Here is a 113,396-nt window from a genome sequence, read left to right as displayed (position 1 = left end):
TGACCGACGGCGACATCCGGGCCGAGGTGGTCGCGGCCGGCCGCAGCGTCGACACCTCGGTCGGGGAGATCGTCACGGAACCGGCGTTCGTCGTCGATGCCGGTGCGGCGTCGATGGACGTGCTGACCGAGCTCGTCGACCGCGATCTGGCGATCGTCCCCGTCCGTGGCGCCGACGGCGAGGTGATCGGTGTCGTCGGGGCGGGGGATTTCGTCGCCGACCCCGTCGGTGCGGGCATCCCGCTGCGCGAACAGATCCGACGTTCGATCGACGTCGAGGAGCTGCAGGGGCATGCGCGCAGGCTGCCGCAGTTCGTGGCCGACCAGGTTCGCCGGGACCGACCGCCGTACGAGATCTCGCGCGCGGCGTCCATGATCGTCGACGCGGTCGTCGGTCGCGCGCTCGATGTCGTCCTGACCGCACATCCCGAACTCGATCCCGCGGCGTTCACCTGGTTGTCGCTGGGCAGCAACGCCCGTCGGGAACCGGTGCTGAGCTCGGACGTGGATTCGGCTGTCTCCTTCGACGATTCGGCCGGCGGCGAGATCGAACGCTATCGGGCAGCCTTCGGTGAGGTCGACGAGGTGTTGCGGAACGCGGGACTGCGGGTCGACGACAACGGCGCCGTCGCGTCGAAGCCGCTGTTCGCGCGGACCCACACGCAGTGGCAGACGGCGGCGCGAGCGTGGATCGATGATCCGCTCGCCGGCAAGGGCATGATCTTCACATCGCTGATGCTCGACGGCCGGCCTGTCCGCGGGCGCGCCGCGGTGTCGGCGACGCCTGCGGTCGCGATGATCGCCGGGTTGCGGCGCGACCCGCGGACGATGAATCTGCTGCTGGCCGAAACCCTTTCGACGCGTGCCCGGTTGCGGTCCCGGCGGGATGTGTTGACCGGTCGGGGCAACATCGTCGACATCAAGGGGCATGCGGTGACACCGCTCGTCAACATCGCGCGGTGGGCCGCGGTCAGTGTGGGTTCGACCGACGTCGACACCCGCGGCCGTCTGCGCGCGGCGTCCGGCAGCGAGATGTTGCCGACCGATCAGGCGTCGACGCTCATCGAGGTCTTCGAGGTGCTGCAGCGCGTTCGGCTGCGATATCAGGTCGCACAGTTCGACAACGGTGATCCGCCCGGCGATCGGTTCGATGTCAGGCAGTTGTCCCCGCTGGACCGCAGCCTGCTCGGGCAAGCGGTCCGCGAGATCGCCGGAGTGCAGCGCCGCATGTCGACCATGAGCCGACTTCTTCCCGGACCCGAGCAGGTGACCTGAATCCCGATGTGCCTGATCCTTTTTGCGTGGAACGCGCACCCCACTCAGCGGTTGATCGTGGCCGCCAATCGGGACGAGCAGCACCGTCGCCGCACCTTCGCGCTGTCGCACTGGGACGACCTGCCGATCCTCGGCGGTCGCGATGCCGTCGCCGGCGGTACGTGGATGGCTGTCTCGGCCGAGGTCCCCGACCGGGTGGCCATGGTCACGAACGTCCGGGTCGGGCCGGCTCGACGGGCCGGAATCCGTTCGCGCGGACAGCTTCCCGTGGACTATCTGATCGGCGACGACGACCCGAAGGTGTACGCTCACCGGGTCCTCGACGATGCGGCGGCGTACGATCCGGTGAATCTGCTCGTCGCCGATCGGGACGAGCTGTGGTGGATGACCAACTGGCCGGAACCGCGCGCCGAGCGGGTGGCCGACGGCGTGCACGGTCTCTCGAACGGGGCCCTGGACAACGACTGGCCGAAGGTCGTCGACGGCGCGGCGGCGTTGAGTGGTCTGGTCGAGGCAGACGGCGGCGGGTCGGCTGGGTCTCCGGACGAGTCCTACTTCGCCATGCTGGCCGACCAGGATCGGCCGGACCCGACGCGTCTGCCCGACACCGGCGTCGGACCCGAGGCCGAGGCGGCGCTGTCGCCGATGTTCATCAACATCCCCGGGTACGGCACCCGGGCATCGACCCTGCTGCTCGTCGGGTACGACGGCCACGGATCGATGACCGAGCGCCGCTACGGCTGGCGGGGCCGACGCCGCGGAACCACCACGCTGACGTTCTGATCAGTTGTGCGCGAAGGGGTTCGGCGACACGTCCAGGTCGAGTGCGGCGCCGACCTCGGCGGTGAACAGTTGACCTTGCCGGGTGCTCAGTCCCGAGGCGAGTGCCGGGTCGGCTGCGCACGCCTGCTCCGGTCCCGAGTCGGCCAGCCGGAGGACGTAGGGGAGGGTCGCACCGGTGAGCGCCTGTGTCGACGTACGCGCGACGTTGCCGGGCATGTTCGCGACGCAGTAGAAGACGGTGTCGTGGACGGCGAAGGTCGGGTCGTCGTGGGTGGTGGGTCGAGAGTCCTCGAAGCAGCCGCCCTGGTCGATCGCGACGTCGACGAGCACCGCGCCCGGCTTCATCTGGGCGACCGTGCTGTTCGAGACGAGGACCGGTGCCTTGGCGCCCGGCACGAGGACGGCTCCGATGACGAGGTCGGCACCGAGGACCGCCTCCTCGACCGCCAGGGCCGTGCTGTACCGGGTGTGGACGCGGCCGCCGAAGCGGGCGTCGATCGATCGGAGTTTGGCGATGTCGATGTCGAAGACGGTGACCTGGGCGCCCATGCCGAGCGCGATCTGCGCCGCGTTCACGCCGCTGACGCCACCGCCGAGAACGACCACGTCGGCGGGCTCGGTTCCCGGCACGCCACCCATGAGTACGCCCCGACCGCCCGCCGAACGCATCAGGTGATAGGCACCCACCTGCGGTGCGAGGCGTCCGGCGACCTCGCTCATCGGGGCCAGCAACGGGAGCGCGCCGTCGGCGGTCCGGACCATCTCGTAGGCGATGGAGGTGATGCCCGACGCCAGCAACGCGTCGGTGCAGGCCCTGCCGGCGGCCAGGTGCAGGTAGGTGAACAGCGTCTGATCCCGGCGCATCAGCGCGAACTCCGAGGCGATCGGTTCCTTGACCTTCAGCAGTAGTTCGGCCTGCTCCCAGACCGCGGCGGCGGTTCCCAGGATCTGTGCACCGGCGGCCTTGAAGTCGTTGTCGGCAATGGCGGATCCCTCGCCCGCGCCGGCCTGGACGATCACGTCGTGGCCGCGCTGGTGGAGTTCGGCGACGCCGGCGGGGGTGACGGCCACGCGGTATTCGTGATTCTTGATCTCGGTAGGGATGCCGATGCGCATGATGACTCCGTCGGGTTGTGGTCTCCTGAACGTTCCTCGATGAACTGGTTTTCAGCGTGAAGGAACATCGGCCATGACACAATCATGCGGAAGAATATTCTCGCGAAGCTCGGTCTGTCGACGATCGTGTGAGGAGGGAGGGCGCGATGGCCACCACACCGAAGGATGTTCGGGCCGGTGAACTCGACGCGACGGACCGGGAGCTGCTCCGCCTGCTGCAGTCCGATGCGCGGATGCCGAACAGCGAACTGGCGCAGCGCGTCGGCATCGCCGCGTCGACCTGCCACGGCCGCCTGCGTCGGCTCGTCGACCTCGGCATCATCCGCGGCTTCTTCGCCGACGTCGACCCGGCGGCGCTGGGGCGCCCGCTGCGTGCCATGGTCGCCGTCAGTCTGCAGTCCGACGCGCGCGGTCAGATCCGGCGCTTCGTCGGCGAGATCGCCACCCACGACGAGGTGATCGACGTGTTCTTCCTCGCCGGCACCGACGACTACCTGCTGCATGTCGCCGCCGCCGACACCGAGGCGCTGCGCCAGTTCGTCGAACGACTCAACGGCCGGCCGGAGGTCGCCGGAACCACCACGTCGCTGGTGTTCGAACACCGCCGCGGCGGTGCCCCGATCTTCTGAGGCGAGACGCCACTAGACTGGCCCGGCAGCGACTCGGCCGGCAGGACACGACACGAAGAGGTGGACATGAGCGGTATCAAGGTGGGCGTCCTGGGCAGCCAGGGCAAGGTCGGGCAGGCGATCGTCGCGGCGGTCGAGAATGCCGACGACCTCACCTACACCGTGGGCGTCGACAAAGGTGACTCACTCGAGTTCTTCACCGACACCGAGACCCAGGTCGTCGTCGACTTCACCCATCCCGATGTGGTCATGGACAACCTGAAGTTCCTCATCGCCAACGGAATTCACGCCGTCGTCGGGACCACCGGATTCACCGAGGAACGCCTCGACACCGTCCGCGGCTGGTTGTCGGAGAACCCCGGCGTCGGCGTCCTCATCGCACCCAACTTCGCGATCGGCGCGGTGCTGTCCATGCGTTTCGCCGCCCAGGCCGCCAAGTACTACGACTCGGTCGAGGTCATCGAGTTGCATCACCCGCACAAGGCCGACGCGCCGTCGGGAACCGCCTATCGGACGGCAGAGCTGATCGGGCGCGCGCGGGCCGAGGCCGGTGTCGGACGCAGTCCCGATGCCACGACCGAGGAACTCGACGGCGCCCGCGGCGCGGTCGTCGACGACGTACGTGTCCACTCGGTGCGCCTCGCGGGACTCGTGGCACATCAGGAGGTGCTGCTCGGCACCGAAGGCGAGACGCTGACCATCCGGCACGACTCCCTCGACCGGGCGTCGTTCGCACCCGGAGTGCTCCTGGGCGTGCGGAGCATCGCCGGCCGTCCCGGGCTCACGATCGGGCTCGAAGAACTGATGGACCTCTGACGATGACCTCCTCCGGCCCGCCGAACGAACCAGCCCACGACGACGACACCGAGGGCGGCGCACCCCGACTCGGTCCGCGGAAGAAGGACTCCCGTCCGATCGTCTGGATGATCGCATTCCTCGTCGTGGCGCTCATCGTGTACTTCGTTCTGCTCGGATGGCGTGGCTTCCAGCTGATCGCCTCTGGGTCGGCCGCCGGGATCGGTCTCGGTCTGGGCGTGGTCGCGCTGCCGCTGATCGGGGCGTGGCTGGTCTACGCGACGCTGCGGGCGGGCCTCGAGCACCAGAAACTCGCCGCCATCATGGCCGACGAGGGACGTGAACTCGACATCTCGAACCTGCCGCACCGCGCATCGGGCCGGATGGAGCGCGACGCGGCCGACGAACTCTTCGCCCAGGTGAAGGCCGAGTGGGAGGCCGACCCGAGCGACTGGCGCAACACCTACCGCATCGCCCGTGCCTACGACTACGCCGGCGACCGCACCCGTGCCCGCTCGATGATGAAACGGGCTGTCGCCCAGTACCACGGCCGGGAGCAGTAGTCCGATGAGCCGGCTGCTCATCGTCCACCACACCCCGTCACCGGCATGCCAGGAGATGTTCGAGGCAGTCGTGTCCGGTGCTACCGACCCCGAGATCGAAGGCGTCGAGGTGATCCGACGCGCGGCGCTCGCCGTCACCGCCTCCGACTTCCTCGACGCCGACGGTTACCTCCTCGGCACGCCCGCCAACCTCGGATATATCAGCGGCGCACTCAAACACGCGTTCGACGTGAGCTACTACCAGATCCTCGACTCGACTCAGGGTCGGCCGTTCGGGCTGTACATGCACGGCAACCAGGGCACCGAAGGAGCTGTGCGAGCGGTCGATTCGATCACCTCCGGCCTCGGCTGGACCAAGACCGCCGAGTACGTCATCGTCTCGGGCGCCCCGGGCAAGGACGACCGCGAAGCGTGCTGGGAGTTGGGTGCGACGGTGGCAGCGGGGTTGATGGAGGGATGAACGAGTGTTCCGCGGAACACTCGTGACCTCGGGTTGAGGCTCGAGGAATTGTCGGTGCCTGGCGTTACCTTGCTCCTGTACTTCTCGTTCGGTTCTGGGGGTTGCGGTGGGGGTCAGTGCTTTTCGTTGCGGTGGAGATGTGTCGTCGATGTTCGATGGTGCGGATCCTGAGTCGCTGTCGGATGAGGTGCTCGAGGGCCGTGTGCTGGGGTATGCCGCGCAGATCACTGCGCTGACAGCGGACTTTCTTGAGTTGGTGGCAGAACTCGATGGGCGGGAGTCGTGGCGGGGGCCTGGGATTCATTCACTGGCGCACTGGTTGTCGTGGAAGGCCGGCATTGCACCGCGAACGGCGCATGAGCAGGTGAGGGTCGCCAAGGCGATCCGAGAACTGCCGGCGATCCGCAGAGCCTTTGGCGAAGGTCGGTTGTCGTATTCGAAGGTCCGCGCCCTGACACGGGTGGCTACGCCGGAGCGGGAGGCGGAGTTGGTGAATCTGGCGTTGTCGACGACGGCTAGTCAGTTGGATCGGCCGGTGCGGGCGATGGGCCAGATCGACCGTAACCGGGGCGTCGAAGACGAAAGCCGGCCGCCGGTGGAGTCGACCGGTCGGTGGAAGTGGAACGATGACGGGTCGCTGTCGGTGTCGCTGCGGTTGAGTCCGTTGGATGGGGCGCGGTTCCTTGCTGGGACGGTGCGGACCGAATATGAACGCACCCGGACCTGTGATGACCAGGATCTGCCGTCGGTCGAGAGTGTTCCGCGGAACACTGAATCCGGTTCAGAATCAAAGGATTCGGAGGTGGTTCCGTCTCGGCGGCGGGATCTGTGGCGGCAGGTGCCGTCGAATGTGGCGCCGGCGGTGGTGGCGATGGCCGACATGGTGCATGACGGGATCGCGATGCCCGATCTTGCGCCGGGTGCGGAGATCCTGATTCATGCCGGTGAGGGTGTGGAGTCGGCTCATCTCGATGATGGTCCCGGGTTGTCGGAGGCTGAGGTGGCCGAAGCACGGTGTGGGGCGTCGACTCGGGAGGTGGTGAGCCGCAGAATTGCTGGCCAGCCCGGCAAGCTGGCGTTGTTGGGGGTGGGTCGTCGGAGGCGGACGCCGAACAAGGCGTTGGTGCGGGCGTTGTTCGTGCGGGATCGGTGTTGTCAGGTGCCGGGGTGTGGTCGGACGCGTCATCTGCATGCCCATCATGTGGTGTTCTGGTCGGCGGGTGGGCGGACCGATCCGGACAATCTGATCTTGTTGTGTGGGTCGTGTCATCGGTCGTTGCATCGGGGCGAGTTCGCGATCACCGCGCATGGGTTGCAGCGGTTCAGCTTTCATCGGCCAGACGGGACGGAGATCGAGGCGGCGCCACCTACGTCGAAACCGGGCGGGTGGCGACCCGATCAACGGATCGGCGTAGATGCGACGGTGCCGGTCGGCGGTGGTCGGATGGACCTGGGATACACCACCGAGGTGCTATTTGCGGTGTGGGAATGGAAGCAGCGCAACACAACTCACCTAGAGCCCGCCGTGCACAGGGCTGCATAGGCGCGCAGCTGTTAGACTGACAAACGGTGTGCCGGGAAGTCTGGTCGGCTGCGCGTTGACGGTGAGCCCGCACGAGGGGGCGGCCACGACGCGTACGTAGCCCACCCGTCGAAGGACTCCGTACGCACCATGACTGACACCGACTCACGTCGGGCCACCCCGACGCTCTTCTCGCGCGGCTCCTGGCCCGAAGCTTCCCGCATCGCCGACATCTTCCGGCGCGAAACCATCGGCGGCATGCTGCTGCTCGTCGCCGCGGTCGTAGCTCTTGTATGGGCCAACTCGCCATGGTCGGCCGCCTACTTCGGCCTCGGCGACATCCACGTGGGGTCCGACGCGCTCGGTCTGCACCTCGATCTCTCCCTGGCCACCTGGGCGGCGGATGGTCTGCTCGCCATCTTCTTCTTCGTCGTCGGTCTGGAGCTGAAACGCGAGTTCGTCGCCGGCGACCTCCGCGACCCCGCGCGGGCCGCGCTGCCCATCGCCGCGGCGGTCGGTGGAATGGCTGTTCCCGCACTCATCTTCGTCGCAATCACCATGCGGGCGGGGGATGGAGCCGTGCAGGGCTGGGCCATTCCCACCGCCACCGACATCGCGTTCGCGGTCGCCGTGCTGGCCGTGCTCTCCACGCACCTGCCCGTCGCGCTGCGCACCTTCCTGCTCACCCTGGCCGTCGTGGACGACCTGCTGGCCATCACGGTGATCGCGGTGTTCTACACCGACTCCATCAACGGCACCGCGCTGGCCCTGGCCCTGATCCCACTCGCAGCGTTCGCCGTTCTCGTGCAGCGGCGGATCACCGCGTGGTGGCTCCTGCTCCCGCTGGCGGCCCTCACGTGGGCATTCGTCCACGAGTCCGGCGTTCACGCCACCGTCGCCGGCGTCGTTCTCGGCTTCACGGTCCCGGTGCTCCGTCGGACCGAGAGCGATGAGACGGATACCCGGCATTGCCTGGCAGAGCATTTCGAACACCGAATCCGGCCCATCTCGGCCGGCTTCGCCATCCCGGTGTTCGCCTTCTTCGCCGCCGGCGTCACGATCGGCGGTCTCAGCGGACTCCGCGAGGCGCTCACGAATCCCGTTGCGCTGGGCATCATCTTCGGTCTGGTGGTCGGCAAGACGGTGGGCATCGTCGGTACCACCGCACTTCTGGCCAGGTTCACGCGCGCCACCCTCGATGCGAGCATCCGATGGATCGACGTCACCGGTGTCGCGATGCTCGCCGGGATCGGCTTCACCGTGTCGCTGCTCATCGGCGACCTGGCGTACGACCCGGAATCCGACCGCGCGGAGTACGTCAAGATCGGTGTCCTGGTCGGTTCGCTGACGGCCGCCTCGGCCGCGGCGGTCATCTTGCGGTTGCGCAACCGGCACTACCGCTGGGTCGCCGAAGAGGAGATGCGCGACGACGACCACGACGGCATTCCGGATGTCTATCAGCGGGACAGCTGATCGGTGGGACTCGAAGTCGTCGCCAACGCGGCTGCCGCCAGGCCTGTGGCGTAGTCGTCGATGGTCGTCGGCCCGGTGAGCACCGTGGTCCCCGGACGTCGGCCGACGACCCGGCCGTCGTTGATGGCCCGTGTCATGCCCACATGATGGCCTGCGACATCGGGACTGAATCCGGCCTCGTCGACGAGCGTCGCGACCATCTCGTCGTCGGACAAACGCTCATACCGCAGCTTCGGAAGGCCGAAGGCACGTCCCAACGCGGCCGTCACGGTGGCCTGGTCGACGTTCACCGGACCCAGGATTTCCCGGCTCAGATGTTTACCGCCCCAGCCTGTTCCGACCAGCGCATCCACCGCTGCCGCGGCGATGTCCCGCGTGGCGACCATCGGAACGGCGACATGCGGAACCAGCGAGTCCGCGACGATGCCCGCATTCTGCATCAGCGGGAGGTAGGAGCGGGCGTTGTCGTAGAACCAGCCGGCACGCAGAGCGAGCACCTCGACGCCGGACAACTCCGCCAGCCGCTGCTCCAGGATGTGCAGACCGACCAGAAATCCAGTGCCGGAGCTGATCTCGGCGCCGACGCTGCTGAGCGTGACCACACGCGGCACACCCGACTCGCGGAGGGCGCGGACGATCGCGTCGGTCATCGTCCGCTGCGAGGCGAGGTGGTCGGCGGCGGTGTGATCCACGGGTTGCATCACGAACACTGCGAACGAGCCGTGCAGGGCCGCGGCGAGCCCGGACTGGTCGGTGGTGTCGGCTACCGCACTGTCGGCACCGAGCCGAGCGAGGGCGTCGAGCCGCTCAGAAGAACGCCCGACCGCCCGAACTCGGTGTCCGGCATCGAGCAGGCGGGTGGTGACCTGTGCGCCGACGGTGCCCGTCGCCCCGAGAACTGTGTACATGAGGACCTCCAGAATCGTTCGATGTCGTATGTCCAGAGTGAAGCGAGGTTGCCGGACGAAACAGCGCACATAGTCCGCGATTCATGCCCTATCGTCCGAGAACGGCAGACGATCGGATCACGACGACCGATCATGGACGGGTGCGCAGACCCGACGACAGTTACCCGGACCCGTTCCACAGCCCCGACCCGCTCGGGGAGGCCCTGCACTTCTTCCGGTTGAACGGCGCCTTCTACTGCCGGTCGGAGCTCACCGAGCCCTGGGCGCTGACCATGCCGGTCTGGGAGGACTGTCTGTGCGTGCACCTCGTCGTGTCGGGGTCGCTGCGGTTGTCCGCGCCGGACGGTGAGTCGCTGCGATTCGCACCGGGTGATCTCGTCGTCGTGCCGCACGGCCGGTCGCACGTCATCCGCGGAGACGGCGAGGCGACATTCGCCCCGGTCGTCACCGATCTGCCGCACGACTACCTGAGCGATCGGTATGCCATCCTGCGACATGGCGGCGACGGGCCCGAACGCTCGGTCCTGATCTGTGCCGTCGTCCGTTTCGACCATCCCTCGGCACGGTCGCTGACGTCGATGCTGCCGCCGATCCTCGCCATCCGCGCCAATGATCCCCGTGCGGGTGCGAGCAACTCGTGGCTGCGGGACCTCATGCGCATCGTGATCGACGAGGCCGGCGAACTCCGGCCCGGCGGGGAGGCGGTCATCACCCGGTTGTCCGACATCATCATCATCCACGCCATCCGATCGTGGTTGCAGGACGCGGAGGGCACCCGCACCGGCTGGCTCGGGGCTCTCGCCGATCCACAACTCGGGCGTGCGGTCGCCGCGGTCCATCGCGATCCGGCGGGGGAGTGGAGCGTCGAACGACTGGCCCGTGAGTGCGCGATGTCGCGGTCGACGTTCGCGGCCCGGTTCACCGCCGTCGTCGGCGAGCCGGCGATGCAGTACGTCACTCGGTGGCGGATGTATGTGGCGGCGGATCGTCTCCGTGACCCGGACGTATCCGTCGCGTCGGTGGCGGGCGCACTCGGCTACTCCTCCGAGGCGGCGTTCAGCCGGGCGTTCAAGCGGGTCAACGGGTCCTCACCCGGACGAGTACGACGCGCGGCGCGAGCCGGCTGATCACTCGTCCTGGCCGGCGGCCGGGTCGACGGCGGCGGCGAGCGCGCGGCTCACCTCGAATTGCCGGACCAGGAACGCTTTCTCGTCCAGCTTCTTACGCCGCATCCACGTCGTGACCTCGGAGTTGCACTTGCTCGCATTGCACGAACCGCAGCACGGCACGACGTTGGCGACGGTGTACCGGCCGCCGCGGGAGATGGCCAGCATGCAGTCGCGCTGGAGCGCGACGCCCACTGCACCGCAGTACGCGCACCCACCCCAGGCCTCCTGCAGCGCGAGCCACTGGGCGTCGGTGAGGTCGTTGTCGCGGGCGGCGACACGCTTGCGACGACGCTTCGCGTACCGATTGGCGCGGGTGGTGCTGCGGGTGGCCACGGGAGGAGCCTACCGCTGTAGTTCACAGGGGTCACAGCCGTCACAGGCCGAGTCGGGGTCGTGTCGTGCGCCCGGCGGTGCGACTACTGCTTTGCCTAGACTGGCACCCGTGAGCACGGCCATCCGCGACATGTCATCGACCGGGACCATCCCGACTCCGTACGAGGACCTGCTGAGCCTCGTCATGGAGACCGGGACACCAAAGGCCGACCGCACCGGCACCGGGACGCGCAGCCTCTTCGGCAGGCAATTGCGCTACGACCTCGCCGAGGGTTTCCCACTGATCACCACCAAGAAGGTGCATCTGAAGTCGATCGTCTACGAGTTGTTGTGGTTCCTGCGCGGCGACTCGAATGTGCGGTGGCTGCAGGAGCGCGGGGTCTCGATCTGGGACGAGTGGGCCGACGAGAACGGTGAACTCGGACCCGTCTACGGCGTGCAATGGCGGAGCTGGCCGACCCCGTCCGGCGAGCACATCGACCAGATCGCGGCCGCCCTCGACCTGCTCAAGACCAACCCCGATTCGCGCCGGAACATCGTGTCCGCATGGAACGTGGGGGAGATCCCGCAGATGGCACTGCCGCCTTGCCACGCGTTCTTCCAGTTCTACGTCGCCGACGGCAAGCTGTCGTGCCAGCTGTACCAGCGCAGCGCCGACCTGTTCCTCGGCGTGCCGTTCAACATCGCGTCGTATGCGCTGCTGACGCACATGATGGCCCAACAGGCGGGCCTCGAGGTCGGCGAGTTCGTGTGGACCGGCGGCGACTGCCACATCTACGACAACCACGTCGAGCAGGTGACGTTGCAACTGTCACGCGACCCGTACCCGTACCCGAAACTCGAACTGCGCAAGCGGAATTCGATCTTCGACTACGAGTACGACGACATCGCCATCGTCGACTACCGGTCCCATCCCGGGATCAAAGCCCCGGTGGCGGTGTGACGTCCGACCTCGCGGGGGAGGGCTCGCGTGAGGTGCGCCTGGTCTGGGCGCAGGGACGCGGCGGGGCGATCGGCCGGGACAACACGATCCCGTGGCGGGTCCCCGAAGATGTGGCACGGTTCAAGGAACTGACGGTCGGGCACCCGGTTGTCATGGGCCGCAAGACATGGGATTCGCTGCCGCCGCGATTTCGGCCGCTGCCCGGTCGCGCCAATGTGGTCGTCACCCGCGACGCGGGGTGGTCGGCCGACGGCGCCTCGGTCGTGGGATCGGTCGCCGAGGCGCTCGAGCTGGCCGGTGGCGAACGGATCGGAATCATCGGCGGCGGCGAGATCTACCGCTTGGCAATGGAATTCGCCACTGAACTGTGTGTCACGGAGATCGACGTCGAGATCGACGGTGCCGACGCGTTCGCCCCGGAGATCACCGACGAGTGGGCTTTGGCACATCGCGGTGAGTGGCAGACCTCGACGAGCGGCATCGGGTACCGCTTCGTCGACTATCGGCGCGCTCGGCAGGGCTGATGGCGCCGGATCGTCTCTCGATCGCACAGGCGCGTCGAATCGCGCTCGCCGCACAGGGTTTCACCGACCGTCGGCCCGCCGCCGCGCCCACCATGGCACACCTGAAGCGCGTCGTCGGCCGGACGCGGCTGCTGCAGATGGACTCGGTCAACATTGCCGCGCGTGCGCACTTCATGCCGCTGTTCTCTCGCCTGGGTGCCTACGATCCCGACCTGTTGCACCGCGCCGCGTGGCAGCCCGGACGCGGTCGGCGGCTGCTCGTCGAGTACTGGGCCCACGAAGCCGCGCTGATCCCGGTGAACGACTGGCCCCTCTTCCGATGGCGGATGGACGACTTCGCCGACGGTCGGTATCGGCACACGCGAGATGTGATGCGTCGCAACCGTTCTCTGGTCGCCGACGTCCGGGCTGTGATCGAGGTGGTCGGCGCGACCACGCCCCGTGCCATCGAAGCGGAACTGGGCATCGAACGTGAACCCGGTGCAGCCGGGAGCTGGTGGCAGCGGGGCGAGGTGAAGCACCTGTGCGAGGCCATGTTCGCCGCCGGTGACCTGTCGGCGGTCCGCAACGGGAACTTCGTGCGGCACTACGACCTCACCGAACGGATCGTCGGCGCGGACATCGTCGCGCTGCGACCCGACCGTGGGCAGGCGCACCGTGAACTCGTCAGCCGTGCCGCCCAGGCGCTCGGTGTCGCCACCGTGGCCGATCTGGCCGACTACTACCGGCTCCGGCCGGCCGACGCGCGACCGGCGGTCGCCGAACTCGTCGAAGACGGTGGGCTGCAGGAGATCTCCGTGGACGGCTGGCGCGACCCGGCCTACCTGGCCGCCGGCGCGATGATCCCGCGACGCGTCGATGCCTCGGCGATCCTGTCGCCGTTCGACCCGCTCGTGTTCTTCCGCCCCCGCGCCGAACGACTCTTCGACTTCCACTACCGTATCGAGATCTATGTGCCCGAACACAAACGCGTGCATGGCTATTACGTGCTGCCGTATCTGCTGGGCACCGACATCGCCGCGCGCGTGGACCTGAAGGCCGACCGCAAGAACCGCACCCTGCAGGTGCTCGGGGCCTACTGCGAGCCGGGTCGTTCCCGAGGCCTCGTCGCCGAACGGTTGTCCGCGGATCTGCGGAGCTTCGCCGGCTGGCAAGACCTCGACGATGTCGTCGTGTCCGGACGCGGCGACCTGGCGCCCGACCTGCAACGGGTGCTGCACGTCGCGTGACCCACACCGGGTGATGCGATGCTGAGGATCGAAATTTCACGACAGCGATGGGAGACGAAGCGATGACCGTGTCGTATGAGGGCAACGACTACCGATTGGTGATGTTCGATCTCGACGACACCCTGGCCCCGTCGAAGAGCCCGCTCGACGACCAGATGGTCGATCTGTTGCGTCGGATGCTCGACGTGAGCCTGGGCTGCATCATCTCCGGCGGCAACTTCACCCAGTTCGAGAAGCAGGTTCTCGCGCGGCTCGGCAACTTCGACAGCGTCGCGAACCTCCACCTCATGCCGACGTGCGGAACGCAGTACGTGCGGTGGTCCGGGAACGACTGGGAGACGGTCTACGCGGAGTTCCTCACCGACGACGAGAAGCAGCGCACGCTCGACGTGCTGGAGGCCGGCGCGAAAGAGCTCGGCCTGTGGGAGAGCGAGACGTGGGGTGACATCCTCGAGGACCGCGGCAGCCAGATCACCTTCAGCGCGCTGGGGCAGAAGGCGCCCGTCGACGCGAAGGCGGCCTGGGACCCCGACGGAGCGAAGAAGGAGTCCCTGCGGGCCTACGCCGCCGAGCGACTTCCCGACCTCGAGGTGCGCAGCGGCGGTTCGACGTCGGTGGACGTCACCAAGAAGGGCATCGACAAGGCTTACGGCGCACTGAAGTTGATGGACATCCTCGGCCTCAGCACCAGCGACATCCTGTTCTTCGGCGACCGGCTCGACGAGGGCGGCAACGACTATCCGGTCAAGGCCCTCGGGATCACCTCGATCGCCGTCCACGGCTGGCCCGACACCCACGCGAAGTTGTCGGCGCTGCTGGATCAGGTTGAGACTGGCAGCTAGTCGACCGGCCCACCCGCCGGGACGACCCGCTGGGTGCCGTTCGCGACCCGGTAGGACTTCGCGTAATACTGGCCGGAGCGCGGATTCGTCTTGTCGTGCACGAAGTACCAGTCCATCTGCGTCGCCGCCGGCGTCACGGTCAGGACCGAATACCCGTGCGCGTCGAACTCGCTCCAGCGCACGTGGTGGTTCGTGGCCGCGAAGGCCGAGGACACCGCGACCCCGGCGGTGTTGGCGGGCACGTTCAGCATGTCGTCGATGTTGGTCGACGTGATCGAGGTGCCGACCAATTCCGTTGCGACACTCCCGCCGCCGGGATAGTTCGCCGGGTCGGCCGGGATGTCGCACGCCCACGACGAGTGGATGTCACCGGTGATGAAGACGACGTTGTCGACGCGATTGCGGCGCAGCGATTCGAGGAGACGTCGACGATCGGCGGCGTAACCGTCCCACTGGTCGGCGTTGTACGGGATGCCCTCGCGCGGGATGCCGAGCAGTGCGGTGACCGCGCCGGTTGTCTGCGGATCCAGCGGGGGGATCAGCACCGGGGCGATCATCACCGGGTTGCCGACGATCTTCCAGCGGGTCTCCGACGACGTGAGTCCATTGGTCAGCCACGACATCTGTGCCCGGCCGAGGATCGAGCGGGCGGGATCGTCGATGGCCGCCGACCGGGCGCTGACCTGCAGGTCGCGGTAGGAGCGCAGATCCAGCATGGACAACTCGAGCAGACGGCCGAAGCGGAGCCTGCGGAACAGGTGCCGGCCCGCGGTGTCGACGGCGGGGCGGATCGGCATCCACTCGGCGTACGCGCGAAGCGCGGCGGTGCGCCGCGCGGCCCAGGAGCCCTCGCCCGCCTGATGGTTCTCCGCCCCGCCCGACCACGAGTCGTTCGACGACTCGTGGTCGTCCCAGATGCAGATGAACGGCAGGTCCCGGTGCAGCCGGGCGAGGTCGGGGTCGGTCTTGTACTGCGCGTGGCGTGTCCGGTAGTCGCGCAGGGTGACGATCTCGTGGCGGGGGTCGTGCGGCCGGACGGTTCCGGTCTTGCCGGTGTATCGCCCGGTCTCGTACTCGTAGAAATAGTCGCCCAGGTGGACCACCGCGTCGAGTGCCGGCTGCGCGGCCAGATGCCGGTAGGCGGCGAAGTATCCGGCCTCCCAGTTGGCACACGACACGACGCCGAATCGGATCTTCGCGACGTCGGCACCGGTCGCGGGGGCGGTGCACGTGCGACCGACGGGCGACACCGCGCCGGTGGCGGGTCCGGACAGCACCGTGAAGCGGTAGTGGTACCAGGTGCGCGGCGCCAGACCCGACGCGTCGATCTTCACCGTATGGTCGGAGTCGGCGGACGTCCGCACCTCGCCCGCGGCCACGACGGCGCCGAAGCCGGGGTCCCGGGCGATCTCCCAGCGGACGAGGCTCTGCGGCCCCAGGCCGGAACCGGGTGTCGCAGCCGGGGTCGGGGTGATGCGGGTCCAGAGGACGACGGCGTCGGGGAGCGGGTCGCCGGACGCGACGCCGTGGCGGAACACTGCCGCCGACGGGGGCCCGGGCGACCGCGGCGCGCCCTGGGCGACGACGGCGGGGGAGGCGAGCGCCGCACCGGTCACGACCGCACCCGTGCGCAGGAAGTCGCGTCGCGTCGTCATCGCATCCACCCCCGGGTACTCGCCCACGCCTGCAGGGACTCTACCGCGGGCGGAGCCCGACGGTGCGGTACTCACGTGGTGGGGGAGAATCGGATACCGCGCGGCACGCGGACGTGTGGCCGCGACGGACGACAGGAGACATGCGTGTCCGAATTGGTGCCGCTGAAGGTGCAGATGGTGGCGATGACCCAGTTCACCCCGCCGGGAGACGTGCCGTGGAGCACCGACGCCGAGGGCGGTGAGGCGTTGGTCGAGTTCGCCGGCCGGGCGTGCTACCAGAGCTGGGACAAGCCGAACCCGCGTACCGCCACCAATGCCGGCTACCTGCGGCACATCCTCGAGGTCGGGCACCTGTCGCTGCTCGAACACGCATCGGTGACGTTCTACATCAGCGGCATCTCCCGCTCGTGCACCCACGAACTGATCCGGCACCGCCACTTCTCGTACTCGCAACTGTCCCAGCGGTTCGTGCCCGAGCACGACTCCAACGTCGTGGCGCCGCCGGCGATCGTGGGCGACCCGGAGCTCGAGGACCTCTTCACCGCGGCGACCGACGCGAGCCGGGCGGCCTACACCGAGCTCCTCGCGGCGCTGGAGGCGAAGTTCGCCGACGTCCCCAACGCCATCCTGCGTCGGAAACAGGCACGTCAGGCCGCTCGCTCCGTACTGCCGAACGCCACCGAGACAAAGATCGTCGTCACCGGCAACCATCGCGCCTGGCGGCACTTCGTCGGCATGCGCGCCACCGAGCACGCCGACGTCGAGATCCGCCAGCTCGCGGTGGAGTGTCTACGCCAGTTGATGCGGGTGGCGCCCACCGTGTTCGGCGATTTCGAGATCGGCACCCTGGCCGACGGGACCGAGGTCGCCACCTCACCATTCGTGCTGGAAGGGTGAGGATCGTCACCAACAGGGAGGCGGTAGCCTTGAGCACCATGAACGCAGTCCAGGAACCGCTGCACGAGCATCCCTTCGGGACGAACGTGGTTGCGATGGTCACCCCCTTCCGCCCGGACGGAAGCCTCGATCTGGACAAGGCCGCCGTCCTCGCCGACCATCTGGTCGCCAAGGGATGTGACGGGCTGGTCGTGTCCGGCACCACCGGTGAATCGCCGACCACCACCGTGCCGGAGAAGCTCGAGTTGCTGCGGGTGGTCCTCGACGCGGTGGGCGACCGGGCCCGGATCACCCAGGGCGCAGGCAGTTACGACACCGCCGAGAGCGTCCGGTTCGCGATCGAGTCCGAGAAGATCGGTGCTCACGCGCTCCTCGTGGTGACCCCGTACTACTCGAAGCCGCCGCAGGCCGGGCTCCTCGCGCACTTCCGGACCGTCGCCGACGCCACCGCGCTGCCGGTGCTGCTCTACGACATCCCGCCGCGATCGGTGGTCCCGATCATGAACGAGACGATGCTCGCCCTGGCCGAACACCCCAACATCCGCGGGGTGAAGGACGCCAAGGGCGACCTGCACTCGGCGGCCGGCCTGATCGCCAGCACCAGCCTGGAGTACCTGTCCGGCGAGGACGCACTCAACCTGCCGTGGCTGTCGATCGGCGCGACCGGTTATGTCAGCGTCATCGGCCACCTCGTCCCGGATCGCCTGCGCGACATGCAGATCGCTGTCGAGAAGGGCGATCTGCCGACCGCCCGCGCGATCAACACCTCGATGCTGCCGCTGGTCAACGCCATGGGGCGCCTCGGCGGGGTCACGATGGTGAAGGCGGCACTGCGCATCCTCGGGCTGGAGGTCGGCGACCCGCGCCTGCCGCAGGTGCCCGCGAACCCGGCGCAGATCGAGGAACTGATCGTGGATCTGCGCGCGGCGGGTGTGCTGGTCTGATGACGGACAACGACACCACCGGCCCCCACACCGGCAACGACACCACCGGCAACGACACCACCGGCACCGTCCGCCCCCGGACCCGACGCCGGGCCGCCGCCCGCAAGGCCGGCCCGCCGAGTCCGCCCCCCGCCGAGCCGACCCCGTCCGCCGAGCCGACCCCGTCCGCCGAGCCCACCCCGTCCGCCGAGCCCACCCCGCCCGCCGAGCCTGTCGAGGTGACCTCGAAGGCACGGCAACCCCGGCGCGCGCGAGCCGAGCGGACCGGATCATCGGAACCGAAATCCGACGCGAACTCGCCGAAGCACGCGGCCAAGCGTCCGGCGAGTCCCGCGTCGAACACCCGTCGCCCCCGCCACGAGCGCGGCGACGCCCGCGGCGGCCGCCGGCCCGAACCGGCAACCCCGGCCCCTGTCGACCGACTGGGCACACCCCGCCGACTGCCCAAGGGTGGTCTGCGCGTGGTGGCGCTCGGCGGGATCGGCGAGATCGGCCGCAACATGACCGTCTTCGAATACAACGGCCGTCTGCTGATCGTCGACTGCGGTGTGCTCTTCCCCGAGGACGCCCAGCCGGGCGTCGACCTGATCCTGCCGGACTTCCGCTACATCGAAGACCGCATGGACGACGTCGACGCGGTGATCCTGACCCACGGCCACGAGGACCACATCGGCGCTCTGCCGTTCCTGCTCCGGCTACGCAGCGACATCCCGGTGATCGGCGCGAAGTTCACGCTCGCCCTGGTCGAGGCCAAGTGTCGCGAGCATCGCCTGCGACCCAAGCTCGTCGAGGTCGTCGAAGGTCAGAAGACCTCGCACGGCCCGTTCGAGTGCGAGTACTTCGCCGTCAACCACTCGATCCCGGACGCCCTGGCCGTCGCGATCCGGACCCCCGCCGGCGTCGTGCTGCACACCGGCGACATCAAGCTCGACCAGCTGCCCCTCGACGGCCGGCTCACCGACCTCGCCGGGTTCAGCCGCCTCGGCGATGAGGGCGTCGACCTGTTCCTGGTGGACTCGACCAACGCCGAGGTGCCCGGTTTCGTGACCCCGGAACGTCAGATCGGCGGGGTGCTCGACCAGGTCATCGGCAAGGCCACACAGCGGGTCATCGTGGCGTCGTTCGCGAGCCACGTCCATCGCATCCAGCAGATCATCGACGTGGCGCACACCCACAATCGGCGGGTCACCTTCGTCGGCCGTTCGATGGTGCGCAACATGCAGATCGCGCAGGATCTCGGCTACCTCTCGGTACCCGACGGCGTCGTCGTCGATCTCGACACCGCGGCAACCCTGCCCGACCACCGCGTGGTGCTGATCTCCACCGGCTCGCAGGGCGAGCCGCTGTCCGCGCTCTCCCGGATGGCGCGCGGAGAGCACCGGCAGATCAACATCCGGGCCGACGACCTCGTCGTGCTGGCGTCCTCGCTCATCCCCGGCAACGAGAACTCGGTGTTCGCCGTCGTCAACGGGCTGGCCAAGCGCGGCGCGACCGTCATCACCCAGCAGAGCGCGAAAGTCCATGTCTCGGGCCACGCCTCGGCCGGTGAGCTGCTCTACCTCTACAACGCGGTGCGCCCCTCGAATGCGATGCCCGTGCACGGCGAATGGCGGCACCTGCGCGCCAACGCCGCGCTCGCGGTCGCGACCGGTGTGCCCGAGGACCGGGTCGTCCTCGCCGAGGACGGCGTGGTGGTCGACCTCGTCGACGGTCGCGCCGACATCGTCGGACGGGTTCCGGTCGGGCACGTCTACGTCGATGGCCTCTCGGTCGGCGACGTGGGGGAGTCGACGCTCTCCGAACGGCTCGTGCTGGGGGAGGGTGGCTTCATCGCCATCACCGTCGCCGTGGACGTGACGACGGGCCGTGCGGTGAGCACACCCGAGGTCTCCGGCCGCGGCTTCTCCGACGACCCGGACGCGCTCAAGGAGGCGGCGGACATCGTCAACCAGACGCTGGATTCGCTGGCGGCCGAGGGTGTCTCCGACACGCACCGGATCGCCCAGGGGATTCGCCGTGCGGTCGGGCGCTGGGTGTCGACCGCCTATCGTCGCCGTCCGATGATCGTGCCGACGGTCATCGCGGTCGGGGACTGACCGGCGCCGAGGAACGAGACCATCTCTTTGTCGCTACCGTGGTCGTGTGACCGGAGCGCAGAAGGAAAGAGCAGCCCTCGTCGAGACCCTTCGAAAGGTGGGCCCCGACGCGCCCACCTTGTGTGAGGGCTGGACCACCCGCGATCTGTTGGCGCATCTCGTGGTCCGGGAACGACGCCCCGACACCGGGCCGGGCATTCTCATCCCGGCTTTCGCCGGCCACACCGAGAAGGTGCGAGCCCAGGCGACGTCGAAGGACTGGGATGCCCAACTGGCGTTGCTCGCCTCGGGGCCGCCGGTCTACTCGCCGTTCAAGCTGATCGACCGATTCGCCAACCTGGCCGAGATGTTCGTCCACCACGAAGACGTCCTGCGTGGCGGCGCCGACCCCGACGGGCCGTGGACGCCCCGGTCGCTGGCCCCCGAACTCGAGGCGGAGTTGCGCACGCCGGCCAAGTCGATGGGCCGGATGACGCTCAAGAAGGTCCCGGCCCGCGTGACCCTGCGTACCCCGGACGGCGAGGATCTGGTGACGGCGGGATCGGGTGACGACGTCATCGTGACCGGTCGTGTCGGTGAGCTGGTGCTGTTCGCGTTCGGCCGTACACCGGTCGACGTCACATTCGCCGGTGACGCCGCCGCGATCACGGGCGTCCGCGAGAGTTCGCGCGGCCTCTGAGCGATCACAACTTCGACACGCATTCGTTGTCTGTGTTGCCCGTGTGACTGATGTGACCGCTGCCCACTAGTCTGTCGGTATGGCTTCGAAAGCAAGCACGGGTACACGCGCGTCCTCCGCGCGCGGCGCTGCTGGTTCCACGCGCGGTGGATCCGCTCGCGGTGGTTCGGGGCGGGCGAGTTCGGCTCGAGGGAGTTCGACCGCCGCTCGCCGCTCGACGGGTGACGGTTCGAAGAGCGGCGGTTCGAAGAGCGGTGGTTCGCGTCGTCAGACGGGCGCCGGTGCCTCGACGAGGTCGAAGGCCGGGGCATCGCGGAAGAGTTCCCGGTCCGCTGCACCAGCGGAGTCGGTGGACCTGCATCGTCGTTCCGTCGCCGCGGCCGGGGCGTCCGCGGTGGGCAAGGGCATCGGTGCCGGATGGTCGTTGTTCGCGCGGGGCGTCGGCAGCGCCGCCCGGGCGGGCTCGGGCGTCGGCCGCGGACCGCGCACCGAAGTCGTCGGAGAGTTCGACGACATCGACGACACCGACCCGGACTTCGAGGAGTTCGACGACGGGTCCGACGGCAACGGTCGACCCCGGCCCGGCGGTCACAGCCATCGGCGGGACGGGACAGCACTCGGTCTCCTCGCCTTCGGTCTGCTCGTCGGCGCCAGTGTGTGGTTCGGTGCGGCGGGTCCGGTGGGCGCCTTCATCGAGGCCCTCATCCGCGCGGTCATCGGGTCGGCGGCCGTGCTCGTGCCGGTCGGTCTCCTCGCGCTGGCAGTGGTCCTGATGCGACGGCCGGCCGCCCCGGAGCGACGCGGCCGCTACCTGTCGGGTGGGTTCCTGGTGATCCTTCCGCTGCTCGGTCTGATGCACCTCGTCGCCGGCGCGCCGGTCGACCTGCCCGGACGGTCCGGCGCGGCCGGGTTCGTCGGCTTCGCGGTGGGCACACCGTTGACCGCGGGTGTCACCGCGTGGGTCTCGGTGCCGATCCTGTTGTTGTGCATGGCATTCGGCGTACTCATCCTCAGCGGCCGAACCGTCCGCGAGGTCGTGGACGCCGCCGCCGGTTACCTCGGGCTGGGCGTCGGACGAGGCGACGACGCGCCCTGGGACGACGACGAGTGGGATGCCGACGCCGAGAACTACGACGATCCGGATTTCGACGACCCCGATACCGAGACCGACAGCGCCGAGTCGGATCCCTGGGACTCCGGTGCGCTCGAGTCGCGGTCCCGGCGTCGGCCGTACTCGTCGAACCCGTACGACAACTACCCGCCGGATTCGGCGCCGGCGCGGACCTCGGGACGGACGTCGCGGCGCAAGCCCGCCGACATCGCCGACGTCGCCCCGCTCGAGGAGGCCGTCACCGAGAACTTCGCGGATGCCGACCAGCAGGTCACCGAGGTGATCGCGCCGAGCCCCCGTACCCGCGCCACCCCGGCCCGGCGGGCCACCGCGCGATCCGAGCCGCGTCCCGCACCCGAACCGGAGCCCCGGCACGAACCCGATCTCGACGACGAGATGACGGACGAGGGGATGTCGGACGACGAGGCGTTCATCCCGTCCGATCCCACCGCGGACGGGGACTATCGCCTGCCGCCCGCCGACCTTCTCCTCGAGGGCGATCCGCCGAAGATGGGCAGCAGCGCCAACGACGACATGATCGACCGGATGACCGGCGTGCTGGAGCAGTTCAAGATCGACGCCGCGGTCACCGGATACACCCGCGGGCCGACCGTCACGCGATACGAGATCGAACTCGGCCCGGGTGTGAAGGTCGAGAAGATCACCGCGCTGCAACGCAACATCGCCTACGCCGCGGCAACGGACAACGTGCGCCTGCTCGCGCCGATCCCCGGCAAGTCCGCGGTCGGTATCGAGGTCCCCAACTCCGACCGTGAGATGGTTCGCCTGGCCGACGTGCTGAACTCGCCGTCGACCCGGAAGGACAAGCATCCGTTGGTGATCGGGCTCGGCAAGGACATCGAGGGTGATTTCGTCAGCGCCAACCTGGCGAAGATGCCGCACCTGCTGGTCGCCGGGTCGACCGGCTCGGGCAAGTCGAGCTTCGTCAATTCCATGCTCGTGTCGCTGCTCAGCCGTGCGACGCCGGAGCAGGTGCGGATGATCCTGATCGACCCGAAGATGGTCGAGCTCACCCCGTACGAGGGAATCCCGCACCTCATCACGCCGATCATCACGCAACCGAAGAAGGCCGCTGCCGCACTCGCCTGGCTCGTCGAGGAGATGGAGCAGCGCTATCAGGACATGAAGGCCTCGCGGGTGCGCCACATCGACGACTTCAACTCGAAGGTCCGGTCGGGAGACATCACCGCCCCGCTGGGCAGCGAACGCGTCTACAAGCCGTATCCGTACATCTTGGCCATCGTCGACGAGCTCGCCGACCTGATGATGACCGCGCCCCGCGACGTCGAGGACGCGATCGTGCGGATCACCCAGAAGGCGCGCGCCGCCGGCATCCATCTGGTGCTCGCGACGCAGCGTCCGTCGGTCGATGTCGTCACCGGTCTGATCAAGACCAACGTGCCGTCGCGGCTGGCGTTCGCGACGTCGTCGCTGACCGACTCACGCGTCATCCTGGATCAGCCGGGTGCCGAGAAGCTGATCGGCATGGGCGACGGCCTGTTCCTCCCGATGGGCGCCAACAAGCCGATCCGCATGCAGGGTGCCTACATCACCGACGAGGAGATCGCCGCGGTCGTCGATTTCTCCAAGGAGCAGGCCGAGCCGGAGTACACCGAGGGTGTCACCGCGGCGAAGGCGGGCGACAAAAAGGACATCGACAGCGACATCGGCAACGACCTCGACGATCTCCTGCAGGCGATCGAACTGGTCGTGTCGAGCCAGTTCGGGTCGACGTCGATGCTGCAGCGCAAGCTGCGGGTCGGGTTCGCCAAGGCCGGCCGTCTCATGGACCTGATGGAGACGCGGGGAGTGGTCGGCCCCAGCGAGGGATCGAAGGCGCGTGAGGTGCTCGTGAAGCCCGACGATCTGGCGGGGGTGATCGCCTCGATCACCGGCGGCGGCGACGAAACGGACAGTTCCGGCACCTGACTCGGGTCGCTGACCTGCGGTTTCTGCAGGTTTCCTGCAGTTTGTATAAGGTAGCCGGAGATCCATGAGGGGAGTATCCCCAAAGCGGCGTCTCCGTCAATACGGTCACGATTCGCAACGATGCCGATCATCGTCGCGGCCCTGACCCGGAGCGTCGGCCCCCGTTCGGTGGGAGAGACCTCTGGCTCGTCAGCTCATGCTGCCTGCTGGAGGTTACAAGTGGATGTTTCGCTGTCCGTATGGCTGATCACCTGTGCGGTGATCCTCGCCCTGTTCGCGTTCGACTTCTTCACCCACGTGCGCGTGCCCCACGCGCCGTCGCTCAAGGAGTCGGGCATCTGGTCGGCGATCTACATCGCTTTCGCCGTCATCTTCGGTCTGTTCGTCTGGTGGAACTGGGGTTCGACCTTCGGCGGTGAGTACTTCGCCGGTTACGTCACCGAGAAGGCGCTGTCGGTGGACAACCTGTTCGTCTTCGTCATCATCATGGCGAAGTTCGCGGTGCCCAAGGAGTACCAGCAGAAGGTCCTGCTGCTCGGCATCTTGATGGCCCTCATCATGCGCGGCATCTTCATCGCCGTCGGTGCGGCCGCGATCAACGCCTACAGCTGGGTCTTCTACCTGTTCGGCGCGTTCCTGATCTTCACCGCCGTCAAGCTGCTCCGCGAGAGCGACGACCCGGTCGAGCACGAGGAGGAGCGCGAGACGCGCCTCGAGCGCTTCGTCAAGCGCTACCTGCGCACGCATGACTCGTACGACCGCGACAAGCTGTTCACCCGCGTCAACGGCAAGCGCCTCGCGACCCCGATGCTGATGGTTCTCATCGTCATCGGCTTCACCGACGTGCTGTTCGCGCTCGACTCGATCCCGGCCATCTACGGCCTCACGTCCGAGCCCTACCTGGTCTTCACCGCCAACGCGTTCGCCCTGATGGGTCTGCGTCAGCTGTTCTTCCTCATCGGCGGACTGCTCGACCGCCTGGTGTACCTGTCCATCGGCCTGTCGATCATCTTGGCCTTCATCGGCGTCAAGCTGGTCCTCCACGCCCTGCACGAGAACACCCTGTCCTTCATCAACGGTGGCGAGCACGTGGCGGTCCCCGAGATCTCCACCGGGCTGTCGCTGTCGGTGATCCTCGGTGTCCTGGTGATCACCACGGTGGCCAGCCTGATCAAGAGTCGCGGGATGGCGAAGTCGCCGGAGGTCGAATCCGCCGGCGACACGACCGACTCGCCGGCACCGAAGTCCAAGGACTCCTGACCCGTCCACGTCCACCCGTCGCCGACGGGTGGACGTGGCATCAGCCCGGGAACGGCCCGAACACCTGCGTCCACTCGTCGATGCGGATGGCATCGACGGCTTGATGCGCCTGGAACGGGTCGTTGGCCAGGAATGCCTCGGCCGCCTCGAGGTCGGCTGCGCGGATGACGATGAGCGCGCCCGACCCGTCGGGATAGGGGCCGGCGATCAGCACGTTGCCCGCCGAGTGTTCTTCCGCGAGCCACTCCCGGTGCAAAGGCCGGTGCTGATCCCGCAGGGCGGCCTTGGCGGGGCGATAGGTGTACTGCACGGCGAAGAACGGCATGGTCACCCCTGCTCGATGGTTGCCAGCATCCGGGTGTTGCCCAGGGTGTTGGGTTTGACATAACTGAGGTCGAGAAACTCTGCGACGCCGGTGTCATAGGACCGGCACATCTCCTCGAACACCTCGCGCGTGACCGGGGTGCCCTGGATCTCGGCGAAACCGTGCCGCGCGAAGAAGGCCGTCTCGAACGTGAGCACGAAGACGCGCGAGAGCTGCAGTTCGCGGGCGACCGCCATGAGCCGGTCGACGAGGAGGTGGCCGATGCCGCGCCCGGCGTGGGCGTTGTCGACGGCGACCGTGCGGACCTCGCCGAGATCGGCCCAGAGCACATGCAGCGCACCACAACCGACGACCAGGCCGTCGACGTCGGCGACCCAGAACTCCTGGACGGACTCGTAGAGCGTGACGAGGTTCTTCTCGAGGAGGATTTTCCCGGCGTACTGGTCGATCAGTTCTTTGATCCGCGGGACGTCGGAGGTGCGCGCACGACGGATGACGACGTGATCGGCGGGGGACATGGGAATTCAGCTTAGTCTCTGCGATGGGGCGACCTGTGCACGTCGTTCCTCGGGACTGCCGATACCCTGATGGGCGTGTACTTGAGGACTGCCCTGAACTGCGGCACGACGCCGCGGTCAGGAGCGAGCTCATGACCGACCGGATCCGGCGGGCCGTCGAAGAGAACGGCATCGCCAATGTGGGCCGCGGGCCCGACCACATCACCGACCCGGTGGACCCGGTGCCGGTGGTCAACATCGCCAACGCACTCACGGTGTTCCGGATCGTCCTGGTGCCGGTGTTCCTGGTGGCGCTGTTCATGGAGTCGGGCGAGTCGACGCTGTGGCGCACGATCGCCACGATCGTCTTCGGGGTCGCGGCGCTGACCGACCGGTACGACGGGATGATCGCGCGGCAGCGCGGCCTGATCACCGACTTCGGGAAGCTGGCCGACCCCATCGCGGACAAGGCCCTGATCGGCGGTGCCCTCGTCGGGCTGTCGATCCTCGGCATCCTGCCGTGGTGGGTCACCGTGGTGATCGTCGCCCGCGAGGTGTGGGTGACGGCGCTGCGTTTCTGGGTGTTGCGGCACAAGGTCATACCGGCCAGCCGCGGCGGCAAGCTCAAGACGCTGCTGCAGGCGCTCGCCATCGGTCTGTACCTCCTCCCGCTCGGCGGACCGTGGCAGCTCGCCGCCGACATCCTGATGGGACTGGCGGTGGTGGTGACGATCTACACGGGTCTGGACTACACCTGGCAGGCGGTCAAGGTCCGGTCCGATCGCGATGAGACCGCACCCCGGCCGGTGGCACCGCGCGGACGTGCTGTGGGAGGAACCGGCGGCGGTCACTGACTTCGACTATCGTCGATCAGACGGTGCTGCCCCGACCGTGGGTGCCGACGCCGCCGGTGCCGCGGGGAACCCGTCGGGACCGCGAAGCGTTGGGGAGGGCAGCAGGCGCGCCGCCGGTTCGGTGGGCGCCGAGCAGTTCAGTTGGGCCGAGACGTTCAGTAGGGAGGAGACTCGATGGCGATGCTCTTACGCGAGGCGCTCGGCGACAGCCTGCGTCGGGTCCGGACGCAGCAGGGCCGGACCCTGCGCGAGGTGTCCACCGGTGCGCGGGTGAGTCTGGGCTACCTCTCGGAAGTCGAACGCGGTCAGAAGGAGGCGTCGAGCGAACTGCTCGCCGCGATCTGCGACGCGCTCGACGTCGAGATCGCCGACCTGCTCCTCGAAGTCGGCAGCGCAATGCGTCCGGCCGGTGCCGAACCCGTCGTGGTCGGCGCCGAGCCGATGGGTGACGGCGTCGAAGCCACCGAGGCCGGACTGACCGCGACCAAGGTCGTGATCCCGGCTCCCGCCGGTCGCCGGGAGGCCACGGCTCTCGCGGCTGCCTGACCCGCACCGTCTGAACGACACCGACTCAACACCGGACTCGCAGACGCTAGATTGGTCACCAGAGTTCTCAGACCCCTGAATGGAGTACGACGAGCATGGCGAACCCGTTCGTGAAGTTGTGGCGCTACCTCACAGCACTCGGCAACGCGAAGATCGACGAGCACGCTGACCCGAAGGTCCAGATCCAGCAGGCGATCGAGGACGCCCAGCGTCAGCACCAGGCGCTCTCGCAGCAGGCGGCCTCGGTGATCGGCAACCAGCGGCAGCTCGAGATGAAGCTGAACCGGCAACTCGAGGACGTCGAGCGGCTGCAGGCGAACACCCGCCAGGCGCTGACGCTGGCCGATCAGGCCGCCGCGGCCGGCGACACCCAGAAGGCGACCGAGTACACCAACGCCGCCGAGGCGTTCGCGGCCCAGCTGGTGACCGCCGAGCAGAGCGTGGAGGACCTCAAGTCCTTGCACGACCAGTCGCTCCAGGCGGCCGATCAGGCCAAGAAGGCCGTCGAGCGCAACGCGATGATCCTGCAGCAGAAGCTGTCCGAGCGTTCGAAGCTGCTCAGTCAACTCGAGCAGGCGAAGATGCAGGAGCAGGTCTCGGCGTCGCTCAACCAGATGAGCGAGCTGTCGGTGCCCGGGAACACGCCGAGCCTCGACCAGGTCCGCGACAAGATCGAACGACGCTACGCGAACGCGCTCGGTTCGGCGGAGCTGGCCAAGAACTCCGTGCAGGGCCGCATGCAGGAGGTCGAGCAGGCCGGCGTGCAGATGGCCGGACATTCTCGTCTCGAACAGATCCGCGCGAGCATGCGCGGTGACGCGCTGCCCGCCGCCGGGACGACCGCACCGGGTCTGCAGAAGCCGGCGACCCAGTCCGCGCCGCCGACCACCGAGCCGCCCCAGCAGAACTGACAGATCGCGCACGCGTGCACGACGAACCCGTGCGCGTCGCGATCGTCGCGGGCTCCGACGCCGGGCATGCCTTCCCGGCTTTCGCGCTGGCCGAGCGGTTCCGCTCCGCCGGTGACACACCGGTCGTGTTCACCTCCCTCGCATGGTCGGAGGCCGCGCGCCGCCGGGGGATCGACATCGCTGATCTCCCGGGGCTGCGCGCCGAGGACTCCGACGACGACTCCGACGCCGGAGCCAAACTGAGTGCCCGCGCCGCGCGCATGGCCCAGCAGCTCGTCGGGCCGCTGCGTGCGGCCGGGTCGCAACTCGTCATCTCCGACGTCATCACCGTGGGCGGGGGCTGGGCCGCTCAACTGTGTGGACTGCCCTGGATCGAGCTGTCGCCGCATCCGCTGTACCGGCCGTCCCGGGGACTACCGCCGATCGGGTCCGGGCTCGAACCGGGTCGCGGCGTCGGGGGTCGGCTGCGCGACACGCTGATGCGCGCCGCCACCGCGTCGTCGATCCGCCAGGGCGTGCGGCAGCGGGACGCTGCCCGGCGGACGATCGGGCTGGGTGACGTCGACGCGGAACCGGCGGCGCGACTCATCGCCACCCTTCCCGGCCTCGAGGTCCCGCGCCCCGACTGGCCGACCGACGCGCATCTCGTCGGACCCCTGGTGTGGGAGCCCACCGACGATCACTTCACCGTGCCTCCCGGCGATCACCCCCTCGTCGTCGTCGCCCCGTCGACCGCGCAGACCGGCGCCGCCGACATGCTCGGCGAGGCTCTCGAAGCGCTGTCGCCCGACACACTGGGCCGGACCGTGCGGGTGGTGGTCTCGGGGCTCCGAGACCCCGACGGGGCTGATCTCGCCCGCTTCCGCGGGGAACTGATCACGGCGGGGCCGGGCCGGCAGGACGAGGTGCTCGCGCACGCCGACCTGCTGATCTGTGGCTCCGGGCACGGGATCCTCGCGAAGGCGATGCTCGCGACGGTGCCGGTCGTCGCGGTACCCGGTGGGGGTGACCAGTGGGAGCTCGCCGCCCGGATCCGACGAGCCGGCGCGGGGCAGGCGGTGCGTCCGGTCACCGCGGACGCGGTTGCCGACGCCGTGCGGGCCGTCCTGGACGATCCGGCACATGCACGCGCGGCGGGTGCGATCGGGGAGTCGGTGACCGACGTCGTCGACCCGGTGGCGGTCGCGCATCGCGTTCTGGCGGCGTCACCTAGGCTGGACCCGTGCGTCTGACCGAGTTCACCGAGTTGATGACCACCGAATTCGGTGTGCCGTCGGCGGATTCGATCCTGTCCGATCACATCCTGATCGAGGTCGGCGGACGCACGGGTGCCCAGGCGATCGACGACGGGGTCGACCCGCGCGACGTCTGGATCGCGATCTGTCGCGACTTCGACGTACCGCGCCATCGCTGGTGACACGCCACCGCGTGTCACACTTGCCATCGAACAGGTGTTCGTCCATCCTGGTGCCCAGAGGTGAAATCAGACGGAACCACACGGGCCGAGTCTGCGTCTGAAGAGTTGTCGGACCCACCGGCTACTTTCATCACATGAACGCCCGGACCGCACAGACCGCCCGCCGGAAATCCGGCTCACAACCGAGGAGAACTCCCATGGCACCTGCGCCCCAAGACCGCGAGAAGGCTCTCGACCTCGCCCTCGCGCAGATCGACAAGAACTTCGGCAAGGGTTCGGTGATGCGGCTCGGCGAGGAGACCCGTCAGCCGATCGAGATCATCCCCACCGGGTCCATCGCGCTCGACGTCGCCCTCGGTATCGGCGGACTGCCCCGCGGCCGCGTCGTGGAGATCTACGGTCCGGAGTCCTCGGGTAAGACGACCGTCGCCCTGCACGCCGTCGCCAACGCCCAGGCGCAGGGCGGCATCGCCGCGTTCATCGACGCCGAGCACGCACTCGATCCCGACTACGCCGCCAAACTCGGCGTCGACACCGACGCGCTGCTGGTGTCCCAGCCCGACACCGGTGAGCAGGCGCTCGAGATCGCGGACATGCTGATCCGATCGGGCGCGCTCGACATCCTGGTCATCGACTCGGTGGCCGCGCTGGTCCCCAAGGCCGAGATCGAGGGCGAGATGGGCGACAGCCACGTCGGTCTGCAGGCCCGCCTGATGAGCCAGGCCCTGCGGAAGATGACCTCCGCGCTGAACCAGTCGAAGACCACCGCGATCTTCATCAACCAGCTACGCGAGAAGATCGGCGTCATGTTCGGTTCGCCCGAGACCACCACGGGCGGAAAGGCGCTGAAGTTCTACTCGTCGGTGCGCCTCGACGTCCGCCGGATCGAGACCCTCAAGGACGGGACCGACGCGGTCGGTAACCGCACACGCGTCAAGGTCGTCAAGAACAAGGTCGCACCGCCGTTCAAGCAGGCCGAGTTCGACATCCTCTACGGCCAGGGCATCAGCAAGGAGGGCTCGCTGATCGACATGGGTGTCGCGGAGGGCTTCATCCGCAAGTCCGGTTCGTGGTTCACCTACGAGGGCGATCAACTCGGCCAGGGCAAGGAGAACGCGCGCAAGTTCCTGCTCGAGAACGTCGACATCCGCGACGAGATCGAGAAGAAGATCAAAGAGAAGCTGGGCATCGGCGCAACCGTCGACGCCGACGACATCGCCCCCGCCCCAGTCGAATTCTGACATCGAAGGCGAGTTCAGGTAGACCGTGAGCGAGGCAACGGACCCCGGGCAGACGCGCACACGGCGGGACAACGACCCCGACCGTAAGGGACCCAGCGCATGGGACTCGGCGCTCCGACTGCTCGGGGTCCGTGCGCGTTCACGCCAGGAGATGCGAGAGCGATTGACGCGCAAGGGTTTCGAACCCGAGGCGGTCGACGACGTGATGGCGCGCCTGGAGCAACACAACCTCCTCGACGACGAGGAGTTCGCCTCCGATTGGGTACGATCCCGCCACCTCAACTCCGGTAAGGGGCGCGTCGCGTTACGACACGAGCTCCGCACCAAGGGGATCGACGAGTCGATCATCGCCGAGGCCCTCGCCGACATCGACCCCGACGACGAACGTGAGATCGCGTCGGGTCTGGTCGTGCGCAAACTCACGCCCTCGGTCGTCGACCGGATAGCCGAGGATCGCGCCGAACGCGACAAGGCGATGCGACGTCTCGTCGGAATGCTGGTGCGGCGCGGCTATTCCCAATCCCTGGCGTTCGACGTCGTGGGGGAGGCGCTCAGCGAGCTGCGTAGCGGCTGAGCGCCCCCACACGACGATCGTGCGGGTGTCACCTGCCGGTCGGCAGGTTCTCCGACGCAGCGAGTTCGGTCTCTTCCGGATCCGCGGGCGGTGCGGACGACCGGCGCCCCTGCCGGAGCCGGCGTTCGAGGCTGGTGGCGAAGGTCGAGAGCCCGAAGTTGATCAGGATCATGATGATGGCCACGACGATCAGTGCCGGGATGTAGTTGCCGTAGCGCGACGCCGAGAGCAGGCCGCTGCGGACCACCTCGGAGTAACCGATGATGTAGCCCAGCGCACTGTCCTTCAGCGCCACGACCATCTGCGAGATCAGTGCGGGCATCATCGCCGTGATCGCCTGTGGCAGAAGGATGATGCGCATCATCTGGCTCTTGCGCAGACCCAGGGCCATCGACGCCTCGGTTTGTCCCTTGGGCAGTGAGTTGATACCGGATCGCAGGATCTCGGCCATGACCGACCCGTTGTACAGGGTGAGTCCGGTGACCACCGCCGCGAACGCCAGGAAGGACGACGGGAAGACCCCGTAGATCGCGAACAGGAACCAGGTGAACACCATCAGGATCAGCACCGGGATGGCGCGGAACACCTCGACGAACAGGCCCGCGATGGTGCGTACCCACAGGTGATCGGAGAGTCGGCCGATACCGAGGACCGCACCGAGCAACAACGACAGCACGATCGAGACCGCCGCGGCCGCGAGGGTCCGCCACAGGCCCGGCAGGATGTAGCCGGTCCAAGTGCTCCACGTGACGAACGGCGACCACTTCTCGGCGGTGAACTGTTCGTTGGCGGCGAGGACGGCGATCACGTAGATCGCGATCGCGGCCAGGACCGCGATGAACGCGATCGCCAGCAAGCGGTTCCGGGTGCGGGCGCGTGGTCCCGGGGCGTCGTAGAGGACGGTCGAGTCAGCGCTCATCGTTTCACCGCCAGTCGCTTGGCGAGGTAGCCGAAGACGGCACCCTCGCTGAGTGTGATGATCATGAATCCCGCCGCGATGACGCCGAAGATGACGAACAGCTGGTCGGAGTAGGTCTCGATCTCGGTCTTCATCAGAGCCGCCGCCTCGGCGACGCCGATCACCGAGGCGACCGTCGTGTTCTTGGTGAGCGCGATCAGGACGCTGCCCAGCGGACCGATCACCGACCGGATCGCCTGTGGCAGCACGATGACCCCGAAGACCTGCGTGAACGAGAGGCCGAGGGAGCGAGCGGCTTCGGCCTGCCCGAGCGGGACCGTGTTGAAGCCGGAGCGCAGCGTCTCACAGACGAACGTCGAGGTGTACAGCACGAAGGCGAGGACGGCGAGCCAGAAGTTGTTCGACTCGATCGTCGGCGCGAAGGTCAGGCCCAGGTTCTGGTACAGGCCGATCGCACAGAACAGCACCACGAGTGTCAGCGGCGTGTTGCGGACGATGTTCACGTAGACCTCGGCGAAGCCGCGCATCACCGGCACGGGGGAGACCCGCATGGCCGCGAGGATCGTGCCCCACACCAGCGAGCCGATCGCCGAGTAGAAGGTCAGCTGGATGGTCACCCAGAAGGCGGGCCACAGCTCTGGACCCATGCTCTCCCACAGAGAGACGTCATTCATCGGTAGCTCCGTCGCTCACTGCAGCCCGGGCGGGCACGGTGTGGAGGGCGAGTCGAGGAAGTCGAGGTCGCCGGGATCGGGCAGGTAGGGGAACTTCGAGTCCGGACGGTCGGCGCGGGCGATGATCTCGTCCACGTAGGGATTGCCGAGTGCCTCGCGCAGCGCGGCGTTCCAGGCCGACTCGCCGTCGACGGAAGGCGCGAGCATCGCGTCGAGTGCCGTGTTGACGGCGTTCTGCGACGCCGTGTCGTCCAGAGCCAGCCCCACGCCGTAGCGCTCGGTGGAGAACGGACTGCCCGCGGTCTTCAGGGCATCCTTCACGCAGGCGTCCTTGAGGTAGGTCATCTCGACGAGCTTGAACTCGCCCTCCCAGAAGTTGGAGTAGCCGGCGAGGATCGCCTCGTCGGTGGTCACCGCGTCGACCTTGTCGCGACGCAGCGCCTCGACGCAGGCCGAGTAGGAGTCGTACTCCTGCAACTGGACCGCGGGCAGCTGTGCCTTGACGTTCTGCGCCGGTGTCGAGCCGGTCACCGAGCAGAGCTTCTTGCCCTTGTCGAGGTCGGCGAGTTCGTCGATCGTGTTGTCGTCGGCGCGCACCATCAGACCCTGGTACGTGACGAGATAGGGACCGCCGAAGGACACCTTCTTCGAGCGCGCCGCGTTGATCGAGTACGTGGCCGCGATCAGGTCGACCTCACCGTTGTCGATCATCGCCTCGCGGCGCGCCGAGGGGGTCTCGCGCCAGGTGACCTCGGGATGGGGGACACCGAGGTCGTCGGCGATGTGGTTGACGACATAGCGCGACACCGAGGCGTCGAATCCCTCGACGTTGCCGTCCGGCTCGTAGAGGCCGAGACCGGGCTGGTCGAACTTGACGCCCAGCACGACCGATCCCTCGCGGATGGAGTCGAGCAGGTTGCGCGGTTCGGTGCTGCCGCAGGCGGACAACACGGTGGCGAGCAGGGCGCCGACCGCGAGGACCAGGCCCGCGGTCCGCATCGGGCGGGTGGTTCGCTGTGTCATGTCAGTGCCCCAGGATCTTGCCGAGGAAGTCCCGGGCGCGATCGGTCGACGGGTTGCTGAAGAACGTCTCCGGATCGGAGTCCTCGATGATCGCCCCGTCGGACATGAAGATGATGCGGTCGGCGGCCTTGCGCGCGAAGCCCATCTCGTGGGTGACGACCACCATCGTCATGCCCTCTTTCGCGAGGGACACCATCACGTCGAGCACCTCGTTGACCATCTCCGGGTCGAGGGCCGAGGTCGGTTCGTCGAACAACATGATCTTCGGGTTCATCGCCAGCGACCGGGCGATGGCCACGCGCTGCTGCTGGCCGCCGGAGAGTTGGGCGGGGTACTTGTCCTTCTGGCTGGCGATGCCGACGCGCTCGAGCAGTTCGAGGGCGCGCTTGCCGGCCTCGTCCTTGCTCTTCTTGCGCACCTTGATCGGCGCGAGCGTGACATTCTCGAGGATCGTCTTGTGCGAGAACAGGTTGAAGGACTGGAAGACCATTCCGACGTCGGCGCGGAGCCGGGCGAGGTCCTTGCCCTCGGCGGGCAGCACCTGACCCTCGACCAGGATCTCGCCGCCGTCGATCGGCTCGAGGCGATTGATCGTGCGGCAGAGGGTGGACTTGCCCGAGCCCGACGGTCCGAGGACCACCACGACCTGACCGGCGGGGACCTCGAGATCGATGTCCTTGAGGACGTGCAACGACCCGAAGTGTTTCTGCACCCCGCGCATCGCGATCATCGGCTGGGACCCTGGGTCCGCGGACTTACTCGGCGAAACGGTCATTGGGGCACCCTATCGGCCGACGTGGAACAGGGTGTCCTGTGGGAGTCGATTTGCGTGCGCCCCGTACCCTCGTAGGGGTGAGTATCGAGTTGTCGGATCGGCCTGAGCAGGCAGCACCCGCCGCGCGCAGTTATCAGGTCCGTACCTACGGCTGCCAGATGAACGTCCACGATTCCGAGCGCATCGCCGGTCTGCTCGAGGACGCCGGGTACGTGCGCGCGGGTGAGGACGACCCCGCCGATCTCGTCGTCTTCAACACCTGCGCGATCCGGGAGAACGCCGACAACAAGCTGTACGGCAACCTGTCGCACCTCGCCCCGGTCAAATCCGACCGGCCCGGCATGCAGATCGCCGTCGGCGGCTGCCTCGCGCAGAAGGACAAGGACACGGTGCTGTCCCGGGCCCCGTGGGTCGACGTCGTCTTCGGCACACACAACATCGGGTCGCTGCCCGCGTTGCTCGATCGAGCCCGCCACAACGACGCCGCCCAGGTGGAGATCCTCGACGCGCTCGAGCGGTTCCCGTCGACCCTGCCGGCCAAGCGCGACTCCGCCTACTCGGGCTGGGTGTCGGTGTCGGTGGGGTGCAACAACACCTGCACGTTCTGCATCGTGCCGTCGCTGCGCGGCAAGGAGGTCGACCGCCGGCCGGGCGAGGTGCTCGCCGAGGTACAGGCCCTCGTCGACCAGGGTGTCGTCGAGGTGACGCTGCTGGGCCAGAACGTGAACGCCTACGGGATGTCCTTCGCCGATCCCGATCAGCCCCGCAACCGGGGCGCCTTCGCCGAACTGCTGCGCGCCTGCGGTGACATCGAGGGGCTCGAACGCGTCCGGTTCACCTCACCGCACCCCGCCGAGTTCACCGACGACGTGATCGAGGCGATGGCCCAGACGCCGAATGTGTGTCCGCAACTGCACATGCCGCTGCAGTCGGGGTCCGATCGCATCCTGCGCGCGATGCGCCGCAGCTACCGGCAGACCAAGTTCCTGGGCATCCTCGACAAGGTCCGCGAGGCCATGCCGCATGCGGCGATCACCACCGACATCATCGTCGGCTTCCCCGGCGAGACCGAGGAGGACTTCCAGGCCACCCTGGACGTCGTCGAGCGCGCCCGCTTCTCGAGCGCGTTCACCTTCCAGTACTCGCCCCGCCCCGGCACGCCCGCCGCGACGATGGCCGATCAGGTGCCGCCCGAGGTCGTGGCCGATCGCTACCGGCGTCTCATCGCGCTGCAGGAGCGGATCTGCCTGGCCGAGAACGAGGCGCTGGTCGGGACCGAGGTGGAGTTGCTCGTGGTCGCCGACGAGGGGCGCAAGTCGGCGAAGACCCAGCGCATGACCGGCCGCGCCCGGGACGGCCGCCTGGTGCACTTCGCGCCCGGAACGGCGTCGGGGATCCGCCCGGGTGACGTCGTGCACACGCAGCTCACCGCAGCGGCACCACACCATCTGATCGCCGATTCCGGCGTTCTCGCGCACCGCCGCACCCGCGCCGGCGACGCACACGAACAGAGCCGTACCCCCACCACCGCGCCCGTCGGCGTCGGGCTCGGGCTGCCGGGGTTCGGTGCCCCCGCCGCCGTCCCGGCCGACGCCGGCTGCGGCAGTGGCTGCGGCAGCTGACCACCATCACGAAGTGAGGCGATGACCATGTCCGAGAATTCGGCGTCCGACAACGAGGCGTCCGGCAGCTCTGGGTCCGAGAAGGCCGCGTTCGAGCAGTACGAGAACGACCTGCGCAAGGCGGAACGGCGGGTGGCCGGCGAGATCGACCCGGGTGCGCGCGCGGTCGTCGTCGCCGTGGCAGTCGTCCTCGCCATGGTGTCGATGGTGTTGCCGCACACGGGATCCGTCACCGGGCTCGAGGTCCTCACCTTCACGCCCGAGGCGGCCGCCGAGCGCGTCACGATCGTGTCGAGGATCTTCGTCTACCTGGTGACGATCTTCGGCATCGTCGTCTCCATGCTCGCGCTGCTCACCCGCCGGTGGTTCCTGGCGTGGATCGCGCTGTGCGGGTGCGCCATCGCGTGCGTCGCCGGGATGCTGGCGTGGTGGTCGCGGAACACGCCGGGCGTCGGTGGCGTCGAGCCGCCGTCGGGCGTCGGCATCGGCCTCGTGCTGGGCTGGATCGCGGTCTTCGTGCTCACGTTCCACTGGTCCCGCGTCGTGTGGGCGCGGAGCTCTTACCAGCTCGCGCTCGAGGACGAGCGGCGCCGGCAGGCCGCCGAGCAGGAGGCCTACGCCGCAGCGCTGTACCGCAAGAACCCGCACGAGGACTGATCCGGCGGGCCCCGACCGGACTCAGCGGTCGGTGACGGCACTCTCCGCGGCGGCGGCCCACTCGCGCCACTGCGCAGCCTGATCGCGCAACTTTGCGGCGTCGCGGTCCTTTCCGCGTTCGGCCGCCTTGCGCGCCTGGTCCTCGAGTTGCGCTGCGCGGTCGGCGAATTGCGCCGCCCGCGCCAGTGCCTCGGGATCGGTCCGCTGCCACTGAGCGTCCTCGGCGTCGCGGATGCGCTTCTCCAGGGCCCGCGCGCGGGCCTCCAGGCTGTGCATCTGATCGCGCGGGACCTTGCCCAGTTCGTCCCACTGATCGCGGAACGACCGGAACTCGCGGCGGGCCGCGTCGAGATCGGTGGCAGGGTCGATGGCCTTCTCGGCGGCATCGAGCAGGGCGACCTTGGCGGTCGCGTTCGCGGAGAATTCCGCGTCGCGTTCCGACGACGCCGCGTTGCGGGCGCCGAAGAAGACGTCCTGTGCGGCCTTGAACCGCTGCCAGAGGGCCTCGTCGGTGTCCCGCGGGGCGCGGCCGGCCGCCTTCCACTCACCGAGCAGTTCCCGGAACTTGGCCGACGTCGGGCCCCAGTCGGTGGAGCCGGACAGCTCCTCGGCGCGGGCGATGAGTGCTTCCTTGCGTTCCTTCGCACCGGCGCGCTCGCGGTCGAGTTCGGCGAAGTGCGCACCTCGCCGGCGATTGAAGGCGTCGCGCGCTTTGGCGTACCGCTTCCACAGCGCGTCGTCGGTCTTGCGGTCGACGCCCTTGATGGACTTCCACTCGTCGAGGATCTCGCGCAGCCGGTCGCCCGCGCTCTTCCAGTTGGTCGCGTCGGCGCCGATCTGCTCGGCCTCGGCGGCGAGGACCTCCTTGCGCGCGATGGCCTCCGACCGGGTCTTCTCGCGCTCGGCGCGGATGGTCTCGGCGACCTCGTCGGCGCTGCCGACGATCGCCTCGAGGCGGCGCTGCAGCGCGGCGACGTCACCGATCACATGCGCGTTGGGCAACTCGTCGAGCAGGTGCTTGGCGGCTTGCTGGGCCTTACGCGGGTCTCCCGAGCGGGCGGTGAGCCGTTCCTCGAGGATCTCGACCTCGGTGGCGAGGTCGTCGAACCGGCGTCCGAAGTGCGCAAGCCCCTCCTCGACCGTGCCGGCCTGCCACGAACCGATCTCGCGTTCGCCGTCGTCGGTCTTGAGCCACACGACACCCGACTCGTCGATACGACCGAAGCGGTGCGGATCACCGGTGACGAGATGCGTGACGACCGGTTCGGACGCGATGCCTGGGCGGGGTCCGGGCTTGGGCCGGGGTCCCGGCTTGGGTCCCGGCTTCGGTGTGTCCTGCCCGGCGGGTGCCTGCTGGGGTTCGGAAGCCGATTCGGTCGGGTTGCTCATGTGCACGTGTCCTGCCGCTCAGTGGTGCCGCGCGTCACGGCTGCCGGTCGCTGGAGTCGGTTCTCGCCGGGCATCCTACGCCCGCGATCGCCGACAAGTACCGTTCCATTCAAGCAGTTCAGGCCCGTCGATGTGGCGTCCGTGCCGAGTTGGTGGGTCGCGGCGCGGGGTAACCGGCGCCGGGAGCGGAGCGAGCGGGCCGAATGTCACCGGCGCCGGGAGCGGAGCGAGCGGGCCTCGTGTGGTCGACTAGCGTCGTGGTGTGCTTGCGGCCGTCGTCTTCGTTCCGAGTGCCCCGCTGCTCGTCCCCGAGTTGGCCGGACCGGCCGCCTCCGACACCGAGCCGGTGCGGCGCGCAGCTCTCGACGCGGTCGCGGGCGCGCTCGGCGTCGACCGCTGGGTGGCGATCGGAACCGCCGACGGGTCGACCGCTGGCCTCGTGGGCGAGCCCTTGCGCGGCACCTTCGCGCGGTTCGGCGTGGACGTCCCGGTCACGATCGACTCCGCGATCACCGATGTTGCTATCGCCGATGTCGCGGTCACCGACCCGCTGCCCCGGATGAGTCTGTCGGCGCTGATCGCCGGGTGGATCGCCGAGCGGATGTCGCTGGGTCCGCTGAGCGTGTGCAGCGTCGGTTCCGCCACGCCGCCCGCGGAGTGCGTCGCGGTGGGTACCCGGCTGGCCGCCCGTCTCGACGAGGGCTCGGACGCCGTCGGGGTCCTGGTGGTGGGCGACGGGTCGACGGCGCTGACCGACAAGGCCCCCGGCGGGGGGCGTCGGGAATCGGCGGTGGCGCTGAACGACGCGATCGTGGCCGCGCTCGGATCGGCGGACACGGACACGCTGATGGCACTCGACCCTGCGAAGTGCGATGCCGAGGGCGTCGGCGGCCGGGTCGCGTGGCAGGTGGCGGCCGGCCTCGTCGGCGACCGGTCGGTCCGGGCGGTACCCGACTTCGCCGACGCGCCCTTCGGCGTGGGTTACGTGGTCGCGACCTGGACCGTCAACGACGGCGAGCACGCCCGATGACCGCGCCGCCCACCCCGATCGCTGTTGTCGGACCCACTGCCGGCGGCAAGTCCGATCTGGCCCTCGACCTCGCCGAACGGCTCGGCGGCGAGATCGTCAACATCGACGCCATGCAGCAGTACCGCGGCATGGACGTCGGGACGGCCAAGCTCCCGCCCGACGAACGCCGCGGCATCCCGCATCACCAGCTCGACGTGCTCGACGTGACCGAGGTGGCGACCGTCGCGCGCTATCAGCAGGCCGCGCGGGCCGACGTCGACCGGTTGCGCGCCGCGGGTCGGGTCCCGGTGATCGTCGGGGGATCGATGATGTACGTCCAGGGACTCCTCGACGGCTGGCAGTTCCCGCCCACCGACCCGCAGGTCCGCCGGCGTTACGAGGACCTGCTCGACGAGCGCGGAGTGGGCGAGATGCACCGGCTGCTCGCGGAGGTCGACCCGGCCGCGGCGTCGACCATCCTGGCCACCGACGGTCGCCGCATCGTGCGGGCGCTGGAGGTGGTCGAGCTGACCGGTGCACCCTTCGCCGCGTCGCAGCCCACCATCGGCGAACCGCGCTGGGGCACGATCATCCTCGCCCTCGACCGGGACACCGAGGAACTCGACGACCGGATCCGCCGTCGGACGAGAGCGATGTTCGAGCAGGGCCTCGTCGACGAGGTGGAGGACCTCTGTTCCCGCGGCCTGCGAGAGGGACGCACCGCGTCGCAGGCGATCGGTTACAAACAGGTCCTCGCGGCGCTCGACGGCGAGTACGACCTCGCGCAGGCCGAGGAGCTGACCTTCATCGGCACCCGGCGTTATGTCCGTCGGCAGCGCTCGTGGTTCCGCCGCGATCACCGGGCGCAGTGGCTCGACGCCGCCGCACCCGATCTGCTCGACCGAGCGCTGCGCATCGTCGACGCGCCTTCCCCGTAGGCTGTGATCCGTGACTTCCGCCCCGCAGAGCAGTGCGAGCGACGGCCTGCACTTCGTCAAGGGTCATGGCACCCAGAACGACTTCGTGGTCCTCGCCGACCCCGACGCCGAGATCGCGCTCGACGCCGCTACGGTCGCGGCGCTGTGCGACCGGCAACGGGGGATCGGCGCCGACGGATTGCTGCGCGTCGCCCGCTCGGGCGCCCTCGTCGCGGCCGGTGTCCTCGACGCCCTGCCCAACGACGTGTCGGCCGACGACTGGTTCATGGATTACCGCAACGGCGACGGTTCGATCGCGGAGATGTGCGGCAACGGGGTACGCGTCTTCGCCCACTACGTCCGGGCGTCGGGACTCGTCGACACCGACACGTTCTCCGTCGGTTCCCGTGCGGGTGCCCGCGGCGTCACCATCCACTCCTTCGACGCCGTGCACGCCGAGGTCACGGTGGAGATGGGTCCGGCGCGGATCGACGGGTCGTCGGTGGTCCGCATCGGTGACGACATCTACCCCGGTGCGATGGTCGACGTGGGGAACCCCCACCTGGCGTGCGTCGTCGCGGACATGACCGCGGCCGACCTCGACGCGGTCGACTTCTCCGCCGGCGTGATCATCGAGGCCGCCGACTTCCCGCACGGCGCGAACGTCGAGCTGCTGACCCCACCCGTGGAAGGCCCCGACGGCGGCCTGACCGCGCGGATGAGGGTGTTCGAGCGGGGCGTCGGGGAGACGCGCAGCTGCGGAACCGGCCTGGTCGCGGCGACGCGCGCCGCTCTCGACGCCCGCGGCGCGGACACCGGCGAGCTGCGCATCGGCATCCCCGGCGGTGAGGTCACCGTGACGATCCGTCCCGATGGCTCGACCCTGCGCGGGCCGTCGATGCTGGTCGCCGACGGGGTGCTGCGGCCCGGCTGGGAGCGCTGAGCTCGATATTCGCGTGCTCGGTCCTGGACGGTCGTGAGACCATGGTTCCCGTATGACCGAATCAGAAGCACAGATCATGTCCGCGGCCGATCTCGGGATCCGCGACACCGCGGGTCCCACCACCGGCGAACTCCAGCTGTCCGAGCGCGCCTCACTGCAGCGCATCGCGGGACTCTCCACCGAACTCACCGACGTCACCGAGGTCGAGTACCGGCAGCTACGACTCGAACGCGTGGTCCTGGTCGGCGTGTGGACCGAGGGCAGCGCGGCTGCCGCGAAGGCCAACATGACCGAGCTGGCCGCCCTCGCCGAGACAGCCGGTTCCCAGATCCTGGACGCGGTGATCCAGCGTCGCTCCAAACCCGATCCCGCCACCTACATCGGCAGTGGCAAGGCCGAGGAATTACGCGAGATCGTCCTCGCGACCGGCGCCGACACCGTCGTCTGCGACGGTGAGCTCACGCCCGCCCAGCTCAATGCGCTGGAGAAGGTGGTGAAGGTGAAGGTCATCGACCGCACCGCGCTGATCCTCGACATCTTCGCCCAGCACGCGACCTCTCGCGAGGGCAAGGCGCAGGTCTCCCTCGCGCAGATGGAGTACATGCTCCCGCGTCTGCGCGGCTGGGGTGAATCGATGTCCCGGCAGGCCGGTGGCCGGGCGGGCAGCAACGGCGGTGTGGGCCTGCGCGGTCCCGGTGAGACCAAGATCGAGACCGACCGTCGCCGCATTCGGGAGCGGATGGCCAAGCTGCGGCGCGAGATCCGTGGCATGAAGAAGGCGCGGAACACCAAACGTGCTGCGCGCAAGAGCGGTTCGATCCCGACGATCACCGTCGCCGGCTACACCAACGCGGGCAAGTCCAGCCTGGTCAACGCGATGACCGGCGCCGGTGTCCTCGTGCAGGACGCGTTGTTCGCGACCCTGGATCCCACCACCAGGCGGGCGACGCTCGACGACGGCCGCGCGGTCGTCTTCACCGATACGGTCGGGTTCGTCCGGCATCTGCCGACCCAGCTCGTCGAGGCGTTCCGGTCGACGCTCGAGGAGGTCGTCGACGCCGATCTGCTTCTGCACGTCGTGGACGGTGCGGACGCCTTCCCGATGGAGCAGATCTCGGCCGTCCGTCAGGTCATCAACGAGATCGTCGCCGAAGAGGGCGTCACCGCGCCGCCGGAGTTGTTGGTCATCAACAAGATCGACGCCATCGACGGCAACCGCCTCACCGAGTTGCGTGGCGCGCTCGGTCCGGATGCGGTGTTCATCTCCGCCCGAACCGGTGAGGGACTGCCCGAACTCTTCGGGCGGGTGCGCGAGTTCGTCGGTCGCGAGGACGTCGAGATGACCATCGAGGTGCCGTTCGACCGGGGTGATGTCGTGTCTCGCGTCCACAGCGAGGGCGAGGTCATCTCGTCGGAGCACACCGAGACCGGCACCACGATGAAGGTCCGCGTCCCGGCCGCTTTCGCGGGCGAGATCGCGGACCTCCGGATGTGAGCGCTTCGCCGGCTGTACGGACCCAGTCGGCTGTACGGACCTAGTCGGCGTCGAGATCCTTCTCGACGAGACCGACGATGGTGTCGAGCGCGGCCTGGTCGTCGGCCGTCACGACCACGCGGGTGCCCTTCTCGGCCCCGAGCGTCATGATCATCAGCGCCGACCCCGCGTCCACCGGGTCACCGCCCTCGAGGCCCAGCGTCACCGGGCTGCCGGTCTCGGCGACCGCCTCGGCGATGATCGTGGCGGGGCGGGCGTGCAGTCCGACTGCGGAGCCGACGGTGGCGGTGGTGCTGGGCATGGTAACTCCTTCGAGTGTTGTCGTGTGTTCTGTGGTGGTTGTCGGGCGATTCGGTGCCGGGGAGCGCCCCGGATGTCAGGTGGTCGTGTGATCGGGTGTCAGACGGCGACCGCCTCGAGTTCGTCGAAGGCGACGGCGTCGCGACTGCGGTGCACCTGCTTGGCCGCGACCACCAGGACGGCGGACAGCACCGTACCGGCGACCAGCGCGACGAGGAACAGGACCCAGTTGTTCATGGCGAAGAAGACGAAGATGCCGCCGTGCGGGGCGCGCAGTTCGACGCCGAAAGCCATGATCAGCGCACCGCTGAGGGCACCACCGGCCATCATCGACGGGATGACCCGGAAGGGGTCGACCGCGGCGAACGGGATGGCACCTTCGGAGATGAACGACGCGCCGAGGAGCCATGCGGCCTTGCCGTTCTCGCGCTCCGGTTCGGTGAACAGGCCCGGTCGGACGACGGTGGCGAGAGCCAGGGCGAGCGGGGGCACCATGCCGGCACACATGACCGCCGCCATGATCTGGAATTGCGCGGGTCCGGCGGTTGCCGCGTCGGCGATCCCGGCGGTGGCGAACAGGTACGCGCTCTTGTTGACCGGTCCGCCGAGGTCGAAGCACATCATCAGGCCGAGCACGATGCCGAGGGCGATGGCCGATCCGCCGGACATGCTCTCGAGGCCGCTGTTCATCTGCTCGGTCAGCCAGGCGAGCGGTTTGCCGAGGACCATGTAGAGCAGTCCGCCGACGATCATGCTGCCGAACAGCGGGATGACCACGACCGGCATGAGACCACGAGCCCACTGGGGCACCGGGGTCCGCGCGATCCACAGGCACACCACGCCGGCGATGAGACCGCCGATCAGCGCGCCGATGAAGCTGGCGCCCACGGCGAGCGAGACGATGCCGGCCACGAAACCGGGTGCGATACCGGGGCGGTCGGCGATCGCGAACGCGATGTAGCCCGCGAGGACCGGTACGGCCAGACCCATCACGCCCGAGCCGATCGCGAAGCTCACCGCGCCCAGGTATTGCAGCAGCCCGCCCGCCGGCAGATCCCAGAGGCTGTTGTTCAGGGCGATGAACGCGCCGTCGCTGAGGGTGCCGCCGTCGTCGAGGTTCGTGTTGGCGACCTCGTAGCCGGCGAGCAGGAAGCCGAGCGCGATGAGCAGTCCGCCCGCCGCGACGAACGGGATCATGTAGCTCACACCGGTCATGAGTGCCTGGCGTGTACGGCCGGCGAGACCGATGCCCGACTTCGACGAGTCGGCCGCGTCCGCGTCCGCGCCGTCGCCGGTGACGCGCGCCGCGTTCGGGTCGCGCCCCGCCGCGACCGCCTCGGCGATCATGGCGTCGGGTTCGTTGATGGCGCGCTTCACCCCGGATGCGATGACGGGTTTGCCGCGGAACCGGTTGCGATCCTTGACCCCGACGTCCGTGGCGAAGATGACGGCGTCGGCCGAGGCGATCACGTCCGGATCGAAGGCCGTGGTCGCCGAGGACCCCTGGGTCTCCACCGCGAACTCGACGCCGGCCCGCTCGGCGGCGTACTTCAGGGCGTCGGCCGCCATGTAGGTGTGGGCGATGCCGGTCGGGCACGCGGTGATCGCGACGATGCGCGGCTTGGCCGGTCCCGGGTCCGGGGTCCGGTCCGAGTCCGGGTGGGCCGGCGCACCTTCGGGTTTCGTGGTCGACGGGGCAGGGGTGGACGGGGTGGCGGTCGGCGCGGCGGTGCTCGCGGCCGGCGGCGCGGGGTCGATGGCCTCGTTGACCAATTCGATGACCCGCTCCTCGTTCTCGGCCGCGCGGAGCGAGGCCACGAAGTCGGGCCGGACGAGTGAGCGGGCCAGCGAGCTGAGGAGCTTCATGTGCGCACTGGCACCCCCCTCGGGCGCGGCGATGAGGAAGACCAGGTCGGCCGGCCCGTCCGGTGCGCCGAAGTCGACCTTGCGGGACAGCCGCGCCATGGCGAGACTGGCCGCGGTCACCGACGCGGTACGGGCGTGCGGGATGGCGATGCCGCCGGGAAGTCCGGTGGCGGACTTGGCTTCTCGGTCCAGTGCGGCCCGCGCGAGGTCGGCGGGATCGGTGGTCCGGCCGGCCGCGGCGAGGGCGTCGGCGAGCGTGGTGATGACGGCGGCGGGATCGCCGCCGGCGTCGACGTCGAGACTCACCGTCTGCGCGGTGATGATCTGCTCGGTCATGGGATGTCCTTCGGTGGAAAGAGTGGGGTCGGTGCTGGGTGGGTCGATGGTGGATGGAGTCGGTGCTGGATGGGTGCGGTGTTGGATGGATGTGGAGACTCGCCGGGACGGTGCCGTCAGGTCATGCGCGCGGCTCCCGACAGTTCGGTCACCCGCACGCCGGGGAGGTCGAGGTGGTCGGGCGTGGGGGCCTGGGTGCCGGCGAGCGATGCGGCCGCCGCGCCGTACGCCACGGCCGACCGGAGGCAGTCGGCGGGCGCGGCCCCGGTGCTCTGCGCGATGAGGTAGCCGGCCAGTGACGAGTCGCCGGCGCCGACGGTGCTGCGCGGGACGATCGGCGGCGGGGTCGCCGACCACACGCCGGATGCGGTGACCAACACGGCCCCGACGGCGCCGAGGGTGGCGAGGACGTTGCCCCCGATCTGTTCGGCGATGGTCGCAGCGGCGTCGATGACCGGTCCGAGATCGTTGCGCGCGAGTGCTTCTCGGAGCTGTCCGGGGTCGGCGCCGGTCAGTTCGGCGAGCTCGTCCTCGTTGGGCTTGATCAGGTCGACGCGACCGGTGACGCTGGCACGGAGGGGAGCGCCCGAGGTGTCCACCGCGACCCGGCAGCCGGCGAGGACGAGGTCGTCGGCGATCGAGCGGTACCAGTCGTCGGGGACGCCGGGAGGCAGCGACCCGCAGAGGGTGACCCACTGCGCGGAGCCGGCGTGCTCACGGATCAGCCCGACGAGCGCCTCGCGGTCCGGGCCCGTCAAGGTGACGCCCGGTGCGTTGATCTTGGTGGTCGTCCCGTCGGATTCGGCGATGGTGATGTTGGACCGGACCTCGCCGTCGACCGGCACGGCGTCGTAGGGGAGTGCGAGGTCGTCGAGTGCGGCCCGCAGCGGGTCGCCCGGCCGCGCCGGGAGCAGTGCGCGGGTGGCCAGGCCCGCGGCCGCGACGACCCGGGCCACGTTGACGCCCTTGCCGCCCGGCTCGGTGCGGACCACGCCGGCGCGCTGCACCTCGCCGCGGGCGAGCGGTGCGCCGAGTTCGAGGGTGCGGTCGAGACTCGGGTTGGCGGTGACGGTGACGATCATGCGATCACGACCTCGACGCCACGCGCGGACAGGGCCGCCGAATAGGCCGGGTCGATCCCGGAGTCGGTGATGAGGACGTCGACGTCGTCGAGTCCGGCGAAGGAGGTGAGGTCCTCGCGGTCCATCTTCGAGCTGTCGGCAAGGACCACGACCCGTTGCGCGGCTGCGACCATCGCCGCCTTGACCGCGGCCTCGTCGGGGTCGGGTGTCGACAACCCGTGGGCCTCGCTCAGGCCGTTCGTCCCGATGAAGGCGGTGGTCACGCGCAGTCGGCGAAGCGCGTCCACGGTGTCGACGCCCACGGTCGCCTGGGTGAGACCGCGTACGCGTCCGCCGAGGGCATGGAGACCGTCGGGATGGGTTCCCGCGAGCAGGCCGGCGATGGGCAGGCTGTTGGTGAACAGGGTGAGCCTCCGATCGGGAGCGGTCGCCTCGGCCGCGCGGTAGGTGGTGGTGCCGGCGTCGAAGAGCACCGAGCCGCCGTCGGGCGGCAGGAACCGGATGGCCGCCCGGCCGATCGCGGTCTTCTGCTCGATCTGGCTCGACTCCCGTTCGTCGATCCCGAGCTCGCCGAGGGTGCGCATGATCTCGGCGCGCACGGCGCCGCCGTGGACCCGCTGGAGATGTCCGGCGCGTTCCAGTACCGCGAGATCGCGTCGGACGGTCTCGCTGGTGACGTCGAATTTCTCGGCGAGCGCGGCCACGGATGCCCGCCCCGCGAGTCGCACCTCGTCGACGATCGCCTGTTGTCTCTCCTCGGCGTACACACCGCTCCGATCTCCGGTTTCGACCAACCCGCTTGTTGAGGCGTGTGGGATTGGATGTTGTAGTAATTGTGTTTACGCCTGTTTGTGTTGACAAGTCAAGCACTTTTTGTAACGGTGGTCACATCGGTAGTCGAGTGAGAGGCAAGACGATGGCGCAGATCCTGACGGGAACCCCGGTGGTCGGCGGGTTGGCCCACGGTCCCGCGCTGTGGCCGGGCGAGCGACCCGACCACTCGCCGGAGAAGCTCGGCGTCGGTGTGGAGATCGCCGAGGAACGGCGCGCCGACGAGGTCACGCGCTTCGCCACCGCGGCCGGCGCCGTCGCCGCGCGGCTGCGCACGCGCGCGTCGCAGAACACCGGGGTGACGGCCGAGGTGCTCGCCGCGACGGCGGGCCTGGCCGAGGACCGCGGCTGGATCGGTGCCGCGACCGCGCTCATCGGCAAGGGCGCCCCCGCCGAGGCCGCTGCCGTCGCGGCCACCGAACAGTTCGCGGCGGTGTTCACCAAGCTCGGCGGACTGATGGCCGAGCGGGTCACCGATCTCAACGACGTGCGCGACCGGGTCCTCGCCGAACTGCTCGGCCTACCCGAACCTGGTGTGCCCACTCCGGAGGTGCCGTCGGTCCTGCTCGCCGACGACCTCGCGCCCGCCGACACCGCGGGCCTCGACCCCACGAGCACCATCGCCCTCGTCACCCGCCTCGGCGGACCGACCAGCCACACCGCGATCATCGCGCGCCAGCTGGGGATCCCGTGCGTGGTGGCGGTGGCCGACCTGGACGAGATCGAGCCCGGCACAACCGTTCTCGTCGACGGCAGCACCGGGCGGATCGAGGTGGAGCCCGATGCGGAGGCGGCCCGGGCTCGCGTCGACGAGGATCGGCGGCATGCCGCACTCGTCGCCGGCTGGACCGGTCCGGGGCAGACCGCCGACGGGGTGGCCGTGGCGGTGCTCGCCAACGTCGCCGACGGATCGTCGGCACGCGCCGCGGCCGGGTACCCCGTCGAGGGCGTCGGGCTCTTCCGCACCGAACTCGCGTTCCTCGAGCGTGCCGACGAACCGTCGGTGGACGAGCAGGCCGCGATCTACCGGGAGGTGCTCGATGCGTTCGACGGGCAGAAGGTGGTCATCCGCACCCTCGACGCCGGGTCCGACAAACCGCTCCGGTTCGTGACCCATCCCGACGAATCGAACCCAGCGCTCGGCGTGCGGGGCGATCGGATCGCGCTGGCGCACCCCGAGATCCGCGCGCATCAGCTCGACGCGATCGCGCAGGCCGCGTCGGGGTCGGCCGTCGCGCCGTGGGTCATGGCGCCGATGATCGCCTCGCCGGCGGAGGCGCGCACCTTCGCCGCCGAGGTCCGCGGCCGTGGTCTGGTCGCCGGGGTGATGATCGAGGTGCCCGCGGCGGCGATCCTGGCCGAAGCCGTCCTCGCCGAGGTGGACTTCGTGTCCATCGGCACCAACGATCTGACCCAGTACACGATGGCGGCCGACCGGATGTCGGCCGATCTCGCCGGACTGACCGACCCGTGGCAACCGGCCGTGTTGAGCCTCATCGCGGGTGTCGCGGCAGCGGGTGCACGTCAGGGAAAGCCGGTCGGGGTGTGCGGCGAGGCCGCCGCCGATCCGAACCTCGCCTGCGTGCTCGTCGGTCTCGGGGTCACCTCGCTGTCCAGCGCGCCGGCTGCTGCGGCGGCCGTGGGGGCCCGGCTCGGCGAGGTGTCCGCACCGGACTGCCGGGCCGCCGCCGAGGCTGCCCTGTCCACCTCGGATCCCGCCGCGGCGCGCGAGGCGGCCGCGGCGGTGCTCGACGGTTCGGTCGGTGGAGAGGTCAGACTCGCCGCATCACGGTGACGACCTTGCCGAGGATGACGGCATCGTTGCCCGGGATCGGATCGAACAGTTCGTTGTGCGGCATGAGCCAGACGTTCGGGCCCTGACGCTTGAAGGTCTTCACGGTGGCCTCGCCGTCGATCATGGCCGCGACGATGTCGCCGTTGTCGGCGACGTTCTGCTGCCGGACCACGACCCAGTCGCCGTCGCAGATCGCGGCGTCGATCATCGACTCGCCGACGACGCGCAACAGGAAGAGCGATCCCTCGCCGACGAGCTCACGGGGCAGTGGGAAGACGTCCTCGACGGCCTCCTCGGCCAGGATCGGACCGCCGGCCGCGATACGGCCGAGAACCGGCACGAAGGTCGGCTCGGGAAGCTGGCCGGCCGTCGGGGTGTCCGGCGACGGGGTGTCACTCGGGGCGATGTTGACCGCACGGGGACGGTTCGCGTCGCGCTTGAGCAGCCCCTTGCGTTCCAGCGTCCGCAACTGATGGGCCACCGATGACGTCGAGGCCAGGCCGACCTCGTCGCCGATCTCCCGGATGCTCGGCGGATAACCGCGCTCGCGCACCGAGCGGCGGATCACCTCCAGGACCCCGGCCTGTCGCGGGGTGAGTGAGGCCTCGGCGGCGGCGGCGTCGAACGGGGCCTCGTCGTCGGCGCCCCGCGCTCGGCCGCGCCTATCGCCGGTGTCACTCATGTTCGGTTCCTCTCGTCTTCGGAACGTGCTGGTAGATGGCTTGCGCCGGGTCCGAGCCTAGCGGAGTGCGACCGGCACCTCAAACATTTGTTCGATGTGTCGCGAGACTTTGTCGGGACGTCGTGCTACAAATTCGAACATCAGTGCATCGAACATCTGATCGATGTTCGAACACCGAACACCACACCCGCACGATCCCAGACACCCGAACACCGGAGGGCACCATGCGCACCGCCACTCTCGTCGCTCCCGTCCGCACCGACCGTCCCGACGCCGTCCGGCCGCGCACCGACCGCGCCGATCGCGTCCGGACCCGCGCCCCGCTGTCCGACGGCGGCCGACCGGTCGACAACCGGCCGGCCGGCACCCGGCCGCGGGGGGCATCGCCGGTGACCCCGCGGGTGGGCGGTACCCACTGTGGCTCTCCGGTCGGGGTCCGGGGACGTGGCCCGGTCGGGCCCGACGCGGCGGTGTTCCGTCGCCGCCGCCGCACCGCGGTCGCGCTCCTCGCCGGTGTCGGGCTGGCGTTCGTCGTGTGGGTGTTCGGTGTCGTCGGCCAGAATTACTCGGACTCGCTGACACCGTCCGCCGTGAGTTCCGAGGTCGTCCATGTGCGCTCGGGGGACTCGCTCAGCTCGATCGCCGGCCGGGTGGCACCCGAGATGCCGCGCGAGGTCGTGATCGACGAGATCGTCGCGATGAACGATCTGGGGTCGAGCGCGCTGCAGGTGGGCCAGCCCCTGCTCACCCCCCGGTACCGCTGAGGCCGGGCGGTATCCTCGATGTCACAGGGGCCGGCCGACAAGCGGCGGGGCGCACGCTTCGGGTGCGTTCCAGCGTCCCGCGACCTGCGTGAGGACACGATGCGCTGCCCCTTCTGCAAGAACGACGACACCAAGGTCATCGACTCGCGTGTCGCAGATGAAGGGCAGGCCATCCGCCGCCGTCGCTCCTGTGTGGAGTGCGGTCGCCGGTTCTCGACCGTGGAGAGCGCCGTGCTCGCGGTGGTCAAACGCAACGGCGTGACCGAGCCGTTCAGCCGGGAGAAGGTCATGCGTGGCGTGCGGCGAGCCTGTCAGGGCCGCCACGTCGCCGAGGACGCGCTCGCGCAGCTCGCCCAGCAGGTCGAGGACACGGTGCGCGCCAGTGGATCGGCCGAGATCCCCAGCAACGAGGTCGGACTCGCCATCCTGGGCCCGCTCCGCGATCTCGACGAGGTGGCGTATCTGCGCTTCGCCTCGGTGTACCGGTCGTTCGACTCGGTGGAGGACTTCCAGCGCGAGATCGACGACCTGAAGGCGGCATCGGGATCCGGGAGCGCGCTCGCCGAACCCGTGTCAGCCGAGTCGGTCCAGAGCTCGTAGGACCCGTTTCTCCGACACCGGGAACGCGGTGCCGAGACGCTGGGCGAACAGCCCCACGCGCAACTCCTCGACGAGCCACTGCGCTTCGTCGTCGACCACCGCCCGCCGGTGCTCGGGTACCTGTTCGAGGCGTTGGGCCCACCGTTCGACGACGCGATCGACGGCGGCCACCCCGGCCTGGTCGCGTGCTGCGGACGCGGGTAGTGCCTCCAGACGTGCTTGCGCGCCGTCGAGATAGCGCGGCAGATTCTCCAGGTGGCGTCGCGCGGTAGCCGCCACGAATCCGTCGAACACGAGGTGGGCGACCTGTTCGGCGACGTCGTCGGCAGCCAGCGAACCGGCGTGCCGGTCGATCGCCGCCCGCAGCGGGGACATCCGTTCGAGGGCTGCGACGGCCAGCGAGAAGTAGTCCGGTGCGGCCGCGGCGACCCGTGGCCGGATCCGTTCGAGCAGCGCCGAGAAGGATTGTGGTGAGCGAACCGCGGCGAGCTCTGCGTCGTCGATGTCGGCGACCGTGTCCCGAATGGCCCGTCGGGTGCAGTCGGCGAGCAGTGCCTCGGTGGTCGAGTACGGGCTCTGGCTCAGGGCGAGTCGTTCGACCGGACTCAGCGAGCCGGCGATCCGCTTGTGCAGCGGAGGTATCGCGAGGTCGAGGAGGGCGACGATCCCGCGTCGCAGGAGGCGGTCCCGTGTCTCCGGGCTAGCCGCATCGACGACGACAACGCCGCGCGCGTGGCCCTTCGCGTCGGAGACCACGTCGATCGTCGGGTACCGGGTCAGCCGCTGCCCCGCGACATCGACCGTCGTCTGCTCGGCGAGCGAGCCGATCCCATCGGCGGTCCAGGTCTTATACAGGTTGCGCGACACCGTCTTCGGCGCCGCGGGCGTTCCGGTCTGCTGGAGTTCGGGCAACGAGTCGGCGCGGGCGACGATCCGTCCGGAGTCGTCGGCCACCGCGAAATGCATGCGCAGGTGCGGCGGTACCCGGTCGGTGTCGAAATCGCCCGCGGTCACCCGCATCCCGGTGATCGCCGAGAGCTCGCGGGCCAGCCCGGTGGTGAGCGGCTCCTTGCGCGGGGTGAGCCGGCCGAGCGCGAGTTCGGCGAATCGCTGCGCGGGCGACATGCTCTTGCGGAGCTGTTTCGGCAGCGACTTGACCAGTGCGGTGGCCAGTTCGGCGCGCATGCCCGGGACCGACCAGTCGAAGCCGGCCGGTCGGACATGGGGGAGCAGTGCCTGCGGGATCACGACGGTGACGCCGTCGTCGGGTGCGCCCGGTTCGAACCGGTAGCGCAGTTCGAGTCGGGTGTCGCCCTGCTGCCAGGCGCCGGGATAGTCCGTGGGGGCGACGTCGGTGCCTCCCGTGACGTCCTCGGGGCGCAGATCCAGCAGATCCGGTTCGGCCCGGCGGGCCTTCTTCCACCAGGTGTCGAAGTGCCGGGCCGAGGTGACGTCGGACGGTAGCCGCTGGTCGTAGAACTCGAAGAGCTGGTCCTCGGTGATCACGAGACCCCGGGTGCGCGTGCGGTTCTCGACGTCCGAGGCGGCCTCGAGAAGCGTGCGATTGCGGTCGAAGAAGGCGTGCTGCGTCCGCCAATCGCCCTCGACGAGAGCGTGCCGGATGAACAGCTCCCGGGAGACCACCGGGTCGATGGGGCCGTAGTCGACGCGCCGGCGGGCGACGAGCGGGACCCCGTAGAGGGTCACGCGTTCGTAGGCCATCGCCGCTCCGCGTTTCGCCGACCAATGCGGCTCGCTGTGGGTGCGCTTCACGAGATCCCCGGCGAGTTTCTCGGCCCACAGCGGATCGATCCCGGCGACGGTGTGGGCGAACAGGCGCGACGTCTCGAGGACCTCGGCCGCCATGATGAAGGCGGGCGGCTTCTTGGCGAGCGGAGAGGCGGGGAAGATCATCAGCGTGGTGTTGCGCGCACCGGTGAACTCGCGGCCCTCGGTGTTGCGGGCGGCGATGTTGCTGAGCAACCCGGACAGGATGGATCGGTGGACGGCGTCGGCGTCGAGTTCGGTGGGCGCGACCGACCAGTCGAGGTTCTTGACGATCTCGGTCAGCTGCCGGTGGAGGTCCTGCCACTCCCGGATGCGCAGGAAGTGGAGGTACTCGCGCTCACACATGCGCCGAAAGCGGCTGCCGGACAACTCCTTGCGCTGTTCGCCGAGGTACCGCCACAGCTCCACGTAGGACAGGAAGTCCGACTGCGGGACGACGAAGCGCCGGTGCTGGGCGTCGGCGGCCTCCCGGTGCTCGGCCGGCCGTTCCCGTGGATCGGGGAGCGACATCGCGGCGGCGATCACGAGAAGGTGGTCGAGACAACCCAGTTCGTGTCCGGCGATGAGCATCCGGGCGACCCGGGGATCGACCGGGATCCGCGACATCGACCGGCCGATCGGGGTCAGTCGCGGGGGCCCGCCCTCGCGCGGGACGGTGATGGCGCCGAGTTCGGTGAGAACACCCATACCGTCGCGGATCGCGCGGTCGTCGGGCGGCTGGACGAACGGGAACTCGGCGATCTCACCCAGTTTCAGCGAGGTCATCTGGAGGATGACCGCCGCGAGGTTGGTGCGCAGGATCTCCGGGTCGGTGAAGGCCGGCCGGGAGTCGAAGTCGTTCTCGCTGTAGAGACGGATGCAGACGCCCGGGGCGACACGACCGCATCGACCGGCCCGCTGCCGGGCACTGGCCTGTGAGACCGGTTCGATGGGAAGACGATTGACCTTGGTCCTGGTCGAGTACCGACTGATACGGGCGGTGCCGGTGTCGATGACGTAGCGGATGCCGGGCACGGTCACCGACGTTTCGGCGACGTTGGTCGCCAGCACGATCCGGCGTCCGTCGGAGGGGGAGAACACCTTCTGCTGCTCGGCGATCGAAAGTCGCGCATAGAGCGGCACGATCTCGGCACCGGGACCCTTGCTGCCGCCGGTTCGTCGACGGAGCGCCTCGGCGGTCTCTCGGATGTCCCGTTCGGTGGGCAGGAACACGAGGATGTCGCCGCGGCCACCGGCCCACAGTTCGTCGACGGCGGCGTCGATGCCCTGGATCTGGTCGAGATCCGCATGTTCGCCGCCGCCGGCGTCGTCCCCGTCGTCGGGGCGTTCCTGCAGGCTCAGCGGTCGGTACCGGATCTCGACCGGATAGGTGCGTCCGGATACCTCGATGACCGGGACCGAGGTCTTCGGCGTGCTGAAATGCCGTGCGAAGCGCGCCGGTTCGATCGTCGCCGAGGTGATGATCACCTTCAGATCGGGGCGTCGGGGCAGCAGGCGGCGCAGATAGCCGAGGATGAAATCGATGTTGAGGCTGCGCTCGTGGGCCTCGTCGATGATGAGGGTGTCGTAGCGGCGCAGCATGGGGTCGGTGGCGATCTCGCGGAGCAGGATGCCGTCGGTCATGACCCGGACGAGGGTGTCGGCGCCCGACCGGTCGGTGAACCGGACGGAGTAGCCCACCGCGTCGCCGAGTTCGGTGTCGGTCTCGTCGGCGATGCGCTTGGCGACCGAGCTCGCGGCGATGCGTCGCGGCTGGGTGTGCCCGATCGACCCGCGGATGCCACGCCCGAGTTCGAGGCAGATCTTGGGGAGCTGGGTGGTCTTGCCCGAGCCGGTCTCGCCCGCGACGACCACGACCTGGTGGTTGCGGATCGCCTCGGCGATCTCGTCGCGTGCGGCGGAGACGGGCAGTTCGTCGGGGAAGCGCAAAATCGGCACGGTCGCGCGCCGCCGGTCGAGACGGGCGCGTGCCTTGTCGACATCGGCGACGAGCTGCCGCCACTTCGCGGCGTCCGGGCGCGCGGCGAGCCGGTCGATGCGACGACGCAACCGGTCGGCGTCGGTGAGGCCCACGTCGTCGAGTGCGCGAAGCAGGTCCGAGCGGGAGATGTCCGGTGCAGCGGTGTCCGGTGGAGAGGGGGACGGGTCAGGTGACGAGGACGGGGCCGACATGATCACTCCAGGATATGGGGAGGCGTCGATGCCGGTTACCCCAGTGGCCGCGTGGGCCACGTGGACCGGCATCATGGGGCCATGGCTGATGGTTCGAGCACGGGTACTGGAGCGTTGTGGCACGGTTTCGCCGACATGGGTGCGGTGACCGCGAGCGGGCCGTTCGTCGTGACCAGGGGAGAGGGTGCGCGGATCTTCGACCGCGACGGCAACTCCTACCTGGATGCGACCGCCGGACTGTGGTTCACCAACGTCGGGCACGGCCGGACCGAGATCGCCGATGCCGTCGCGCGCCAGCTCGGCACCCTCGCGCACTACTCCAACTTCGGTGACTTCGCGAGCGACGTCACCCTGCAGCTCGCCGAGGAGCTCGGCGCCATCGCGCCGGTACCCGGATCGAAGATCTTCTTCACCTCCGGCGGCAGCGACTCCATCGACACCGCGGTCAAACTCGCCCGCCGCTACTGGGTGGAGCAGGGCCGCGAATCCAAGCGGGTCGTCGTCAGCCGCACCAAGGCCTATCACGGGATGCATGCCGCGGGTACCTCGCTGGCGGGCATCCCGCTCAACCACGACGGCTACGGCGAACTCATGCACGACGTCCAGAACGTCGACTGGGACGACGCGAAGAGCCTGCTCGGTCTCATCGAGCGCGTGGGCGCCGACAACATCGCCGCGTTCTTCTGCGAGCCCATCATCGGGGCCGGCGGCATCTATCTCCCGCCGGAGGGCTACCTCGCCGAGGTGCGGGACATCTGCCGCGACCACGACATCCTCTTCGTCGTCGACGAGGTCGTCACCGGCTTCGGCCGCATCGGCGGCGAATCCTGGTTCGCCTCCGCACGATTCGGCCTCGAACCGGACATGATCACCACTGCCAAGGGGCTCACCTCGGGGTATGTCCCGATGGGCGCGGTGTTCATCGCACCGCGGATCGCCGAGCCGTTCTTCGCCGGTGGCGTCTGGTGGCGGCACGGGTACACCTACGGCGGCCACGCGGGCGCGGCGGCGGCGGCCCTCGCGAACCTTGAGATCATCCGGCGAGAGAACCTGCTCGCCGAGGCGACACGGCTCGAGGGCGACCTCGCCGCCGCGCTGTCGCCGCTCGCCGACCTCGACACGGTCGCCGAGGTCCGGACCGGACTCGGCGCGGTCACCGCGGTACAGCTGGCCGACCCAGCGACGGCGCCGGCCGCGGTGGTCAAGCTGCGCGAACACGGGGTGAGCACCCGGGCCGCAGGTCAAGGGGCGCTGCAGATCTCGCCCGCGTTCGTGATGACGACGGCCGAGGTCGGCGAACTCGCCGACCGGATGCGCGCAGCGCTGAGCTGACGCCGCAGGCCACGCCTTGTCGTGGTCATCCCGACGATCCGGAGGTCATCGCCGGGCCGCCGTGATGGTCTGCATGTGTTCCTCACCCCAGTCGCCCAGGGGTGCGAGTGCCCGGTCGCGCGCCGCGCCCTTGGGCGTCAGGCTGTAGACCACCCGGGGCGGTACCTCCTGGTAGACCTCACGATGCACGATGCCGTCCCACGCCGCGGTGACGGTGATCGGTCTCGGACCGATGGGGTCCGCACTCGCACAGGCATTTCTGGCCGCTGATGTCGCGACGACGGTGTGGACTCGCACCCGATCGGCGGCGGACAAGGTGGCCGCGGGTGGGGCAACGGTGGCCGAGGACGTCGCGTCGGCGGTGGTCGACGCCCGCCTGATCATCACGTGTCTGCGTGATCAGGAGACCACCCGCGAGGTGCTCGGATCGATTCCGGCCGAGGCGTTCCGCGGGCGACTCGTGGTGGTCCTCGCCTCGTCGACACCGGACGAAGCCCGCACGACCCAGTGGTGGGCGGATGAGCGCGGTATCGACGTCCTGATCGGCGCCATCATGGTTCCGACTCCGGTGATCGGGACACCGGGAGCTCTCGTCCTCTACAGCGGACGGGAGGACCTTCTCGAGCGGCATCGGCGCCAGTTGGAGGTTCTCGCACCGAGATCGGTGTTCGTCGGGGCCGATCCCGGAGATGCCTCCGTGCTCGACACCGGCATGCTGGAGATCTTCTTCAGCGGGATGACCGCCTTCCTGCGTGCGGCCGCGCTGGTCACCTCCGCCGGTCACACCGCGTCGGGTTTCGTCCCGATGGCGACCGAGATGCTCGACATCCTGCCGGAGACCTTCCGAGGACTCGCGGCCGACGTCGACGCAGGAGAGTACCCGGGAACCGAGGACAACATCGCCATGAAGGCGGCGGCATTGGGGCACATCGTCGACTCCACCGAGGAGGCCGGGCTCGATGCCCGGCTGCCACGCCTGCTACACGACCTCGCCACGAGTGCGGTGGCCGAGGGGTACGGCGCCGACGGGTGGTCCCGAGTCGTCGATCTGTTCCGTGCCGGACAGGCGGTCCAGCGCGCCTGAAAACGTCAGGGCCCGGCTGCGTAGCGCAGCCGGGCCCCGTCGTCGTCTCACATGCGACGGATCAGGCGTTGGCGAGCACCTCGGTGGTCGCGATCGCCTGGGCGACACCGCTGACGATCGACGCGACCTTGAGCGCCTCGAGGATCGCCTCACGGTCGACGCCGGCCTCGCGCAGGGTGTTCTCGTGCGCGGCGACGCAATGACCGCAGCCATTGATCGAGGACACCGCGAACGACCACAGCTCGAAAACGGCCTTGTCGACGCCGGGGTTGCCGATGATGTTCATCCGCAGGCCCGGACGCAGGTCGTCGTACTTGCCGTCGAGGAAGCCGCGACCCCGGTAGAACACGTTGTTCATCCCCATGATCGACGCGGCGCCGAGCGCGGCGTTGTAGGCCTCGGCGGACAGCGTGTCGGCGGCCTCGTCGGCGATCTCGCTGAGCACCTTGGCGTTTCGCGTGGCGGCAGCGGTCGACAGCAGGGTTCCCCAGAGCTGCTCCTCGGTCAGCGCGGTGGTGCGGCTGATCGAACCGAGGTTGAGCTTGAGGTCTTTGGCGTACTCGGGAAGTGCTTCCTTCAGGTTGTCGATGCTCATCTGTTCTCCTCTCAGACGCCGGCCGTCATGAGCTCGCCGGCGTCGATCGTCGGGTCACCCTTCTTCCAGTTGCAGGCGCACAGTTCGTCGGACTGCAGTGCGTCGAGGACGCGCAGGACCTCGTCGACGTTGCGGCCCACGGAGCCCGCGGTGACCGACACGAACTGGATCTCGTTGTTCGGGTCGATGATGAAGGTGGCGCGGTCAGCGACGCCGTCGGCATTGAGAACGCCTGCGGCGGTGGCGAGTTCGCGCTTGAGGTCGCTCAGCATCGGGAACGGGAGGGTCTTGAGGTCCTCGTGCTGTGCGCGCCACTGGAAGTGGACGAACTCGTTGTCCACCGAGGCGCCGAGCACCTGGGTGTCGCGGTCGGCGAACTCGTCGTTCAGCTTGCCGAACGCGGCGATCTCGGTCGGGCACACGAAGGTGAAGTCCTTCGGCCAGAAGAACACGACGCGCCACTGACCGGGGTGATCGTCGGACGACACGGTGGTGAAGTAGTCGTCGGGCTGCTGGGCATTGACCTTGCTGAGGTCGCCACCGATGACGGCGGTGAGGTTGTAGGCAGGGAACTGGTCACCGATGGTGAGCAGGGCCATGTATCGCTCCTTCAGCTGGTGAATGTACGAAATTTGCGCGCGAATGAGTTTCGCGACGTACGGGTACCATCGTGCCGGATTCCGGTCGAAAACGAAACGTGATTACTAGCACTACACTGATAAGCATGTCCGATAGAACTTATCAGCCGACCGTGGCCGGGTTGCGTGCCTTCGTCGCACTCGCGCATCGACGCCACTTCGGCACTGCGGCAGCCGATCTCGGTGTCAGTCAGCCATCGCTGTCGCAGGCGTTGTCGGCGCTGGAGTCCGGTCTCGGTGTGACCCTCGTCGAACGCACCACGCGCCGTGTCCTGTTGACCGCCGAGGGTGACGAACTCCTCCCGCGAGCGATCGCGGTGACCGAGGCCATGGACGAGTTCACCTCGGCGGCCGCCGGAACGGGCCGACCGCTCAGCGGGCCACTGCGGCTGGGGGTCATCCCCACGGTGGCGCCCTACGTCCTGCCGACGCTGCTGCGCGGACTCGGGCAACGGCTCCCGGACCTCGTACCCCGAGTGGTGGAGGAGCAGACCGCCCGCCTCATCGAACAACTGCGCACCGGCACGCTCGACGTCGCGCTGCTCGCTCTCCCCGTCGACATGCCCGGCATCGTCGAAGTTCCCATCTATCGGGAGGATTTCGTTCTCGCACTCCCGTCCGGTCATGCGTTGGCCGGACGCCGCCGCGTCGATCCCACGGCGCTCGCCGACCTGCCGCTCCTCCTCCTCGACGAGGGGCACTGTCTGCGCGATCAGGCGCTCGAGGTGTGCCGGCTCGCGGGCGTCCGGCCCGATCTGGGTCAGACCCGGGCCGCGTCGCTGACCACCGCGGTGCACTGCGTCGTCGGCGGACTCGGCGTGACGCTCATCCCGCAGACGGCGGTGGCCTCCGAGACGGCGTCGGGTGATCTGGCCACCGCGACCTTCGCGGCCCCGCGGCCGGGGCGGCGGATCGGCCTGGTCTTCCGGGCGTCCGCGCGCCACGACGAGGCCTACCGCGAACTGGGCTCTCTCATCGGCGATCTCGTCGGCGCGACCGGTGCCGTGACCGCGCTCTAGGCCGTGCCGCCGGCCATCTCGGCCGCGGCCGCCTGTGCGGCGAGAGCCTCCCACTCGTCGACGAGACTCGAGTCGACCTCGCGGACCATGGTGCCCAGCTCCTCGACGATCCGCTCGATCTCGGGGGTCACGACGCTCGTCGGAACGCCCTGCCGGAGAACGCGATAGCAGTCCGACAGATAGCGCAGCAGCACGCCCTCGCTGCGCGCCAGCCCGTACGCGGAGATCAGCTCGGTGAAGGTCATGGCCTTCTCCAGCATCTCGCGGAGCACCGACTTCGGCGCCGGCGGGAACGACGACACCCACGGGTGCCCGCGACGATAGATGTCGAACGCGGCGTAGATCTCCTCGGCCAGCGGCTGCGGCCAGGTGATCTCCTCCAGGCGCGACATCCGCTCCTCGTACTCGATGCCGTCGGCCTTCATCTCCGCGATCGCGGCGTCGCGCGCGACCTTGCGCTGGGCCAGCAGCAGGGGTCGCGGGTTCTCCAGGGTCGATTCGAGGATGGAGACCACATCGAGTGCGTGAGTAGACGACTCGGGGTCGAGGATCTCGAACGTCGCCAGCGCGAAGGCGGACAGCGGGTTGGTCAACGCGAAGTTCTCCGGCATGTCCACGCTCAGGGCGATGTGCCGGCCGGTGTCGTCGGGTTCGGCGAGTTGCACGACGATGCCCGCGTCCCGGAGCCCCCGGTAGAGCTCGATCGTGTGCTTGATGGTGCGCAGCTGGCGGTCGCGCGGTTCGTGATTGTCCTCGAGAAGGTGGCGGACCGCGGCGAAACAGTCGCCCGGTCGGCCGAGTACCTCGAGGAGCATGGCCGTCGTCATCTGGAAGTGGCTGCGCAGGGGCTCGTCGGGCGCATCGACGAGCTGGAGGAAGGTCTTCTCCCCCCACGAGACGAAACCCTCGGGTGGCTTCTTGCGCACCAGCTTTCGGAGCTTCTTGGGATCGTCGCCGGCCTTGGCCACGGCACGGGCGTTCTCCACGTCGTGGTCGGGGGCCTGCGCGACGACGTAGCCGATCGTGTCGAAACCGGCTCGCCCGGCCCGGCCGGCGATCTGATGGAACTCGCGTGCCCGCAGGCGACGGACCCGCCGTCCGTCGTATTTGCTCAGGGCCGCGAACAGGACCGTGCGGATCGGCACGTTGATGCCGACGCCGAGAGTGTCGGTGCCGGCGATCACCTTCAGCAGCCCTTGCTGCGCAAGACGTTCGACCAGACGGCGGTAGCGGGGGAGCATTCCGGCGTGGTGGACGCCGATACCGGCGCGCAGCAATTTGGACAGTGTGTTGCCGAAGCCGGTGGAGAACCGGAAGTCACCGATCGCCTCGGCGATCGCCGCCTTCTCCGCTTTGTCGCAGATCCGGACGCTGAGCAGCGCCTGCGCGCGCTCCACCGCGGCGGCCTGGGTGAAGTGCACCACGTAGATCGGCGCCCGTCCCCGGTCGACGAGCTCCTCGATCGTCTCGTGGATCGGGGTCATCGCGTAGGCGTGGTCCAGGGGGACCGGACGCTCGGCGCCGGTGATCTCGACCGTCTCGCGTCCGGTGCGCCGGGTCAGGTCGTCGACGAAGAACGACACGTCGCCCAGCGTCGCCGACATCAGCAGGAACTGCGTCGACGGCAATTCGATGAGCGGGACCTGCCAGGCCCAACCGCGGTCGGGTTCACCGTAGTAGTGGAACTCGTCGGCGACGAGGGTGCCGATGTCGCTCGCACCGCCGGCGGCGAGGGCGAGGTTGGCGACGATCTCGGCGGTCGCACACACGATGGGCGCGTCGGCGTTGACCGCGGCGTCGCCGGTCAGCAGTCCGACCTGGTCGGCGCCGAACATGGCGCACAGCTCGAAGAACTTCTCGCTGACGAGCGCCTTGATGGGTGCGGTGTAGAACGCACGCTCGCCGCGGCAGCGCGCGAAGTACAGCGCGCCCGCCGCGACGAGTGATTTGCCCGAGCCGGTCGGCGTCGCCAGGATCACGTGGCTGCCGGCGAGGAGCTCGAGAAGCGACTCCTCCTGATGCGGGTAGAGGTCGAGGCCGCGTCCCGTCCACCACTCGGTGTACCGCTCGAGTGCGGTGTCCTCGTCGTCGGTGGGGACCAGGACGTGCGGCGCGGGTATCGGTGCGGTGTCCGGGATCAGATCGGTGATTGCGGACCCTCGTCCCCGGGGCCGGCCTCGCCGTCGCCGGTCTGCTCGGCCAGGAACCGTTCGAGTTCGGCGCCGAGTTCGTCACCGCTGGGCAGCGATTCCTCGGCGGCGAGCAGCGACGAGCGTTCCTGCGCGGCCTGGGTGAACGTGTCGTACTGGGTCTCCAGCGCAGCCACCACGGACTCGATCTCCGAGTTGCCCTCGACCTCGTTGTTCACCTGTGCGCGTACCTTCTCGGCGGCGCTGTCGAGAGCGGCGAGGGGGAGGTCGAGACCGGCGAGCTCGGCGACCGCCGCCAGCAGGCGTGCGGACGCCGCCGGGTAGTTTGTCTGCGCGAGATAGTGCGGGACATGTACCGACAGGCCCGACGCCCGGTAGTCGTGTTCGCCCATCCGCAACTCGAGGAGCATCGACGCGCTGGCGGGCAGCTTCATCGCCGATCCCCACCGGGGCAGGTCACCGAGGGCGTCGGGATCACTGCCGTGCGCCGTGATCGACGGCGGTCGGGTGTGCGGCACGGCCATCGGAATCGCGTTGAGGCCGATGACATCGGTGACGCCGAGTCCGTCGCTCAGGCGTCGGACCGCGTCGACGAACTGCTCCCAACGGAGGTCGGGTTCGGAACCGGCGAGCAGGAGAAAACCCTTGCCCGAGTTGTCGCGGATCGCGTGCAGCGCCAGCGTCGGCATCTCGACGTCGGTGAAGGTCTCGCCGCTGAACGAGATGGTCGGCCGGCGTGACCGGTAATCCATCAGCTCGTCGGAGGAGAAGGTCGCGACCAACTCGGACTCGAGGCTGTCGCGGAGGTGCGTCGCGGCCAGCGCCACCGCGTGCCCGGCGTCGGCGAAGCCCTCCAGCGCGTGGATCAGTACCGGACCCGTGCCGTCGGGCCGGGTCACCTGCGGAGCGGGAAAGGCGAGTTCATACAGCGCGTCGTTGCGCGCGGGCTGCTCGTCCACGTCGTCCCTCCTTCTGCTGGCAGCTGTCCCGGAAGAGACAGCTGAACGTCCATTGTCTCGCACCGCACCCGGCGGTGGCCACTCGCCTCGGTGCAACCACCGCGACACACCGGTGATTCCCCCCGTTGGTGTTCCTGTTTTGTTGTTCCCCAGGGGTGTGTCCTCGACACCTGGCGGAGACGCCGGTGGCACAGTAGACCGTTGTGATCGAGCCGCATGCGCCCCGACTGCGCCTGTCCCTGCCCGGCCGCCTCGTTCCCGGCACGGTGGCCGGTCTCGTCGCCGCGGCGCTCGTGCTGTCCGCCTGCTCCGTCGGCGGGCAGCCGGAGCCGTCGAGTCCGGACCTGTCCGCGCGATCGGTCGAGGCCGCGGACTTCCCGAACGGCGCCGCGAGTCCCATCCCGACGTCGGCGGTCGCGAACGCCCTGGCCGACGTGACCGGGGCGCCGATGCCCGGACAGGCGGGCACCGAGGTGTCGCCGCCGGAGTGTGCACCCGCGTCCGTCCCCGCGGACGGAGCGGTCGCGTTCCTGGGACCCGGCCCGGGGGAGCGGGCCACCCTCACCTCGGTCGTGGCCGGTGTCGAGACGCCGCTCGACGACGTGGTCGAGTTGGCCGAGCGCTGCCCCGAGACCACCACGACCACGTTCGGGGCGTCCTCGACGATCACCACCGAGGTGCTGCCCCCGCCGCCGGCGCCGGACGGGGTCGACACCGCGACGCTCCGCCGCACGATCGTGACCGGCGGCGGTGTCCCGTCCACCACGAGCGCTCTCACGCTGCTCGGCGAGCGGGACGGCGTCCGGGTGTACACCGAATACCGTTGGCCCGCAGCAGGTCCCGTACCTCCCGAAGCGTCCGCCGCGCTCGACACGCTGTTCGGAAAGGCGCTCGCGGCCGCGTTCGGCTGACCAGTACCGCCCTGTGGATGACCTCTCCTGGTTGTCCACAGCGTGTGTCGACCGCCGTTCGAGCGGCTCGGCCACGGGTGACGCTGTCGCCATGCAGATCCTCGAACCGCCACCGCATGGCCCCCACGACCCGACGACGCTGCTCACCTCGATCCCCGCTCGACTGGGGTTCGTCCCCGAGCGGTCGATCATCGCGATCGCCGTCGCCGGCGACCGCACGGTGAACGCGACCATGCGGCACGACCTCGCCCTCGCGCCCGACGGCAGCCCCACGCGCGAACTGGTCGTCGTCCTCGCCGGACTTGGTGAGATCACGTCCACCTACGGCATCGAGGAGATCCTGGTCGTGATCGCCGATGACCGCTACCCGGCGGACGACCGTCGTTATCGGCGGATCCTCGCGATGAGCGACCGGTACTTCGGCGATGTCGGTGGTGTCGCAGCCGGGTTCGTGGTGCCGGGCTTCGATGCCGGCGTGCACTGGTCGACCATCTGGTGTCCGGAGGACCGGGCCTGGTCGGTCGACGTGTCCGCGGGGTCGGCCGGACAACTCGACGATCCGCACACGAGTCCGACCGCGGTCGCGGAGGCGGTGCGTTCGGGGCGACGGATTCTTGCCCGGCGCTCGGAGATGCGGACGATGCTCGAACCGCTCGACGGCGAATGCGGTCCGGGACGTCCGCTGCCGGACTGTCGGGCGTGCCGCGGCATCGATCTGGATCAGAGCGATCTCGATTTGTTCGAACCCGAGGAAGAGGACGTCGAGGCCTCGACACGGGCACTCGACCTGGTCATCAGCGCGATGATCGAAGCGGAACAACCCCTGGATTGTGGCGAACTGGACCGACTGGAACGGGCGATCCTGCGCCCCGACGTCCGCGACGCCGCGCTCGCCCTGGCCGTCACCGAACTCCGGGGAGCCGCCGAACACCTCTGGCGAGAACTCACCCGCCGTCTGACCGGACGCGGAAGGTCCACCGCCGCAACACTTCTCGCACACCTGCACTACATCGGCGGGGACGGCGCCTACACCGGTGTCGCCCTCGACGTCGCGCTTGCGGGCACGGACACCGACCACCTGGCCACGCTGCTCGACACCGCCCTGCGGGCAGGTGTCCGCCCGGCCAGGCTGTGGGGCACCATCGAGAAGTCCTACGACGCCGCGAAACGCCTCGGCGTCGTCATCCCGGCGGCGACACTGCGTACCGCCGGGTGACCACTGCAGACCTTGCTGTGTCAGACCTTGCTGTGTCAGACCTTTTCGACGACCTTCTCGACGAACAGCGAGTGCGCCATGTCGGACGAGAGTTCGAGGCCGTCGTGACCGGGTGTGTCGATCGTGATCGTGCCGGCCGTGTTCGACACCGTCACACGGGCGTTGGGAACCACGCCCGCCTCGCGCAGCGCGCCGATCAGTTCGGTGTCGGACTGGGCGTGTTCGGACAGGCGACGCACGATGACCGGCACCGTCTCGCCCGGCGGGAGGTCGGCGAGGCGGGTGGCGCCGTCGTCGGAGCTCGGCCTCTCCACGCCCAGCAACTCCAGTCCCGGGATGGGGTTTCCGTAGGGCGAGGTCGTCGGGTATTCGAGGACCGCGAGCAGGCGGCGTTCGACGTTCTCGCTCATCACGTGCTCCCAGCGGCAGGCCTCCTCGTGGACCTGATCCCAGGGCATTCCGATGACGTCGACCAGGAGGCGCTCGGCGAGGCGATGCTTGCGCATCACCGCGACGGCGAGCGTGCGTCCGCGGTCGGTCAGTTCGAGGTGCCGGTCCCCGGCGACCCGGAGGAGACCGTCGCGCTCCATGCGGGCAACGGTCTGCGACACGGTGGGACCGGACTGGTCCAGACGCTCGGCGATCCGCGCCCGCAGCGGCACGATGCCCTCTTCTTCGAGATCGTAGATCGTTCGCAAGTACATCTCGGTGGTGTCAACCAGGTCGTTCACTGTGCGCAATCCCTTTCGTCCCCGCCAAGATTACCCTCTTCGGGAGTGGTGACCGCGATCTCACCGCGACCGGGGAGTCCCGGGGCGGCGGTACGTGGCGCGCACTCGTGTCCGACGCGACATCCGTGGCCGCTGCGCGATGTGTACCACTAGCCTGAGGTCGTGATCAACACTACGAGCGCCCGATGACGACGGCCGTCATCTGGAGCGAGGACTTCCTGTCCTACCGATGGGCCCACACGCACCCGATGAACCCGGTCCGACTCGCCCTCACGATGAAGCTCGCGCAGAGCCTCGGAGTCCTCGACGACGTCGAGACGATCCCGCCGCAGGCCATCGACGACGACGCCCTGACCGTCGTCCACAGCCGCGACTACATCGACGCGGTCCGTGCGGTCGGTTCGGGGACGGCGTCGCTGTCGGGGCCGTTGCTCGAGCGGTTGTTCGGCCTCGGCGACGCCGACAACCCGGTCTTCACCGGGATGCACGAGGCCGCGCGCCTGCTCGTCGGCGGCACGCTGGCCGCGGCGCAGACGGTCGTCTCCGGGGCGGCGACGAGAGCGGTCAACATCGGCGGCGGCATGCATCATGCGATGCGCTCGCGCGCCGCCGGATTCTGCATCTACAACGACTGCGCCATCGCGATCAGATATCTGCTCGACCACGGTTTCGACCGCATCGCCTACATCGACGTCGACGCCCACCACGGCGACGGCGTCCAGGTCGAGTTCTCCGCCGACCCGCGGGTGATGACGGTCTCGCTGCACCAGCACCCGGCGACCCTGTGGCCCGGCACCGGATGGCCGACCGAGGTCGGGGACGGCGACGCGGCGGGAAGCGCGGTCAACCTGGCCCTCATGCCCAACACCGAGGACCGGTTGTGGCTGCGCGCCTTCCACGCCGTGGTGCCGTCGCTGATCGCCGAGTTCCGGCCGCAGATCATCGTCAGCCAGTGCGGTGCCGACAGCCACCGCGCCGATCCGCTGACCGACCTCTCGCTGACCGTCGACGGACAGCGGGCGGCGATGATCGCCATGCGCGACCTCGCCGACAAGTACTGCGAGGGCCGCTGGATCGCGGTCGGCGGCGGTGGCTACGGCGTCGTCAACGTGGTGCCGCGCAGCTGGACGCATCTGCTGGGCGTCGCCCTCGGTCGCGAGGTCGATGTATCGTCGGTCATCGACGAATCCTGGTGTGCCACAGCCGAACAGATCTCCGAGCAGGTGCACTCCGACTATGCCGCCCCGCCCGTTCGGGTCATGGGCGACGGGGGCATCGTCGACTACCAGCCGTGGGCCGGCGACGCCGGCCAGGAACCACCCGACGGTGTCGCGGCCAACGCCCAACGCCAGACCGACCGCGCGATCCTCGCCACCCGACGCGCGGTCTACCCGCTTCACGGTCTCGACCCGGAGGACCCCCGTGACTGACGACACCTCGACCGCCGACGCCACCGCGCCCGCAGGCACTCCCGCCATGGCCGATCAGCCGGAACCGCGTAGCCCGTGGGATTATCCGCGGCACTGGATCGCAGATGTGCTGGCCTCCGATGGCGGCGTCGTGCACCTGCGACCGATCGTGCCCGACGACGCCGACCGCATCGTGGCCTTCCACTCCAAGCTCTCCGAGCGCACCCGGTACATGCGGTACTTCGGTCCGACTCCGACCCTGCCGCCGCGCGAGGTGGCCCGGATGACGACCGTCGACCACCAGCAGCGTGTCGCGATCGTCGCCGAACTCGGGGGCGAGATCATCGCGGTCGGCATCTACGAGGGTCTCGGCTTCGACGGCAAACCCGAATCGGCCGAGGTGGCGTTCGTCGTCGCCGATGAACACCAGGGCCGCGGCCTCGGACCCATCCTGCTCGAACACCTGGCCGGTGCGGCGGCGGAGAACGGTTTCACCCGTTTCGAGGCCGAGGTCCTCAGCGAGAACCCGAACATGGTCGCGGTGTTCCGCGACGCGGGGTATCAACTCGCACGGAGCTTCGACGGCTCGACCGTGCACGTTGAGTTCCTCATCGACCCCACCGAGGCGCTGCTGTCGGTGCGCAACGCCCGTGAACGCGCGTCGGAGGCCCGCAGCGTCGCCAATCTGCTGCGACCCGCCTCGGTCGCGGTGATCGGGGCCTCGACCGACCCGAACAAGGTCGGAAACGCCCTGTTGGCCAACATCATCGCCGGGGGATTCACCGGGCCGGTGTTCCCGGTCAACGGCCCCGCCCGGGTCGAGGAGGAGCCCGAGCCGGGACGGCCCGGTGTCGGCCGCGAACCGACGCCGGCGCGTCGTCGCACCCGGGAACGACCGCCGTCGGTGCGGGGGATCCGGGCCTACGAGACCGTCCGCGACATCCCCGACCCCGTCGACCTCGCGGTGGTCGCGGTGCCGGCCGCGCGCGTCGACGACGTGCTCGACGACTGCCTGGTCAAGGGTGTGCGCACGCTCGTCGTGGTGTCGTCGGGCTTCGGCGAGTCCGGCGAGGAGGAGGGCCTCGAGAACGAGCGCCGCCTGGTCGCCCAGGTCCGCGAGCACGGGATGCGACTGGTCGGGCCGAACGCGCTGGGCGTTGCGAACAACGACCCGGCGGTCGCGCTCAACGCGACCCTGGCGCCGCGCATCCCGGCCGCCGGCCGGGTCGGGTTCTTCTGTCAGTCGGGCGCCCTGGGCATCGCGATCCTCGACACCGCGGCCCGTCGCCAGATCGGCCTGTCGACGTTCGCCTCGGCCGGCAACCGCGCGGACGTGTCCGGCAACGACCTCCTGCAGTACTGGGACACCGACGCCACCACCGACGTCATCCTGCTCTACCTGGAGAGCTTCGGTAACCCGCGCAAGTTCTCCCGGATCTCGCGGCGGGTCTCACGCTCGAAGCCGATCATCGCGGTAAAATCCGGCCGGGGTGCGATGACGCCGGTCCGGGCGGCGCGCTCGGCGGCCACCCTCGACGACCAGATCGCCCGCATGATGCTCGAACAGGCCGGCGTCATCCAGGTGGACACGATCCCCGAGTTGTTCGACTGCGCGGCCGTGTTCGCCTATCAGCCGCTGCCGCGCGGCCCGCGCGTCCGCATCATCGGCAATTCGTCGGTGCTGGGCAGCCTGGCGGCGGACACCGCGCGCAACGGCGGCCTCGAGGTCGTCGACACCGTCGATCTCGGTGCCGGCGCCTCGGAGGAGGAGTTCGAGTCGACGGTCTCGGCGGCCATGGCCGACCCGGGCGTGGACGGGATCATCGTCGTGTTCGTGCCGCCGGTCGCGGTCGGCGCCGACTGGCACGCCCGGGCGCTCATGGCGGCGGCCAACACCCCCGACGCCGACGCCGACAAGCCGATCGTCACGACCTTCCTAGCCGTCGACGGCATCCCGCCGGGGTTGACTCGGCCCGGCCCGAACGGCATGCCGACCAAGGGGTCGATTCCGTCGTACGGCTCGCCCGAGCGCGCGGCCGCCTCACTGGCGAGGGCGTGGCAGTACGCCCGGTGGCGCCTGCGGCCGGAATCGGTGGTCCACCGTCCCGACGGCACCGATCCCGAGGCCGCGCGGATGTTCGTGCGCGAGGCGATGGTCGGCGACGGTGCGACCGGTCGTCCCGCCGAGCGGTTGCTGGGGCATGTGGAGTCGGCGAAGCTGTTGCGCTGGTACGGGATCGACGTGGTCCCGTTCCGCGAGGTGACCACGATGCACGAGGCATCCGCGGCGGCCCGTGAACTCGGGCTGCCGGTGGCGGTGAAGGCGACGTCGGACAAGTGGCGCGGTCGTCTCGACCGCGAGGGCGCGCGCCTGGACCTACCCGACGCGACGACGGTGGTGACGGCGTTCGCCGAACTGACCGAACTCACCGGCGACCGCGTGCTGCACGTGCAGAAGATGGCGCCGAAGGGCGTCGGTACGGTCATCCGGGTGCGCGACGATCCGTCGTTCGGTTCGGTGATGTCGTTCGGTCTGTCCGGGCGGACCTTTGACCTGCTGGGCGACCACGGTTACCGCGCCGTCCCGCTGTCCGAACTCGATGCACGGGAACTGATCGAGGAGCCGCGTTCGGCACCGCTGCTGTCGGGCTACCGCGGGGAGGAGCCCGCCGACAAGGAGGCGCTCGCCGATCTGCTGCTGCGCATCTCGACGCTCACCGACGACATCCCGGAGGTCCGCGAGGTGGTCTGCGATCCGATCCTGGCCTCGGTCGACGGCGCGGCCGTTCTCAATGCCCGGATACGCGTGGGCCCGGTGCCCGACAGGCGGGACACCGGACCCAGGCGACTCGGGTGACCGAGTGGACTCAGTGAAGGAGGCGGCGGAGCGTGCGGGGACGCTCAGCTGGCGTAGGCGCGCAGGCGCTCGGCACGGTCGCCGTGGCGGAGCTTGCCCATGACCTCGCGCTCGATCTGGCGCACGCGCTCGCGCGACAGCCCGAACATGCGGCCGATCTGATCCAGGGTGCGCGGCTGGCCGTCGTCGAGGCCGTAGCGCATCCGGATGACCTGCTGCTCACGCTCGTCCAGCGTCGCCAGGACGGCGCGGATGTCGGAGTGCAACAGGCCGGCGATGACGGCGTTCTCGGCGGAGGTGGCCTCGGCGTCCTCGATGAAATCGCCCAGGGGAGCTTCCTCGTCGCTGCCCACCGGCATGTCGAGGCTCACCGGATCGCGGCTGTGGTCGAGCAGGTCGGCGATCTTCTCCGCGGGGATGCCCGATTCGTTGGCCAGCTCGTCGTCGGTCGCTTCGCGGCCGAGCTGCTGGTGCAGCTCGCGCTTGATGCGGGCCAGTTTGTTGACCTGCTCCACGAGATGGACGGGGAGCCGGATCGTGCGGCTCTGGTCCGCCATTCCGCGGGTGATCGCCTGACGAATCCACCAGGTGGCGTAGGTCGAGAACTTGAAGCCCTTGGCGTAGTCGAACTTCTCCATCGCCCGGATCAGACCGAGGTTGCCCTCCTGGATCAGGTCGAGGAGAGGCATGCCGCGGCCGGTGTAGCGCTTGGCCAGCGACACGACCAGGCGGAGGTTCGCCTCGAGCAGGTGGGCCCGGGCGGCCTCGCCTTCACGGACGATGACCGCGAGGTCACGCTTCTTGGCCGCGGACAGCCGCTTCTTGGTGGCCAGAACGTGTTTGGCGTAGAGCCCGGCCTCGATCTGCTTGGCGAGTTCGACCTCCTGCTCCGCGTTGAGAAGGGCGGTGCGACCGATTCCGTTCAGATAGACACGGACCAGATCCGCCGCTGGAGACTGGGCGTCGAGATCCTGTTCGGTCATCGCCGGCCGGGTACCCGGAGGGGTGACTTCGGCGAAACCTTTGGTCGGGGTCGAACGTGCAACTGTCGAGCGTGACATGCGGCCTCCTGACTTGAGTGCGTTCACTGGGTCCAACGCCCTTGTGTGGGCGATAGTTCCCGAGAGTGGTTCGGAGCAAACCTCGCCGAGGCTTGGTGACCTGCGCATTCTTTTTCGCGACTCGACAACCGGCTGAGAAGTTGCTGAGATGTCGCGCGCGGGGGAACCCGAGGGAACGCGGGAACGCACGGGGCCGCGGTGCCGACCCGTCTGGTCCGGAGGTGTCAGGCGCGGGGGTCGTCGGGATCGACGACCTGCCCGTCGATGGTGCGCGACAGCTGGTGGTCGGTGCCGGTATCGGTCAGTGCCGGGGGTCCGACGACGTGATGGTCGGCGCCGTACTTGTACTGGGGGACCTCGCCGCGCTTGCGCGGCGGACGGTCGTTGGCGATCAGGACCGCCGCCCATGGCAGCGGGATGGAGATCGCGACGATGGCCAGCGCCAGTAGTCCGGACCCGGTGATGCCGTAGGCGATACCGGCGATGACGAGCGCCGGCACGCGGAAAGCCATGAGGAACAGATACTTACGCACACGCGCTCGGTGCTGGGCCTCGAGCGAGTCCGGTGCGTCGGTGATCAGGTACGCCTCGGCGCCCGGACGTTTCGACGCGGGATGTCCGTGCTCGTCGACGTGCGGCGACGTGCTGTTGCGGCCGTGCTGTCCGCGAGCGGACTCACCCATGGATTCCCATTGTTCGAACACCCTCTCCACTGTCCTCCTTTTGGCGGTCTATTGCACCCACCGCCGGGAGCGTAGTGAGCGGGGCGAATCGGGTCCCGCCGCCGGGAGCGTAGCGAGCGGGGCGAATCGGGTCCCGCCGCCGGGAGCGTAGCGAGCGGGGCGAATGAGCACTCGGGTGTTCCGTCGGCCCGGTTGTGACGCACAATGGACGAATGGGAACCGAAACCATCGAACGCCCGGACCTCGACGAATGGTCCGACACCAAGACCGACGAGCGTCCCGATGCCGACGCGACCGACCGGGGTGACGACGACCGCCCCAAGTTCTTCCACTACGTGAAGAAGAACAAGATCGCCGAGAGTGCGGTCATGGGTAATCATGTCGTCGCCCTCTGCGGCGAGACCTTCCCGGTCACGCGGTCGGCCAAGCCCGGGTCGCCGGTCTGCCCGAAGTGCAAGAAGATCTACAACAAGATGCGCAAGTGACGCGAGGCGGCTGATCGGCGGGCGTCGCCGGTCAGCCGCGGTCGCGGTGCCGCGCCTGCCGGCGGATCGGGCCGGAGGACAGCCGGTCGGGCAGGGTCCGGAGTTGGCCGGTGAAGTCGGAGGTCTGGGAGTTCACCCAGTGCCGGACCTGCGTGGTGGTCGACGCCTTCGCGGGCCAGAATTGTTGCACGGCCGCGTTGAACTCGGCGCCGATCACGATGCCGAAGCCCAGCGAAAACGTGAAGAGCAGGAACGCGATCGGTGTGGCCAGCGCCCCGTAGGAGACCCCGGCCTCGGTGATCTTGGTCAGATAAATGCGCAGCACGTAGCTCGCGACCCAGAAGAACACGCCGGCCACGATCGCCCCGCCGATGAGCCGATGCCACGGCAGGGGATTGGGCAGCGCGAGGTGGTAGAGCGTCGTCAGGACGAACAGCAGGAGGACGGCGACGAACGGGAAGTAGCCGTAGTCGATGAGGGTGGTGACGAACGATCCCCACGACTCCGGCACGATCGCGCGCAGGTAGTTCGGTCCGAGCGCGACGAGGGGCAGCAGGAACACCGCGACGCTCAGGAAGCCGACGTAGAGGAACAGCGCGAAGAACCGCTGCCACACCGGGTGTCGGACCTCGTGCTGGTCGTGTGCGTGCGCGATCGAGGCGATGAAGCACGAGACGGCCGACGATCCCGCCCACAATGAGATGACGAACCCGACCGACATGAGGCCGATCCGGCCGCGCCCGAGCACGCTGTCGACCGTCGGGGTGATCAGGTCGTCGACGACCGTGGGGGTGAAGGTCCGGCCGGCGAGGTCGATGATGCGGGCGTAGACGACGTCGACGGTGTCGGGGCCGAACCAGCCGGCGACGTAACCGACCGAGCCGAGCAGACCCAGCAGCAGCGGCGGCAGCGACAGCGCCTGCCAGAACGCGGCCTGTGCGGCCCAGCCGATGATCCCGTCGTCCCAGGACTTGACGATCGTGCGCCAGACCACGCGATGAATGTTCGGCAGGACCGGCAGGCCCGGTCCGGACGCCGCCTCGGTTCGTTCCGGATCGTCGTTCCCGGTCTTCTCCGACCCAGCGTCCGGTTCGGTCGACCCCTTCGCGCCGCGGAGGACTTCGACGTCCCCGGAGGCCGGGGCGGACCGCAGCGGCGCGCGCAGGGGTTCGGTCGCGGCCCCGACATCGGCGAGTGGGTCGCCGATCGGCGCGGTGACCGCAGTCGACACGGGACCCGGCGGGACGGCGGGCGGGCTCGCGGCAACCACCGACGACGGGTCGTCGGCCAGTGGGACCGGATTCCTCTTGCGCGTTGTGATGTGTTCAATATCCCCGATCGGGAGGCCGATTGGGTACCCGGGTCACCAGGCGAGTCGTTCGGATCGCCCACGGGCGCCCGTCGCGGCGGACGCCGCGGCCCGGTGTCGGGATGCGGGAGCTGTCGCGCTTCGGCGGTACCATTGGCGGGTCCCCTCGGGCGCGGGCCCCGCACGCGAGGGGTCGTTTCATGTCCGGCCGGAAACCCGCACGCGTGGAGGAGCAGCCCAGAAGGTGACGTCAGCCGAACCCTCCGGATCCACCGCCGGCCCGAAACTCCAGCTCCGCGCTTGGCAGCGTCGTGCGCTGACCAAGTACCTGACGCAGAAGCCGAAGGACTTCCTCGCCGTGGCGACGCCGGGCGCCGGCAAGACGACGTTCGGCCTGCGTATCGCCCGCGAACTCCTCGATGACCGCACCGTCGACAAGATCACCGTGGTCGCCCCGACCGAACACCTGAAGCACCAGTGGGCCGAGGCCGCCGCGCGGGTCGGGATCGCGCTCGACTCGCGGTTCACCAACGCCGCCGGACAGACCAGCTCGGACTTCCACGGCGTCGTCGTCACCTATGCACAGGTGGCCGCCCATCCGGCCCGGCACCGGGTGCGCACCGAGAACTACCGCACCCTGGTAATCCTCGACGAGATCCACCACGGTGGCGATGCCAAGTCGTGGGGCGAGGCGATCCGGGAGGCCTTCGACGACGCCGAGCGCCGGCTCCTGCTGACCGGTACACCCTTCCGCTCCGACGACTCGCCGATCCCGTTCGTCACCTACGAACCGGAGGCCGGCGGGCATCAGCGCTCCAAGGCCGACCACACCTACGGCTACGCCGACGCACTGAAGGACGGCGTCGTCCGTCCGGTCGTGTTCCTCGCCTACTCCGGTGAGGCCAGCTGGCGCGACAGCGCGGGCGAGGAGTACACCGCCCGGCTGGGCGAACCGCTCTCCGCGGAGCACACCACCCGCGCCTGGCGTACCGCGCTGGACGCCCACGGCGACTGGATTCCGGCGGTCCTCACCGCCGCACACACGCGGCTGGGACAGCTCCGTGCGACCGGCACACCGGATGCGGGCGGGCTGGTCATCGCCACCGATCAGACCGCGGCCCGCGACTACGCCGAACTGCTCACCGCCATCACCGGCAAGCCGCCGACGCTGGTGCTCTCCGACGACCCGAAGTCGTCGTCGAGGATCGGCCAGTTCGCCGCGTCCACGGACGAGTGGATGGTGGCGGTCCGCATGGTGTCCGAGGGTGTCGACGTCCCCCGCCTGGCCGTGGGTGTGTACGCCACCAGCTCGTCGACGCCGCTGTTCTTCGCCCAGGCCATCGGACGATTCGTGCGATCGCGTCGTCCGGGTGAGACCGCGAGCGTCTTCCTGCCGTCGGTCCCGGTGCTGCTCGACCTCGCCAGCCAGATGGAGGTCGAGCGCGATCACGTGCTCGGCAAGCCGCACCGCGAGAGCGACGGCCTCGACGACCAATTGCTGATCGACGCCAACAAGCAGGAGGACGAGCCGGGGGAGGACGAGCCGAAGTTCCAGTCGCTGCATGCCGACGCCGAACTCGATCAGGTCATCTTCGACGGCACCTCGTTCGGCACGGCCACGTTCGCCGGTAGCGACGAGGAGTCGGACTATCTGGGGTTGCCCGGGCTGCTCGATGCCGACCAGGTGCGTGCCCTCCTGCGCAAACGCCAGGAGGAACAGGTCACGGCGCGAACGGTCGCGTCGTCCTCGGAGTCGTCGGCTGCCGAGCCGCCCACTCCCGGCCGGCCGGCGGGAACCACCGGCGAGAATTTGCACGCCCTGCGCAAGGAACTGAATACGCTCGTCGCGATGCATCATCACCGCACGGGCAAACCACACGGCATGGTGCACAACGAGTTGCGGACTCGGCTGGGCGGGCCCCCGACCGCCATGGCGACCGCCGATCAGCTGAAGGAACGGATCGCCGCACTGCGCGAGTGGCGCTGATAGACACTGCGCGAGTGGCGCTGATAGACACTGCGCGAGTGGCGCTGGTCGGGCGGCCCGGAACAGGCCCGGACACGACAGAGCCCGGCCGGTTGCTCCGGCCGGGCTCTGTGCGCGTAGGGAAAGCCCGCGTTCGATCGTCGGAGGTGTCAGACCAGCTCGCCGGCGGATTCGACGACGGTGGCGCTCAACTCGACAAGGCGGGCCTCGTGCTCGTTGAAGTGGTGGCGGCAGAAGAGAAGTTCGCCGCCCTTGGGCAGGACGGCCCGTACCTTGGCTGCGGCGCCGCAGCGATCGCAGCGATCGGCGGCAGTGAGCGGCAGGTAGATCGGGGCTGTGGTGGCGATGTCAGTCATGGTTCGTTCCTCCGTCCCGGTCCGGCGCCGGGTGTCCGGTCGCCTTCCCTTCGAGCCGACACATCCGGGCGATGCGTCAACCTCACTCTGTCAGACGCTCGGGGCGTTCGTATTGTTCCGACGGTGCTCTCGGTGTGTCGTCACTCACCGTTTACACCAGGCAACAACTCGACAACGATCGCCCGAACGCAATGCGACCCGGCCATGGGGCCGGGTCGCACCACTCTACGCGTTGTGCGCGGGACGAGTCGTTCGGTCAGCTCGTCCGCGTGGGGGTGTGTGTTCCGCTCGCACCCGCATCGGGTTCGGGTGCGGAGTCGGCGGCCGGGATGTCCGACGTCGACGTTCCCTCGGAGCCGGGGCGTTCCGCGCCCTCGGCGCCCACGAGCGCCTCTTCCTGCTCCTCGCGGAAATGGGTGACCGCGTCGGAGGACTCGTTCTCCCGGTCGCGCAGGTACTCGCGGAGCGAGTAGGCGAACGCCGCGGCCCAGGCGATGGCGATCACGATGTAGAAGACGTTGCGCACCGAGCCGGGGGCGTCGATGAAGTCGCTCTTCAGCAGGCTGCGGGTGTTCGTGAGGACGATCAGGCCGCCGACCGAGGCGCCCAGCAGGCGCGGCGGGATGTGACGCACGAGCCACGCCGCGATCGGTGCGGCGATCACGCCGCCGACGAGGATGGCGGCGACCCATGCGAAGTTGATTCCCTGCGAACCGAGACTGAACAGGAAGCCGAGGCTCGCGGCGACGGCGATGATGAACTCGCTTGTGTCGATCGAACCGATGACCTTGCGGGGCTCGAGACGGCCGCTGGCCAGGATGGCCGGGGTGCCGACCGGACCCCAACCGCCGCCACCGGTGGCGTCGACGAATCCGGCGACGAATCCGAGCGGGCTGAGGAATCGCTTGCGCAGCGGCTTGCCGAGGTTGTGGCGGGGGATGCCCTGGAAGGTGAACCGCACCAGGATGTAGAGCCCGAGCAGCAGCAGGATCACGGCCATGACCGGCGCGGCGGTCTCGGTGGAGAGACTCGACAGGATCGTGGCGCCGAGGAAGGCGCCGATGGCTCCCGGGATCGCGATACGGCGCACGACGCGCCAGTCGACGTTCCCGAACTTCCAGTGCGAGACGCCGGAGACCAGCGTGGTGCCGATCTCGGCCAGGTGCACGGTGGCCGAGGCGGCAGCCGGGTTGGTGCCGATGGCGAGGAGGAGGGTCGTGGTGGTGACGCCATAAGCCATGCCGAGACTGCCGTCGACGAGCTGAGCAGCGAAGCCGACGAGGCCGATCAGGACAATCGTTCTCATAGTGGGTCTTTCCGGGAAGTCACGTCGTCAGGGACGTGACGAGGCTGGGGCAGGCACTCGGTGCCCGCGACGAAGTGGAACGCGAAGGAGGGGATCGCAGGTGGCGTTCTCGCCCTCGGGTGGGGTCTGTCGCGTCACAGACACAGCATCGATGCTGTGCGCAGCAGGTCGACGGTGGCACGACGCACCAGCATGGCGCCGCGTCTGCTCCCGGTCACTGCGTAAGTCACCGCGCCATCCTATGTAGTGCGTCCCCGAAAGCCCGAGAATCCGGTCGTGTCCAAATCGGAGCGCGCAGAACTATTGACAGATCGATGTCTATGTGGGTGGCAGAACGACATCGCCCCCGGAACCGTGAGGTTCCGGGGGCGATCAGGGTGTTGTCGTCACCGACTAGTCGAGATAGTCGCGCAGGACCTGCGAGCGCGACGGGTGACGCAGCTTCGACATCGTCTTCGACTCGATCTGACGGATGCGCTCGCGGGTCACGCCGTACACCTGCCCGATCTCGTCGAGGGTGCGGGGCTGGCCGTCGGTCAGTCCGAAGCGGAGGCGGACCACGCCGGCCTCACGTTCGGACAAGGTCTCGAGCACCGACTGCAGTTGATCCTGCAACAGCGTGAAGCTGACCGCGTCGACCGCGACGACGGCTTCGGAGTCCTCGATGAAGTCGCCGAGCTGGCTGTCGCCCTCATCGCCGATGGTCTGGTCCAGCGAGATGGGTTCCCGGGCGTACTGCTGGATCTCCAGCACCTTCTCCGGGGTGATGTCCATCTCCTTGGCGAGTTCTTCCGGCGTCGGCTCGCGGCCGAGGTCCTGGAGGAGTTCACGCTGGATGCGACCGAGCTTGTTGATGACCTCGACCATGTGCACCGGGATACGGATGGTGCGGGCCTGGTCGGCCATGGCGCGGGTGATCGCCTGACGGATCCACCAGGTGGCATACGTCGAGAACTTGTAGCCCTTGGTGTAGTCGAACTTCTCGACCGCGCGGATCAGACCGAGGTTGCCCTCCTGGATGAGATCCAGGAACGCCATACCGCGGCCCGTGTAGCGCTTGGCCAGCGACACGACGAGGCGCAGGTTCGCCTCGAGCAGGTGGTTCTTGGCGCGGTTGCCGTCGCGGGAGATCCAGTTCAGGTCACGCTTCTGGGCGGTGCTGAGCTTCTCGCCGGCATCCATGATGCGCCGAAGACGTTCGGTGGCGAACAGTCCGGCCTCGATGCGCTTGGCGAGTTCGACCTCTTCCTCGGCGTTGAGGAGGGCGACCTTGCCGATCTGCTTCAGGTACGCGCGGACACTGTCGGCGGAGGCGGTGAGCTCGGCGTCCTTGCGGGCCTGACGCAGCGCCTCGGACTCCTCTTCGTCCCAGACGAAGTCGCCGGACTTCGCGGCGGCGGCCTCGTCCTTGGACGCGGCCTTCGCGGCGGCCGGGGCCGCGCCGCCGGCGGCGGGCGCGGTCGCCTCCTCGGACTCGTCGTCCTCCGACTCGTCCTCGGAGTCGTCGTCGTCGACCTCCAGGTCGTCGTCGATCTCGACGTCCTCGAGTTCGGCGTCGGGACCGTCGATGTCGTCGATCGAGTCCGGGTCGTCGGGCTCGGCGTTCGGATCGTCGCCGGAACCCTCCGCGGACGCGGCCTTCTTGGCGGCCTTCTTCGGTGCCGCCTTCTTGGTGGCCTTCTTCGCCGGGGCCTTCTTGGCGGGGGCCTTGCGGGCAGCGGTCTTCTTCGCAGCCTTCTTGGCGGTTCGCTTCGCCGGGGCGTCGGTCGCGGCTGGGGTCGACTCCGTCGACTCGGCCTCTGCATCACCCTGGTGGGTCGTGATGGCTGCCACGTACAACCTTTCGAACTGTCTTCTGTGGTGTCTTCTGTCGTCTGTCACCAGACGCGACACGGCAGCATGAGCCGCCGTGGACGAGGTCTTGGTTTCTCGGTTGGAATGACCGGTGACGACCATTGTAACGACATCGCCGTCCCCGGTGTGTCAAAGCCCTGGTCACGCCCTGCGCGGCGTCACGTCTTCAGCCCCTGGGCCACTGCCATGGCCGCACCGACGATGCCGGCGGTGTTCAACAGCGTCGCCGGTACCACGGGCGTCTTGTTGGTCAGCAGCGGAATCCACTTGTCGGACTTGCGGCTGATACCGCCGCCGGCGATGAAGAGATTCGGCCAGAACAGCGCCTCGTAGGTCTCGAGGACCTCGGAGACCTTCTCGGTCCACTTCTCGTACGACCAGCCCTTCTCCTCGCGGACACGCGAAGACGCCTGGTGCTCGGCCTCCTTCTTGCCGACCTGTAGGTGACCGAGCTCGGTGTTGGGCACGAGGGTGCCGTTGATCAGGATCGCCGACCCGATACCGGTTCCGAACGTCAGCAGCATCACGACCCCCGCGACGCCCTTGCCCGCGCCGTACGCGTCCTCGGCCATACCCGCGGCGTCGGCGTCGTTGAGGACCGACACCTGCCTACCGCCGAGGTGTCCGCTGAAGAGGTCGTAGACGTCGGTGCCGATCCAGGCCTTGTCGATGTTCGCCGCCGTACGCATGATCCCGTCGGTCACGACCCCGGGGAGGGTGACACCCACCGGGCCGGTCCAGTCGAAATGCGCGACCACCTCGGCGACGCCCCGGGCCACGGCCTCGGGTGTCGCGGGCTGCGGGGTGAGCACCTTGAACCGTTCGCCGACGAGTTCACCGGTGTCGAGATCGACGATGCCGCCCTTGATCCCGGAACCGCCGACGTCGACCCCGAAACCGAGGTTCGTCGGAGGTGTCGGATCATCGGGGCCGGCGACATCGGAGTCGGACGATCCGGGGACGGACGTGTCGGTCATGGCGGGCTCCCTGTCCGGGTCGGTGTCTGAGGGTGGGGGCAATCCGAGACCAGCCTATTCACGCGACCGGCGCAACGCCCGTCATCGCAACGCATGTCGACACGATTCGACCACGCAGGGGGAGAGATCGGTCACCGCGATCGGTGGTGCGCACCGGCCATGTGCTCACATGGAGGGCGTGGATCAGACAATTCCGGTGGACGAGCTCGCCGCGGTCGCCGGCGCCGTGGCCCGGGAGGCCGCCGCGCACGTACGTCGCCGCCGGCCCGAATTGTTCGGTGCGACACCGGGACACGGTGAGCCGCCGCAGCCCGCCGCGGTGGATTCCACCGTGCAGTCCGTGTCGACGAAGTCGACGGTGCAGCCGGTGTCGACGAAGTCGACGGAAACCGATCCGGTCACCCTCGCCGACACCGAGACCGAACGCCTGATCCGCTCCCTGCTCCGTGAGGCGCGCCCCGACGACGAGGTGCTGGGCGAGGAGGACGGCGGGAGCCGGGCGGTGCCTACCGGTGTCCGATGGGTGGTCGATCCGATCGATGGGACCGTCAACTTCATGTACGGCGTGCCGGCCTATGCGGTGTCCATCGCGGCCCAGGTCGACGGACAGTCGGTCGCCGGGGTCGTCGTCGACGTCGCCCGCGACGTCACGTACGGCGCGACCCTCGGCGGGGGAGCGTGGGCGGCGGACTCCGCCGGGGTACGCCGGCCGCTCCGCTGCAATCCGGTCGACAGGGCCGAACTGGCGCTCGTCGCAACGGGTTTCGGGTACGACGCGGCGCGCCGCCGGAAGCAGGGACGCATCGTCGCCGAACTGCTCCCTCGTGTCCGCGACGTCCGACGCATCGGCGCCGCGGCCCTCGACCTCTGCATGGTCGCGTCCGGCGCGGTCGACGCTCACTACGAACACGGTCTGAGCCCGTGGGACTGGGCCGCCGGCGGGCTGATCGCCGCCGAGGCCGGCGCCGTCGTCCAGACTCCGCCACCGGATTCACGGGCCGACGAGGGTCACATCACCGTCGCTGTCGCGCCCGGGGTGGCCGACGAATTCCTCGCGCTGCTCGACGAATTCGACGCCCGCAGCCCGCTCACCTGACGGCCCTCCCGCGTCTCGCCATGGGGTCGGCGGCCGCCGCACGGCGTGCGGAGGTCAGCAGGGGGCGGAGTGCACGGCCTCGACGAGGACCGGGTCGACACCACTCGCCGGGTTCTTCGGATCCGCCGACCGCAGCGCCTCCAGGGCAGCCTGCGCGTCCTGCGACATCTCGCCACCCGAGTGGTGGACCCCGAGTGCGACGTCGACGGCCGTACCGCGCCGGCCGTCGTCGACCAGCTGGGCGCACGGGAACGCCAGCCACGTGGCCGCCGCCGCCGCGCGACCGGCCGGCCCGAATCGGATCTGTGCGACACAGTTGAGATCCCGATTGGGATAGACCGGGTCATCGGCGTACGGCGTGTCCGGCACCGGGCTGAACCCCTGCGCGGTCAGGTCGTCGGACACCGTGCGGGCCGCGCCTCGTTCGTCGGAGGCGTTGAGGACGCGGACGCCGAAGGTCGACAGCGGGGCCGGAGCGACTCCGAGCATCTCGTCCCGTCCGACGACGGTGAGGGTCGGCGGGGCCGGCGGAGGTGGCGCGCCCGCTTCCATCGACGTCGGCGGAGTCGGTTGATTGCACGCTGTCGGAACGGATTCGGACTCGCCGCCGCCCAGCGCAACCGCCCACACCACCACGCCGACGACCATCAGGACGACGACCGTGACGATCGCCGGTGCGTAGCGCCGCCGACGGTAGGGTCGGCCCTGCTCGTCGGTCGGATAGCCGACCGTAATCTTCGACACCACCGTGGACTGACTCCTCACTGGGCGTTGCGTGACCTCGGATCACTGTAGAGGGTGACCCCGCAGTGCCCCGCGAGCCTCGCCGGGAGCGGTACGACTGGGGTGTGCCGGGGCATGGATCGGGCGCCGAACCGAAACTTACCGACGAGTTGGGTCCCGGGTATTGACCTTCGATAGCGTGTCGACTATGCTTCGGGCGCCCGCGCTTCCAGACCCGGGGTGCGCCCGATATGAAACCGTGATCGAAATCACGCAATACGTCTGATCCTCTGGTACGAATCTCGCCCGAGACGACGTTGCAGTGACCCCATCGGTAAGACAATCCCGGCGGAGTCGTGCGCAATAACACCGGGTGGCGACGTCAGCGCCGTCACCGTGAGCGCCCCTCACACTCTCGACAAGTTAGGCACAGAATGGCTACAGATTACGACGCGCCACGACGGACGGAGACCGAGGACCTCAACGAGGACTCGCTCGAAGAACTGAAGGCCCGACGCAGCGAGGCGCAGTCCTCGGCAGTGGATGTCGACGAGAGTGATACCGCGGAGTCCTTCGAACTCCCGGGTGCCGATCTCTCGGGCGAGGAACTGTCGGTGCGTGTCATCCCCAAGCAGGCCGACGAGTTCACCTGTACCAGCTGCTTTCTCGTCTACCACCGCAGCCGGTTGGCCGAGGAGAACGGAAGCTCGCTCATCTGCGTCGACTGCGCATGAGATGAACTGAGTCCAGCTGTCACAGCTGATGAAGGGGGCCGACGCCGAATACGGCGCGGCCCCTTCGTCGTGTCTCGGGTAGAGAGTCGTGCCCGGGTCAGGCGGTGGGTGCGGGACGGTCGGCCGCGGCGTCGTCGACGCCCAGTGCCGCGAGGAGTTCGGCCGGCCGACGTGTCGAGACCAGCCAGTACGGAGTCGGGTCGTCGGGGTCGTCGAGCACGATGAGGACCATCGTCTTCACCCAGGAGCGGTGCACGAGATAGGCCGCCGGGTCGAGCTGCCGCCCGAGTGCGGCGCTCTTCGCGGTCGCCGGGACCGTCGCCGCCCGCGCGACGACGGCGCGCGGCAGGACCGCACGGTGGGCATGCAGCTCCCGATCCGCGGTCACCCGGATGCGGGTACGGCTCATCGACCACAGCATCACGACGCACAGCACGCCGGTGGCCACGTATCCGATGATGCTCCAGGCGCTCCCGCGCGCCGACAGCTGGATCTCGTAGCCCACCACGCCGGTGAGGACCACGGCTGCCAACCACCACCACCACGGCACGTACAGGCGCTCGTCGAACAGATCGGCGGTCGAGTCGGTGACGCCGGCGTTCCGCCCGGTGGGTGCGGGGGAGGCGTCCGAGGGTCCTCCGGGGCGCTCGGGCGAATGATCTGCGGTCACGTGACCAGCGTAGTCTGCCTGCGTGGCCTCAGATCTCCCCCCTGCGCACCCCGCTGACCCGGCGCCGATCGCGCTCCGACGCCTCGATCCCGACCTACCGCTGCCGACCAGGGCGCACCCAGGGGATGCGGGGGTCGATCTCTATTCGACGATCGATCTCGAACTGCCCGCCGGACGCCGTCAACTCGTCGGGACCGGGATCGCCGTGGCGTTGCCGATCGGCACCGTGGGGCTGATCCACCCGAGGTCGGGACTGGCCGCCCGGGCCGGCCTGTCGGTCGTGAACACCCCCGGCACCATCGACGCGGGCTATCGCGGGGAGATCAAGGTCTGTCTGATCAACCACGATCCGGAGCAGACGATCTCCATCTCGCGTGGCGACCGCATAGCCCAGCTGATCGTGCAGCGCGTCGAGCTGCCCGACTTCGTCGAGGTCGACGAACTCGACGACACCGCACGCGGCGACGGCGGGTACGGATCGAGCGGGGGATCGGCGATTCTCGCCTGACCTCTTCGGTGAACCGTCGGCCGGGGCTCTCCCCGGCGGGAGTCGATTAGTGTTTCCCGTGTGTCCGGCGGATCGTTGTCGCCGGCGGTGACGAACGAGGAGTGACGCGATGGCACAGGACGGATCAGAGGAGCTGCGGGTCGGTCAGGCGCGCGGTCCCTATGACATCGACGCACTGGCGACCCGGCCGCAAGAGCTCGAGAACTCCCATCTGGACCTCGGATCGGTGCTGGTCCCGGTGGTCGAGGGTGGCCAGGTCACCGTCGAGATGTCCGAGGCCCACCAGCCGCAGAACGTGTACCTGGTGACCCCCATCGGCCGGATCTCGGTGAGCGCCTTCGCCGCACCCAAGTCCCCCGGGATGTGGCGTGAGGTGGTCCGTGAGCTGGCCGGTTCCCTCCGCGACGACGGCGCGGCCACGAGTGTCGAAGACGGGCACTGGGGGCGGGAGGTGGTCGCCGAGACGGACGGTGCGACCCACCGGTTCATCGGGGTCGACGGCCCGCGCTGGCTCGTCCGGTGCGTGGGCAGCGGACCCACCGAGCATGCGGACGACCTCGCACGGTTGAGCCGCGCCGTACTGGCCGAGACGGTCGTCCGACGCGGGTCCGAGCCGTTCCCCCCGCGGGATCCGCTGCCCGTCGTGTTGCCGCCGGTGCTCGCCGAGCAGGTCGCGGCCGCCCAGCAGCAGATGTTCGCGGGCCCCCCGGCCGGACAAGAGTCCCCGAACCCCACCGCACAGGACGCGGGCCCGGGTGACGCGATCGACGATTCGGTACCCGTTGCCGGGGGCGCGCTCGATCAGGTCGCCCACGCCACCGTCTACGGGGAGAACGCCTACCGCGACGAGCCGGAGGCGGTCGCCGCCCCGGATGCGGAGTCCGCGGCTCCGGTGGCTCCCACCGATCCCGAGATCGACGAGGAGCCGTTGCCGCCGTCGTCGGGTTCGGCGATGCAGCGCTTCCGCCGCCGCCGCTGAAGCTCCGGCCACACCGGGCTCCGATCACCCCGGCGGGTCGGTGAGTTCGACAAGCCCGGCCCGGAGCTCGTCTCCCAGCACACCCGGATCGTGGCCCCAGTCGTCGAGCGTGATCTCGACGAGGGTCGATTGCGGTGCGGCAGCATGCCATTCGCGGGCGACGGCGATGGGGTGGACCGGATCGTCGGCGGCCGCGACGATGGCCAGCGGCACCGTGAGCCCGGCGATCTCGGCCGGCGTCGGCGCCCGATGACGAGCCGCCTCGCGCAACATGCGGGCGAGGCCCGGGTGCAGACCCCGCCACGACCGGGTCAGTTCCGCGGCCAGCCAGGCCGGGCTGCTGCTCGCCATCGCCGCGATGGTCGCCTCGAGTCCGTCACGTTCGAGCGCATCGGCGGTGGCGCCGGCACTCGCGGCCGCGGGTGCCGAGTGGGCGTCACCGCTCCATGCCGGCAGCGCGGCGAGCACCCCGGCGCAGCGTCGGCCGGTGTCGCGCAGGGCCCACTCGAGCGCGATCGCGGCCCCGATCGACACCCCGCCCACGAGGATCGAGCGGTGCGCTCCGGCGGCCCGCTCCAGCCCGCGGAGGTGGCCGTCGATCAACGGCGTCGTCGGGTCCAGCGCGATGAGCTCTACCTCCAGGTCAGCTGCGGCGCGCTGAAAGGAACGCGTGACGTGATCGGCGTCGGAGCCCGTTCCGGGGATGCCGACGAGAGCCGTCGGGCGAGGGCGGTGCGGACCGTCGGTGCCAGGCATCAGGGCATCATCCCCTAGTGGTATGTCTCGGAAATAGGTGGCCGGTATCCGGTGGGGCGCCGGGGACCATTCGCTTGTTTCCGAGACACACCACTAGGGTGTCCCGAGGCCCCCGCGCAGACCTGGACAGCGGGGGTCCGACGACCACGGAATGGCCCCGCGGTCGCCGACGTTGTCACTGGCCGAGGCCGAGGTCTACGCTGGCGGGCAGGTCACCGATCACTCGTTCGGCGACCCACGGACACCGCTCTGTACAGCCCTGCGGTGCCGGCCGAAATCCATTGGGAGGGTCGAGATGCCCACTGCCGGCTATCTCAAACGACTGACCCGTCGGCTGACCGAAGATCTCGGTGACGCCGACGCAGAGAAGATCGCCGAGGAATCCAAGGCGACAGGCGCTCAGCGCGCATCCGAGTGCTGCCGCGGTGACGAGGTCACCATGCACGGCGAACTGCGTGCCGTCGAGACCTGTTCGCGCTCGGCCAAGGCGGGGGTGAAGGCCGAGTTCTTCGACGGATCCGACATCGTGATGCTGAAGTGGCTGGGCCGTAACCGCATCACCGGCATCGAGCCCGGCCGCAAGGTCACCGTCCGGGGCCGGCTCGCCGAGCAGGACGGCCACAAGGTGATCTACAACCCTTATTACGAGTTGCACGGCGTCGACGAGTGACCGGTCCGGTCCCCGAGCATCCGGCCTCGAGACAGCCGGACGCCGAACCGTCGGCACCCGGACAGTCAGCACCCGAGCGGACGGCGCCCACGGTCCTCGAACAGATCGGTGGCGTCTCCGGCCTGGTCTATTCGACGGTGCCCGTGGTGGTGTTCGTCCCCGTCAACTCTTTCTTCGACCTCCGGACCGCCATCTACGCGGCGCTCGGCGTGGCGGCGCTGCTCTTCGTCGTACGGCTCGTGCGCCGCGAACCCCTGACCCCCGCGATCTCGGGTCTGCTCGGCGTCGCCATCTGCGTCTTCATCGCCGACCGGGTGGGGGATGCCAAGGGCTACTTCCTCTTCGGGATCTGGAGCACCCTCGTCTATGCGATCGTGTTCGCCGTCTCGATCCTGGTGCGGTGGCCCCTCATCGGGGTGGCCTGGCATCTGATCAACGGCGAGGGTTCGGGCTGGCGCAAGCAGCGGTCCATCCTCCGTGCCTACGACATCGCCACCGCACTGTGGGCGGTGCTCTTCGCGGCGCGCTACCTCACGCAGTCGGAACTGTACGACGACGGGGCCACCGGGTGGCTGGCGTTCGCGCGCATCGCGATGGGGTGGCCGCTGACCGCGCTCGTGGTGCTCGCGACGATCCTCCTGGTTCGCCGGGCGCAGCGAGCCGAGGCGGCGCGCGCCGGCACCCCGCCGGACGCGGACGTCACCGCGCGATCTGCATAGCCTCGTAGAGGGCGGGCTCGGCCTCGGTGGGCGCGATGAAGACCAGTTCGTCGCCGCCCTCGAGGGGGTCGTCGCGCTGCGGGACGATGACGCGGCCGCCGCGCAGGATCGCGACGAGCGCGGCGTCGCGCGGCAGTTCCAGCTTCCGGACGGGCTTGCCGGCGAGGGGAGTGTTCGACGGCAGGGTGAGTTCGACGAGGTTGGCCTGCCCCTGACGGAACGTCATCAACCGGACCAGATCGCCGACGGACACCGCCTCCTCGACCAGGGAGGCGAGCAGGCGCGGGGTCGAGACGGCGACGTCGACGCCCCAGTCCTCGCCGAACAGCCACTCGTTACGCGGGTCGTTGACGCGGGCGACGACCCGGTTGACGGCGAACTCGGTCTTCGCGAGCAGGCTCACGACGAGGTTGGCCTTGTCGTCGCCGGTCGCGGCGATCATGACGTCGTAGGTCTGTAGTTGCGCCTCTTCGAGATTGGCGAGTTCACACGCGTCGGCGAGCACCCAGCCCGCGCCGACGACGGCATCGGTGTCGATGTGGCCGGCGTCGCGCTCGAAGAGCGTGACCTCGTGGGCGTTCACCAGCAGTTCGCGGGCGATCGAGCGCCCGACCGCGCCGGCTCCGGCGATGGCGACCTTCACTTCGGGACTCCTTCGGCCCGGGTCATCCGGACTCGTTCTGGGTGAACGGCCGCGCAGCGACGCCGCGGGCGTTCTTGAGGTTGTCGAGCATGACCGCTCCGTAGACCACATCATCTTGTTGCAGAACGGTTTTCGCCTCGGGGAGGACCGGACGTCCGACGCGGCTGAGGAAGGCCACCCGCGCGCCGGTCTGCTCCTGGAACTTGCCGACCGAGATCCCGATCCACGAGTCGTCGACGTCGATCTGGGCGACCGCCAGCGAACCCGACGGGTCACGCCACTCCATCGTCGTCGTCTCGCCGAGCGCCGAGACGAACCGCTCGGTCGTCCAGGGGACGGTCGCCACCGTGGGGATCCCGAGCCGCTCGTACACCTCGGCGCGCTTGGCGTCGTAGATCCGGGCGACGACGCGCTCGACGTCGAAGGTCTCGCGGGCCACTCGCGCCGAGATGATGTTCGAGTTGTCCCCGGAGGACACCGCGGCGAACGCGTCGGCGTGCTCGATGCCCGCCTTGACGAGGATCTCGCGGTCGAACCCGACCCCGGTGATCGTGCGGCCCGCGAAGTCGGGACTCAGCCGCACGAACGCGCTCGGATCCCGATCGATGATCGCGACGTCGTGTCCGCGCTTCTGCATCGACATCGCGAGCGCGGATCCGACCCGCCCGCAACCCATGATGACCACCTGCACGGCATTCCTCTCCACACGCGGCTCGTCTGCCGCGAGTCGAACCTACCCGCCTCGGCGCCAACGCTCTAGGGTTGCCTGGTGTCCACCGTCTCCAAGGTGTCCGTCGCGACGAAACGCCTCCTGCTCGGCAGGCCTTTTCGCAGCGACACGCTCGGTCACACGCTGCTGCCCAAGCGGATAGCCCTGCCGGTGTTCGCCTCCGACGCGATGAGCTCGGTGGCGTACGCGCCGCAGGAGATCTTCCTGGTCCTGTCCGTCGCCGGCATCAGCGCGCTGGCGTTCACGCCCTGGGTGGCGATCGCCGTCGCCGTCGTCATGGCCGTGGTCGTCGCGAGCTACCGCCAGAACGTGCACGCCTATCCCTCGGGTGGCGGCGACTACGAGGTCGCGACCGTCAATCTCGGTCCCAACGCGGGCCTGACCGTCGGCAGCGCCCTGCTGGTGGACTACGTGCTCACGGTGGCGGTGTCGGTCACGTCGGCGGCGGAGAACATCGGTTCGGCGATCCCGTTCGTCGAAGAGCACAAGGTGTGGTTCTGCGTCGGTGCGATCATGCTGCTCGCCGCGGTCAACCTGCGTGGCATCAAGGAGTCCGGGGCCGTGCTCGCGATCCCGACCTACGGGTTCATCATCGGTGTCCTGGGCATGCTCATCTGGGGGTTCACCGAGATCTACGTGCTCGGTCAGGACATCCATTCCGAGACCGCCGACTTCGGCATCGTGCCCGAACAGGACAATCTCACCGGGCTGGCGCTGATCTTCCTCGTCGCCCGGTCGTTCTCCTCGGGCTGTGCGGCGCTCACCGGGGTGGAGGCCATCAGCAACGGGGTGCCGGCCTTCCGGAAACCGAAGTCGCGCAACGCCGCGACGACGCTGCTGCTGCTGGGTGCGTTCTCCATCACCCTGCTGATGGGCATCGTGCTGCTGGCGGAGAAGATCGGCGCGAAGTACGTGATGAACCCGGAGCAGGATCTCATCGGGGCGCCGGAGGGTTACCAGCAGAAGGCCATGATCGCCCAGCTGGCCCATGCCGTCTTCGACTCGTTCCCGCCGGCCTTCTTCTTCGTCGCCACCGTCACCGCGCTGATCCTGCTGCTGGCCGCGAACACCGCCTTCAACGGTTTCCCGGTGCTGGGCTCGGTACTCGCGCAGGACCGCTACCTGCCGCGCCAGTTGCACACCCGAGGCGACCGCCTGGCGTTCAGCAACGGCATCCTCTTCCTCGCGATCGCCGCGATCATCTTCGTCGTCGCGTTCGGCGCGCAGGTGACGTCCCTGATCCAGCTCTACATCGTGGGCGTCTTCGTGTCGTTCACCCTGAGCCAGACGGGCATGGTGCGGCACTGGACCCGTCTGCTGCGTACCGAGACCGACCCGAGCGCGCGGCGTCGGATGATGCAGTCCCGGGTGGTCAACACGGTCGGCCTGGTGATGACCGCGACGGTTCTGGTCGTCGTCCTGATCACCAAGTTCACCGAGGGTGCCTACATCGCCGTGATCGCGATGGTCTCGTTGTTCGTGATCATGAAACTCATCCATCACCACTACGCGTCGGTGCAGCGCGAACTCGACCGCGCCGAGGACGACGACGAGGCCGTCCTGCCCAGCCGCACGCATTCGATCGTGCTCGTGTCCAGCCTGCACATGGCGTCCAAGCGGGCCCTGCGGTACGCGCGGGCCACCCGTCCGGACGTCCTGGAGGCGATCACGGTCAACGTCGACGACCGCGACACCCGCAAGCTCGTCTCGGAGTGGGAGGCCAGCGACATCACCGTCCCGCTGAAGGTCATCGCCTCGCCCTATCGCGAGATCACCCGGCCCGTCATCGAATACGTGCGCCGGGTGCGGCGCGAGTCGCCGCGCGACGTCGTGACCGTGTTCATCCCGGAGTATGTCGTCGGGCACTGGTGGGAGCAGATCCTGCACAACCAGTCGGCGCTGCGCCTCAAGGGCCGGCTGCTGTTCGAGCCCGGCGTGATGGTGACCTCGGTGCCGTGGCAGCTCACCTCGTCGGACCGGCGCAAGGAAGACCGCGCGTACTGGGCTCCGGGGGAGACCCGTCGTGCACTCGGCGAACCCGAACGGCGACCGTGAGCGGCCCGGCAACACCGCGCCGGGTCGAGGTGACCGTCGACCGTCCGGCCAACGGCGGTGAGTCCGTGGGCCGCGCCGACGGCCGCGTCGTGTTCGTCCGCGGGGCGATCCCCGGCGAACGGGTGGTCGCCGACATCACCGACGACCGGCACGACTCGTACTGGCGGGCTGAGGTGGCGGAGGTGCTCGACGCCTCGCCGCACCGGGTGGCGCCGCGGTGTCCGGCGGCTGCGGCCGGGGCCGGGTGCTGTGACCTCGCGCACGTGACGCCCGACCATGCGCGGGACCTGAAACAGGCTGTGCTGCTCGATGTCCTGGATCGCGTGGGTCGTCTACCGGGCGAGATCGTGGCCGGCACCGAGCTGGCGACCGACGGCGTGCGGCGTCTCGGGGACGCCGAGGTGGGGTGGCGAATCCGGACCCGCCTGGCCGTGGACGGCCGGGGGCGCCCGGGGCAGTCGGCGTTCCGCGGCCGCGGCGTCGTCATCGAGGCCTGCGTCCAGCCCGCCCCGGGAATGCTCGACGGACTCGCCGACCGCGGTTTCACCACGCACTCCGAACTCGCCGTCGTGCTCGACGCCGACGGCGCGCGCCACATCACCGAACTCGCGCCCGTGGCGGAGCCGCGCCGGGGCCGCGCCGACAGCCGGCGCCGGGCGCAGCAGAACCGCGCTCGGCACGCACGGCCCCGTGCCCAGCGGGTCGTCGAAGGTGGGGCGACGGCCGTCCAGCGGGTCGGCGGGCGGTCGTGGGACATTCCCGTCTCGGGATTCTGGCAGGCGCACCGCGACGCGCCGCGGGCCTACGCCGAGACCGTCGTCGACTTCGTCGGTGCGCATCTCGGGGGACCGCCACGCGTGGCGTGGGATCTGTACGGCGGGGCAGGGGTGTTCGCGGGCGCACTGCTCGACGGCCCGGCCGGTGCGCCGGACACCGTGCACATCGTCGATTCGGATCCGGCCGCACTCGACGCCGCCGAGCGGGCCTTCGCCGGCGACGGCGATCGGGTGCACACCCATCGCGGGGAGGTCGCGGCCCGGATCACGGACCTCACCGCGCGGCCGGACGTCGTCGTCCTCGATCCCCCGCGTACCGGAGCCGGGGAACGGGTGATCGGGGCGATCGCCGACGCCCGGCCCGGCATCGTGGTCCACGTGGGCTGCGACGCCGCCCGATTCGCACGTGATCTCGGATACTTCGCCGCACGCGGATTCCGTGTCGTCGACATACTCGGTTTCGACGCTTTCCCGCTGACACACCACGTGGAGGCGGTGGCCTGCCTCATTCCGGCCGCCGACGGGTGAGCGGGGCGCGCTCGCGAGGTCCGGATCCCGACGCGTCGGCCATCCGTCGATCGGGCTCGCGACGAATGCTTCCGTAGACTGACCAGACATGTGCCGGACGTTCTCCGGCTCGACAGCCGACCTGGCGTCTCGCCGGTGATGGAGGAAACGATGGGTGTGCTCGACCGGATCAGCTCGCCGGCCGATCTCCGGCCGCTGTCGGACGAGGAGATGCAGGTCCTCTCGGCCGAGATCCGGACGTTCCTGATCGAGAAGGTCGCCGCCACGGGCGGACATCTCGGACCGAACCTCGGAGTCGTCGAGTTGACGCTCGGCATCCACCGCGTCTTCGACTCGCCGTCGGATCCGATCCTGTTCGACACCGGCCACCAGTCCTACGTCCACAAGATCGTCACCGGACGCAAGGACGGCTTCGATCAGCTGCGCCAGCGCGGCGGGCTCACCGGCTACCAGGAGCGCGCGGAGTCCGACCACGACTGGGTGGAGTCCTCGCACGCGTCGGCGGCGCTGTCGTATGCGGACGGGCTCGCGAAGTCCTTCGAACTGACCGGTCAGCCGGATCGCACGGTGGTCGCGGTGGTGGGCGACGGCGCCCTGACCGGCGGTATGTGCTGGGAGGCCATCAACAACATCGCCGCCTGCAACCGCCGGGTCGTCATCGTCGTCAACGACAACGGTCGGTCGTATGCGCCGACGATCGGCGGACTCGCGAGCCACCTGTCGGGGCTGCGCCTGCAGCCCGGGTACGAGAAGTTCCTCGACGAGGGTCGTCGCGTCGTCAAGCAGGTGCCCGTCGTCGGGGAGCCGGCATACGCCGTCCTGCACGGGATGAAGAGCGGGCTCAAGGACCTCCTGGCCCCGCAGGCGATGTTCACCGATCTCGGACTGAAGTACGTCGGGCCCGTCGACGGTCACGACATCGACGCGGTCGAGTCGGCGCTGCGGCAGGCCCGCGACTTCGGCGGCCCGGTGATCGTGCACACCGTGACCCGCAAGGGCATGGGCTACGCCCACGCCGAGAACCACGTCGCCGACCTCATGCACGCGACCGGCATCATCGACCCGATCACCGGCCGGCCCACCAGCGTCTCACCCCAGGACTGGACCGCCGTGTTCTCCGCCGCACTGCTCGACGCCGGCGCCAACCGTCCCGACGTCGTCGCGATCACCGCGGCGATGCCCGGACCGACGGGCCTCACCCCCTTCGGCGAACGCTACCCGGACCGTATGTTCGACGTCGGCATCGCCGAACAGCATGCGATGACCTCGGCGGCCGGACTCGCGCTCGGCGGACTGCATCCGGTTGTCGCGATCTACTCGACGTTCCTCAACCGCGCGTTCGATCAGCTGCTGATGGACGTCGCGCTGCTGAGGCAGCCGGTGACGCTCGTCCTCGACCGTTCCGGCATCACCGGACCCGATGGCCCCAGCCACCACGGCATGTGGGATCTCTCGCTGATGGCGATGGTGCCCGGCCTGCGGGTCGCCGCACCCCGTGACGCCGTCCGGCTGCGCGAGGAGTTCGACGAGGCACTCGGCGTCGCCGACGGCCCCACGGCCCTCCGATTCTCCAAAGGTGCTGTCCCCGAAGACATCCGCGCGGTCGAGCGGCTCGACGACGGTGTCGACGTGCTGCACCGGACGGACCGGGACCTCGGTCCGGCGGGCGGCGATGTGCTCATCGTCGCGGTCGGTGCCTTCTGCGGGCTGGCCGTCGACACCGCCGAACGCCTGGCCCGTCAGGGAATCGATGCGACGGTCGTGGATCCGCGCTGGGTACTGCCGGTGCCCACCTCGGTGGTCGAGGTCGCGCGCCGCCACCGGCTCGTCGTCACGCTCGAGGACGGGTGCACCAGCGGCGGCGTCGGGTCCGCGGTCGCCGCCGCGCTGTCGGCGGCGGAGGTGCTCGTCCCGGTCCAGATCAAGGGCATCCCGCAGGAGTTCATCGCACACGCCTCGCGCAACGAGATCCTCGCCGATATCGGGTTGACCGCGCAGGACCTCGCCCGGTCGATCACCGCGACGGTCTCGGGCATGCAGGCCGGTCCCGGCCTGGACCGGGCGATCGAGAACACGCCCGATCCGGCGGAGAGCCGCGCCGAGGACTGACGTCCCGTTTGACCGATGCCGCCGCTGGGCATTTTCTCCGTGTGAACGACGAGTACGGTTCCGCGGGCGGGGATTTCCGGGGCATTCCGGCGCCGACCCTCGGGGTCGAGGAGGAGTTCGTCCTCGTCGACCGGGAGACCGGACGGCCGGTCGGGAGCAACCGCGAGGTGGCGACCGCGGCATCCGCGCGCGGCCTCGATCTCGAGTTGGAACTCACCTCGTCGCAGGTGGAGATCGCCACGCCGACCGCGGCGACGAGTCAGGAGATCGGCGACCACCTGCACCGGCTGCGGGGCATCCTGGCGGCGGCGGCCGATGACATAGGCGTGGACGTGGTCGCCTGCGGGGTGCCGCCACGCGTGCCCGAGTCGTTTCCGGTGACCGACACCGGCCGCTACCGGGCGATCGCCGCGCGGTACGGCATGCTGGCCCACGAACAGGGCATCAGTGGCTGTCACGTCCACGTGGGTGTCCCGGACACCGACACCGCCGTCGCGGTGTGCAATTGCCTGCGCCCGTGGCTACCGATACTGCTTGCGCTGTCGGCGAACTCGGCGATCTATCGCGACGCCGACTCCGGCCACGCCAGTTGGCGCTCGGTGCTCTGGTCGCGATGGCCCGCGGCGGGACCGCCACCGCACCTGCGCTCGGCCGAACACTTCGCCGAGACGGTCGAAGTCCTCGTGGCCACGGGCACGATCCTGGACCCGCACATGCTGTACTGGGACGCTCGGCCGTCGGATCACCTGCCCACGGTCGAGGTGCGGGTCGGGGACGTGCAGATGCGGGTGGAGGAGACGCGGACCTTCGCCACCCTCGTCCGTGCGGCGGTGATGACCGCCCTCGACGACCTGCGCGCGGAGGACCGGCGGTTCCCGGCCGCGGACCTCGATCCGGCGCTGCTGTCGGCCGCGTACTGGATCGCCGCCCACGACGGCGTCGACGGGCGTGCGCTCGACCCGACGACCGGCGCGTTGGTGCCGGTCTGGACGCGGGTCGAGCAGTTCCTCACCGTGCTCGCGCCGGCGCTGGACCGACTCGGTGAGCGGGACGGCGTCATGCAGGCGCTGGACCGGCTGCGTCTGGATGGCAACGGGGCCTCTCGCCAGCGGCGCCTCTTCGAGGAGTCCGGATCAGCTCTCGCCGTAGTCCGGGCCGCGACACTGCACCCGCCTGGCTGACGACGGACGCCTGCCCTTCGTGGGGCTCGTCGCTAGGCGCTCCTCGCACCTCAGTACCAGCGGCCTGACGGCCGTCCTGGACTACGAAAGAAACCTGTGTGCTCGCGGCGAGCCTTACTACTGCTCCCTGAGGAGGCCGGAGCTTGCGGAGGCCGTCACGAAGGGTCCTGGTGAGATGCGTCGCGAACCCTTCGTGGCTCGTCGCTGGCGCTCCTCGCACCTCAGGGAGCGGAGGGAGGGTGTCGCTTGCACCCCACAGACCAGCGGTTTGGTGGTTCCTCGGGTTAGGGTGCAGAGGGGTCAGGTCGGCCCCGATCGACTCAGCGCAGTGTCGCCAGGTTCGAGATCGACTTGTGCACATCGGATTCCAGGATCTTGGCGACGAGCCTGCCGACCGAGCCGTTGAGCAGACCGCCGGACAACTCGGCCGACAGATCGAAGTGCGAACCGTCGGCGATCTCGTCGACCTTCATCGCCAGATCGATGTTCACCCCGCCGCGGCCGGTTCCCGACAGCGCGATGAGCCGCGGCTCGTCGTAGTCGGTGACGGTCCAGTGGATCACATTGCGGAAGCCCTTGACCTTGATGAGGGAGGAGATGGTGGTGCCCTCGGCGATCGTGTCGGGGACCGGCGAGCGCCACCCGCCGAAGATGGTCATCCACTCGTCGAAGCGCGAGAGGTTGCTGGCGAGCGCCCATGCTGCGCTCGGTTCGAGGTCGGAGTCGATGCCGACGGAGACTGTGGCCACGGAACTACTCCCATCGCGGAAGGTGGTGTGCTCACCGGAGGTGACTTCCCGGTGGCTCGCGTACTCGGGTGATGGCAATCGGGTCGTGACCCCCGAATGTACGCGAAGGTCGGCGCCACAGCGCGATGGCCGGGGGTCTCGTCGGGCTGGTCGATCTACTCGGCGGCCGCCGTCGGCCCTGGTCGGGCGGCGTCGAGGAGGGCCTCGGTCAGGGCCTCCACACAGAGCGTCCGCTGCCACGTGCGGGCGCCGGCGGCGGCCAGATGTGCATCGAGCGCCTCGGTCGTGATCGGTTCCGGCAACCCGTCCCAGCACAGCTGTCGCATCACGTCGGGTGCGAGGAGGTTCTCCACCGGCAGGGTGTGGTCTTCGGCGATCTGTTTGAGCACCGGCCGGACCGCCTGCAGCCGCGCCGCGGCCTCCGGGTTGCGCTGATCCCACCGGCTGACCGGGGGCAGGCCCGGTCCGGTCGACTTCCGCGAGGGCAGCTTGCTGTCGGGGATCTCGCGCGCCCGCTGCAGCGCGGACATCCAGATCCCGGCCTGACGGCGCTGACGCGGGCCGCCGAAGACCGGCAGCTTGGTGAGTTCGGCGATGGACTGAGGGTTCACGGTCGCGGCGTTGACGATGGCCGTGTCGGGCAGGACACGTCCGGGCGCGACATCCCGACGCTGCGCCAGTTCCTCACGCGCGGTCCACAATTCGCGGACCGCGGCGAGCGCGCGGGTGGACTTCACGGTGTGCACGTTCGACGTCTTGCGCCACCGGTCGGTGCGCGGCGGTGCCGGTGGCCGGCCCAGGACGTACGCGAATTCCTCTCGCGCCCAGCCGTCCTTGCCCGCTTCCGCGAGTGCGGCGTCCATGGCGTCGCGCAGTTCGACGAGGACCTCGACGTCGAGCGCGGCGTAGTTCAGCCATTCGTCGGGCAGCGGGCGGCGCGACCAGTCGGCGGCGCCGTGTCCCTTGAGGAGTCCCAGCCCGAGGAACTCCGCCACCATCGCGGCGAGGTTGACCTTGGCCAGGCCCAGGAGGCGTCCGGCCAGCTCGGTGTCGTACAGTTCAACGCACTCGAAACCGAGTTCGCGAAGGCACGGGAGGTCCTGATCGGCCGCGTGCAGCACCCATTCCGGTCCGCGCATCGCGTCGATGACGGGCGCCAGCGCGCCGGGATCACCGATCGGGTCCAGCAGGAAGCTCCCCGATCCGCGTCGTTTGATCTGGATCAGATAGGCGCGTTGCGAGTACCGGTAGCCCGACGCGCGTTCGGTGTCGACGGCGATCGGCCCGTCGCCGGCTGCCAGAGCGGCTGCCGCGTCGGCGAATTCGGTGGCGGTCGCCAGTACCGGGGGCACGCCGTCGGCCGGCCGGAGCAACGGGGTGACCTCCGGCGCGGGGTCCGGCTCGATCGGGTTCTCGGCCGCATCCCCGGGGGCGGAGTCGTTCACGTCGCGCCGAGTTCGGTGACCCCGACCGGCGGGAGACCGGCCGCGGAGGCGAGCACGTCGCAGAACGCCTCGAGGTGGTTGTTCAGGCCGTCCGAGCTCAGGGCGGTCCACGAGGCGCGCACCTCGAGCTGATGTGCGCGCGGAGGTCCGGCGATGTCGCCGTACCGGACCGACGTCGTGGAGGTGACGGTGCCGCCGAGCGCGGTCACCTCGACGCGGTGGGCGGAACCGTCGGGCGTGGCGGTCGCGCCCACCGGGACGCCGAGGGCGTCGCTGAGCCAGCTCCAGGCCACCTCGGGCAGCAGCGGATCCATGGCCAGGGCCGCCTCCACCTCCGCCTGGAGGAACGCGACGAGGCGCATGGTGCCGTTCCACGCGTCCTGTCCGGCGGGATCGAACAGCAGGATGAGGCGCCCGAAGGCGCTTCCCTGCGAATCCGTGGGCACGACGTCGAGGTCCTCGGGCGGGCGCACCTCGGCGCCGACGGCGTAGCTGTACGGCGCCAGGCGCTGCGGCGGGCGGATGGGCCCGACCTCGATCTCGCGGCGCACCCGGGCAGCATGCAGCGACTCCACCGCTGCGCGGAAATCAGCAGGCTCGTCCGGAGCTCCCGAAGAGGTCACCGTTCGACCGTAGGGCTGGGGTGCCCGGCCACGGCGGAGGCGCGCCGAGGACCACCCGTGCGCAGATCGAGGGGCATGGCAGAGTAAGCGGTGATGTCGAACGCAACTGGTACCCGGGTCCATAGGTCGAACCTGCCGCTCGTCGCCGCGGCCACCGGCGCGACCCCGTCACGCCGGCCGGTGTGGTTCATGCGGCAAGCCGGTCGCTCGCTGCCCGAGTACCGGGCCATCCGCGCCGATCACGGCATGCTGGAGTCCTGCTTCGACGCCGAACTGGTCTGCGAGATCACCATGCAGCCCGTCCGCCGGCACGACGTCGACGCGGCGATCCTGTTCTCCGACATCGTGGTGCCGCTCAAGGCCGCCGGCATCGACCTCGACATCGTCGCGGGCACCGGGCCGGTGATCGCCGAGCCGGTGCGCTCGCCCGACGCGGTGTCGCGCATCCCGCGGCTGGAACCGGCAGCGGTCGGCTCGATCGCGCGGGCCATCGAACTACTCCTCGGCGAGCTGGGGGACCAGGTGGCGCTGATCGGCTTCGCCGGAGCGCCGTTCACCCTGGCCTCGTACCTCATCGAGGGCGGCCCGAGCCGCAACTACGAGCGGACCAAGGCGATGATGCACGGCGACCCGGAGACGTGGGCCGAGCTGATGGCGCGTCTCGCCGACATCACCATCGCGTTCCTGCGCGTCCAGCTGGAGGCCGGGGTCGACGCGATCCAGCTCTTCGACTCGTGGGCGGGCATGCTGTCGGCCGCCGACTACCAGCGTTTCGTCGCACCGCACAGCGCCCGTGTCCTGGCCGAGGTCGCCGGGTACGGCGTCCCGCGCATCCACTTCGGCGTCGGCACCGGTGAGCTGCTCGCCCCGATGGCGCATGTCGGTGCCGATGTCATCGGCGTCGACTGGCGTGTGCCGCTCGAGGAGGCCGTGCGCCGGGTGGGTCCGGGTAGGGCAGTGCAGGGCAACCTCGATCCGACACTGCTGTTCGCCGGCCCCGACGTCGTCGACGCCGAGGTCCGCCGGGTGGTCGCCGATGGCGACCGGGCGATCGCCGCCGGGGCGGTCGGGCACATCTTCAACCTCGGACACGGCGTGCTGCCCGGCACCGACCCGGACGTGCTGACCCGGGCCGTCGAAGTCATCCACAGCCTCTGATGTCCCCGCGGGTCCGAATCGCGATCGTCGGCGGCGGGATCTCCGGTCTGACCGCCGCCTACCGCCTTCGTCGTGCGCTCGGGCCCGACGCGCACCTCGACCTGCTCGAGGCCTCCGGACGGGTGGGCGGGGTCCTGCACACCACGACGGTGGGCGGTCGGGCCGTCGACGTCGGGGCCGAGGCGTTCATCGTCCGGCGACCCGAGGCGCTCGAACTCGTCACCGAACTGGGCCTCGCCGACCGGATCGTCTCGCCGACGCCGCGCCGTCCCGCGGTGTGGTCGGGTAAGCGGTTGCATCCGTTGCCCAGTCCGGCGCTGATGGGCATCCCGGCCGGACCGGCCGTCGTCGACGGTCTCGCCGACCCCGAGGACGTCGACCGCATGTCCGGTGAACCCGACCGTTCGATGCGGTGGGAAGCCGGGAACGATACGTCGGTCGGGCAGCTGGTCGCCGACCGGTTCGGGCCCTCGGTGGTGGCGCGCAGCGTCGACCCGATGCTCGGGGGTGTGTACTCCAGTCTCGCCGACGACATCGGGGTCCGCGAGGCGCTACCGGCGCTGGCCACGCGCCTCGACGCGGGCGCGCCGTCGCTCACCGCTGCCGTCGGCGACCTCATCGCCGCGGGGGCCGGGGCCTCGGGGCCGGTCTTCGGCGCCCTCGTGGGCGGATACCAAATCCTCCTTGACGCCCTGCGGACCGCGGCCGGCATCGAACCCGAGATCTCGTGTCCGGTCACCGAAGTCACTCCGTCTGGGGCCGGGTGGGTGCTCGACTTCGGTACGGCTCGTGACCCGCGACCGTACGACGCCGTGCTCCTGGCCGTGCCGGCCTGGCGGGCGGGGGAGCTACTGGGTCGGTCCGCGCCGGACCTGTCTGCGCCGTTGCGCGCGGTCCGGGGCGCCTCGTCGGTGGTGGTGTCGATCGCGCTCGCGCCGGGGACCGAGCTGCCCGATCACTCCGGTGTGCTGGTGGGGACCGGAGAAGGGTTGCGCGCCAAGGCTTTCACGTTCAGCTCGCAGAAGTGGGCGCATATGTCGGATGCGGGCCGGCCGGTCTCGGTGCGGGCGTCGTTCGGACGGTTCGGTGCGGTGGTACCGGATGAGACGGCCGAACCCGGCGTCGACGACCGGCTGCGTCGTGAGGCACTCGAGGACCTCGACGAGGTGTGCCGCGCCGCCGGTGTCGCGCCGGTGTCGTCGCGGGTCGTCGACGCATACGTGCAGCGTTGGGACGACGGATTGCCGGTCTATGCGCCCGGGCACCTCGCGGCGATGTCGCAGGTGCTGGCCGCGCGGCCGTCGCGTCTGGCCTTGGCCGGGTCGTCGTATGCCGGTGTCGGGGTGCCGGCCTGTATCGGCCGGGCCGGCCGCGCGGCGGCCGAACTGCTGGCAGATCTGACGTGACCCGACTCCGCTGACCTGCCTGGTCGCCGGGTGGGCGCCGGTGGCACGATGGCACCCATGAGCCGCTTGGATTACGCAGAACTCAACTCGACGATCCGCTACCTGATGTTCTCGGTGTTCGCGGTCCGCCCAGGTGAACTGGGTGCTGATCGCGATCAGGCCAAATCCGACGCCGCGGACTTCTTCAAGTCCCTCGAGGACACCGGCGTCGTCGTCCGCGGTGTCTACGACGTGTCGGGTCTGCGCGCCGACGCCGACTTCATGATCTGGTGGCACGCCGAGGACGTCGAGCCGATCCAGGCCGCCTACGCGAAGTTCCGTCGCGAGACCGTTCTGGGACGGGCGTGCAACGCGGTGTGGAGCAACGTCGCGCTGCACCGGCCCGCCGAGTTCAACAAGAGCCACATCCCGGCGTTCCTCGCGGGCGAGGACCCCGGCAACTACATCTGCGTGTACCCGTTCGTGCGGTCCTACGAGTGGTACCTGCTGCCCGACGAGGAGCGGCGCAAGATGCTCGCCGACCACGGCAAGGCAGCGCGCGCGTACAAGGACGTCCGCGCCAACACGGTGTCGTCGTTCGCGCTGGGCGACTACGAGTGGCTGCTGGCCTTCGAGGCGCCCGAGCTGCACCGCATCGTCGACCTCATGCGTGATCTGCGCGCCACCGAGGCGCGGATGCACGTCCGCGAGGAGACGCCGTTCTTCACCGGCCCACGGGTCGAGGTGCCGGCGCTGATCGACGCGCTGCCCTGAGCCGAGCCGCTGGAACCGGCCGCTACTCGGCCGGTTCCAGCGTCAGGCTGATGCTGTTGATGCAATACCGGAGATCGGTGGGGGTGTCGTAGCCCTCTCCGGCGAAGACGTGGCCGAGGTGGCTCTTGCAGTTCGCGCAGAGCACCTCGACGCGCCGCATGCCCAGCGAGTTGTCCTCGACCTCGATGATCTTGTCGCCGGCGAGTGGGGAGAAGAACGACGGCCAGCCGCAGTGCGATTCGAACTTCTGCTCGCTACGGAACAGTTCGGTGTTGCAGGCGCGGCACCGGTAGATGCCGACGGTCTTGGTGTCGGTGTATTCACCGGTGAACGGCGCCTCGGTGCCCGCCTGGCGGAGGACACGGTACTCGGCCGGCGTCAGGCGCTGGCGCCACTGCTCATCGGTGAGTTCGGCGAGATTCTCGGCGTCGGTCGACGGGGTGCTGTCGGTCATGTCCTCCACGGTAGCGCGCAGCCGGACCGGCTTTGGCAGCACTATTTCGACAGGCCCACGGTCTCGCTCGTGGAAGTCGCGGTCTCGGTGGCGGGGACGCTCGGCGCGTCGGTCTCCGAACGGACCGGCGGCACCATGCCGGCCACCCCGTCGGACCGCATGTCGAGGTAGCGGAACAGCAGTGAGCAGAACACCGCGATCATCAGGAGTGACCAACCCCAGGTGACCTTGTTGTACTCGACCATCCAGCCGAACGCCGTCCAGCGGTCGGAGTAGAAACCGTCGAAGGTCATGCACCCGTAGACCCCGAGCCAGGCGGGCCAGTTGCGCATCGGCGAGCCGGGCAGGAGCACCGTCATCAGGAGCGGGAACAGGAGCATCGAGTAATAGCCCTGACCGAGCGAACCGACGAGGAAGGTCGTGCACAGCAGGACTCCCGACGATGCCGTGATCCACAGCAACTCGTTGGTCCGGCGGTAGTAGCGGTACAGGAACCACAGCGAGAACGCGGCCATCGCGACGAAGGCGACGCGGAGCAGTAGTACCAGCCAGGGTGCGACGCCGAAGTACGCGCCGTTGCCGGCGATCGAACTGTTGTAGTAGTCGCGTGCCTCGCCGAGGTACGGGACGGTCCGGCTGATGAAGTCGTTCGCGTCGACCGACAGCGGCCAGGCGACGATCGTCAGGACGACCGGAACCACGATGGCGAGCGCGAACACCCGCCACTGCCGGTTGAGCAGCGGCAGCAGCATCAGCGGCGCCAGCACCGGTTTCACCGCGAGGGTGAGGCCCATCGGCACGCCCGCCCACCAGTCGTGCCGGCTGAGCATCAGCATCAGGAAGGCGAGGAGGCCGAGGAGCACGAACGAGTTGAAGTTCGTGAAGATCAGTGTGTGCGAGACGGTTTCGGTGCTGAAGAAGAAGAACAGGACCGTCGGCATGACCCACGAGTTGAACGCGAACCCGAACATGCGGGTGAGCAGGTAGGCGCAGATCAGCAGCGCGATGACGCTCGCCGCGATGAAGGCCCAGCGGGCGCGCTCGTAGTCGATGACGGCGACCGGCGCCATCAGCAGGGTGCCCGACGGCGGGTAGAGGTAGTGCGGGTCGACCGTGGCGTAGTTCTCGCCGTAGACCGGCAGGCCGTTGAGGAAGTTGTAGGCCGCGGCGTACACCGGTTTGAAGTCGTCGGTGCGGTCACCGTTGACCCCGAGGAACACCGAGCGGTGTACGACCATGAGCAGGCTGATCGGCCACAGGACCATCGGGATGATCCGCTGAGCACTCATCGGGGGATAGAGATACCTGTCGAGATTGGCCACCCGCGAACCGTACTACGCGCGCCGCCGAGCTCAGAACCGTGCGGCGTGGTCCGGGGACTCAGGTGGGGCAGCCCCGCTGGGTCGGACCCTGCAGCGGCGCCCGATCGACGTACTCCGCGACGACCTCGGCGGCGCACGCACTGCGTCCCAGGACCGAATACCCCAGGCCGTCCCAGGTGACGGTCACCGGCTCGGCCTCGGCGTTCATGAACAGCGGCACCAGAGCATTGGCTCCCTCGCCACCGTTGATCGGGTCGCGCGTCCCGTTGAGGATCAACGGGTCGGCGGGCAGCGACGTGGGTGGCCGGACCGGATTGCCCGACGCCCAGCCGTTGCACCGGACGAGTGACAGCGCACTGTTCGCGCCGGTGAGGGGGTTCTGCTTGGACCACGCGTCCACCAGACCCGGCACCTCGTTCTGTCCGACCGGGCCGGTCACATCGTTGCAGCGGGACACCAGGGCGCCGTCGGGGAGCCGCAGGGTCGCGGCGCGATCGGCGAGCCGGACCAGCGCTGCGGTCTGGCCGCGGTCGGCAGCTGCGATGGCATCTGCGAGGTCGAGCAACGATTGCGGGCGGTCCGGCGCCAGGGCCAGGGTCGTGGTGATCGCCTCGAGCGCGGCCGTGTCGGAGAGCGACTCGAGGTCGCCCGCCCGTGCCTTGCCCAGCATGCGGGTCATCGTCGCGACCCCGTTGGACCCGAGCGCGCAGCCCGGTAACGCCGAGCACCGCTGTGCGAAGCCCTGGAGCGCCACCTGGACGCCCCGCGCCTGGGACTGTGCGCGATCCCGGGCGTTCGCGCCGAACGGGGTCGGGGTGTCGAGGATGATCCGCCCGGCACGTCCGCCGTACAGGGACGCGTAGGTGAGCACGACGTCGGAACCCTCACCGGTGCCGATGAGCCCCAGATGTTCGACGCCCCAGCGCTGCCGCAGGGACTCGAGGTCCGCGGCGGCGTTCGCGGCCCCGAAACTCAGTTGGTAGGGGGTGAGCGTCTCCGTGCACCCGTCCGAGGCCGATGACGCGGCCGTGGACAGGCGCGAGATCCGCGCGTCCGTCGTCGTGGCGCGGTCGACGAGGCCGTTGTTGGCGATCGTCGTGCGTTCCAGTCGGGTCATGCAGTCGATGTCGCTGCTGAGCGGGATGCCGCGGTGGTCGACCGCGACCACGGGGTGCGAGGAGAGGAACGCCCGGCCCGGGCCGGCGGTCATCACCATCAGCGTCCGCGACGACGGCAGATCGGAACCGGAGGTGAGGACGAGCGGCGCCGCGTCGGGTGGCGTGTCCGCGGTCCGGGCGCGCGTCACCGTGATCGACACGACCTCGCCGTCGGGTTGGTCGCGGTCGATGGGCGAGTCGTATTCGGCACATTCGATCGTCACGCCTTCCGGACGTGGCACCCCGTATCGTTCGCTCGTCTCGGCGGCGCACTCGCTCCACTCGAGATCGGTCATCGGCACCGCGAGCGCGGGGGCGGGGGGAGCGGTCGACGACGACGGTGCCGGTCCCTCCTGACCGCCGCCGCCCGGGATCAGGTCGGGACCACGGTCGGGACCGACGGCACAAGAGGACAGGACGATCGCCGCGATCACGCCGGCGACCACACCCGCGAGAGCCTTCGGGCGGGAGTTCGGTGCTGCGCCGACGGCCGGGGTGTGCGCTCTTGGCATGTCCGCGAGCGTAGTCAACGAATCCGCGAGGACGCTCGAGCCGGGTGTCGGTTGAGTCCCGGACCGGGAGCGGAAAGCTCACCGGGTGGACGGGCGGCCGTCGCGGACCCAGCGGGTGAACACGAACCCGTCGTCATCGGTCATGATCGACGCCGGGTGCAGTGCGCGCAGGACCGCCGCCCCCTCGTCGGTGACCGCGATGCGGCCGGCGATCCCGCCGACGAGGTGCGGGCTCGTGGTCAGACACAGCTCGTCCACGGCATCGGCTGCCACGAGCGAACCGAGCAGACTCGGACCGCCCTCGCAGAGCACCCGGGACCATCCGCGAACACCGCAGTGCTCCAGGATGGCCGCGGTCGACACGGCGTCGTCGCCGCAGTCCACCAGCGTCGCGCCGGCATCGAGCAGAGCCCGCCGGCGATCGGCGGGCGCGTTCGAACAGGTGAGGACGACGGTGTTCTCGTGGGACACGGGCTCGAAGTCGGGCGGTATCGACAGCGACCGGGACACGAGCGCGAGTGCCGGGGCGGGCGCCTGCCCCAGCGATCGCCGGACTGCGGCGAGGGCGTCGTCGGGTGCGGGTTGCCCATATCCCTCGGTGGTCGCCGTGCCCGCACCCACGAGGACGACGTCGGCGAGCCCTCGCAGCACGCGGAACACGGCTTTGTCGCCGGGACCGCCGAGACCGCCGGACTTGCCGTCGACGGTGACCGCACCGTCGATCGACGACACCATGTTCGCCCGCACGAACGGCGCGTCGTCGTCCGGATCCGTGGACGATCGAGGGGGGTACGAGTAGAGCTCGGCCAGCCGGACCAGCTCGTCCTCGGATGTGACCTGGGTCGCTTTCTGCAGGTGGAACATGCGTTCATCATTCCGCGCCTGGCTACTCTCCACACATGGTGGCCCGACTCTGCGATCGCAACCCTGCGACCTCGCCCGACGCACTCATCGACGAGATGGTGCCCCCGTCGACCTTCGACGACGTGAGCTTCGACTCCTACATCCCCGACCCCAACGAGCCGTCGCAGGCCGAGGCGGTGGCCAAGGCGCGCGACTTCGTGGCGCGGGCGTCGAAGGCGCGCTCGGGCAAGAAGGGCCTGTTCTCTCGGAAGGCGCCGGCCCAAGGGGTCGGTCTGTACCTCGACGGCGGCTTCGGCGTCGGCAAGACCCACCTGCTGGCGTCGATCTACCACTCGATGCCCGCACCGAAGTCGTTCGCCACGTTCGTCGAGGTCACACACGTGGTCGGCGCGCTGGGCTTCGTGAACGCCGTCGAGCGGCTCTCGCAGCACACGGTGCTGTGTATCGACGAGTTCGAGCTCGACGACCCGGGCGACACGATGCTCGTCTCCCGGCTGCTGACCGAACTCACCGCCAAGGGCGTGTCGATCGTCGCCACCTCCAACACGCTCCCCGGCCAGCTGGGGGAGGGCCGGTTCGCCGCCCAGGACTTCCTACGGGAGATCCGCAAGCTGTCCTCGGTGTTCGAGACGATCCGCGTCGACGGTCCCGATTATCGTCACCGCGATCTGCCGCCGGCGCCGGAGCCGCGCAGCGAGTCCGAACTGACCGAGATCGCCGAGTCCACCGACGGCGCGACCCTCGACGACTTCGACGCACTGTGCGACCACCTCAGCACCCTTCACCCGTCGAAGTACAAGGACCTCGTCGACGGCGTCTCCCTGGTCTGCATCTCTGGGGTGCACCCGGCCGAGGACCAGTCGGTGGCCCTGCGCCTGGTGGTGCTCGCCGACCGTCTCTACGACGCCCACATCCCGGTGACCGTCTCGGGCGCGAAGCTCGACGAGATCTTCACCGAGGAGATGCTGGCCGGCGGTTATCGCAAGAAGTACCTACGCGCCACCTCGCGCTTGCTGGCTCTCTCGCGGTTCGCGGAGTCGGCGGCCTGATCTCCGTACAAACCCACCTCTTCTCCGTAAACCCACCCGATCCGAGCGCGGTGGGTTTACCGAAAAGGGGTGGGTTTGCGGGTGGGCGCGACTGAGCCCGCCGGTTCACAGCCGCTGCGTGAACACGTAGTCGTGCTCGATGCTGTCACCGAGGGTGAAGGTCTTCGCGCCGGCGCGTTCGAAACCCATCTTCGTGTAGAACCGCTGGGCCCGGACGTTGAGCTGGTTCACGCCCAACCACACCAGAGCGCTGCCGTGCGACCGTGCGCGATCGAGCGCGGCACCCATGAGCAGGTGCGACGGAGTCGCGCCCTGCCGCGAATGATGGTCGCGCAGCACATACATCTTCGAGATCTCGCTCACCGGACGCTCGGTCACGACCGCACACACGTCGGGCTGCCTTGGGTCGCCATGCAGCACCAGCGCGTAGCCGAGGATCGGTCCGCCGACACCGTCGCGCGCGACCAGGACATCGGCAGTCGGATCGGCGATATGATCACGAAAGCTGTTCTCCCGCAGGTTGTCGGCGACGAAGTTCTCGATGTCGGCCGGTGCAGCGTGCGGCGGGCACGCGAGCGGGAACGTGACGGCGGCGACCTCGGCTACTCCCGCCGCCGCTGCGGGGTCGGTCACGACCTCCACGGTGACATCGGCGAGGTCGGCGGCACCGGGGTCGGTCACGACAGCGGACGAGCCGGATCGGCGGTCCAGGCGTTCATCGATCCGTCGTAGACCGCGACGTCGTCGCGTCCGAGGCTGTGCAGCGCGAAAGCCGCTGCGGTGGCGGCGATCCCGCCGCCACAGTAGGTGACCGGGCGTACCGACGGATCGAGGGCGCCGACGTCTGCGAACAGTGCGCGCAGCTCCTCGAGCGGCCGGAGTCGCCCCGCGTCGTCGACCAGTTCGGCGAACGGCACGTTGACACTGCCGGGAATGTGGCCGCCCGCGAACGACTCCCGGTCGAGCGCGTTGACCAGCAGGACGGAGGACTCGCCGGTGGCGGCGGCGACCTCGTCGGTGGAGACGATCCGCTGGGGCCGGCGGCGCGGGGTGAACGATGCCGCGGTGGTCGTCACCTCGCCGGTCTCGACCGGGAGGCCGGCCGCGGTCCAGGCGCCGTACCCGCCGTCGAGGACGAGTACGTCGTCGAAGCCCTCGAGTCCGAACTGCCACCACAGTCGCGTGGCCCAGATGCCGTTGGCGGTGTCGTACACGACGACGGTGGAGTCGTCGCCGATGCCGAGGCGGCCGACCGCATCGGCGAAACGCGCGGAGTCTGCTGCGGCGAACGGTGCCTCGCCGTCGGGGTCGCTGAGGTCGGTGATCTGATCGGCGAACACCGCGCCGGGCAGGTGCCCGGCCAGATAGGTCTCCCGACCGGAGGCGACGTGTGCGCCGTCGGCATCGAAGGTCAGATGGACGGTGGCGTCGACGATGCGGAGGTTCTCCTCGCCGAGGCGGGCGGCGAGATCGGTGGCGGAGATGAGGGGCGTCATGACAGCCACGGTAGTCCCGTCAGTCGACGAGGGGTTCGGCGACGAAATCGTCGAGGTCGACACTGCGCGTCCGCGCCCAGTAGTCGACGATCCGCCATGGCAGGACGGCGACGACGCGTCCGTCGGGGTTGCGATACCAGTTGGTCATCGCCGGATGCGTCCACACCATCTGCGCGTGGGCGCGGTCGACGGCGTCGTTGTATTCCTCGGTGACGTCACGTCGGACTTCCAGTACGCCCAGCCGGTTCTCGATCATCGCGCGGAGAGCGTCGCAGACATAGCGCACCTGGTATTCGAGGATGCTGATGAAGCTGCCGCCGTGTCCCAGTGCGGTGTTCGGCCCGGTGAGGATGAACAGGTTGGGGAAGTCGGGTGCGGTGATCCCCAGGTAGGCGTACGCGTCGTGATCACCCCACGCGTCGACGGTGTTCTGCCCGCTGCGTCCGACGATGTCCATGGGGTAGAGGTAGCGGTCGCTGTGGAATCCGGTGGCGAAGACGATGATGTCGAAGTCGTGGGCGGTGCCGGTGCCGTCGACGAGTCCATCGGAGGTGACCCGTTCGACGCCGTGTGGAACCAGCTCGACGTTCGGCCGGCGCAACATGCGAAACCAGCCGTTGTCCAACAGCATCCGCTTGCCGAAGGGCGGGTAGTCGGGAGTCGACAGGTCGATGAGGTCGTCGCGGTCACCCAGTTCGCTGCGCAGGTAGCGCAGGTAGAACTCGCGGTGACCGTGATTGACGGCGTTGATCGACGCGGTCGGCTCGGGCCAGTCCGGGTCGATGCGCAGGGTCGAGTGGACCTTGTCGTTGAAGATCCACGACAGTCGTGCGCGGTACCACTCCCGGTACCCGGGGAGGTTGTCCATCAGCCAGTGCACGTCGTCGCCGACCGGGGCGAAGTAGTCATCGTTCGGCGCGATCCACTGCGGCGAGCGCTGGAAGATCGTCAGCGATCCGACCCGATCGGCGATGGCCGGCCCGATCTGCATCGCGCTGGCACCGGATCCGACGATGGCGACCCGTTTGCCGGTGAGCGCGCCGGGCCCGTCGAGTTCGTCCGGCCATTGTGCGGAATGGAAGATCGGACCGGTGAAGTCGTCCATCCCCAGAAGTTCGGGAAGCTTCGGGCGGTTGAGGAGACCGACTGCGCTGATGAGGATCCGGGCGGTCAGGGTGTCCTGGTGGCCCTCGCGGTTACGGACGTGGACCGTCCAGCGCTGGGTCTCGGCGTCGTAGGCGGCCGAGAGGACCTCGGTGCCGAAGCGGACGCGATCGCGCACCGCGTGCCGGTCGGCGAAGGCCTGTAGGTAGCCCTGCACCTCGTCGCGCTTGCCGAAGTGCGTGGACCACGGGTGGTCGAAGGACGAGATCGAGTACAGGTAGCTCGGCGTGTCCACGCCGGCGCCGGGGTACCGGTTCTCGTACCACGAGCCGCCGACCTCGTCGTTCTTCTCCAGCACGGTGTGCTCGACGCCGGCTCCGGCGAGTTGCGTGGAGATCAGCATGCCGGCCACACCGGCGCCGATGACCAGCGCGTCCATCGACGTGGCGAGATCATCGGGCAACGCCGGCAGATGCATATCCCGGAGGTCGCCACGGACGATCTCGGTCATCATCGGCGCGAATTCCGGGGCCACCTGCTCGCCCGCCGTGAACGACATCAACGATGCGACGAGTGCCTCGTCGGCCGGCTTCCGCGCAGGCCGGCCACGGTCGTACCAGTCCTCGAGGGCGTCGACGACCGCCGCGCGGATCTCCTGCTGGACGTCCTCTCCGAGCCCGCCCGAGGAGTTGTCGTCCATGCCTCGGCTCCGCGTCGGGCGGAATCGATCGGCCATCCACCGGTGGTCACCCGTCATCTCCACGAGGACCGCGAGCAGGGTCGGGATGTTGCCCGCCGCCACGAATGCCCGGATCTCCGCTGTGGTCGGGCGCGTCTCCGGACGCAGCGAAACAGATGTCATAACTAAAACTAACCACTGTTAGTAGTGCGACGTCAACACCGCCTTCAACTCCGTCTGACGGCTCTTGACGACCAAAGCCGGCTGTGCCACTGTGTCCTCAGTCATACTAACAACGGTTAGTGAGCACGGAGGATTGACATGGATCTCAGCGAGGCAATGCGCACGACGGGCACCTGCCGCTACTTCAGCGACCGCCCGGTGGAGGACGAGGTGCTGTACCGGGCGTTCGACGACGCGCGATTCGGCCCGCAGGGCGGCAACCGCCAGCCCGTCCGTTGGGTCGTCGTCCGCGACGAGGTGACCAAGAAGGCTCTCGCCGACCTGTACCTGCCGTTCTGGGAGGGCTACTACGCCGCGGTCGTCGAGGGGTCGAAGAAGGTCGGCGCCATCCCCAAGACCGTGGAGAGCGCCAACTATTTCGCGCACCACCTCGCCGAGGTGCCCGCCCTGATCGTGGTGTGCGCCCAGATGGACGGACTGCACCCGACCGACCACGAACTGGGCAGGCTCAGCGTCGTCGGCGGGGCGTCGATCTATCCGAGCGTCCAGAACCTCACCCTTGCGCTCCGGCAGCAAGGCGTGGCCACTGCGCTGACGACCCTGCTCTGCGCCGCCGAGAACGAGGTGAAGAACCTCCTCGGCATCCCCGAGGGTTATCTCACCGCCGCCCACATCGCCGTCGGCTATCCGCGTGACGACTTCCCCCGCAAGCTGTCCCGGACCCCGGTCGAGGAGATCGCCTTCCTCGACCGCTTCGACAACCGGATGTTCGCGTGAGCGCCCCCGCCGTGAACCCCTCGACGCGCGCCCTGTCTCCCGCTCAGACCTCGATGCTGGGCCGGGCCACCATCGGTGACCAGCTGCGTCGCCTGGCCCGGTCCCAGGGTTCGACCCCGGCGATCGTGGCCTACGACGCGGAAGGCGGACGTACGTCGACGTCGTACGCGGAGCTGAACACGATGGCCAACCGGGTCGCCCATGTGCTGCTCGACCTCGGCGTCGGGCGCGGGGATCGCGTTGCGGTGATGAGTCGTAACCGGGTCGAGACGGTCGCCACCTACTACGGCGCCCTCAAGGTCGGTGCCGCGTATTCCGGCGTCAGTCCCATGTTCCGGGAGGGCGAGGTCGCCCAGCAGCTCCGGCACCTGGAACCGACGGTGCTCGTCGTCGAGCAGCCGCTGTCCGCGTTGGCCGGCCCCATCGCCGACAGTCTCGGCATCTCGGTTCTCGTCGTCGGCGACGACGAGGCGAACTCGTGGAACTCGTTCGACGAGTCCGTCGCGGCGGCTGACGATTCCGAACCCGACTGCGAGGTCGACGAACACGATCTCGCGATGATCGTCTACACCAGCGGCACCGAGTCGACGCCGAAGGGCGTCGAGATCGCCCATCGGTACTACCTCATCTCCACCTCGCCGGCGTACACGTGGGGGCTGCGCTGCCGCAACGACGACGTGTGGCTCTACGTGATGCCGTTCCACACGATCGCCGGGATCGGCTCGCTGACCTCGTTGACGCTGCTGGGCGCCACCCTGGTGCTGCCGGCCGCGGTCGACCCGGCGACGGCGTTGCGGATGATCCGCGACGAGAAGATCTCGGTGCTGGCCCAGACGCCGACCTTCTTCATCGCGCTCGCCAACCACCCGGACTTCGGGGCCGACACCGTCGGTTCGGTGCGCCGCTGCCTGACCTACGGCGGTCAGGTGTCGCCGCACGCGGTCGACGCGTGGGCCGCGGCGACCCCGGAATCGGTCTGGGGTACCTACTGGGGACAGTCCGAACTCACCCAGCTCGGCTCCGTCGGCTGGTTCCGGCGACTCGAGGACGTACCGGACCAGGACCCGACCTGGATCGGGAAGCCGGTCGGGCACCTGGAGGTCCGGGTCGTCGACGCCGACGGCAACGACGCCGAAGAGGGCGAACTGCTCTGCCGCACACCGTCGGTCATGCTCGGCTACCACAAGGACCCCAAGCGCACCGCTCAGGTCTTCGAGGGTGGCTGGGTGCACACCGGTGACATCGTGCGCATCGACGCCGACGGCAACCTGTTCTTCCGCGACCGGCGCAAGGACATGATCAAGACAGGCGGTTTCAACGTCGCGTCACAGGAGGTCGAGCGAGTTCTGCAGGCGCACCCCGACGTCGAGCGTGCCGCCGTCGTCGGGCTGCCCGACCCGTACTGGTCGGAGGCGGTCACCGGATTCGTGGTGCTCCGCGCCGGCGCGGAACACACCGGCGCGGACATCCGTGAGTACTGCCGAACCGACCTGGCATCGTACAAGGTGCCCAAGGAGGTCCACGTGGTCGACGCGTTGCCGACCGACGCCCAGGGCAAACTGCTCAAACGCGAGTTGAGGAAGGCCTATGGAACCGGTCAGGGCTGAGATCGACGCCGACGCTGCCACCGACGAAGACCGGACGCCGCCGGCGCGGCGGCCCCGCCGACGCCGCGACGAGATCGTCGAGGCCGCGGCCCGCTACTTCGCCGATCACGGCTACTCCAACGCGGGGATGCGTGACATCGCCCAGGCGGTCGGTATGCGGGGTGCGAGCCTCTACAACCACTTTCAGTCCAAGGAGGAGATCCTCTACGCCATCGCGCTGCGGATGACCGAGGATCCCCAGCAGGATCTGCTGCTGCTCGACGCCGAGGGCGGTCCCGTCGAACGGCTCACGAACCTGATCGAGGCCCACGTCCGGCGTCTGGCGCGGCACCGGGTGGAACACCTTGTCGCCCTTCGGGAATTGTCGGCGCTGACACCCGAGCACCGACGGGTGGTCACCGACTATCGGAAGTACTACCAGCGTCGAATTCGCGATGTGATCGCCGCCGGCGCCCGACTGGGGCTGTTCGAGGTCCGCGACCCACACCAGTCGGCGATCGCGGTGCTGGACCTGATGAACGGGATCAGCTGGTGGCTGAACGACTCTCACGATGTCGACCAGTTGGTCCGCGATTACGTCGACTTCACGATCGGTGGCGTTCTCCACCATCGTCCGACGTCGTGAGCGGACCACTCGCCGGCGTGCGGGTGGTCGAGATGCCCGGGCTCGGGCCGACCCCGCACGCCTGCATGCTGCTCGCCGATCTCGGCGCCGACGTCATCCGGATCCGGCGGCCCGGCCCGGATCTGCCCGGGCCCGACGGTATCCCGGATGCCGACGCCGGTCTGTACCGGTCGCGACGCACGGTCGACGCCGACGTCAAGGACCCCGACGACGTGGCCCGCATCCGTGAGCTGATCCGGCGCGCCGACATCGTCGTGGAGGGCTTCCGTCCGGGCGTGATGGAACGCCTCGGCCTGGGTCCCGAGATCTGCTCCGACGCACCGCAACTCATCTACGCGCGCATGACCGGGTGGGGTCAGGACGGGGATCGTGCCGCGAGCGCCGGACATGACATCAACTACCTGGCGGTCACCGGCGTGCTCGAGGCGATGGGTCCGGCCGGCGCCCCGCCGGTGCCGCCGCTCTCGCTCGTCGGCGA

At 69.2% G+C, this 113,396-nt stretch carries 107 protein-coding genes (2 of these 107 cut by a window edge); 62 read left to right on the top strand and 45 right to left on the bottom strand.

Going from position 1 to position 113,396, the window contains the following annotated elements; genetic code table 11:
* On the top strand, positions 1–1,274 hold the 3' portion of the coding sequence (locus ACFUEJ_RS07990) for a putative nucleotidyltransferase substrate binding domain-containing protein (RefSeq protein WP_226513110.1). The gene continues 208 nt to the left of window position 1, outside the view; only the last 1,274 of its 1,482 coding nucleotides appear in the window; its start codon lies beyond the left edge, outside the window; it ends in the stop codon at positions 1,272–1,274.
* Between the two features lie 6 nt (positions 1,275–1,280).
* Positions 1,281–2,057: an NRDE family protein gene (locus tag ACFUEJ_RS07985; protein ID WP_137810838.1), complete on the top strand. Its 777-nt coding sequence runs from the start codon at positions 1,281–1,283 to the stop codon at positions 2,055–2,057.
* Here the strand turns inward: ACFUEJ_RS07985 and ald are convergent, their stop codons facing one another.
* Positions 2,058–3,173, bottom strand: a complete 1,116-nt coding sequence (ald, locus tag ACFUEJ_RS07980) for an alanine dehydrogenase (RefSeq protein ID WP_388028502.1) — start codon at positions 3,171–3,173, stop codon at positions 2,058–2,060. It abuts the gene before it with no gap.
* Between the two features lie 146 nt (positions 3,174–3,319).
* Between ald and ACFUEJ_RS07975 the strand changes: the two genes are divergently transcribed.
* The 6 genes from ACFUEJ_RS07975 to nhaA all read left to right on the top strand — a co-directional run bounded on the left by ACFUEJ_RS07975 (position 3,320) and on the right by nhaA (position 8,615).
* Complete coding sequence (locus ACFUEJ_RS07975) at positions 3,320–3,802, top strand: Lrp/AsnC family transcriptional regulator (protein WP_058250145.1); 483 nt, start codon at positions 3,320–3,322, stop codon at positions 3,800–3,802.
* A gap of 66 nt (positions 3,803–3,868) precedes the next feature.
* Positions 3,869–4,618, top strand: coding sequence for a 4-hydroxy-tetrahydrodipicolinate reductase (gene dapB / locus ACFUEJ_RS07970; RefSeq protein ID WP_058250146.1), 750 nt, complete (start codon positions 3,869–3,871; stop codon positions 4,616–4,618).
* 2 nt (positions 4,619–4,620) lie between these two features.
* Positions 4,621–5,160 (top strand): hypothetical protein, encoded by a 540-nt coding sequence (locus ACFUEJ_RS07965; RefSeq protein ID WP_388028498.1) that lies wholly within the window; start codon positions 4,621–4,623, stop codon positions 5,158–5,160.
* A 4-nt stretch (positions 5,161–5,164) separates the two neighbouring features.
* Positions 5,165–5,620 (top strand): flavodoxin family protein, encoded by a 456-nt coding sequence (locus ACFUEJ_RS07960; protein WP_226513112.1) that lies wholly within the window; start codon positions 5,165–5,167, stop codon positions 5,618–5,620.
* Between the two features lie 148 nt (positions 5,621–5,768).
* A complete protein-coding gene (locus tag ACFUEJ_RS07955) occupies positions 5,769–7,163 on the top strand; it encodes an HNH endonuclease (RefSeq protein WP_388028495.1) in 1,395 nt (464 codons plus the stop codon).
* A 129-nt stretch (positions 7,164–7,292) separates the two neighbouring features.
* Positions 7,293–8,615 carry a Na+/H+ antiporter NhaA gene (nhaA, locus tag ACFUEJ_RS07950; protein ID WP_388028492.1) on the top strand — a complete coding sequence of 441 codons (1,323 nt, stop codon included), beginning with the start codon at positions 7,293–7,295 and terminating at the stop codon, positions 8,613–8,615.
* On the opposite strand, the gene ACFUEJ_RS07945 is transcribed toward nhaA, so the two are convergent.
* A complete protein-coding gene (locus ACFUEJ_RS07945; RefSeq protein ID WP_388028489.1) occupies positions 8,600–9,523 on the bottom strand; it encodes an NAD(P)H-binding protein in 924 nt (307 codons plus the stop codon). The two genes, nhaA and ACFUEJ_RS07945, sit on opposite strands and share 16 nt — an antisense overlap.
* A gap of 140 nt (positions 9,524–9,663) precedes the next feature.
* Here ACFUEJ_RS07945 and ACFUEJ_RS07940 point away from each other — a divergent pair, with 140 nt between their 5' ends.
* Complete coding sequence (locus tag ACFUEJ_RS07940; RefSeq protein WP_388028487.1) at positions 9,664–10,650, top strand: AraC family transcriptional regulator; 987 nt, start codon at positions 9,664–9,666, stop codon at positions 10,648–10,650.
* Here the strand turns inward: ACFUEJ_RS07940 and ACFUEJ_RS07935 are convergent, their stop codons facing one another.
* Positions 10,651–11,025: an HNH endonuclease gene (locus tag ACFUEJ_RS07935; RefSeq protein WP_058250166.1), complete on the bottom strand. Its 375-nt coding sequence runs from the start codon at positions 11,023–11,025 to the stop codon at positions 10,651–10,653.
* A gap of 109 nt (positions 11,026–11,134) precedes the next feature.
* Here ACFUEJ_RS07935 and ACFUEJ_RS07930 point away from each other — a divergent pair, with 109 nt between their 5' ends.
* The 4 genes from ACFUEJ_RS07930 to ACFUEJ_RS07915 all read left to right on the top strand — a co-directional run bounded on the left by ACFUEJ_RS07930 (position 11,135) and on the right by ACFUEJ_RS07915 (position 14,563).
* A complete protein-coding gene (locus ACFUEJ_RS07930) occupies positions 11,135–11,968 on the top strand; it encodes a thymidylate synthase (RefSeq protein ID WP_338857453.1) in 834 nt (277 codons plus the stop codon).
* Positions 11,965–12,492: a dihydrofolate reductase gene (locus ACFUEJ_RS07925; protein WP_068969787.1), complete on the top strand. Its 528-nt coding sequence runs from the start codon at positions 11,965–11,967 to the stop codon at positions 12,490–12,492. Before ACFUEJ_RS07930 ends, ACFUEJ_RS07925 begins: the two co-directional genes overlap by 4 nt.
* Positions 12,492–13,721, top strand: coding sequence for a DNA glycosylase AlkZ-like family protein (locus ACFUEJ_RS07920; RefSeq protein WP_338857456.1), 1,230 nt, complete (start codon positions 12,492–12,494; stop codon positions 13,719–13,721). Before ACFUEJ_RS07925 ends, ACFUEJ_RS07920 begins: the two co-directional genes overlap by 1 nt.
* 62 nt (positions 13,722–13,783) lie before the next feature.
* Entirely contained in the window at positions 13,784–14,563 is a 780-nt protein-coding gene (locus ACFUEJ_RS07915; protein WP_058250306.1) for an HAD-IIB family hydrolase, read from the top strand.
* Here the strand turns inward: ACFUEJ_RS07915 and ACFUEJ_RS07910 are convergent.
* The gene (locus tag ACFUEJ_RS07910; protein ID WP_388028482.1) at positions 14,560–16,218 is read right to left on the bottom strand and encodes an alkaline phosphatase D family protein; all 1,659 of its coding nucleotides are present in this window, start codon (positions 16,216–16,218) and stop codon (positions 14,560–14,562) included. The two genes, ACFUEJ_RS07915 and ACFUEJ_RS07910, sit on opposite strands and share 4 nt — an antisense overlap.
* A 144-nt stretch (positions 16,219–16,362) precedes the next feature.
* Between ACFUEJ_RS07910 and thyX the strand changes: the two genes are divergently transcribed.
* From thyX to ACFUEJ_RS07880, 6 genes are all read left to right on the top strand, one after another.
* Positions 16,363–17,115: an FAD-dependent thymidylate synthase gene (gene thyX / locus ACFUEJ_RS07905; RefSeq protein WP_065628932.1), complete on the top strand. Its 753-nt coding sequence runs from the start codon at positions 16,363–16,365 to the stop codon at positions 17,113–17,115.
* A 38-nt stretch (positions 17,116–17,153) separates the two neighbouring features.
* Positions 17,154–18,059 (top strand): 4-hydroxy-tetrahydrodipicolinate synthase, encoded by a 906-nt coding sequence (gene dapA, locus ACFUEJ_RS07900; RefSeq protein ID WP_058250171.1) that lies wholly within the window; start codon positions 17,154–17,156, stop codon positions 18,057–18,059.
* On the top strand, positions 18,059–20,155 hold the full coding sequence (locus tag ACFUEJ_RS07895) for a ribonuclease J (protein WP_165630177.1): 2,097 nt from the start codon (positions 18,059–18,061) through the stop codon (positions 20,153–20,155). The genes dapA and ACFUEJ_RS07895 overlap by 1 nt, the downstream gene beginning before the upstream one ends.
* 46 nt (positions 20,156–20,201) lie before the next feature.
* The gene (locus ACFUEJ_RS07890; protein ID WP_068969877.1) at positions 20,202–20,834 is read left to right on the top strand and encodes a TIGR03085 family metal-binding protein; all 633 of its coding nucleotides are present in this window, start codon (positions 20,202–20,204) and stop codon (positions 20,832–20,834) included.
* A gap of 79 nt (positions 20,835–20,913) precedes the next feature.
* Entirely contained in the window at positions 20,914–23,895 is a 2,982-nt protein-coding gene (locus ACFUEJ_RS07885; protein ID WP_388028478.1) for a DNA translocase FtsK 4TM domain-containing protein, read from the top strand.
* 219 nt (positions 23,896–24,114) lie between these two features.
* On the top strand, positions 24,115–25,155 hold the full coding sequence (locus tag ACFUEJ_RS07880) for a TerC family protein (protein WP_159370669.1): 1,041 nt from the start codon (positions 24,115–24,117) through the stop codon (positions 25,153–25,155).
* 40 nt (positions 25,156–25,195) lie between these two features.
* Here the strand turns inward: ACFUEJ_RS07880 and ACFUEJ_RS07875 are convergent, their stop codons facing one another.
* Both ACFUEJ_RS07875 and ACFUEJ_RS07870 read right to left on the bottom strand, forming a co-directional pair.
* Complete coding sequence (locus ACFUEJ_RS07875) at positions 25,196–25,480, bottom strand: YciI family protein (RefSeq protein WP_068969879.1); 285 nt, start codon at positions 25,478–25,480, stop codon at positions 25,196–25,198.
* 2 nt (positions 25,481–25,482) lie between these two features.
* A complete protein-coding gene (locus ACFUEJ_RS07870; protein ID WP_159370670.1) occupies positions 25,483–25,998 on the bottom strand; it encodes an amino-acid N-acetyltransferase in 516 nt (171 codons plus the stop codon).
* Between the two features lie 131 nt (positions 25,999–26,129).
* On the opposite strand from ACFUEJ_RS07870, the gene pgsA reads away from it, so the two are divergent.
* The 7 genes from pgsA to ACFUEJ_RS07835 all read left to right on the top strand — a co-directional run bounded on the left by pgsA (position 26,130) and on the right by ACFUEJ_RS07835 (position 31,520).
* The gene (pgsA, locus tag ACFUEJ_RS07865; RefSeq protein ID WP_065628926.1) at positions 26,130–26,831 is read left to right on the top strand and encodes a CDP-diacylglycerol--glycerol-3-phosphate 3-phosphatidyltransferase; all 702 of its coding nucleotides are present in this window, start codon (positions 26,130–26,132) and stop codon (positions 26,829–26,831) included.
* A gap of 174 nt (positions 26,832–27,005) precedes the next feature.
* The gene (locus tag ACFUEJ_RS07860) at positions 27,006–27,377 is read left to right on the top strand and encodes a helix-turn-helix domain-containing protein (protein WP_058250179.1); all 372 of its coding nucleotides are present in this window, start codon (positions 27,006–27,008) and stop codon (positions 27,375–27,377) included.
* A 95-nt stretch (positions 27,378–27,472) separates the two neighbouring features.
* Entirely contained in the window at positions 27,473–28,288 is an 816-nt protein-coding gene (gene pspA / locus ACFUEJ_RS07855) for a phage shock protein PspA (protein ID WP_058250180.1), read from the top strand.
* 29 nt (positions 28,289–28,317) lie between these two features.
* Positions 28,318–29,520 carry a glycosyltransferase gene (locus ACFUEJ_RS07850; protein ID WP_159371894.1) on the top strand — a complete coding sequence of 401 codons (1,203 nt, stop codon included), beginning with the start codon at positions 28,318–28,320 and terminating at the stop codon, positions 29,518–29,520.
* Positions 29,511–29,705: a DUF3046 domain-containing protein gene (locus ACFUEJ_RS07845; protein ID WP_058250181.1), complete on the top strand. Its 195-nt coding sequence runs from the start codon at positions 29,511–29,513 to the stop codon at positions 29,703–29,705. Before ACFUEJ_RS07850 ends, ACFUEJ_RS07845 begins: the two co-directional genes overlap by 10 nt.
* A gap of 197 nt (positions 29,706–29,902) precedes the next feature.
* A complete protein-coding gene (gene recA / locus ACFUEJ_RS07840; RefSeq protein WP_006866461.1) occupies positions 29,903–30,946 on the top strand; it encodes a recombinase RecA in 1,044 nt (347 codons plus the stop codon).
* Positions 30,947–30,971: 25 nt separating this feature from the next.
* Positions 30,972–31,520 carry a regulatory protein RecX gene (locus tag ACFUEJ_RS07835; protein ID WP_159370671.1) on the top strand — a complete coding sequence of 183 codons (549 nt, stop codon included), beginning with the start codon at positions 30,972–30,974 and terminating at the stop codon, positions 31,518–31,520.
* A gap of 28 nt (positions 31,521–31,548) precedes the next feature.
* On the opposite strand, the gene ACFUEJ_RS07830 is transcribed toward ACFUEJ_RS07835, so the two are convergent.
* Genes ACFUEJ_RS07830 through ACFUEJ_RS07815 form a run of 4 tightly spaced genes read right to left on the bottom strand, consistent with a single transcriptional unit; the run spans position 31,549 to position 34,866 of the window.
* On the bottom strand, positions 31,549–32,439 hold the full coding sequence (locus tag ACFUEJ_RS07830) for an amino acid ABC transporter permease (protein WP_068969884.1): 891 nt from the start codon (positions 32,437–32,439) through the stop codon (positions 31,549–31,551).
* The gene (locus ACFUEJ_RS07825) at positions 32,436–33,113 is read right to left on the bottom strand and encodes an amino acid ABC transporter permease (RefSeq protein WP_058250184.1); all 678 of its coding nucleotides are present in this window, start codon (positions 33,111–33,113) and stop codon (positions 32,436–32,438) included. The genes ACFUEJ_RS07830 and ACFUEJ_RS07825 overlap by 4 nt, the downstream gene beginning before the upstream one ends.
* 15 nt (positions 33,114–33,128) lie before the next feature.
* Positions 33,129–34,136: a glutamate ABC transporter substrate-binding protein gene (locus ACFUEJ_RS07820; RefSeq protein WP_065628923.1), complete on the bottom strand. Its 1,008-nt coding sequence runs from the start codon at positions 34,134–34,136 to the stop codon at positions 33,129–33,131.
* A 1-nt stretch (position 34,137) separates the two neighbouring features.
* On the bottom strand, positions 34,138–34,866 hold the full coding sequence (locus ACFUEJ_RS07815) for an amino acid ABC transporter ATP-binding protein (protein ID WP_165630857.1): 729 nt from the start codon (positions 34,864–34,866) through the stop codon (positions 34,138–34,140).
* Positions 34,867–35,000: 134 nt separating this feature from the next.
* On the opposite strand from ACFUEJ_RS07815, the gene miaB reads away from it, so the two are divergent.
* Both miaB and ACFUEJ_RS07805 read left to right on the top strand, forming a co-directional pair.
* Complete coding sequence (gene miaB / locus ACFUEJ_RS07810; RefSeq protein WP_068969901.1) at positions 35,001–36,533, top strand: tRNA (N6-isopentenyl adenosine(37)-C2)-methylthiotransferase MiaB; 1,533 nt, start codon at positions 35,001–35,003, stop codon at positions 36,531–36,533.
* A 21-nt stretch (positions 36,534–36,554) separates the two neighbouring features.
* Positions 36,555–37,190, top strand: coding sequence for a hypothetical protein (locus ACFUEJ_RS07805; RefSeq protein WP_374100843.1), 636 nt, complete (start codon positions 36,555–36,557; stop codon positions 37,188–37,190).
* A 21-nt stretch (positions 37,191–37,211) separates the two neighbouring features.
* On the opposite strand, the gene ACFUEJ_RS07800 is transcribed toward ACFUEJ_RS07805, so the two are convergent.
* Positions 37,212–38,579 carry a DUF349 domain-containing protein gene (locus ACFUEJ_RS07800; RefSeq protein WP_311277247.1) on the bottom strand — a complete coding sequence of 456 codons (1,368 nt, stop codon included), beginning with the start codon at positions 38,577–38,579 and terminating at the stop codon, positions 37,212–37,214.
* 262 nt (positions 38,580–38,841) lie between these two features.
* On the opposite strand from ACFUEJ_RS07800, the gene ACFUEJ_RS07795 reads away from it, so the two are divergent.
* Genes ACFUEJ_RS07795 through hflX form a run of 4 tightly spaced genes read left to right on the top strand, consistent with a single transcriptional unit; the run spans position 38,842 to position 42,943 of the window.
* Positions 38,842–39,609 (top strand): hypothetical protein, encoded by a 768-nt coding sequence (locus tag ACFUEJ_RS07795; RefSeq protein ID WP_311277248.1) that lies wholly within the window; start codon positions 38,842–38,844, stop codon positions 39,607–39,609.
* A complete protein-coding gene (gene miaA / locus ACFUEJ_RS07790; RefSeq protein ID WP_311277249.1) occupies positions 39,606–40,526 on the top strand; it encodes a tRNA (adenosine(37)-N6)-dimethylallyltransferase MiaA in 921 nt (306 codons plus the stop codon). The genes ACFUEJ_RS07795 and miaA overlap by 4 nt, the downstream gene beginning before the upstream one ends.
* 10 nt (positions 40,527–40,536) lie before the next feature.
* Complete coding sequence (dapF, locus tag ACFUEJ_RS07785) at positions 40,537–41,448, top strand: diaminopimelate epimerase (RefSeq protein ID WP_226513126.1); 912 nt, start codon at positions 40,537–40,539, stop codon at positions 41,446–41,448.
* Between the two features lie 52 nt (positions 41,449–41,500).
* Positions 41,501–42,943, top strand: a complete 1,443-nt coding sequence (gene hflX, locus ACFUEJ_RS07780) for a GTPase HflX (RefSeq protein ID WP_277242947.1) — start codon at positions 41,501–41,503, stop codon at positions 42,941–42,943.
* A 40-nt stretch (positions 42,944–42,983) separates the two neighbouring features.
* On the opposite strand, the gene ACFUEJ_RS07775 is transcribed toward hflX, so the two are convergent.
* The 4 genes from ACFUEJ_RS07775 to ACFUEJ_RS07760 form a co-directional block, all read right to left on the bottom strand.
* Positions 42,984–43,244 (bottom strand): HPr family phosphocarrier protein, encoded by a 261-nt coding sequence (locus tag ACFUEJ_RS07775; protein ID WP_058250193.1) that lies wholly within the window; start codon positions 43,242–43,244, stop codon positions 42,984–42,986.
* Positions 43,245–43,342: 98 nt separating this feature from the next.
* Positions 43,343–45,445, bottom strand: coding sequence for a fructose-specific PTS transporter subunit EIIC (locus ACFUEJ_RS07770; protein ID WP_388028467.1), 2,103 nt, complete (start codon positions 45,443–45,445; stop codon positions 43,343–43,345).
* 116 nt (positions 45,446–45,561) lie between these two features.
* Complete coding sequence (locus ACFUEJ_RS07765; RefSeq protein ID WP_065628914.1) at positions 45,562–46,527, bottom strand: 1-phosphofructokinase family hexose kinase; 966 nt, start codon at positions 46,525–46,527, stop codon at positions 45,562–45,564.
* Positions 46,524–47,294: a DeoR/GlpR family DNA-binding transcription regulator gene (locus tag ACFUEJ_RS07760; protein ID WP_058250196.1), complete on the bottom strand. Its 771-nt coding sequence runs from the start codon at positions 47,292–47,294 to the stop codon at positions 46,524–46,526. The genes ACFUEJ_RS07765 and ACFUEJ_RS07760 overlap by 4 nt, the downstream gene beginning before the upstream one ends.
* Positions 47,295–47,443: 149 nt before the next feature.
* On the opposite strand from ACFUEJ_RS07760, the gene ACFUEJ_RS07755 reads away from it, so the two are divergent.
* Positions 47,444–49,153, top strand: coding sequence for a phosphoenolpyruvate--protein phosphotransferase (locus ACFUEJ_RS07755; RefSeq protein ID WP_165630170.1), 1,710 nt, complete (start codon positions 47,444–47,446; stop codon positions 49,151–49,153).
* Here ACFUEJ_RS07755 and lexA read toward each other — a convergent pair.
* Positions 49,131–49,835 (bottom strand): transcriptional repressor LexA, encoded by a 705-nt coding sequence (gene lexA / locus ACFUEJ_RS07750; protein ID WP_058250198.1) that lies wholly within the window; start codon positions 49,833–49,835, stop codon positions 49,131–49,133. The genes ACFUEJ_RS07755 and lexA overlap by 23 nt on opposite strands.
* A gap of 224 nt (positions 49,836–50,059) precedes the next feature.
* Between lexA and ACFUEJ_RS07745 the strand changes: the two genes are divergently transcribed.
* The gene (locus ACFUEJ_RS07745) at positions 50,060–50,599 is read left to right on the top strand and encodes a LysM peptidoglycan-binding domain-containing protein (protein ID WP_065628912.1); all 540 of its coding nucleotides are present in this window, start codon (positions 50,060–50,062) and stop codon (positions 50,597–50,599) included.
* 99 nt (positions 50,600–50,698) lie between these two features.
* Positions 50,699–51,199 (top strand): transcriptional regulator NrdR, encoded by a 501-nt coding sequence (gene nrdR / locus ACFUEJ_RS07740; RefSeq protein ID WP_058250310.1) that lies wholly within the window; start codon positions 50,699–50,701, stop codon positions 51,197–51,199.
* Here nrdR and hrpA read toward each other — a convergent pair.
* Positions 51,173–55,159, bottom strand: a complete 3,987-nt coding sequence (gene hrpA / locus ACFUEJ_RS07735) for an ATP-dependent RNA helicase HrpA (protein ID WP_388028462.1) — start codon at positions 55,157–55,159, stop codon at positions 51,173–51,175. The two genes, nrdR and hrpA, sit on opposite strands and share 27 nt — an antisense overlap.
* An 81-nt stretch (positions 55,160–55,240) precedes the next feature.
* Between hrpA and ACFUEJ_RS07730 the strand changes: the two genes are divergently transcribed.
* Positions 55,241–56,491 (top strand): aspartate aminotransferase family protein, encoded by a 1,251-nt coding sequence (locus tag ACFUEJ_RS07730; protein ID WP_388028460.1) that lies wholly within the window; start codon positions 55,241–55,243, stop codon positions 56,489–56,491.
* A gap of 45 nt (positions 56,492–56,536) precedes the next feature.
* Here the strand turns inward: ACFUEJ_RS07730 and ACFUEJ_RS07725 are convergent, their stop codons facing one another.
* Entirely contained in the window at positions 56,537–56,680 is a 144-nt protein-coding gene (locus ACFUEJ_RS07725; protein ID WP_231742234.1) for a helix-turn-helix domain-containing protein, read from the bottom strand.
* A 1-nt stretch (position 56,681) separates the two neighbouring features.
* Between ACFUEJ_RS07725 and ACFUEJ_RS07720 the strand changes: the two genes are divergently transcribed.
* Positions 56,682–57,575, top strand: a complete 894-nt coding sequence (locus ACFUEJ_RS07720; RefSeq protein WP_078112303.1) for an NAD(P)-dependent oxidoreductase — start codon at positions 56,682–56,684, stop codon at positions 57,573–57,575.
* A gap of 61 nt (positions 57,576–57,636) precedes the next feature.
* Here the strand turns inward: ACFUEJ_RS07720 and ACFUEJ_RS07715 are convergent, their stop codons facing one another.
* Positions 57,637–58,170, bottom strand: coding sequence for an alkyl hydroperoxide reductase (locus ACFUEJ_RS07715; RefSeq protein ID WP_058250203.1), 534 nt, complete (start codon positions 58,168–58,170; stop codon positions 57,637–57,639).
* A gap of 11 nt (positions 58,171–58,181) precedes the next feature.
* On the bottom strand, positions 58,182–58,769 hold the full coding sequence (locus ACFUEJ_RS07710) for a peroxiredoxin (RefSeq protein WP_058250204.1): 588 nt from the start codon (positions 58,767–58,769) through the stop codon (positions 58,182–58,184).
* A gap of 125 nt (positions 58,770–58,894) precedes the next feature.
* On the opposite strand from ACFUEJ_RS07710, the gene ACFUEJ_RS07705 reads away from it, so the two are divergent.
* Entirely contained in the window at positions 58,895–59,827 is a 933-nt protein-coding gene (locus ACFUEJ_RS07705; RefSeq protein ID WP_175404260.1) for a hydrogen peroxide-inducible genes activator, read from the top strand.
* On the opposite strand, the gene ACFUEJ_RS07700 is transcribed toward ACFUEJ_RS07705, so the two are convergent.
* Together ACFUEJ_RS07700 and ACFUEJ_RS07695 are read right to left on the bottom strand one after the other, a co-directional pair.
* Positions 59,824–61,947, bottom strand: coding sequence for a DEAD/DEAH box helicase (locus ACFUEJ_RS07700; RefSeq protein ID WP_388028508.1), 2,124 nt, complete (start codon positions 61,945–61,947; stop codon positions 59,824–59,826). The two genes, ACFUEJ_RS07705 and ACFUEJ_RS07700, sit on opposite strands and share 4 nt — an antisense overlap.
* A 17-nt stretch (positions 61,948–61,964) precedes the next feature.
* Positions 61,965–62,936 (bottom strand): PAC2 family protein, encoded by a 972-nt coding sequence (locus ACFUEJ_RS07695; protein ID WP_388028455.1) that lies wholly within the window; start codon positions 62,934–62,936, stop codon positions 61,965–61,967.
* Positions 62,937–63,139: 203 nt separating this feature from the next.
* On the opposite strand from ACFUEJ_RS07695, the gene ACFUEJ_RS07690 reads away from it, so the two are divergent.
* Both ACFUEJ_RS07690 and ACFUEJ_RS07685 read left to right on the top strand, forming a co-directional pair.
* On the top strand, positions 63,140–63,847 hold the full coding sequence (locus tag ACFUEJ_RS07690) for a hypothetical protein (RefSeq protein WP_388028453.1): 708 nt from the start codon (positions 63,140–63,142) through the stop codon (positions 63,845–63,847).
* 91 nt (positions 63,848–63,938) lie between these two features.
* Positions 63,939–65,063: a DUF4192 domain-containing protein gene (locus ACFUEJ_RS07685; RefSeq protein ID WP_388028451.1), complete on the top strand. Its 1,125-nt coding sequence runs from the start codon at positions 63,939–63,941 to the stop codon at positions 65,061–65,063.
* A 35-nt stretch (positions 65,064–65,098) separates the two neighbouring features.
* On the opposite strand, the gene ACFUEJ_RS07680 is transcribed toward ACFUEJ_RS07685, so the two are convergent.
* Positions 65,099–65,794 carry an iron dependent repressor, metal binding and dimerization domain protein gene (locus tag ACFUEJ_RS07680; RefSeq protein ID WP_388028449.1) on the bottom strand — a complete coding sequence of 232 codons (696 nt, stop codon included), beginning with the start codon at positions 65,792–65,794 and terminating at the stop codon, positions 65,099–65,101.
* Positions 65,795–65,979: 185 nt separating this feature from the next.
* Here ACFUEJ_RS07680 and ACFUEJ_RS07675 point away from each other — a divergent pair, with 185 nt between their 5' ends.
* Positions 65,980–67,224 (top strand): acetoin utilization protein AcuC, encoded by a 1,245-nt coding sequence (locus ACFUEJ_RS07675; protein ID WP_159370681.1) that lies wholly within the window; start codon positions 65,980–65,982, stop codon positions 67,222–67,224.
* Positions 67,225–67,270: 46 nt separating this feature from the next.
* Entirely contained in the window at positions 67,271–70,060 is a 2,790-nt protein-coding gene (locus ACFUEJ_RS07670; protein WP_240199188.1) for a bifunctional GNAT family N-acetyltransferase/acetate--CoA ligase family protein, read from the top strand.
* Between the two features lie 44 nt (positions 70,061–70,104).
* Here ACFUEJ_RS07670 and ACFUEJ_RS07665 read toward each other — a convergent pair whose 3' ends face one another.
* Both ACFUEJ_RS07665 and ACFUEJ_RS07660 read right to left on the bottom strand, forming a co-directional pair.
* Entirely contained in the window at positions 70,105–71,043 is a 939-nt protein-coding gene (locus ACFUEJ_RS07665) for a sigma-70 family RNA polymerase sigma factor (protein WP_175401036.1), read from the bottom strand.
* A 302-nt stretch (positions 71,044–71,345) separates the two neighbouring features.
* The gene (locus ACFUEJ_RS07660) at positions 71,346–71,804 is read right to left on the bottom strand and encodes a DUF3099 domain-containing protein (RefSeq protein WP_065628902.1); all 459 of its coding nucleotides are present in this window, start codon (positions 71,802–71,804) and stop codon (positions 71,346–71,348) included.
* 212 nt (positions 71,805–72,016) lie between these two features.
* On the opposite strand from ACFUEJ_RS07660, the gene ACFUEJ_RS07655 reads away from it, so the two are divergent.
* The gene (locus ACFUEJ_RS07655; RefSeq protein ID WP_058250213.1) at positions 72,017–72,289 is read left to right on the top strand and encodes a DUF3039 domain-containing protein; all 273 of its coding nucleotides are present in this window, start codon (positions 72,017–72,019) and stop codon (positions 72,287–72,289) included.
* A 31-nt stretch (positions 72,290–72,320) separates the two neighbouring features.
* Here ACFUEJ_RS07655 and ACFUEJ_RS07650 read toward each other — a convergent pair whose 3' ends face one another.
* Positions 72,321–73,559, bottom strand: coding sequence for a YihY/virulence factor BrkB family protein (locus tag ACFUEJ_RS07650; protein ID WP_065628901.1), 1,239 nt, complete (start codon positions 73,557–73,559; stop codon positions 72,321–72,323).
* Between the two features lie 283 nt (positions 73,560–73,842).
* On the opposite strand from ACFUEJ_RS07650, the gene ACFUEJ_RS07645 reads away from it, so the two are divergent.
* A complete protein-coding gene (locus ACFUEJ_RS07645; protein ID WP_065628900.1) occupies positions 73,843–75,585 on the top strand; it encodes a DEAD/DEAH box helicase in 1,743 nt (580 codons plus the stop codon).
* A 149-nt stretch (positions 75,586–75,734) separates the two neighbouring features.
* On the opposite strand, the gene ACFUEJ_RS07640 is transcribed toward ACFUEJ_RS07645, so the two are convergent.
* The 4 genes from ACFUEJ_RS07640 to ppgK form a co-directional block, all read right to left on the bottom strand.
* Entirely contained in the window at positions 75,735–75,941 is a 207-nt protein-coding gene (locus ACFUEJ_RS07640) for a hypothetical protein (protein WP_004018852.1), read from the bottom strand.
* Between the two features lie 256 nt (positions 75,942–76,197).
* Positions 76,198–77,247 (bottom strand): sulfite exporter TauE/SafE family protein, encoded by a 1,050-nt coding sequence (locus tag ACFUEJ_RS07635; protein ID WP_065628899.1) that lies wholly within the window; start codon positions 77,245–77,247, stop codon positions 76,198–76,200.
* Positions 77,248–77,640: 393 nt separating this feature from the next.
* Positions 77,641–79,203: an RNA polymerase sigma factor gene (locus ACFUEJ_RS07630; protein WP_211538848.1), complete on the bottom strand. Its 1,563-nt coding sequence runs from the start codon at positions 79,201–79,203 to the stop codon at positions 77,641–77,643.
* A gap of 56 nt (positions 79,204–79,259) precedes the next feature.
* Positions 79,260–80,078 carry a polyphosphate--glucose phosphotransferase gene (gene ppgK, locus ACFUEJ_RS07625; RefSeq protein ID WP_058250218.1) on the bottom strand — a complete coding sequence of 273 codons (819 nt, stop codon included), beginning with the start codon at positions 80,076–80,078 and terminating at the stop codon, positions 79,260–79,262.
* Positions 80,079–80,247: 169 nt separating this feature from the next.
* Here ppgK and ACFUEJ_RS07620 point away from each other — a divergent pair, with 169 nt between their 5' ends.
* Positions 80,248–81,174 carry an inositol monophosphatase family protein gene (locus ACFUEJ_RS07620; RefSeq protein ID WP_078112311.1) on the top strand — a complete coding sequence of 309 codons (927 nt, stop codon included), beginning with the start codon at positions 80,248–80,250 and terminating at the stop codon, positions 81,172–81,174.
* A gap of 54 nt (positions 81,175–81,228) precedes the next feature.
* Here the strand turns inward: ACFUEJ_RS07620 and cei are convergent, their stop codons facing one another.
* A complete protein-coding gene (cei, locus tag ACFUEJ_RS07615; RefSeq protein WP_078112312.1) occupies positions 81,229–81,921 on the bottom strand; it encodes an envelope integrity protein Cei in 693 nt (230 codons plus the stop codon).
* A 410-nt stretch (positions 81,922–82,331) separates the two neighbouring features.
* Between cei and ACFUEJ_RS07610 the strand changes: the two genes are divergently transcribed.
* Complete coding sequence (locus ACFUEJ_RS07610) at positions 82,332–82,631, top strand: DUF4193 domain-containing protein (RefSeq protein WP_004018846.1); 300 nt, start codon at positions 82,332–82,334, stop codon at positions 82,629–82,631.
* A gap of 97 nt (positions 82,632–82,728) precedes the next feature.
* Here ACFUEJ_RS07610 and ACFUEJ_RS07605 read toward each other — a convergent pair whose 3' ends face one another.
* Positions 82,729–83,301, bottom strand: coding sequence for a DUF3093 domain-containing protein (locus tag ACFUEJ_RS07605; RefSeq protein ID WP_065628894.1), 573 nt, complete (start codon positions 83,299–83,301; stop codon positions 82,729–82,731).
* Positions 83,302–83,323: 22 nt separating this feature from the next.
* Between ACFUEJ_RS07605 and dut the strand changes: the two genes are divergently transcribed.
* Together dut and ACFUEJ_RS07595 are read left to right on the top strand one after the other, a co-directional pair.
* Positions 83,324–83,809: a dUTP diphosphatase gene (dut, locus tag ACFUEJ_RS07600; RefSeq protein WP_065628893.1), complete on the top strand. Its 486-nt coding sequence runs from the start codon at positions 83,324–83,326 to the stop codon at positions 83,807–83,809.
* Positions 83,810–83,918: 109 nt separating this feature from the next.
* The gene (locus tag ACFUEJ_RS07595) at positions 83,919–84,788 is read left to right on the top strand and encodes a DUF3710 domain-containing protein (RefSeq protein ID WP_078112313.1); all 870 of its coding nucleotides are present in this window, start codon (positions 83,919–83,921) and stop codon (positions 84,786–84,788) included.
* Between the two features lie 24 nt (positions 84,789–84,812).
* On the opposite strand, the gene ACFUEJ_RS07590 is transcribed toward ACFUEJ_RS07595, so the two are convergent.
* On the bottom strand, positions 84,813–85,544 hold the full coding sequence (locus ACFUEJ_RS07590; protein ID WP_078112314.1) for an alpha/beta fold hydrolase: 732 nt from the start codon (positions 85,542–85,544) through the stop codon (positions 84,813–84,815).
* Between the two features lie 295 nt (positions 85,545–85,839).
* Between ACFUEJ_RS07590 and ACFUEJ_RS07585 the strand changes: the two genes are divergently transcribed.
* Both ACFUEJ_RS07585 and ACFUEJ_RS07580 read left to right on the top strand, forming a co-directional pair.
* The gene (locus tag ACFUEJ_RS07585) at positions 85,840–86,214 is read left to right on the top strand and encodes an OB-fold nucleic acid binding domain-containing protein (RefSeq protein ID WP_004018839.1); all 375 of its coding nucleotides are present in this window, start codon (positions 85,840–85,842) and stop codon (positions 86,212–86,214) included.
* A complete protein-coding gene (locus ACFUEJ_RS07580) occupies positions 86,211–86,933 on the top strand; it encodes a DUF3159 domain-containing protein (RefSeq protein WP_137808741.1) in 723 nt (240 codons plus the stop codon). Before ACFUEJ_RS07585 ends, ACFUEJ_RS07580 begins: the two co-directional genes overlap by 4 nt.
* Here ACFUEJ_RS07580 and ACFUEJ_RS07575 read toward each other — a convergent pair.
* The gene (locus ACFUEJ_RS07575; RefSeq protein ID WP_388028438.1) at positions 86,914–87,576 is read right to left on the bottom strand and encodes a potassium channel family protein; all 663 of its coding nucleotides are present in this window, start codon (positions 87,574–87,576) and stop codon (positions 86,914–86,916) included. The two genes, ACFUEJ_RS07580 and ACFUEJ_RS07575, sit on opposite strands and share 20 nt — an antisense overlap.
* A 22-nt stretch (positions 87,577–87,598) precedes the next feature.
* Positions 87,599–88,267, bottom strand: a complete 669-nt coding sequence (locus ACFUEJ_RS07570) for a TrkA family potassium uptake protein (RefSeq protein WP_205334458.1) — start codon at positions 88,265–88,267, stop codon at positions 87,599–87,601.
* Positions 88,268–88,345: 78 nt separating this feature from the next.
* Here ACFUEJ_RS07570 and ACFUEJ_RS07565 point away from each other — a divergent pair, with 78 nt between their 5' ends.
* From ACFUEJ_RS07565 to ACFUEJ_RS07550, 4 genes are all read left to right on the top strand, one after another.
* Positions 88,346–90,361 (top strand): APC family permease, encoded by a 2,016-nt coding sequence (locus ACFUEJ_RS07565; RefSeq protein WP_078112316.1) that lies wholly within the window; start codon positions 88,346–88,348, stop codon positions 90,359–90,361.
* Positions 90,358–91,665 (top strand): class I SAM-dependent RNA methyltransferase, encoded by a 1,308-nt coding sequence (locus ACFUEJ_RS07560; RefSeq protein WP_388028435.1) that lies wholly within the window; start codon positions 90,358–90,360, stop codon positions 91,663–91,665. The genes ACFUEJ_RS07565 and ACFUEJ_RS07560 overlap by 4 nt, the downstream gene beginning before the upstream one ends.
* Before the next feature lie 150 nt (positions 91,666–91,815).
* Positions 91,816–93,774, top strand: a complete 1,959-nt coding sequence (gene dxs, locus ACFUEJ_RS07555) for a 1-deoxy-D-xylulose-5-phosphate synthase (protein ID WP_388028432.1) — start codon at positions 91,816–91,818, stop codon at positions 93,772–93,774.
* 41 nt (positions 93,775–93,815) lie between these two features.
* Positions 93,816–94,955, top strand: coding sequence for a glutamate--cysteine ligase (locus tag ACFUEJ_RS07550; protein WP_078112318.1), 1,140 nt, complete (start codon positions 93,816–93,818; stop codon positions 94,953–94,955).
* Between the two features lie 320 nt (positions 94,956–95,275).
* On the opposite strand, the gene ACFUEJ_RS07545 is transcribed toward ACFUEJ_RS07550, so the two are convergent.
* The 3 genes from ACFUEJ_RS07545 to ACFUEJ_RS07535 form a co-directional block, all read right to left on the bottom strand.
* Positions 95,276–95,704 (bottom strand): SRPBCC family protein, encoded by a 429-nt coding sequence (locus ACFUEJ_RS07545; RefSeq protein ID WP_068969826.1) that lies wholly within the window; start codon positions 95,702–95,704, stop codon positions 95,276–95,278.
* Positions 95,705–95,859: 155 nt separating this feature from the next.
* Positions 95,860–97,149 (bottom strand): HRDC domain-containing protein, encoded by a 1,290-nt coding sequence (locus ACFUEJ_RS07540; protein WP_388028428.1) that lies wholly within the window; start codon positions 97,147–97,149, stop codon positions 95,860–95,862.
* Positions 97,146–97,772: a DUF3000 domain-containing protein gene (locus tag ACFUEJ_RS07535; RefSeq protein ID WP_058250234.1), complete on the bottom strand. Its 627-nt coding sequence runs from the start codon at positions 97,770–97,772 to the stop codon at positions 97,146–97,148. Before ACFUEJ_RS07535 ends, ACFUEJ_RS07540 begins: the two co-directional genes overlap by 4 nt.
* Before the next feature lie 93 nt (positions 97,773–97,865).
* Between ACFUEJ_RS07535 and hemE the strand changes: the two genes are divergently transcribed.
* From hemE to hemQ, 3 genes are read left to right on the top strand one after another with little or no spacing between them, the layout of a single operon-like run.
* A complete protein-coding gene (gene hemE, locus ACFUEJ_RS07530; protein WP_247451986.1) occupies positions 97,866–98,930 on the top strand; it encodes a uroporphyrinogen decarboxylase in 1,065 nt (354 codons plus the stop codon).
* Entirely contained in the window at positions 98,930–100,336 is a 1,407-nt protein-coding gene (gene hemG, locus ACFUEJ_RS07525; protein WP_247451987.1) for a protoporphyrinogen oxidase, read from the top strand. Before hemE ends, hemG begins: the two co-directional genes overlap by 1 nt.
* Before the next feature lie 57 nt (positions 100,337–100,393).
* Positions 100,394–101,089: a hydrogen peroxide-dependent heme synthase gene (gene hemQ, locus ACFUEJ_RS07520; protein WP_058250316.1), complete on the top strand. Its 696-nt coding sequence runs from the start codon at positions 100,394–100,396 to the stop codon at positions 101,087–101,089.
* A gap of 22 nt (positions 101,090–101,111) precedes the next feature.
* Here the strand turns inward: hemQ and msrB are convergent, their stop codons facing one another.
* From msrB to ACFUEJ_RS07500, 4 genes are all read right to left on the bottom strand, one after another.
* Entirely contained in the window at positions 101,112–101,543 is a 432-nt protein-coding gene (msrB, locus tag ACFUEJ_RS07515; RefSeq protein ID WP_058250317.1) for a peptide-methionine (R)-S-oxide reductase MsrB, read from the bottom strand.
* A gap of 41 nt (positions 101,544–101,584) precedes the next feature.
* Positions 101,585–102,865 carry a glycosyltransferase family 87 protein gene (locus ACFUEJ_RS07510; RefSeq protein WP_388028422.1) on the bottom strand — a complete coding sequence of 427 codons (1,281 nt, stop codon included), beginning with the start codon at positions 102,863–102,865 and terminating at the stop codon, positions 101,585–101,587.
* A gap of 58 nt (positions 102,866–102,923) precedes the next feature.
* Entirely contained in the window at positions 102,924–104,534 is a 1,611-nt protein-coding gene (locus tag ACFUEJ_RS07505) for an alpha/beta hydrolase (RefSeq protein ID WP_388028420.1), read from the bottom strand.
* A 78-nt stretch (positions 104,535–104,612) separates the two neighbouring features.
* Entirely contained in the window at positions 104,613–105,398 is a 786-nt protein-coding gene (locus ACFUEJ_RS07500) for a pyrimidine reductase family protein (protein WP_388028417.1), read from the bottom strand.
* A 35-nt stretch (positions 105,399–105,433) separates the two neighbouring features.
* On the opposite strand from ACFUEJ_RS07500, the gene zapE reads away from it, so the two are divergent.
* Positions 105,434–106,447, top strand: a complete 1,014-nt coding sequence (gene zapE, locus ACFUEJ_RS07495) for a cell division protein ZapE (protein ID WP_058250238.1) — start codon at positions 105,434–105,436, stop codon at positions 106,445–106,447.
* 105 nt (positions 106,448–106,552) lie between these two features.
* Here the strand turns inward: zapE and ACFUEJ_RS07490 are convergent, their stop codons facing one another.
* From ACFUEJ_RS07490 to ACFUEJ_RS07480, 3 genes are read right to left on the bottom strand one after another with little or no spacing between them, the layout of a single operon-like run.
* Positions 106,553–107,128: a GNAT family N-acetyltransferase gene (locus tag ACFUEJ_RS07490; RefSeq protein WP_388028413.1), complete on the bottom strand. Its 576-nt coding sequence runs from the start codon at positions 107,126–107,128 to the stop codon at positions 106,553–106,555.
* The gene (locus ACFUEJ_RS07485; protein ID WP_205334115.1) at positions 107,125–107,943 is read right to left on the bottom strand and encodes a sulfurtransferase; all 819 of its coding nucleotides are present in this window, start codon (positions 107,941–107,943) and stop codon (positions 107,125–107,127) included. The genes ACFUEJ_RS07490 and ACFUEJ_RS07485 overlap by 4 nt, the downstream gene beginning before the upstream one ends.
* A gap of 19 nt (positions 107,944–107,962) precedes the next feature.
* Complete coding sequence (locus ACFUEJ_RS07480) at positions 107,963–109,909, bottom strand: flavin-containing monooxygenase (RefSeq protein ID WP_388028410.1); 1,947 nt, start codon at positions 109,907–109,909, stop codon at positions 107,963–107,965.
* A 138-nt stretch (positions 109,910–110,047) separates the two neighbouring features.
* Between ACFUEJ_RS07480 and ACFUEJ_RS07475 the strand changes: the two genes are divergently transcribed.
* The 4 genes in view from ACFUEJ_RS07475 to ACFUEJ_RS07460 are tightly spaced (each overlapping or abutting the next) and all read left to right on the top strand, a layout consistent with a single transcriptional unit that may run on beyond the window.
* Entirely contained in the window at positions 110,048–110,686 is a 639-nt protein-coding gene (locus tag ACFUEJ_RS07475; RefSeq protein WP_068969817.1) for a nitroreductase family protein, read from the top strand.
* Positions 110,683–112,293, top strand: a complete 1,611-nt coding sequence (locus tag ACFUEJ_RS07470) for a class I adenylate-forming enzyme family protein (RefSeq protein WP_388028406.1) — start codon at positions 110,683–110,685, stop codon at positions 112,291–112,293. The genes ACFUEJ_RS07475 and ACFUEJ_RS07470 overlap by 4 nt, the downstream gene beginning before the upstream one ends.
* Entirely contained in the window at positions 112,274–112,918 is a 645-nt protein-coding gene (locus ACFUEJ_RS07465) for a TetR/AcrR family transcriptional regulator (RefSeq protein WP_065632091.1), read from the top strand. Before ACFUEJ_RS07470 ends, ACFUEJ_RS07465 begins: the two co-directional genes overlap by 20 nt.
* Positions 112,915–113,396: the 5' end (the start) of a CaiB/BaiF CoA transferase family protein gene (locus ACFUEJ_RS07460; RefSeq protein WP_388028404.1), read on the top strand. Its footprint extends 613 nt past the window's final position; 482 of the gene's 1,095 nt are visible here — the first part of the coding sequence; the start codon lies at positions 112,915–112,917; its stop codon lies beyond the right edge, outside the window. The genes ACFUEJ_RS07465 and ACFUEJ_RS07460 overlap by 4 nt, the downstream gene beginning before the upstream one ends.

This window comes from Gordonia sp. NPDC057258, assembly GCF_042668985.1.
GTDB classification, from domain to species: Bacteria; Actinomycetota; Actinomycetes; order Mycobacteriales; family Mycobacteriaceae; genus Gordonia; species Gordonia hongkongensis.
This window is presented reverse-complemented; position numbering and strand designations above follow the sequence as displayed.

What these genes read in the sequence shown, in the direction of transcription:
- ACFUEJ_RS07985 (WP_137810838.1), top strand. Translation starts at nt 1,281, where the DNA reads ATGTGCCTGATCCTTTTTGCGTGGAACGCGCACCCCACTCAGCGGTTG.
- ald (WP_388028502.1), bottom strand. Translation starts at nt 3,173, where the DNA reads ATGCGCATCGGCATCCCTACCGAGATCAAGAATCACGAATACCGCGTG.
- ACFUEJ_RS07975 (WP_058250145.1), top strand. Translation starts at nt 3,320, where the DNA reads ATGGCCACCACACCGAAGGATGTTCGGGCCGGTGAACTCGACGCGACG.
- dapB (WP_058250146.1), top strand. Translation starts at nt 3,869, where the DNA reads ATGAGCGGTATCAAGGTGGGCGTCCTGGGCAGCCAGGGCAAGGTCGGG.
- ACFUEJ_RS07965 (WP_388028498.1), top strand. Translation starts at nt 4,621, where the DNA reads ATGACCTCCTCCGGCCCGCCGAACGAACCAGCCCACGACGACGACACC.
- ACFUEJ_RS07960 (WP_226513112.1), top strand. Translation starts at nt 5,165, where the DNA reads ATGAGCCGGCTGCTCATCGTCCACCACACCCCGTCACCGGCATGCCAG.
- ACFUEJ_RS07955 (WP_388028495.1), top strand. Translation starts at nt 5,769, where the DNA reads ATGTTCGATGGTGCGGATCCTGAGTCGCTGTCGGATGAGGTGCTCGAG.
- nhaA (WP_388028492.1), top strand. Translation starts at nt 7,293, where the DNA reads ATGACTGACACCGACTCACGTCGGGCCACCCCGACGCTCTTCTCGCGC.
- ACFUEJ_RS07945 (WP_388028489.1), bottom strand. Translation starts at nt 9,523, where the DNA reads ATGTACACAGTTCTCGGGGCGACGGGCACCGTCGGCGCACAGGTCACC.
- ACFUEJ_RS07920 (WP_338857456.1), top strand. Translation starts at nt 12,492, where the DNA reads ATGGCGCCGGATCGTCTCTCGATCGCACAGGCGCGTCGAATCGCGCTC.
- ACFUEJ_RS07915 (WP_058250306.1), top strand. Translation starts at nt 13,784, where the DNA reads ATGACCGTGTCGTATGAGGGCAACGACTACCGATTGGTGATGTTCGAT.
- ACFUEJ_RS07910 (WP_388028482.1), bottom strand. Translation starts at nt 16,218, where the DNA reads ATGACGACGCGACGCGACTTCCTGCGCACGGGTGCGGTCGTGACCGGT.
- dapA (WP_058250171.1), top strand. Translation starts at nt 17,154, where the DNA reads ATGAACGCAGTCCAGGAACCGCTGCACGAGCATCCCTTCGGGACGAAC.
- ACFUEJ_RS07895 (WP_165630177.1), top strand. Translation starts at nt 18,059, where the DNA reads ATGACGGACAACGACACCACCGGCCCCCACACCGGCAACGACACCACC.
- ACFUEJ_RS07885 (WP_388028478.1), top strand. Translation starts at nt 20,914, where the DNA reads ATGGCTTCGAAAGCAAGCACGGGTACACGCGCGTCCTCCGCGCGCGGC.
- ACFUEJ_RS07875 (WP_068969879.1), bottom strand. Translation starts at nt 25,480, where the DNA reads ATGCCGTTCTTCGCCGTGCAGTACACCTATCGCCCCGCCAAGGCCGCC.
- ACFUEJ_RS07870 (WP_159370670.1), bottom strand. Translation starts at nt 25,998, where the DNA reads ATGTCCCCCGCCGATCACGTCGTCATCCGTCGTGCGCGCACCTCCGAC.
- pgsA (WP_065628926.1), top strand. Translation starts at nt 26,130, where the DNA reads ATGACCGACCGGATCCGGCGGGCCGTCGAAGAGAACGGCATCGCCAAT.
- ACFUEJ_RS07860 (WP_058250179.1), top strand. Translation starts at nt 27,006, where the DNA reads ATGGCGATGCTCTTACGCGAGGCGCTCGGCGACAGCCTGCGTCGGGTC.
- pspA (WP_058250180.1), top strand. Translation starts at nt 27,473, where the DNA reads ATGGCGAACCCGTTCGTGAAGTTGTGGCGCTACCTCACAGCACTCGGC.
- recA (WP_006866461.1), top strand. Translation starts at nt 29,903, where the DNA reads ATGGCACCTGCGCCCCAAGACCGCGAGAAGGCTCTCGACCTCGCCCTC.
- ACFUEJ_RS07830 (WP_068969884.1), bottom strand. Translation starts at nt 32,439, where the DNA reads ATGAGCGCTGACTCGACCGTCCTCTACGACGCCCCGGGACCACGCGCC.
- ACFUEJ_RS07825 (WP_058250184.1), bottom strand. Translation starts at nt 33,113, where the DNA reads ATGAATGACGTCTCTCTGTGGGAGAGCATGGGTCCAGAGCTGTGGCCC.
- ACFUEJ_RS07820 (WP_065628923.1), bottom strand. Translation starts at nt 34,136, where the DNA reads ATGACACAGCGAACCACCCGCCCGATGCGGACCGCGGGCCTGGTCCTC.
- ACFUEJ_RS07815 (WP_165630857.1), bottom strand. Translation starts at nt 34,866, where the DNA reads ATGATCGCGATGCGCGGGGTGCAGAAACACTTCGGGTCGTTGCACGTC.
- ACFUEJ_RS07805 (WP_374100843.1), top strand. Translation starts at nt 36,555, where the DNA reads ATGACCATGTCCGAGAATTCGGCGTCCGACAACGAGGCGTCCGGCAGC.
- ACFUEJ_RS07800 (WP_311277247.1), bottom strand. Translation starts at nt 38,579, where the DNA reads ATGAGCAACCCGACCGAATCGGCTTCCGAACCCCAGCAGGCACCCGCC.
- miaA (WP_311277249.1), top strand. Translation starts at nt 39,606, where the DNA reads ATGACCGCGCCGCCCACCCCGATCGCTGTTGTCGGACCCACTGCCGGC.
- hflX (WP_277242947.1), top strand. Translation starts at nt 41,501, where the DNA reads ATGACCGAATCAGAAGCACAGATCATGTCCGCGGCCGATCTCGGGATC.
- ACFUEJ_RS07775 (WP_058250193.1), bottom strand. Translation starts at nt 43,244, where the DNA reads ATGCCCAGCACCACCGCCACCGTCGGCTCCGCAGTCGGACTGCACGCC.
- ACFUEJ_RS07770 (WP_388028467.1), bottom strand. Translation starts at nt 45,445, where the DNA reads ATGACCGAGCAGATCATCACCGCGCAGACGGTGAGTCTCGACGTCGAC.
- ACFUEJ_RS07765 (WP_065628914.1), bottom strand. Translation starts at nt 46,527, where the DNA reads ATGATCGTCACCGTCACCGCCAACCCGAGTCTCGACCGCACCCTCGAA.
- ACFUEJ_RS07755 (WP_165630170.1), top strand. Translation starts at nt 47,444, where the DNA reads ATGGCGCAGATCCTGACGGGAACCCCGGTGGTCGGCGGGTTGGCCCAC.
- lexA (WP_058250198.1), bottom strand. Translation starts at nt 49,835, where the DNA reads ATGAGTGACACCGGCGATAGGCGCGGCCGAGCGCGGGGCGCCGACGAC.
- ACFUEJ_RS07745 (WP_065628912.1), top strand. Translation starts at nt 50,060, where the DNA reads ATGCGCACCGCCACTCTCGTCGCTCCCGTCCGCACCGACCGTCCCGAC.
- nrdR (WP_058250310.1), top strand. Translation starts at nt 50,699, where the DNA reads ATGCGCTGCCCCTTCTGCAAGAACGACGACACCAAGGTCATCGACTCG.
- hrpA (WP_388028462.1), bottom strand. Translation starts at nt 55,159, where the DNA reads ATGTCGGCCCCGTCCTCGTCACCTGACCCGTCCCCCTCTCCACCGGAC.
- ACFUEJ_RS07730 (WP_388028460.1), top strand. Translation starts at nt 55,241, where the DNA reads ATGGCTGATGGTTCGAGCACGGGTACTGGAGCGTTGTGGCACGGTTTC.
- ACFUEJ_RS07720 (WP_078112303.1), top strand. Translation starts at nt 56,682, where the DNA reads ATGCCGTCCCACGCCGCGGTGACGGTGATCGGTCTCGGACCGATGGGG.
- ACFUEJ_RS07715 (WP_058250203.1), bottom strand. Translation starts at nt 58,170, where the DNA reads ATGAGCATCGACAACCTGAAGGAAGCACTTCCCGAGTACGCCAAAGAC.
- ACFUEJ_RS07710 (WP_058250204.1), bottom strand. Translation starts at nt 58,769, where the DNA reads ATGGCCCTGCTCACCATCGGTGACCAGTTCCCTGCCTACAACCTCACC.
- ACFUEJ_RS07705 (WP_175404260.1), top strand. Translation starts at nt 58,895, where the DNA reads ATGTCCGATAGAACTTATCAGCCGACCGTGGCCGGGTTGCGTGCCTTC.
- ACFUEJ_RS07685 (WP_388028451.1), top strand. Translation starts at nt 63,939, where the DNA reads ATGCAGATCCTCGAACCGCCACCGCATGGCCCCCACGACCCGACGACG.
- ACFUEJ_RS07675 (WP_159370681.1), top strand. Translation starts at nt 65,980, where the DNA reads ATGACGACGGCCGTCATCTGGAGCGAGGACTTCCTGTCCTACCGATGG.
- ACFUEJ_RS07670 (WP_240199188.1), top strand. Translation starts at nt 67,271, where the DNA reads ATGGCCGATCAGCCGGAACCGCGTAGCCCGTGGGATTATCCGCGGCAC.
- ACFUEJ_RS07665 (WP_175401036.1), bottom strand. Translation starts at nt 71,043, where the DNA reads ATGACCGAACAGGATCTCGACGCCCAGTCTCCAGCGGCGGATCTGGTC.
- ACFUEJ_RS07660 (WP_065628902.1), bottom strand. Translation starts at nt 71,804, where the DNA reads ATGGGTGAGTCCGCTCGCGGACAGCACGGCCGCAACAGCACGTCGCCG.
- ACFUEJ_RS07655 (WP_058250213.1), top strand. Translation starts at nt 72,017, where the DNA reads ATGGGAACCGAAACCATCGAACGCCCGGACCTCGACGAATGGTCCGAC.
- ACFUEJ_RS07640 (WP_004018852.1), bottom strand. Translation starts at nt 75,941, where the DNA reads ATGACTGACATCGCCACCACAGCCCCGATCTACCTGCCGCTCACTGCC.
- ACFUEJ_RS07635 (WP_065628899.1), bottom strand. Translation starts at nt 77,247, where the DNA reads ATGAGAACGATTGTCCTGATCGGCCTCGTCGGCTTCGCTGCTCAGCTC.
- ACFUEJ_RS07630 (WP_211538848.1), bottom strand. Translation starts at nt 79,203, where the DNA reads ATGGTCGTCACCGGTCATTCCAACCGAGAAACCAAGACCTCGTCCACG.
- ppgK (WP_058250218.1), bottom strand. Translation starts at nt 80,078, where the DNA reads ATGACCGACACGTCCGTCCCCGGATCGTCCGACTCCGATGTCGCCGGC.
- ACFUEJ_RS07620 (WP_078112311.1), top strand. Translation starts at nt 80,248, where the DNA reads ATGGAGGGCGTGGATCAGACAATTCCGGTGGACGAGCTCGCCGCGGTC.
- ACFUEJ_RS07610 (WP_004018846.1), top strand. Translation starts at nt 82,332, where the DNA reads ATGGCTACAGATTACGACGCGCCACGACGGACGGAGACCGAGGACCTC.
- ACFUEJ_RS07595 (WP_078112313.1), top strand. Translation starts at nt 83,919, where the DNA reads ATGGCACAGGACGGATCAGAGGAGCTGCGGGTCGGTCAGGCGCGCGGT.
- ACFUEJ_RS07590 (WP_078112314.1), bottom strand. Translation starts at nt 85,544, where the DNA reads ATGCCTGGCACCGACGGTCCGCACCGCCCTCGCCCGACGGCTCTCGTC.
- ACFUEJ_RS07585 (WP_004018839.1), top strand. Translation starts at nt 85,840, where the DNA reads ATGCCCACTGCCGGCTATCTCAAACGACTGACCCGTCGGCTGACCGAA.
- dxs (WP_388028432.1), top strand. Translation starts at nt 91,816, where the DNA reads ATGGGTGTGCTCGACCGGATCAGCTCGCCGGCCGATCTCCGGCCGCTG.
- hemE (WP_247451986.1), top strand. Translation starts at nt 97,866, where the DNA reads ATGTCGAACGCAACTGGTACCCGGGTCCATAGGTCGAACCTGCCGCTC.
- hemG (WP_247451987.1), top strand. Translation starts at nt 98,930, where the DNA reads ATGTCCCCGCGGGTCCGAATCGCGATCGTCGGCGGCGGGATCTCCGGT.
- hemQ (WP_058250316.1), top strand. Translation starts at nt 100,394, where the DNA reads ATGAGCCGCTTGGATTACGCAGAACTCAACTCGACGATCCGCTACCTG.
- msrB (WP_058250317.1), bottom strand. Translation starts at nt 101,543, where the DNA reads ATGACCGACAGCACCCCGTCGACCGACGCCGAGAATCTCGCCGAACTC.
- ACFUEJ_RS07505 (WP_388028420.1), bottom strand. Translation starts at nt 104,534, where the DNA reads ATGCCAAGAGCGCACACCCCGGCCGTCGGCGCAGCACCGAACTCCCGC.
- ACFUEJ_RS07500 (WP_388028417.1), bottom strand. Translation starts at nt 105,398, where the DNA reads ATGTTCCACCTGCAGAAAGCGACCCAGGTCACATCCGAGGACGAGCTG.
- zapE (WP_058250238.1), top strand. Translation starts at nt 105,434, where the DNA reads ATGGTGGCCCGACTCTGCGATCGCAACCCTGCGACCTCGCCCGACGCA.
- ACFUEJ_RS07485 (WP_205334115.1), bottom strand. Translation starts at nt 107,943, where the DNA reads ATGACGCCCCTCATCTCCGCCACCGATCTCGCCGCCCGCCTCGGCGAG.
- ACFUEJ_RS07480 (WP_388028410.1), bottom strand. Translation starts at nt 109,909, where the DNA reads ATGACATCTGTTTCGCTGCGTCCGGAGACGCGCCCGACCACAGCGGAG.
- ACFUEJ_RS07475 (WP_068969817.1), top strand. Translation starts at nt 110,048, where the DNA reads ATGGATCTCAGCGAGGCAATGCGCACGACGGGCACCTGCCGCTACTTC.
- ACFUEJ_RS07465 (WP_065632091.1), top strand. Translation starts at nt 112,274, where the DNA reads ATGGAACCGGTCAGGGCTGAGATCGACGCCGACGCTGCCACCGACGAA.